The organism is Gilvimarinus algae (assembly GCF_030518215.1).
Lineage (GTDB): Bacteria > Pseudomonadota > Gammaproteobacteria > Pseudomonadales > Cellvibrionaceae > Gilvimarinus > Gilvimarinus algae.
Map to the genome: position 1 here is coordinate 1 of NZ_JAULRT010000062.1, position 112,355 is coordinate 112,355.

114 protein-coding genes, 2 tRNA genes and 1 pseudogene (1 of these 117 running past the window's edge) are annotated in these 112,355 nt (G+C 57.6%); 79 read left to right on the plus strand and 38 right to left on the minus strand.

The window, feature by feature from the left end:
* Positions 1-137 precede the first annotated feature (137 nt).
* The 5 genes from QWI16_RS14715 to QWI16_RS14735 all read left to right on the plus strand — a co-directional run bounded on the left by QWI16_RS14715 (position 138) and on the right by QWI16_RS14735 (position 6,188).
* Positions 138-222 (plus strand) — tRNA-Leu (locus QWI16_RS14715).
* Positions 223-384: 162 nt separating this feature from the next.
* Positions 385-1,632: a tyrosine-type recombinase/integrase gene (locus tag QWI16_RS14720; RefSeq protein WP_302714211.1), complete on the plus strand. Its 1,248-nt coding sequence runs from the start codon at positions 385-387 to the stop codon at positions 1,630-1,632.
* Positions 1,633-1,922: 290 nt separating this feature from the next.
* Positions 1,923-2,648 (plus strand): hypothetical protein, encoded by a 726-nt coding sequence (locus QWI16_RS14725; RefSeq protein WP_302714213.1) that lies wholly within the window; start codon positions 1,923-1,925, stop codon positions 2,646-2,648.
* Positions 2,649-2,968: 320 nt separating this feature from the next.
* Positions 2,969-3,253 (plus strand): hypothetical protein, encoded by a 285-nt coding sequence (locus QWI16_RS14730; protein WP_302714214.1) that lies wholly within the window; start codon positions 2,969-2,971, stop codon positions 3,251-3,253.
* A 532-nt stretch (positions 3,254-3,785) separates the two neighbouring features.
* Complete coding sequence (locus QWI16_RS14735; RefSeq protein ID WP_302714215.1) at positions 3,786-6,188, plus strand: DUF927 domain-containing protein; 2,403 nt, start codon at positions 3,786-3,788, stop codon at positions 6,186-6,188.
* A 17-nt stretch (positions 6,189-6,205) separates the two neighbouring features.
* Here the strand turns inward: QWI16_RS14735 and QWI16_RS14740 are convergent, their stop codons facing one another.
* Both QWI16_RS14740 and QWI16_RS14745 read right to left on the minus strand, forming a co-directional pair.
* Complete coding sequence (locus QWI16_RS14740; protein WP_302714216.1) at positions 6,206-6,439, minus strand: hypothetical protein; 234 nt, start codon at positions 6,437-6,439, stop codon at positions 6,206-6,208.
* An 18-nt stretch (positions 6,440-6,457) separates the two neighbouring features.
* Positions 6,458-7,030 carry a hypothetical protein gene (locus QWI16_RS14745; protein WP_302714217.1) on the minus strand — a complete coding sequence of 191 codons (573 nt, stop codon included), beginning with the start codon at positions 7,028-7,030 and terminating at the stop codon, positions 6,458-6,460.
* A 132-nt stretch (positions 7,031-7,162) separates the two neighbouring features.
* Between QWI16_RS14745 and QWI16_RS18755 the strand changes: the two genes are divergently transcribed.
* From QWI16_RS18755 to QWI16_RS14760, 4 genes and pseudogenes are all read left to right on the plus strand, one after another.
* Positions 7,163-7,357: a helix-turn-helix domain-containing protein gene (locus QWI16_RS18755; RefSeq protein WP_368045306.1), complete on the plus strand. Its 195-nt coding sequence runs from the start codon at positions 7,163-7,165 to the stop codon at positions 7,355-7,357.
* 978 nt (positions 7,358-8,335) lie between these two features.
* Positions 8,336-9,843, plus strand: a pseudogene (locus tag QWI16_RS14750) (arylsulfatase).
* Positions 9,844-10,212: 369 nt separating this feature from the next.
* Positions 10,213-10,791 (plus strand): DJ-1/PfpI family protein, encoded by a 579-nt coding sequence (locus tag QWI16_RS14755; protein WP_302714218.1) that lies wholly within the window; start codon positions 10,213-10,215, stop codon positions 10,789-10,791.
* Positions 10,792-10,949: 158 nt separating this feature from the next.
* The gene (locus tag QWI16_RS14760) at positions 10,950-11,615 is read left to right on the plus strand and encodes an outer membrane protein (protein WP_302714219.1); all 666 of its coding nucleotides are present in this window, start codon (positions 10,950-10,952) and stop codon (positions 11,613-11,615) included.
* A 46-nt stretch (positions 11,616-11,661) separates the two neighbouring features.
* On the opposite strand, the gene QWI16_RS14765 is transcribed toward QWI16_RS14760, so the two are convergent.
* The 3 genes from QWI16_RS14765 to QWI16_RS14775 are packed head-to-tail and all read right to left on the minus strand — an operon-like array spanning position 11,662 to position 13,734.
* On the minus strand, positions 11,662-12,561 hold the full coding sequence (locus tag QWI16_RS14765; RefSeq protein ID WP_302714221.1) for a transporter substrate-binding domain-containing protein: 900 nt from the start codon (positions 12,559-12,561) through the stop codon (positions 11,662-11,664).
* Positions 12,562-12,593: 32 nt separating this feature from the next.
* Positions 12,594-13,292, minus strand: a complete 699-nt coding sequence (locus QWI16_RS14770) for a 4'-phosphopantetheinyl transferase family protein (RefSeq protein ID WP_302714222.1) — start codon at positions 13,290-13,292, stop codon at positions 12,594-12,596.
* Position 13,293: 1 nt separating this feature from the next.
* A complete protein-coding gene (locus QWI16_RS14775; protein ID WP_302714223.1) occupies positions 13,294-13,734 on the minus strand; it encodes a hotdog family protein in 441 nt (146 codons plus the stop codon).
* A gap of 38 nt (positions 13,735-13,772) precedes the next feature.
* Here QWI16_RS14775 and QWI16_RS14780 point away from each other — a divergent pair, with 38 nt between their 5' ends.
* Positions 13,773-14,075, plus strand: a complete 303-nt coding sequence (locus tag QWI16_RS14780; protein ID WP_302714224.1) for an ApeI family dehydratase — start codon at positions 13,773-13,775, stop codon at positions 14,073-14,075.
* Here QWI16_RS14780 and QWI16_RS14785 read toward each other — a convergent pair.
* The gene (locus QWI16_RS14785) at positions 14,053-14,493 is read right to left on the minus strand and encodes a DUF2141 domain-containing protein (protein ID WP_302714225.1); all 441 of its coding nucleotides are present in this window, start codon (positions 14,491-14,493) and stop codon (positions 14,053-14,055) included. The two genes, QWI16_RS14780 and QWI16_RS14785, sit on opposite strands and share 23 nt — an antisense overlap.
* Before the next feature lie 129 nt (positions 14,494-14,622).
* Between QWI16_RS14785 and QWI16_RS14790 the strand changes: the two genes are divergently transcribed.
* Genes QWI16_RS14790 through darH form a run of 4 tightly spaced genes read left to right on the plus strand, consistent with a single transcriptional unit; the run spans position 14,623 to position 18,142 of the window.
* Complete coding sequence (locus QWI16_RS14790) at positions 14,623-15,561, plus strand: dialkylrecorsinol condensing enzyme (protein WP_302714226.1); 939 nt, start codon at positions 14,623-14,625, stop codon at positions 15,559-15,561.
* A 32-nt stretch (positions 15,562-15,593) separates the two neighbouring features.
* On the plus strand, positions 15,594-16,745 hold the full coding sequence (locus tag QWI16_RS14795; protein WP_302714227.1) for a beta-ketoacyl-ACP synthase III: 1,152 nt from the start codon (positions 15,594-15,596) through the stop codon (positions 16,743-16,745).
* Between the two features lie 3 nt (positions 16,746-16,748).
* Positions 16,749-17,156, plus strand: a complete 408-nt coding sequence (locus QWI16_RS14800; protein ID WP_302714228.1) for a DarG family dialkylresorcinol biosynthesis protein — start codon at positions 16,749-16,751, stop codon at positions 17,154-17,156.
* Complete coding sequence (darH, locus tag QWI16_RS14805; RefSeq protein WP_302714229.1) at positions 17,153-18,142, plus strand: BtrH-related acyltransferase DarH; 990 nt, start codon at positions 17,153-17,155, stop codon at positions 18,140-18,142. Before QWI16_RS14800 ends, darH begins: the two co-directional genes overlap by 4 nt.
* Here the strand turns inward: darH and QWI16_RS14810 are convergent.
* Genes QWI16_RS14810 through QWI16_RS14835 form a run of 6 tightly spaced genes read right to left on the minus strand, consistent with a single transcriptional unit; the run spans position 18,117 to position 24,123 of the window.
* Positions 18,117-19,775, minus strand: a complete 1,659-nt coding sequence (locus QWI16_RS14810; RefSeq protein WP_302714230.1) for a histidine kinase N-terminal 7TM domain-containing diguanylate cyclase — start codon at positions 19,773-19,775, stop codon at positions 18,117-18,119. The genes darH and QWI16_RS14810 overlap by 26 nt on opposite strands.
* Positions 19,776-19,787: 12 nt before the next feature.
* Positions 19,788-20,654, minus strand: coding sequence for a beta-ketoacyl synthase N-terminal-like domain-containing protein (locus tag QWI16_RS14815; protein ID WP_302714231.1), 867 nt, complete (start codon positions 20,652-20,654; stop codon positions 19,788-19,790).
* Positions 20,651-21,802, minus strand: a complete 1,152-nt coding sequence (locus QWI16_RS14820; protein WP_302714232.1) for a beta-ketoacyl synthase N-terminal-like domain-containing protein — start codon at positions 21,800-21,802, stop codon at positions 20,651-20,653. The genes QWI16_RS14815 and QWI16_RS14820 overlap by 4 nt, the downstream gene beginning before the upstream one ends.
* Entirely contained in the window at positions 21,799-22,071 is a 273-nt protein-coding gene (locus QWI16_RS14825; protein WP_302714233.1) for a phosphopantetheine-binding protein, read from the minus strand. Before QWI16_RS14825 ends, QWI16_RS14820 begins: the two co-directional genes overlap by 4 nt.
* Positions 22,064-23,224, minus strand: coding sequence for an ABC transporter permease (locus tag QWI16_RS14830; protein WP_302714234.1), 1,161 nt, complete (start codon positions 23,222-23,224; stop codon positions 22,064-22,066). Before QWI16_RS14830 ends, QWI16_RS14825 begins: the two co-directional genes overlap by 8 nt.
* Positions 23,221-24,123, minus strand: a complete 903-nt coding sequence (locus QWI16_RS14835) for an ABC transporter ATP-binding protein (protein WP_302714235.1) — start codon at positions 24,121-24,123, stop codon at positions 23,221-23,223. The genes QWI16_RS14830 and QWI16_RS14835 overlap by 4 nt, the downstream gene beginning before the upstream one ends.
* Before the next feature lie 195 nt (positions 24,124-24,318).
* Here QWI16_RS14835 and QWI16_RS14840 point away from each other — a divergent pair, with 195 nt between their 5' ends.
* The 25 genes from QWI16_RS14840 to QWI16_RS14960 all read left to right on the plus strand — a co-directional run bounded on the left by QWI16_RS14840 (position 24,319) and on the right by QWI16_RS14960 (position 46,418).
* Positions 24,319-25,050 carry a beta-ketoacyl synthase chain length factor gene (locus QWI16_RS14840; RefSeq protein WP_302714236.1) on the plus strand — a complete coding sequence of 244 codons (732 nt, stop codon included), beginning with the start codon at positions 24,319-24,321 and terminating at the stop codon, positions 25,048-25,050.
* Positions 25,037-25,822, plus strand: coding sequence for a lysophospholipid acyltransferase family protein (locus tag QWI16_RS14845; RefSeq protein WP_302714237.1), 786 nt, complete (start codon positions 25,037-25,039; stop codon positions 25,820-25,822). The genes QWI16_RS14840 and QWI16_RS14845 overlap by 14 nt, the downstream gene beginning before the upstream one ends.
* Positions 25,815-26,075, plus strand: a complete 261-nt coding sequence (locus QWI16_RS14850; RefSeq protein WP_302714238.1) for a phosphopantetheine-binding protein — start codon at positions 25,815-25,817, stop codon at positions 26,073-26,075. The genes QWI16_RS14845 and QWI16_RS14850 overlap by 8 nt, the downstream gene beginning before the upstream one ends.
* A 21-nt stretch (positions 26,076-26,096) precedes the next feature.
* A complete protein-coding gene (locus QWI16_RS14855) occupies positions 26,097-26,345 on the plus strand; it encodes an acyl carrier protein (protein ID WP_302714239.1) in 249 nt (82 codons plus the stop codon).
* Positions 26,345-26,902 carry a COG4648 family protein gene (locus QWI16_RS14860; protein WP_302714240.1) on the plus strand — a complete coding sequence of 186 codons (558 nt, stop codon included), beginning with the start codon at positions 26,345-26,347 and terminating at the stop codon, positions 26,900-26,902. The genes QWI16_RS14855 and QWI16_RS14860 overlap by 1 nt, the downstream gene beginning before the upstream one ends.
* Complete coding sequence (locus tag QWI16_RS14865; protein WP_302714241.1) at positions 26,892-28,271, plus strand: AMP-binding protein; 1,380 nt, start codon at positions 26,892-26,894, stop codon at positions 28,269-28,271. Before QWI16_RS14860 ends, QWI16_RS14865 begins: the two co-directional genes overlap by 11 nt.
* Positions 28,268-28,624 carry an ApeI family dehydratase gene (locus tag QWI16_RS14870; RefSeq protein WP_302714242.1) on the plus strand — a complete coding sequence of 119 codons (357 nt, stop codon included), beginning with the start codon at positions 28,268-28,270 and terminating at the stop codon, positions 28,622-28,624. The genes QWI16_RS14865 and QWI16_RS14870 overlap by 4 nt, the downstream gene beginning before the upstream one ends.
* Positions 28,621-29,391 (plus strand): glycosyltransferase family 2 protein, encoded by a 771-nt coding sequence (locus QWI16_RS14875; RefSeq protein WP_302714243.1) that lies wholly within the window; start codon positions 28,621-28,623, stop codon positions 29,389-29,391. The genes QWI16_RS14870 and QWI16_RS14875 overlap by 4 nt, the downstream gene beginning before the upstream one ends.
* Positions 29,378-30,328, plus strand: a complete 951-nt coding sequence (locus tag QWI16_RS14880; protein ID WP_302714244.1) for a lysophospholipid acyltransferase family protein — start codon at positions 29,378-29,380, stop codon at positions 30,326-30,328. Before QWI16_RS14875 ends, QWI16_RS14880 begins: the two co-directional genes overlap by 14 nt.
* A complete protein-coding gene (locus QWI16_RS14885) occupies positions 30,318-31,874 on the plus strand; it encodes an HAL/PAL/TAL family ammonia-lyase (protein ID WP_302714245.1) in 1,557 nt (518 codons plus the stop codon). Before QWI16_RS14880 ends, QWI16_RS14885 begins: the two co-directional genes overlap by 11 nt.
* Positions 31,867-32,307, plus strand: coding sequence for an acyl-CoA thioesterase (locus tag QWI16_RS14890; RefSeq protein WP_302714246.1), 441 nt, complete (start codon positions 31,867-31,869; stop codon positions 32,305-32,307). Before QWI16_RS14885 ends, QWI16_RS14890 begins: the two co-directional genes overlap by 8 nt.
* The gene (locus tag QWI16_RS14895) at positions 32,304-32,915 is read left to right on the plus strand and encodes an outer membrane lipoprotein carrier protein LolA (RefSeq protein WP_302714248.1); all 612 of its coding nucleotides are present in this window, start codon (positions 32,304-32,306) and stop codon (positions 32,913-32,915) included. Before QWI16_RS14890 ends, QWI16_RS14895 begins: the two co-directional genes overlap by 4 nt.
* Before the next feature lies 1 nt (position 32,916).
* Positions 32,917-35,241: an MMPL family transporter gene (locus QWI16_RS14900; protein ID WP_302714249.1), complete on the plus strand. Its 2,325-nt coding sequence runs from the start codon at positions 32,917-32,919 to the stop codon at positions 35,239-35,241.
* A gap of 18 nt (positions 35,242-35,259) precedes the next feature.
* Positions 35,260-36,504 (plus strand): NAD(P)/FAD-dependent oxidoreductase, encoded by a 1,245-nt coding sequence (locus QWI16_RS14905; RefSeq protein WP_302714251.1) that lies wholly within the window; start codon positions 35,260-35,262, stop codon positions 36,502-36,504.
* A complete protein-coding gene (locus QWI16_RS14910; RefSeq protein ID WP_302714252.1) occupies positions 36,504-36,992 on the plus strand; it encodes a hypothetical protein in 489 nt (162 codons plus the stop codon). The genes QWI16_RS14905 and QWI16_RS14910 overlap by 1 nt, the downstream gene beginning before the upstream one ends.
* Positions 36,989-38,164, plus strand: a complete 1,176-nt coding sequence (locus tag QWI16_RS14915; RefSeq protein ID WP_302714253.1) for a beta-ketoacyl-ACP synthase — start codon at positions 36,989-36,991, stop codon at positions 38,162-38,164. The genes QWI16_RS14910 and QWI16_RS14915 overlap by 4 nt, the downstream gene beginning before the upstream one ends.
* On the plus strand, positions 38,161-38,652 hold the full coding sequence (locus QWI16_RS14920) for a hotdog family protein (protein ID WP_302714254.1): 492 nt from the start codon (positions 38,161-38,163) through the stop codon (positions 38,650-38,652). The genes QWI16_RS14915 and QWI16_RS14920 overlap by 4 nt, the downstream gene beginning before the upstream one ends.
* Positions 38,653-38,679: 27 nt before the next feature.
* Complete coding sequence (gene fabG, locus QWI16_RS14925) at positions 38,680-39,405, plus strand: 3-oxoacyl-ACP reductase FabG (protein WP_302714255.1); 726 nt, start codon at positions 38,680-38,682, stop codon at positions 39,403-39,405.
* Positions 39,405-40,631 carry a beta-ketoacyl-ACP synthase gene (locus QWI16_RS14930; protein WP_368045307.1) on the plus strand — a complete coding sequence of 409 codons (1,227 nt, stop codon included), beginning with the start codon at positions 39,405-39,407 and terminating at the stop codon, positions 40,629-40,631. The genes fabG and QWI16_RS14930 overlap by 1 nt, the downstream gene beginning before the upstream one ends.
* Positions 40,628-41,854 carry a beta-ketoacyl-ACP synthase gene (locus QWI16_RS14935; protein WP_302714257.1) on the plus strand — a complete coding sequence of 409 codons (1,227 nt, stop codon included), beginning with the start codon at positions 40,628-40,630 and terminating at the stop codon, positions 41,852-41,854. The genes QWI16_RS14930 and QWI16_RS14935 overlap by 4 nt, the downstream gene beginning before the upstream one ends.
* 159 nt (positions 41,855-42,013) lie before the next feature.
* Positions 42,014-43,330 (plus strand): DcaP family trimeric outer membrane transporter, encoded by a 1,317-nt coding sequence (locus tag QWI16_RS14940; protein WP_302714258.1) that lies wholly within the window; start codon positions 42,014-42,016, stop codon positions 43,328-43,330.
* A gap of 22 nt (positions 43,331-43,352) precedes the next feature.
* Entirely contained in the window at positions 43,353-44,366 is a 1,014-nt protein-coding gene (gene glsA / locus QWI16_RS14945; protein WP_302714260.1) for a glutaminase A, read from the plus strand.
* A 36-nt stretch (positions 44,367-44,402) separates the two neighbouring features.
* Positions 44,403-45,167 (plus strand): sulfite exporter TauE/SafE family protein, encoded by a 765-nt coding sequence (locus QWI16_RS14950; protein WP_302714262.1) that lies wholly within the window; start codon positions 44,403-44,405, stop codon positions 45,165-45,167.
* An 89-nt stretch (positions 45,168-45,256) separates the two neighbouring features.
* Entirely contained in the window at positions 45,257-45,760 is a 504-nt protein-coding gene (locus tag QWI16_RS14955) for a hypothetical protein (protein ID WP_302714264.1), read from the plus strand.
* A 169-nt stretch (positions 45,761-45,929) separates the two neighbouring features.
* On the plus strand, positions 45,930-46,418 hold the full coding sequence (locus QWI16_RS14960) for an NUDIX hydrolase (RefSeq protein ID WP_302714266.1): 489 nt from the start codon (positions 45,930-45,932) through the stop codon (positions 46,416-46,418).
* On the opposite strand, the gene QWI16_RS14965 is transcribed toward QWI16_RS14960, so the two are convergent.
* Together QWI16_RS14965 and QWI16_RS14970 are read right to left on the minus strand one after the other, a co-directional pair.
* The gene (locus QWI16_RS14965) at positions 46,405-46,722 is read right to left on the minus strand and encodes a CcdB family protein (protein ID WP_302714267.1); all 318 of its coding nucleotides are present in this window, start codon (positions 46,720-46,722) and stop codon (positions 46,405-46,407) included. The two genes, QWI16_RS14960 and QWI16_RS14965, sit on opposite strands and share 14 nt — an antisense overlap.
* Positions 46,722-46,967 carry a type II toxin-antitoxin system CcdA family antitoxin gene (locus QWI16_RS14970; RefSeq protein WP_302714268.1) on the minus strand — a complete coding sequence of 82 codons (246 nt, stop codon included), beginning with the start codon at positions 46,965-46,967 and terminating at the stop codon, positions 46,722-46,724. Before QWI16_RS14970 ends, QWI16_RS14965 begins: the two co-directional genes overlap by 1 nt.
* A 198-nt stretch (positions 46,968-47,165) precedes the next feature.
* Here QWI16_RS14970 and QWI16_RS14975 point away from each other — a divergent pair, with 198 nt between their 5' ends.
* Together QWI16_RS14975 and QWI16_RS14980 are read left to right on the plus strand one after the other, a co-directional pair.
* Entirely contained in the window at positions 47,166-49,442 is a 2,277-nt protein-coding gene (locus tag QWI16_RS14975; RefSeq protein WP_302714269.1) for a TonB-dependent receptor, read from the plus strand.
* A 3-nt stretch (positions 49,443-49,445) separates the two neighbouring features.
* Complete coding sequence (locus QWI16_RS14980) at positions 49,446-50,774, plus strand: PepSY-associated TM helix domain-containing protein (RefSeq protein WP_302714272.1); 1,329 nt, start codon at positions 49,446-49,448, stop codon at positions 50,772-50,774.
* On the opposite strand, the gene QWI16_RS14985 is transcribed toward QWI16_RS14980, so the two are convergent.
* Together QWI16_RS14985 and QWI16_RS14990 are read right to left on the minus strand one after the other, a co-directional pair.
* The gene (locus QWI16_RS14985) at positions 50,760-52,118 is read right to left on the minus strand and encodes a DUF1501 domain-containing protein (RefSeq protein WP_302714274.1); all 1,359 of its coding nucleotides are present in this window, start codon (positions 52,116-52,118) and stop codon (positions 50,760-50,762) included. The two genes, QWI16_RS14980 and QWI16_RS14985, sit on opposite strands and share 15 nt — an antisense overlap.
* A 12-nt stretch (positions 52,119-52,130) precedes the next feature.
* On the minus strand, positions 52,131-53,981 hold the full coding sequence (locus QWI16_RS14990; RefSeq protein ID WP_302714276.1) for a DUF1800 domain-containing protein: 1,851 nt from the start codon (positions 53,979-53,981) through the stop codon (positions 52,131-52,133).
* Positions 53,982-54,350: 369 nt separating this feature from the next.
* On the opposite strand from QWI16_RS14990, the gene QWI16_RS14995 reads away from it, so the two are divergent.
* Both QWI16_RS14995 and QWI16_RS15000 read left to right on the plus strand, forming a co-directional pair.
* The gene (locus QWI16_RS14995) at positions 54,351-54,707 is read left to right on the plus strand and encodes a DUF4398 domain-containing protein (protein WP_302714279.1); all 357 of its coding nucleotides are present in this window, start codon (positions 54,351-54,353) and stop codon (positions 54,705-54,707) included.
* Positions 54,708-54,745: 38 nt separating this feature from the next.
* The gene (locus QWI16_RS15000; protein ID WP_302714281.1) at positions 54,746-55,660 is read left to right on the plus strand and encodes an OmpA family protein; all 915 of its coding nucleotides are present in this window, start codon (positions 54,746-54,748) and stop codon (positions 55,658-55,660) included.
* Between the two features lie 77 nt (positions 55,661-55,737).
* On the opposite strand, the gene QWI16_RS15005 is transcribed toward QWI16_RS15000, so the two are convergent.
* From QWI16_RS15005 to QWI16_RS15030, 6 genes are read right to left on the minus strand one after another with little or no spacing between them, the layout of a single operon-like run.
* Positions 55,738-56,451: a UbiA family prenyltransferase gene (locus QWI16_RS15005; protein ID WP_302714283.1), complete on the minus strand. Its 714-nt coding sequence runs from the start codon at positions 56,449-56,451 to the stop codon at positions 55,738-55,740.
* Positions 56,448-57,836, minus strand: a complete 1,389-nt coding sequence (locus QWI16_RS15010; RefSeq protein WP_302714284.1) for an alkaline phosphatase family protein — start codon at positions 57,834-57,836, stop codon at positions 56,448-56,450. The genes QWI16_RS15005 and QWI16_RS15010 overlap by 4 nt, the downstream gene beginning before the upstream one ends.
* Positions 57,837-57,860: 24 nt before the next feature.
* Positions 57,861-58,964 carry a metabolite traffic protein EboE gene (eboE, locus tag QWI16_RS15015; protein WP_302714285.1) on the minus strand — a complete coding sequence of 368 codons (1,104 nt, stop codon included), beginning with the start codon at positions 58,962-58,964 and terminating at the stop codon, positions 57,861-57,863.
* Entirely contained in the window at positions 58,952-60,097 is a 1,146-nt protein-coding gene (locus tag QWI16_RS15020) for a 3-dehydroquinate synthase (protein ID WP_302714287.1), read from the minus strand. Before QWI16_RS15020 ends, eboE begins: the two co-directional genes overlap by 13 nt.
* Positions 60,098-60,106: 9 nt before the next feature.
* Positions 60,107-61,003 carry a TatD family hydrolase gene (locus QWI16_RS15025; RefSeq protein ID WP_302714288.1) on the minus strand — a complete coding sequence of 299 codons (897 nt, stop codon included), beginning with the start codon at positions 61,001-61,003 and terminating at the stop codon, positions 60,107-60,109.
* Positions 61,000-61,911 (minus strand): EboA domain-containing protein, encoded by a 912-nt coding sequence (locus tag QWI16_RS15030; protein WP_302714289.1) that lies wholly within the window; start codon positions 61,909-61,911, stop codon positions 61,000-61,002. The genes QWI16_RS15025 and QWI16_RS15030 overlap by 4 nt, the downstream gene beginning before the upstream one ends.
* Before the next feature lie 178 nt (positions 61,912-62,089).
* Here QWI16_RS15030 and djlA point away from each other — a divergent pair, with 178 nt between their 5' ends.
* A complete protein-coding gene (gene djlA / locus QWI16_RS15035) occupies positions 62,090-62,893 on the plus strand; it encodes a co-chaperone DjlA (protein WP_302714291.1) in 804 nt (267 codons plus the stop codon).
* 16 nt (positions 62,894-62,909) lie between these two features.
* Here djlA and QWI16_RS15040 read toward each other — a convergent pair whose 3' ends face one another.
* Complete coding sequence (locus tag QWI16_RS15040; protein ID WP_302714292.1) at positions 62,910-63,449, minus strand: ferritin-like domain-containing protein; 540 nt, start codon at positions 63,447-63,449, stop codon at positions 62,910-62,912.
* A 64-nt stretch (positions 63,450-63,513) separates the two neighbouring features.
* Positions 63,514-64,176, minus strand: coding sequence for a BON domain-containing protein (locus QWI16_RS15045; RefSeq protein ID WP_302714294.1), 663 nt, complete (start codon positions 64,174-64,176; stop codon positions 63,514-63,516).
* Positions 64,177-64,444: 268 nt separating this feature from the next.
* Here QWI16_RS15045 and QWI16_RS15050 point away from each other — a divergent pair, with 268 nt between their 5' ends.
* The 5 genes from QWI16_RS15050 (at position 64,445) to QWI16_RS15070 (ending at position 66,867) form a co-directional block, all read left to right on the plus strand.
* Positions 64,445-65,539: an AI-2E family transporter gene (locus QWI16_RS15050; protein WP_302714295.1), complete on the plus strand. Its 1,095-nt coding sequence runs from the start codon at positions 64,445-64,447 to the stop codon at positions 65,537-65,539.
* Between the two features lie 143 nt (positions 65,540-65,682).
* Positions 65,683-65,844, plus strand: a complete 162-nt coding sequence (locus QWI16_RS15055; protein ID WP_302714297.1) for a DUF1328 domain-containing protein — start codon at positions 65,683-65,685, stop codon at positions 65,842-65,844.
* Between the two features lie 54 nt (positions 65,845-65,898).
* Positions 65,899-66,198 (plus strand): hypothetical protein, encoded by a 300-nt coding sequence (locus QWI16_RS15060; protein ID WP_302714299.1) that lies wholly within the window; start codon positions 65,899-65,901, stop codon positions 66,196-66,198.
* Between the two features lie 2 nt (positions 66,199-66,200).
* Complete coding sequence (locus QWI16_RS15065) at positions 66,201-66,674, plus strand: hypothetical protein (protein WP_302714302.1); 474 nt, start codon at positions 66,201-66,203, stop codon at positions 66,672-66,674.
* A complete protein-coding gene (locus QWI16_RS15070) occupies positions 66,637-66,867 on the plus strand; it encodes a hypothetical protein (RefSeq protein WP_302714303.1) in 231 nt (76 codons plus the stop codon). Before QWI16_RS15065 ends, QWI16_RS15070 begins: the two co-directional genes overlap by 38 nt.
* 307 nt (positions 66,868-67,174) lie before the next feature.
* Here the strand turns inward: QWI16_RS15070 and QWI16_RS15075 are convergent, their stop codons facing one another.
* Positions 67,175-67,348 carry a hypothetical protein gene (locus QWI16_RS15075; protein WP_302714305.1) on the minus strand — a complete coding sequence of 58 codons (174 nt, stop codon included), beginning with the start codon at positions 67,346-67,348 and terminating at the stop codon, positions 67,175-67,177.
* A gap of 235 nt (positions 67,349-67,583) precedes the next feature.
* On the opposite strand from QWI16_RS15075, the gene QWI16_RS15080 reads away from it, so the two are divergent.
* The 7 genes from QWI16_RS15080 (at position 67,584) to QWI16_RS15110 (ending at position 75,166) form a co-directional block, all read left to right on the plus strand.
* Positions 67,584-68,900, plus strand: a complete 1,317-nt coding sequence (locus QWI16_RS15080) for a sigma-54-dependent transcriptional regulator (RefSeq protein WP_302714307.1) — start codon at positions 67,584-67,586, stop codon at positions 68,898-68,900.
* A gap of 12 nt (positions 68,901-68,912) precedes the next feature.
* On the plus strand, positions 68,913-69,140 hold the full coding sequence (locus tag QWI16_RS15085; RefSeq protein WP_302714309.1) for a histidine kinase: 228 nt from the start codon (positions 68,913-68,915) through the stop codon (positions 69,138-69,140).
* Positions 69,137-70,636, plus strand: coding sequence for a sensor histidine kinase (locus QWI16_RS15090; RefSeq protein ID WP_302714310.1), 1,500 nt, complete (start codon positions 69,137-69,139; stop codon positions 70,634-70,636). Before QWI16_RS15085 ends, QWI16_RS15090 begins: the two co-directional genes overlap by 4 nt.
* 3 nt (positions 70,637-70,639) lie before the next feature.
* On the plus strand, positions 70,640-71,083 hold the full coding sequence (locus QWI16_RS15095; RefSeq protein ID WP_302714312.1) for a response regulator: 444 nt from the start codon (positions 70,640-70,642) through the stop codon (positions 71,081-71,083).
* Positions 71,084-71,096: 13 nt separating this feature from the next.
* On the plus strand, positions 71,097-73,022 hold the full coding sequence (locus tag QWI16_RS15100; protein WP_302714315.1) for a response regulator: 1,926 nt from the start codon (positions 71,097-71,099) through the stop codon (positions 73,020-73,022).
* A gap of 288 nt (positions 73,023-73,310) precedes the next feature.
* Positions 73,311-73,517 carry a hypothetical protein gene (locus QWI16_RS15105; RefSeq protein ID WP_302714318.1) on the plus strand — a complete coding sequence of 69 codons (207 nt, stop codon included), beginning with the start codon at positions 73,311-73,313 and terminating at the stop codon, positions 73,515-73,517.
* A 179-nt stretch (positions 73,518-73,696) separates the two neighbouring features.
* Entirely contained in the window at positions 73,697-75,166 is a 1,470-nt protein-coding gene (locus QWI16_RS15110; protein WP_302714320.1) for a mechanosensitive ion channel family protein, read from the plus strand.
* 9 nt (positions 75,167-75,175) lie between these two features.
* Here QWI16_RS15110 and QWI16_RS15115 read toward each other — a convergent pair whose 3' ends face one another.
* Positions 75,176-76,741 (minus strand): enolase C-terminal domain-like protein, encoded by a 1,566-nt coding sequence (locus QWI16_RS15115; protein WP_302714323.1) that lies wholly within the window; start codon positions 76,739-76,741, stop codon positions 75,176-75,178.
* A gap of 167 nt (positions 76,742-76,908) precedes the next feature.
* Between QWI16_RS15115 and QWI16_RS15120 the strand changes: the two genes are divergently transcribed.
* The 4 genes from QWI16_RS15120 to QWI16_RS15135 all read left to right on the plus strand — a co-directional run bounded on the left by QWI16_RS15120 (position 76,909) and on the right by QWI16_RS15135 (position 83,689).
* Entirely contained in the window at positions 76,909-78,741 is a 1,833-nt protein-coding gene (locus QWI16_RS15120) for a monovalent cation:proton antiporter-2 (CPA2) family protein (RefSeq protein WP_302714324.1), read from the plus strand.
* A 66-nt stretch (positions 78,742-78,807) separates the two neighbouring features.
* Positions 78,808-79,929: an efflux RND transporter periplasmic adaptor subunit gene (locus QWI16_RS15125; RefSeq protein ID WP_302714325.1), complete on the plus strand. Its 1,122-nt coding sequence runs from the start codon at positions 78,808-78,810 to the stop codon at positions 79,927-79,929.
* Positions 79,929-83,021, plus strand: coding sequence for an efflux RND transporter permease subunit (locus QWI16_RS15130; protein ID WP_302714326.1), 3,093 nt, complete (start codon positions 79,929-79,931; stop codon positions 83,019-83,021). The genes QWI16_RS15125 and QWI16_RS15130 overlap by 1 nt, the downstream gene beginning before the upstream one ends.
* Positions 83,018-83,689 (plus strand): CerR family C-terminal domain-containing protein, encoded by a 672-nt coding sequence (locus QWI16_RS15135; RefSeq protein ID WP_302714327.1) that lies wholly within the window; start codon positions 83,018-83,020, stop codon positions 83,687-83,689. The genes QWI16_RS15130 and QWI16_RS15135 overlap by 4 nt, the downstream gene beginning before the upstream one ends.
* Here the strand turns inward: QWI16_RS15135 and QWI16_RS15140 are convergent.
* The 6 genes from QWI16_RS15140 to rpsU form a co-directional block, all read right to left on the minus strand.
* Positions 83,655-84,386, minus strand: a complete 732-nt coding sequence (locus QWI16_RS15140; RefSeq protein ID WP_302714328.1) for a hypothetical protein — start codon at positions 84,384-84,386, stop codon at positions 83,655-83,657. The genes QWI16_RS15135 and QWI16_RS15140 overlap by 35 nt on opposite strands.
* A 378-nt stretch (positions 84,387-84,764) precedes the next feature.
* Positions 84,765-84,841 (minus strand) — tRNA-Ile (locus tag QWI16_RS15145).
* A gap of 466 nt (positions 84,842-85,307) precedes the next feature.
* A complete protein-coding gene (rpoD, locus tag QWI16_RS15150) occupies positions 85,308-87,119 on the minus strand; it encodes an RNA polymerase sigma factor RpoD (protein WP_302714329.1) in 1,812 nt (603 codons plus the stop codon).
* Between the two features lie 125 nt (positions 87,120-87,244).
* Positions 87,245-89,215 (minus strand): DNA primase, encoded by a 1,971-nt coding sequence (dnaG, locus tag QWI16_RS15155; RefSeq protein WP_302714330.1) that lies wholly within the window; start codon positions 89,213-89,215, stop codon positions 87,245-87,247.
* 39 nt (positions 89,216-89,254) lie between these two features.
* Positions 89,255-89,704 (minus strand): GatB/YqeY domain-containing protein, encoded by a 450-nt coding sequence (locus tag QWI16_RS15160; protein WP_302714331.1) that lies wholly within the window; start codon positions 89,702-89,704, stop codon positions 89,255-89,257.
* Positions 89,705-89,758: 54 nt separating this feature from the next.
* Complete coding sequence (gene rpsU, locus QWI16_RS15165; protein ID WP_302714333.1) at positions 89,759-89,974, minus strand: 30S ribosomal protein S21; 216 nt, start codon at positions 89,972-89,974, stop codon at positions 89,759-89,761.
* Between the two features lie 175 nt (positions 89,975-90,149).
* Between rpsU and tsaD the strand changes: the two genes are divergently transcribed.
* From tsaD to folK, 3 genes are read left to right on the plus strand one after another with little or no spacing between them, the layout of a single operon-like run.
* Complete coding sequence (gene tsaD / locus QWI16_RS15170; protein WP_302714335.1) at positions 90,150-91,178, plus strand: tRNA (adenosine(37)-N6)-threonylcarbamoyltransferase complex transferase subunit TsaD; 1,029 nt, start codon at positions 90,150-90,152, stop codon at positions 91,176-91,178.
* 25 nt (positions 91,179-91,203) lie between these two features.
* Positions 91,204-91,563 (plus strand): dihydroneopterin aldolase, encoded by a 360-nt coding sequence (gene folB, locus QWI16_RS15175; RefSeq protein WP_302714337.1) that lies wholly within the window; start codon positions 91,204-91,206, stop codon positions 91,561-91,563.
* Positions 91,560-92,084, plus strand: coding sequence for a 2-amino-4-hydroxy-6-hydroxymethyldihydropteridine diphosphokinase (gene folK, locus QWI16_RS15180; RefSeq protein ID WP_302714339.1), 525 nt, complete (start codon positions 91,560-91,562; stop codon positions 92,082-92,084). The genes folB and folK overlap by 4 nt, the downstream gene beginning before the upstream one ends.
* Positions 92,085-92,102: 18 nt before the next feature.
* On the opposite strand, the gene QWI16_RS15185 is transcribed toward folK, so the two are convergent.
* Genes QWI16_RS15185 through QWI16_RS15195 form a run of 3 tightly spaced genes read right to left on the minus strand, consistent with a single transcriptional unit; the run spans position 92,103 to position 95,063 of the window.
* Positions 92,103-93,068, minus strand: coding sequence for a magnesium transporter CorA family protein (locus QWI16_RS15185; protein ID WP_302714342.1), 966 nt, complete (start codon positions 93,066-93,068; stop codon positions 92,103-92,105).
* An 8-nt stretch (positions 93,069-93,076) separates the two neighbouring features.
* Positions 93,077-93,820 carry a pteridine reductase gene (locus tag QWI16_RS15190; RefSeq protein WP_302714345.1) on the minus strand — a complete coding sequence of 248 codons (744 nt, stop codon included), beginning with the start codon at positions 93,818-93,820 and terminating at the stop codon, positions 93,077-93,079.
* Complete coding sequence (locus tag QWI16_RS15195) at positions 93,813-95,063, minus strand: multifunctional CCA addition/repair protein (protein WP_302714347.1); 1,251 nt, start codon at positions 95,061-95,063, stop codon at positions 93,813-93,815. The genes QWI16_RS15190 and QWI16_RS15195 overlap by 8 nt, the downstream gene beginning before the upstream one ends.
* Positions 95,064-95,399: 336 nt before the next feature.
* Between QWI16_RS15195 and QWI16_RS15200 the strand changes: the two genes are divergently transcribed.
* The 3 genes from QWI16_RS15200 (at position 95,400) to galE (ending at position 98,414) form a co-directional block, all read left to right on the plus strand.
* Entirely contained in the window at positions 95,400-96,275 is an 876-nt protein-coding gene (locus QWI16_RS15200; RefSeq protein ID WP_302714349.1) for a DMT family transporter, read from the plus strand.
* Positions 96,276-96,512: 237 nt separating this feature from the next.
* Positions 96,513-97,211 carry a TorF family putative porin gene (locus tag QWI16_RS15205; protein ID WP_302714350.1) on the plus strand — a complete coding sequence of 233 codons (699 nt, stop codon included), beginning with the start codon at positions 96,513-96,515 and terminating at the stop codon, positions 97,209-97,211.
* Positions 97,212-97,382: 171 nt separating this feature from the next.
* A complete protein-coding gene (gene galE, locus QWI16_RS15210; RefSeq protein ID WP_302714352.1) occupies positions 97,383-98,414 on the plus strand; it encodes a UDP-glucose 4-epimerase GalE in 1,032 nt (343 codons plus the stop codon).
* Here the strand turns inward: galE and QWI16_RS15215 are convergent.
* Genes QWI16_RS15215 through QWI16_RS15225 form a run of 3 tightly spaced genes read right to left on the minus strand, consistent with a single transcriptional unit; the run spans position 98,405 to position 100,752 of the window.
* On the minus strand, positions 98,405-99,781 hold the full coding sequence (locus QWI16_RS15215; protein ID WP_302714354.1) for an ATP-binding protein: 1,377 nt from the start codon (positions 99,779-99,781) through the stop codon (positions 98,405-98,407). The genes galE and QWI16_RS15215 overlap by 10 nt on opposite strands.
* A complete protein-coding gene (locus QWI16_RS15220; protein ID WP_302714356.1) occupies positions 99,778-100,461 on the minus strand; it encodes a response regulator transcription factor in 684 nt (227 codons plus the stop codon). Before QWI16_RS15220 ends, QWI16_RS15215 begins: the two co-directional genes overlap by 4 nt.
* A 9-nt stretch (positions 100,462-100,470) precedes the next feature.
* Positions 100,471-100,752 (minus strand): PepSY domain-containing protein, encoded by a 282-nt coding sequence (locus QWI16_RS15225; RefSeq protein ID WP_302714358.1) that lies wholly within the window; start codon positions 100,750-100,752, stop codon positions 100,471-100,473.
* A gap of 321 nt (positions 100,753-101,073) precedes the next feature.
* Here QWI16_RS15225 and QWI16_RS15230 point away from each other — a divergent pair, with 321 nt between their 5' ends.
* The 13 genes from QWI16_RS15230 to QWI16_RS15290 all read left to right on the plus strand — a co-directional run.
* A complete protein-coding gene (locus tag QWI16_RS15230) occupies positions 101,074-102,339 on the plus strand; it encodes a glutamate-5-semialdehyde dehydrogenase (protein WP_302714361.1) in 1,266 nt (421 codons plus the stop codon).
* A complete protein-coding gene (gene nadD, locus QWI16_RS15235) occupies positions 102,339-103,004 on the plus strand; it encodes a nicotinate-nucleotide adenylyltransferase (protein WP_302714363.1) in 666 nt (221 codons plus the stop codon). The genes QWI16_RS15230 and nadD overlap by 1 nt, the downstream gene beginning before the upstream one ends.
* 7 nt (positions 103,005-103,011) lie before the next feature.
* Positions 103,012-103,353 carry a ribosome silencing factor gene (gene rsfS / locus QWI16_RS15240; RefSeq protein ID WP_302714365.1) on the plus strand — a complete coding sequence of 114 codons (342 nt, stop codon included), beginning with the start codon at positions 103,012-103,014 and terminating at the stop codon, positions 103,351-103,353.
* A 10-nt stretch (positions 103,354-103,363) separates the two neighbouring features.
* Positions 103,364-103,834, plus strand: coding sequence for a 23S rRNA (pseudouridine(1915)-N(3))-methyltransferase RlmH (gene rlmH, locus QWI16_RS15245; RefSeq protein ID WP_302714367.1), 471 nt, complete (start codon positions 103,364-103,366; stop codon positions 103,832-103,834).
* Between the two features lie 50 nt (positions 103,835-103,884).
* Complete coding sequence (gene mrdA, locus QWI16_RS15250) at positions 103,885-105,729, plus strand: penicillin-binding protein 2 (RefSeq protein WP_302714369.1); 1,845 nt, start codon at positions 103,885-103,887, stop codon at positions 105,727-105,729.
* Positions 105,726-106,874 (plus strand): rod shape-determining protein RodA, encoded by a 1,149-nt coding sequence (gene rodA, locus QWI16_RS15255; RefSeq protein ID WP_302714371.1) that lies wholly within the window; start codon positions 105,726-105,728, stop codon positions 106,872-106,874. Before mrdA ends, rodA begins: the two co-directional genes overlap by 4 nt.
* A gap of 45 nt (positions 106,875-106,919) precedes the next feature.
* The gene (mltB, locus tag QWI16_RS15260; protein WP_302714373.1) at positions 106,920-107,930 is read left to right on the plus strand and encodes a lytic murein transglycosylase B; all 1,011 of its coding nucleotides are present in this window, start codon (positions 106,920-106,922) and stop codon (positions 107,928-107,930) included.
* A complete protein-coding gene (locus QWI16_RS15265) occupies positions 107,927-108,751 on the plus strand; it encodes a septal ring lytic transglycosylase RlpA family protein (RefSeq protein WP_302714375.1) in 825 nt (274 codons plus the stop codon). The genes mltB and QWI16_RS15265 overlap by 4 nt, the downstream gene beginning before the upstream one ends.
* 79 nt (positions 108,752-108,830) lie before the next feature.
* On the plus strand, positions 108,831-109,979 hold the full coding sequence (locus QWI16_RS15270; RefSeq protein WP_302714377.1) for a D-alanyl-D-alanine carboxypeptidase family protein: 1,149 nt from the start codon (positions 108,831-108,833) through the stop codon (positions 109,977-109,979).
* Positions 109,980-110,031: 52 nt separating this feature from the next.
* On the plus strand, positions 110,032-110,304 hold the full coding sequence (locus QWI16_RS15275) for a YbeD family protein (RefSeq protein ID WP_302714379.1): 273 nt from the start codon (positions 110,032-110,034) through the stop codon (positions 110,302-110,304).
* Entirely contained in the window at positions 110,304-110,969 is a 666-nt protein-coding gene (lipB, locus tag QWI16_RS15280) for a lipoyl(octanoyl) transferase LipB (RefSeq protein WP_302714380.1), read from the plus strand. Before QWI16_RS15275 ends, lipB begins: the two co-directional genes overlap by 1 nt.
* 39 nt (positions 110,970-111,008) lie before the next feature.
* Positions 111,009-112,022, plus strand: coding sequence for a lipoyl synthase (gene lipA, locus QWI16_RS15285; protein WP_302714381.1), 1,014 nt, complete (start codon positions 111,009-111,011; stop codon positions 112,020-112,022).
* Positions 111,985-112,355, plus strand: partial view of a GNAT family N-acetyltransferase gene (locus QWI16_RS15290; protein WP_302714382.1) — the 5' portion only. The gene runs 187 nt beyond the window's last position; the window shows 371 of its 558 coding nt (coding positions 1-371); its start codon is at positions 111,985-111,987; its stop codon lies beyond the right edge, outside the window. The genes lipA and QWI16_RS15290 overlap by 38 nt, the downstream gene beginning before the upstream one ends.

Genomic DNA, 112,355 nt, shown 5'->3' on the forward strand with positions numbered 1-112,355 from the left:
TGGTGAATTGGGTAGACGATGTGCAGGAGGCACAAGTGTCGCGAGAGGCAGGACGCCGACAGCGACCACGCGTAGTGTGTCGGGATGATTGGCAGATTATGCATTAGCAAATTCGATGTTTAGGCATCAACCCCTTTGCCCAAGTGGTGGAATTGGTAGACACGCTATCTTGAGGGGGTAGTGGCGCAAGCCGTGCCGGTTCAAGTCCGGCCTTGGGCACCAATCAGTAAACCGATATACTCCTATATCGTCTCAAAAGCCCCGCCAGTCGGGGCTTTTTTGTGTCTGGCCTATCCGTAACCGTCCTATGTGCCCCCATTGTATCCGACTATAAGCGGGGGCATAATTGGGAATACATTCTCAGTGGTGGGGGCATTTTTCAAAATGGCCGGTATCAACAAACTCAGTGAAGCGGCGGTAAGGCAGGCAAAGCCAAAAGAGAAAACCTACAGGTTGGCCGATGGTGCCGGTATGTACCTGGAGGTCACCCCCACCGGCTCAAGGTATTGGCGGCTGAAATACCGCTATGGTGGAAAAGAGAAGCGCCTAGCCCTTGGTGTTTACCCTAAAGTCACCTTAGCCAAAGCCCGCGAGAAAACCCGCGAGGCCAAAGATATGCTAGAGGATGGTAAAGACCCCGGCGAAGCTAAGAAACAAGCCAAGCTCCAGCAACAGGCCGCCGTTGCAAATACCTTTGCCGCCATTGGTGCTGAGTATGTAGAGAAGCGCAAAGCGGAAGGGGCCGCGCCGGTCACTGTAGAAAAGCTGGAATGGATACTTGATAAGAAATTATGCCCCCACATTGGGGGCACTCCTGTGCTTGAGTTAAAACCCGCCTCGCTACTGTCTGCATTGCGCCGCATTGAGGCGGACGGACTACATGAAACCGCACACAGAGCAAAGCGAGTAGCAGGGCAGGTATTGCGCTATGCCGTTGCTACTGGTCGGGCTGATCGTGATGTATCGCAAGATTTAAAAGGTGCTTTGGTAGCAATGAAAGCTACACATCGGGCGGCAATTACTGACCCGAAAGAACTTGCCCCCTTGCTTGTCGCCATTGATGCTTACCCCGGCACAATGGAAGTAGCCACGGCTCTAAAACTCACCCCCATGTTATTTCAAAGACCTGGCGAACTTCGCCACATGGAATGGTCGGAAATAGACTGGGAGCAAGAGCGTTGGGAAATACCTAAAGACAAAATGAAGATGCGCCAGCCGCACATAGTCCCGTTACCTACTCAGGCGCTGGAGCTACTGAAGGCAATACAGCCGCTTACCGGCTCAGGCCGCTATGTGTTCCCCAGTGCGCGCCGTGGTGGTCGCCCGTTGTCAGAGGCGGGAGTGTTAACGGCGTTGCGTACTCTTGGGTATGACAAAGACAAAGTAACCCCACACGGCTTTAGGGCAACCGCTCGCACCTTGCTTGATGAAGTGCTGGGCTTTCGCGTTGACTATATCGAGCAACAATTAGCCCACGCTGTGAAGGATGCAAACGGCAGGGCGTACAACCGCACCAAATACTTATCAGAGCGTAAGGCCATGATGCAAAGCTGGGCTGATTATCTGGACACACTGAGGGCGGAAATATTGACCCCTTCAGTGGTTACGGCTGACTTTCGCAAGGCCAACTAAGTAATAGGCCATTACTCTACCCCTACTTTTTCCGTGTGACACTGAAGACAGTGAAGACACCGGACACATAAGGGCACCGCTGGATCGTATGGGCTTGTCCTCAGAGTGTCACAGGTGGCACTATTTGAGTGAAGACACTGAAGACAAAAGTGGGCTTTTTCGGTTCAATGAGACGTATTTGCAATAAAAATTCCCGTTTGCGATTTGCCAAGGCTAGGGTAGCTCCTGAAAATGCGCACACCCGGCGCACCGCCTTGGTAACCTTTTACCGGGTATCGTAGGGGTACGGTATGGTAGATACTTTTTACAGGCGGAAAATTCTCCCGAGGCCCGGCAAAAGAGAAAAAGAATATGAAGGACTCCATGCCGTTCGTGTTTTCTCAATTGATAAGCTCGAAGACTTTGATAAGTTTGGCGACTATGAATCACCTGAAAACTACCTTGTTCGTTCTGCTGTTGCGGCTGAAAAATGCCTTGATGAAGCAGGCTATAAGCCCTCCGCTTACCGCTATTTCTATGATGATGGGACTAGCTCATTTGTCACTTCAAACACGCACACCGTACACAAGAGAGTGTTAGCTCGTTTTCCGGTGTATAACCAAATAAAGACAGCGCTGGCAAAAACCGGTCTGTCTCCAGAATATTTGTCTGATTCGTTGCTCTGTAGCTGTTGGCGAGCCTTTAGCTTGCTTCAGGCTGGCAAATTTTATGAAGCGTTAGAGCACTGTATGCGTGTTGTCGATGCTCACCATCGTTTGGCTTTTACATCGTTTGAAAGGGACTTAAATAAAGCAAGAGGGCAAGAAGGGGCGGCTAGTAACGGAGGTAAAGAGCGTGCGGCGCAGTACCCTAGTTATGAAGAAATACAGGAATGGATAGATAACAAATGCGAAGAAAGCCCCCAGCTTCTCTATAGCAGGGTTTGCCAGCTTGCAGAAGCTCACTTTTCCGCCGGGGGTAAGCGTTGTCAAAACTGGAAAACCATAAGGAAAAATACCGTTAACCCTAAAAAATAGTGGCATGTGCTAGCCACTTCCCACTTGTAGCCCCTCCAAAATCATCATGCGACTTATAAACACAGCATGAGGATTTACAAAATGGCTACCACAACCCAACCAACAGAACGCGCTTTCAATACTCCCACCCCCATAGGCGAAACACTCCACCGCGTTGATGATGCAAGCGCCCGGTTTGGCGTGTCGCGTTCAACCTGGTGGCGTTGGGTTCAAGAGGGTTATGCGCCCAAACCGTTCCGACCATCGCCCGGCGTTACCGTTTGGCGCTCTTCTGACCTTGATGCCTTTATGGCAAAAATAATTGCAGCGGGGGCCGAAAAATGACCGCCCGACTTGCCCCCATATTGTCAGACTTAGATGTAAGCAGATCGGCGCAGCCGGTTACTATTGAAGAGTTGGCGCACCGCCAATTAAATAAAACCGAACCTAGACTTTTTGCAGAGCTTAACAACGCTGTTAACACCTACCCCTATACCGTCATATTGGAGTGGCCGGGTTCCGTTGTTTGTATCGCCAGTCGCCATAATTTTGATATTTCAGGCCTACCACCGGGCGTCATTGTTGGCGCGCATCACTGCGGAAAAATAGTGTACGTGTGGGAGTAATTCGCGTGATTTCGCGCCCTGATTGCCATAGCAAGGGGCCGGGAGTTTTGAGGTATTAAATATTATGGGAAAACTTAATTTTGAGGCGGTAGCGGCGGCGGCTCTTAATAGCGCTGAGGCGGTGTGTAGTCGCTGGGCACCGGACGGTAAAAGGCAAGGCCATGAATGGGTAGCTATTAATAGGGCGCGGGCCGATAGTAGCGCCCGTAGCTTCAGTATTAACCTAAATACAGGGGTATGGGCTGACTTTGCCACCGATGATAAAGGCGGCGATTTAATCGCCTTGGTGGCTTACCTAGATGGTGTTGCAATGGGCGAAGCGTGCAAGCGGTTGGCCGCGTACCTGGGTATGGAAGCTGGTGACACCAGTACACCCCCGCCAGTGAAAAGCAAACCGAAAATGCCGGCTTTTGAGCCTGTGTATCCACCACCGGCAAGCGCTGCCAAAAGTTGCCCGGTAAACCACTACAAATTGGGCAAGGCCTCACGCTATTGGGATTATTTCAGCGAGTCCGGGGGCTTGTTAATGCGTGTGGCACGGTTTGACCGTATCGGCACCAATGGCGAGCGCAAAAAGGAATACAGACCCGCCAATTTTGGCAAAAAAAACGGCTATACCAAGTGGCATTGGCTCCAGTTGCCAGACAACCGCCCGCTTTATGGGCTGGAATTATTGGGCCGGTTTGATGCGTCCGCTCCTGTAGTGTTGGTAGAAGGTGAAAAGGCCGCCGATGCCGCCCGCGTGTTGCTCCCTGATCGGCTTTGTATGACGTGGAGCGGTGGCAGTAAGGCCATAGGGAAAACGGATTTTAAGCCGCTTGCAGGGCGTACGGTGTGGTACTGGCCTGATAATGATGAAGCGGGGGCCGCAAGTGTTGGCACCTTGCAGGCGGCGTTAATGGCGGCGGGTGTGACTGGCTTTGCTGTGGTTAACCTGGCGAACTTTGGCCCGGAATGGCCAGAGAAGGCAGACGCGGCGGACGCGCTAGAGCTGGGCTATACGGCAGAGCAACTGAGCACCCTGATTGCTGATAATCGTTTGTTGGTTGCGGATGGGGGTGATAGCACCCCCAGTGCCCCAAACACGCCAGAGCTGCAAACGGGGGCCGCTCCTGAGCCTTCAGGTAGTGCCGCGCCTTTTGGCTATACGGTAGACGATGGCGGCGTGTATTTTTTCGATGCCAAGGCCGAAAAAAAGCGGCGTATCTGTGCTCGTCTTGATGTATTGGCCTTGTCGCGTGATGGTCACGGCACCGGACGCAACTGGGGTAAGTTAGTGTGCTTTTGCGACTATGACGGCGTAGAAAAACATTGGAATATTCCCATGCGCTTATTTGCCACAGAGGGCGGGGCGGAAGTGGTGCGCGGTTTATTTGATCGCGGCCTAGATATTGATAGCCACCGCGAAGCTAAGCGCAAATTATTAGAGTATTTACAGGGCGGTGATATTCAAAACCGCGTTGCCCTCGCCTATAAAATGGGTTGGCATAAGGGCGTTTTTGTGTTGCCAGAGCGCACCATAGGTGAGAGCAAAGACCCGGTAATGTATTACTCAGAAGGTGAGCCGCTTTGCAAGCTGTCACCGTCTGGCACCTTGGAGCAATGGCGGGATAATGTGGCGAAGTATTGCGCCGGTAACCCGCTTGCAGTGTTTGCTGTATCGGCGGCGTTCTCTTCGCCCCTAGTGGAGCTGTTGGGTTATGAGACTATGGGTTTTCACTTTTACGGTGATTCGTCTTGGGGTAAGTCCACGCTGTTGAACGTGGCTTGCTCGGTCTACGGTAAACCCGACGATTACAAGTGTACCTGGCGTAGCACTGACAATGCGCTAGAGGCGCAAGCGGCGGCACACTCCGATTTGTTGCTGGCCTTAGATGAAATTAACCAAGTTGACCCGCGCATTATTGGTGATGTGGTGTATATGTTGGGCAACGGGCAAGGCAAACACCGGGCGAATGATCGCGGGCAGGCTGGCAATAATCAGCACCGCTGGCGTTTAACGTTTCTAAGTAACGGTGAGAAGACGTTAGAGCAATATTTAATGGAAAGCGGCAAGGCGCAAACGGGCGGTATGGAGATGCGTTTTATAGGCTTACGCTCTACCTTTAAGGAATCCGAAAGCGACCGCAAAAAATACGGTGTTTTTGATACTGTCCACGGCTTTGAGGGTGGTGCTGCGTTGTCGGAATACTTACGTGAGGCTATGGCAAAGTATCACGGCACGGCCTTCCCGGCCTTCCTGGAGGCGTTATTGTCTGCTGTTGCGGGTGATAAGCGGGCGGCATTTTGTGAGCGATTAATTGCAAAAATATCGCGGTTCAAGCAATCGCACCTTAGCGTCAATGCAGGTGGCCAAGTAGCAAGGGCGGCTGCTAAGTTTGCGCTAGTGGGTGCGGCTGGCGAGTTGGCAACGGCGGGCGGTCTTACAGGTTGGGAAAAAGGCGAAGCTATGCGCGCTGCTGATGCGTGTTATCTGTCTTGGCTTGCTGCCCGTGGGGGTGAAGGAAACCTTGAAGATAAGCAAATGCTTGAGCAGGTACGTTCACATCTTACCAAGTACAGTGAAAGCCGGTTTAAACGCTGGGATAGCGACAACGAACAAGACGCGGTGATTGATGGGCATGTGCCGCAAACTGGTGAGATATGGGGGTACAGGCGTGAAGAGGTGGACAAAGACCACTTGGACGGTGACGCCTCAGACGTTGTTTATTACATTTACCCAACAGCGTTTGATAAAGAGCTTTGCAAGGGTTGGGACGCTAACCGGGTGGCGCGCTTGCTGCGTGATCGTGAGGCGCTTGTATTAACTGATGGTGATAATAAGGCCGGGCGGTTAAAAACTCAGGTGCGGCTACCGAGGGCGGGCAGGTCGCGTGTGTGGGTGTATAGAGTCAGAAATTCAGCGTTATTTGCAGATGATACAGGGGCGGCGTAATTGCCGCCCTAGTGATTTTAATGAACCCAAATTATTGCCATATTCTCACCGTACTTTTTCTGTAAAAGTTTCAGTAATCTATGTGCATGGCTGCGTCTATTGAGGCGGGGCGAACGCCTCTCTTTTAAACGGTAGCTTCCCGGATGCCAATGCACGGTAAACAGATGCCCCTCGGGTGCAACAGGTGCCTGCATTGCATGGCGGTGCATATCATAATCTTTAGACTTTTCTTTTTTCACTGTTCGATTCATGGCTTAGTGCTCCTATGGTTAGGCGTAACAAGTGCTTGCGGTTTTGATGAAGGGTTTTGTGAATGCCTGCGCCAGTAATGCGCGGGCAGTTTGGGCGGTGCGGTAGTCGCTAAAGTATGCCTCAACGGCCAATTGGTCGCGTAACTTAGTGTTGCGGCTTAGGCGTTCATCTACGCACACGGTGTACACCACACGCGGGCGGCTGGTGTTGTCGAAGCTGATTAACCTGGCTGCCTTCACTCTGGCCCATGCTTGGCGCATAGCATGAGCAATAAACGCTTTGGCGGGGTAGCCGTAGCGCTTGGCGGCACGGCGGGCTGTGTGCCATGCGTCAACCATAACGGCGCGGGCGGTGGCGTTGGTGCGGGCAGGCTTGGTAACGGTTGGCTCTTCACCACCTGACCATACAAAGGCGCAATAGGCCTTATACAGTGCGGCTAGTTTGGGGGCTTTGTCCGCTATGGCTTTCAGCCGTTGGGCATTGTCCCGGCCTTTGTAATAGCTAGGGCCACTGCTGTATTCGTATGTCCAGTCATGTGCCTTCAGTTGCTCTAAATAGTTGGCCAGCTCTGCGTAAGTCACTGTGTTCATTTTCGCCCCGCCTTGTTTTTGTAACCGTTAACCGTAATAATATTACGCTTAAGCGTCATTATCAATACATTATTACGCTAAACGGTAAAAAAATTACGGTATGGTGAAGTTATGACAAGTGCACAATGTAGGATGGCCCGCGCCGGTCTTGGGTGGTCGGGTAAAGAATTGTCGGAGCTGGCAGGTGTTAGGACGGCGACAATAAGCGCGTTTGAAAAGGGTGGGGCTGCGTTAACCACCACAGTGGATAAGCTAAAACAGGCGCTAATTAGCACAGGCCGTGTGACATTTGATGGTGAGCACACTGTGACGGTAAAGCCTGAATAGGCTGCTGTGTCTCTTTTTGTCTTCAGTGTCTTCAGTCGTCACAGGCTTACTGATGACCAATGATGACAGCTCCATGCAATCCAATAGAGTGCAATACGGTTTGCTGTCTTCACTGTCTTCAGTGTCACACGGCAAAACTGAAGACCCTAGCCCCCGACCCCCTACGGTGCCACTACGGCGCGGCAATCACAGGGCAAATAAGGGTAATGCTTACAGGTTATTGGGGGTGATGCTTTTGTTAGGTAGGGGGTACATTGAAACCTTGGGGGGTTGTGCCCGGACACCGCGCCCTCAGGCACTTTTTTACGCGGCAGGAATTAAATAGAAAAACACCCACTTGCTGATAGGGGGGGTAGTTTGTGTTTTGTGATCCGTTAGAAACCTAGACCGCGCCCAATCTCATTCGTAGAAAATTTCCCCTTTAACGGATTTGGTTAAGTATGTCGTTTAGCGTCCTGTATGCTTGGTTAATAACCCTTGTAATAGGGGGTATCGCGTTGGTTTTGGGGGCATTATTGGGGGCATAAAATATTTAAAATCTTTTTGATTACCGTATTTACTGGCCTTGCGGTGGCTTATCAAGTGAGGCCTTGGCACCATTTAGTAAACCGATATGCTCCCATATCGTATTGAAAGCCCCGCCAGCCGGGGCTTTTTTGTGTCTGTCTGTTCGGCTTGGCCAGTGTTCGGTCTAGTTGCTTGAGGCGGTATTCAGGAGCCATGCGCTTGTACGTGCCACTTATCCGTTTAGGACCGTATTCAGTATCCTTCTGAGGCTGGCCAATGGGGAGTAATGCAGTCTTTTTGACTCTTTTTAGGCCACATCGGCTCAAGCTCAGGCACGTTCTATCAGCCAACGCTTATTTGCACTGCGTGGAGCAGCATCGTTGCTCCTCTATAGCGTTGCAATTTTACTCACAGAAATCCTCTTTTTAATAAAAATCGGCTAAAGCTCACTTCACCGAAAAGGAACTTGGCATGAAAAAGCGCATTCTTTCTGGGTTGTTAGGCACCCTGGGCGCATTATTCCTCTCATTGTCGTCACTGGCAGCCGATAAGCCTAATATTTTGGTCATTATGGGTGACGATATTGGGTGGTTTAATACCAGCGCCTATAACCATGGGATGATGGGTTATACCACGCCCAATATTGATCGTATCGCCAGCGAGGGCGTTCTATTTACCGACGGCTACGGACAGCAAAGTTGTACAGCGGGTCGCGCAGCATTTATTACCGGACAATCTCCTAAGAGGACGGGTTTGCTGAAGATCGGTATGCCCGGTGATCCTATCGGCCTTTCAGAGAAAGATCCGACACTGGCGGAGTTACTGAAGCCGCTCGGATACACCACGGGCCAGTTTGGAAAAAATCATTTGGGAGACCTGGATAAATTTCTTCCCACCAATCATGGTTTTGATGAGTTTTTCGGTAACTTGTATCACTTGAACGCCGAAGAAGAGCCAGAAAGCCCTGACTACCCCAAAGACCCGGAGTTTCGTAAGAAGTTTGGTCCTCGCGGAGTCATTAAGTCGACAGCTGACGGTAAAATCGAAGATACCGGTCCGTTGACCTCTACGCGGATGGAAACGATTGACGAGGAGTTTCTTGCCTCCACGCTCGATTTCATTGAAAGAGCGCATAAAGCGAACAAGCCCTTCTTTGTGTGGCACAACACCACGCGAATGCATATTTTTACCCATCTAAAACCCGATTCAGCCGGCAAGACTGGCCGCGGTATTTATGCCGACGGAATGGTTGAACACGATGGTCACGTCGGCATATTGTTGGACAAACTGGACGAACTCGGTATTGCCAACAACACCATCGTCATTTACACAACCGATAACGGCGCTGAGAAGCTGAGCTGGCCTGGCCTGATGGCGGCACCAGCCCATTCCGCGGCGAAAAAGCGACGACCTGGGAGGGGGGTATCCGTGTGCCTATGATGGTGCGCTGGCCCGCGCAGATTCCCGGTGGTCAGGTGAACAATGAGATTATTTCTCTGGAAGACTGGGTGCCGACTTTGGTCGCTGCCGCTGGAGATGCAAATATTAAAGAGAAGCTACTAAAAGGTTACCAGGCAGCCGGTAAGAAATTTAAGGTGCATTTAGACGGTTATAACCTGCTACCCAGCCTAACCGGAAAGTCTGAACAATGGCCGCGCAATGAGTTTTTTGCCTTTGTTGATGATGGCTCTTTGGGGGCAGTTCGATATGGCCCCTGGAAAGCTCACTTTTCTATCCAGATGCACGAGGGGCTGGGATCATGGCAGCATGCGCAAACTCCCTTGAAGGCTCCTTTGCTTATCGATCTGCGCGCCGATCCTTTTGAAACGGCACCAGAGGATTCCTCTTACTATGACGACTGGTTGATTCGCCACATGTACGCATTTGTACCTTTGCAGAATCTTGTGAGTAATTACATGGCCACCTTTAAGGAGTTTCCACCCCGTCAGGAGGGCGGTAGCTTTACACCCAAACAATAGACTGATTGTTTACCCCAGCCATGACGTCGTCATGGCTGGTTTTCTGTCCACGTCAAATTCGAATCGCCCAGGTTTTCTGGCTCCTTAAAAACACACTGGGTGACTGTCCTTACTATCGACATTCTCATTCGCTAGAATTCCATAGCCTGTACACGCGGATGCAGCCGAATGCCAACAATAGGATGTGGGCGTATGACCTAAAATGCGTTTATTATCCGCCAGCGGCTTTACACTTTTCTCTAAGTAGATTGCTTAAGGTTGCCACTATTCTGTTTAGGGGGCGGTAATAGCTGTTCATTAGTCCAAGGTAGGTAGGGTAGTGTCTACCTATCGGCGGCGTTGAATTACGACTTTGTGGAGCAACAGAGAATGTCAAAACGCATTGGGATTTACATTTACGAGGGGGCTGAGGTCCTGGACTTTGCCGGGCCCTTTGAGGTGTTCTCTACTGCGGCGCGACTGCATTCGCTGGGCTGGGAGGTTTTATTGATCGCCCAATCCAGAGAGGCGGTAGAGGCGCGAGGCGGAATGCGTGTAGTGCCGCACTCCACGCTCGTTAACTGTCCGAGGCTGGATGTCTTGTTGGTGGTTGGCGGTGTGCATAGGGACGAGATGCAAAAGCCCGCCGTGTTAGAGGGCATTAGGCGGCTCGCCAGCGGAAGCACTCAGTTGGCCAGTGTCTGCACAGGTATCTTTATCCTTGCCAGCGCCGCTCTTGTGGAGCGCGGCCCAGTAACCACGCACTGGGAAGATATTGACGATCTTCGCACGCAGTTCCCGGCGCTACAGGTGGTGGATACGCAGCGCTGGGTTGTCTCTGAAGAGGTTGTGTCGTCGGCCGGCATTTCGGCCGGTATAGACATGGCGCTCGAGCTGGTCAGTCGCTGGCTTGGACTGCCCGCGGCCGAGCACACTGCCCGGCAGATGGACTATCACTGGCGGCACTAGTCTGCTCTATTCATGACTGTGCGCTCGTCTTCATTTTTTGTGTGGCCGCACTCACCCCCTATTTAAATCAATAGACTCACGGCTTTTAGGCTATGCTTTTCTCTGATGTGAGCATGTCGCTCGCCTCTTACTGTTATGACAAAGGCAGGGAGTGGGTTATGAAAGCGAGGATATTCAAAGGTGTGCGGTGGTTGGGAGCTCTTGCGTTGTTAATTTCGGTGCCATCTTGGGCCGACAGGGCCGGTAAGTACGAATTTACTTTTCAGGTGCCTTATCTTTATGGTGAGACCTTCGAGTTCGAAGGCGATGCGAGCGCGAGTATTAACTCCGATCCGGGCTTTGGCTTCAGCGCCGGGTATAACTACTCCGACCACCTGACGTTTCGGGGAAACTTCACCTGGAACGATACGGGATATAACGCAGAGCGTGTGCTGGATGACGGTGCGAACACGCGACAGCCAGTCTCGGGTGTGATGGATACATTCAGTGCCAGTGCGTCACTGGATTACAATTTGCTGCGCGGCGCTTTTACCCCTTTTGTTAATGCCGGAGTGGGGTGGGCGGCGGTTGATTCCAACATTGCCAGCGGCCCGCCAGAGGGCGTGTGCTGGTGGGATCCCTGGTGGGGATACATTTGCAATAACTACCAACCGACCTATACCGCCGATACCTTCGCCTATAGCCTCGGTGCTGGTCTGCGTCTGGATTTGAACCAGCGTATGTTCTTGCGCCTGGGGTATTATGAGCGCTGGTTGGATCTCGACCGAGCGCAGGGAACAACGTCGCTGGGGTCAACGGTATTTGAGTTTGGTTTTATGCATTAAGTGCGTTAGCGAAAGCCGCCGGCTTGCGTCAAAGGGCTGGCGTTGCTTAATCAGACTTTTCTATCAGTTGTGTGGCTTCACGGTTGAGAAAAAAATCCTTGTAAGCCGGGTTAATGTGTTTCAGGTAGGGATTTTTTAACACATAAATGCGCCGGTCAGTGAGCGTGACCTTTGCCAGGGAGGCTTCGTAGTATTTCTTCCACAGCTCGAGAGCTGTGCCATCGCGGTAAATAATTTCCAGTCCTTTACTCAATCTCTGAAAAGCCAGCGGGTTGCTTTTGTGTACCCAAAAAAAGCGCGGCAGTGGGTAGTAAAAAGCAAAGCTGTCATCAATGCTAAAACCCCCGAGTGCGCCGAAGTGCTCCCACTCGATCGCCACCTCATTCTGCGCGCGACACACCAGGTCGAGGCGGCCAGCCGCGAGCATAGGAAAGAGGCTTTCATAGCTGGGCGATTCGGTGACGGTTAGGCCGTTGTATCTGAGAATTTCCACGTCCAGCCATCCTACCCCCTGGCCGATGGTGAAAGCGCGCATTTGTTCCAGCGAATCAGCCTTTGCAACGCTCTGGCGTTTTGCGTTATTCACAAAGCAAATCCGGTAGCTGAAGATGCCGCGGTCGATGGGGTAGGGGGGGTAATCGAACTCTTCGGCCAGTGTGTCGGAGTAGCTGGTTTTGATGACCAGGTTTTCCAGGGCGTTGGCACGGGCGATGGCCATGGCCCGAGGCAGGTTCATGGAAAACCCCGGTTGTAATTGAAAGGGGCCATACTCGGGTACGGTCCTTTCCAGGGCAAGACGCAGGAGCTCGACTTCGTAGGAAAAGCGATGGTCAGCGCTAGAGCTTGGTGTCCGATAGGTAAACACCTGTGGTTCGCTCGGCTGGGTTACGCCACAGAGCGTGAGCAACGTCAGCAGCGTGGTAAGGGCAATCGCGCGTTTCGCCATAGGGTGCCTGGATTGGCTGATTCAGGATCAGTTTAGCCAAGAATTGGGGGTAAGTCCCGTACTAGCGCAGCACGCTGTAAGCCCTTGGGGAGGGAGCAAGACAAAAACAGCGGGCCGCCGGGCTCATCGGTTAGGCTCCAGTGGCAAAATCGCCAGCGCTCAAGATCAAATCCGGGTTGGGCATTGGGGCGCAAGCCGCTGGAAAAATCTATACGGCCGAGGCCCTCGGCGATTCCAGTGCCGCGGCCTTTGAAAAAAGCTTCCTTTAAGGTCCAGAGTCGATAAAACTCGCGCTCGGCCTCCGGCGTCTCCAATGTTTGAAGAAGACTGACCTCGGCGGGATGAAAGTACTGCCGCGCGATGGCGCGCCAAGACCTCCGGCGCCTGGGGTGCTCAATGTCCACGCCAACAGGTCCCTCCTCGCTGATGGCAATCGCCACCCAGTCGCCGCTGTGGCTGAGGTTAAAGTGCAGGTCGGGATGCTCGGGCAAATAGGGTTTGCCGCTGTCGCTCCGGCTGATGGTAATGGCCGCCGGGGGGCGGTTGAGGTGTTGGCCCAGTAGGGCGCGGACCAGGATTTTGTTGGCCAGCTTGCGGTGGCGAACCTGGTCGTTGCGTCCGCGCAGGGCAGCCTGGATTTCCTCCTCGCTCAGCCATTGACGGACAGCCGGGCCTGTCAGCACAGACGGGGGCACGGCATGGCTCGCCAAAAGGTGAATTCGGGTGGGCATGTCAGGCGTCTGGCTCGCGGGTCACAGCTGTTAGCTGACCGGACAGCAGCAGCTGCTGCTCATTTGCACTGACGGTGAAGGCGCACAGGCTACTGTCGGCATTGCGGGCAAGGATATCCGCGCGAATGATCAGTACGCCGGGCAAATCATCCAGCCTCAGCGTTTCGGCGCAGAGCTTTGACGCGACGGCGATCACGCCTTTGCGCGGTCCACTGCTCTGGTTCCCGGTGAGTCTGGCGTGAGCGGCCATGGCCTGGGCGGCGTATTCCACCGCTGCATAAACCGACAGCTCGCCTTCGACTCGCAGCGGGTTGTCGGGGCTGAGATGGCTTTGCGCCTGGCAGAGAATGTGTTCGTCGCTGCACTCGGTGATAGAATCCAGTAGCACCATGGGTGGTGCGTGGGGTAACAGCGTTTCTGGAGGTGGAAAGCTCGTGTGCATGTATGACAATCCTGCGATGATTGGGGGCATGATACCTTATGTCTGAACGTTTTTGCGTCAGCGCCGAAGACGCCTGTGTCCAGGGTCACTTCCCCGGAGCGCCCATTGTCCCTGGTGCTTACCTGCTGGCCCAGCTGGAGCGCTCTTTTCGCCAACGCCATCCGTCGAACCGGTTGGGCGAGTTAAAAAAAGTGAAATTTATCGCACCGGTATTGCCCGGTGATGAGGTTCACGTCGAGTGGGACGAGAGTCGCTGGCCCGCCCTCAAAGCCGCCTTGACGGTGCGGGGGCGCTTGCGGCTGCAGGCCCAGGCACTGGTCAGCGAGGATAGCGCAAGCTGATGCTTGCCGCCGGGCTCTGCGCGGAAAGAGTCACAATAGACTTGCCAAAATCGATTGCCGGGCGTGTACGTCCATCCCCCAAGCTGCTGGCGAAGGGTTCTTGCGGCCTGCCCCGGGTATTGGTCTTGAGCTGGCCGTCCTGGTCCAGATCGATAAAGGCCCTGACAGCGTAGCGGCCCGGCTCGACGGGCAGCGCCAGTGAGAAGTCCTCTTCGTCAGGCAGAGAGTGCCTGAGGGTTTGGCTGGGCGTGGCATCCCAGTTGTCCAGCTCTGCGCGGTAAATGGCCACGTAGAGCGAGGCGCCAGGGGACTGGTTGCCGTAAACCTCCAGAGTTAGATTCTCGGCCGCGCAGGCACCACTCCACAGCGCCGCCCCGGCGAGGCAAACAAACGCTAGGCTGCGGTGAATACGGCTCATGGTGATCCCTGTGCGTTGGCGCAATATGGTAAACTGCCGCCCAGTTTAACAGGGCCAGCGGGTGCCGGGTAAGCCGGTCTTAGCGGCCCGATAGCCTGACACCGCAGCGTCAGCTTGGGGGAGAGTGATTTGGCAGAGACAGAAGCGCAGCAGCGGGTGCTGGTTGTGCATTACTCGCAGACCGGACAGCTCGAGCGTGTTGCCCGCTCGGTGGTGGCGCCGCTTGAGGCCTCGAATAGATTTCAGGTGGATTACCTCAATCTGCAGCCAGTGCACGACTATCCCTTTCCCTGGCCGATGCTGAGGTTTATCAACGCGTTTCCCGAATCGGCGCACCAAGTGCCCTGCGAGCTGGCGCTCAAGACTGAACACTTGGGCGATGATTACGACTTGGTGATACTTGCCTATCAGGTTTGGTATCTGGCGCCCTCGATACCGGTGTCTTCGTTTTTGCAAAGCGAGCTGGCCGAACGATTGATGTCAGGCAAGCCTGTTGTCACCGTCATCGCGTGCCGCAATATGTGGCTCCAGGCCCAGGAAAAAGTCAAAACGCACTTGGAGCGGCTCGGCGCCCGACTGGTGGGGAATGTAGTACTGGTGGACGCCGCCGGCTCCGTGGCGAGCTTTTTTGCCACACCCTTGTGGGTGCTCACCGGACGCAAAGGGCCGCACTGGTTTGGTTTGGTGCCCCCGGCCGGCGTCAGTGAGCGCGAGGTCGCCGAGGCGCAGCGGTTTGGCGAGGCACTGGCGCTGAAGATGACGCCTTCGCAGCCGCTGGATGAAACCGTGTTTCATGGCCTGGGTGCGGTAAAAGTAAATGACAAACTAATCGCCAGCGAAAAGCTCGTCACCCGCAGTTTTTATTTGTGGGGTAAGCTGTTTCTCGCCTGTGGTGGCCCCGAGTCATTGCCCCGGCGTTTGCTGGCCGTTTTTTACATTGGCTTTCTGGTGCTGATGCTGCTCACCGTCGTGCCTGTGACCGCTTTGTTGAAGTTTCTGTTCGGGCCTGTGCTCAAGCGGCGCATTGCCGAGCAGAAACGTTACTACGCCTGGCCTTCGGGCGAGTAAAAAATTTATTCATTACACAGTAGAATTCAGTGATGTCTGCTCAGTCAGTTTATATTACCCGTACCGGCAGCTTTCTGCCCAATGCGCCAGTGCCCAACGATGAAATGGAAGCCGTGTTGGGTCAGGTGGGCGCCAGACCCTCGCGCTCGCGTAAAATAATTTTGCGCAGCAACCAGATAAAAACCCGTTATTACGCTATAGATCCGGCGACGGGCAAGCACAACTACACCAATGCTCAACTGTGCGCCGAGGCCGTGCGTGCGGCAATCGCTGGCGACTTGGACCCGGCCGACATCACCTGCCTGGCCGCAGGCACTAGCATCGCCGATCAGCTGATGCCGGGGCACGCGGCCATGGTCCACGGTGAGCTCGGCAATCCGCCCTGTGAGATTGTCAGCACCGCCGGCGTCTGCGTCAGTGGTGTGACGGCGCTCAAGTACGCCTGGCTCAGTGTGGCGGCGGGTGTTCACCGGACCGCGGTGGCCGCCGCTTCGGATGCCGCTTCTTACACCATGAAGGCGGAGAATTTTGAACCCGAGCTTGAGCATCGGGTACAAGCGCTGGAAGCCAATCCGGAAATTGCCTTTGAAAAAGATTTTCTGCGCTGGATGCTCTCTGACGGCGCCGGCGCGTTTGTTTTGCAAGACCAAAAGCCCGAGGGCAGCCGAGCCCTCAAGGTCCACTGGATTGATGTGCTCTCCTACGCAGACGAAATGAGCGCTTGCATGTATGCGGGCGCTCGCAAAGAAAGCGATGGCCGCCTCACCGGCTGGCAGGCGGTGAATCGTACCGAGGCCGCCGCCGACAGCTTTATGGCGGTTAAGCAGGATGTAAAACAGCTCAACGAGCACATCATGCCCTACACCGCCGAGAAAACCCTGCCGAAGTTGCGTGAGAAATACGGCATTCGACCCGAGGACGTGGACTATTTTCTGCCACACTATTCGTCCCACTACTTCCGCGAGCGGCTGGATGTCTGCATGAAAAATGCTGACTTCGCCATCGACCAGTCCTGCTGGTTTACGAATTTGCCGGACAAAGGCAACACCGGTGCGGCGTCTATTTATATTATGGTGGACGAGTTGTTTCGCAGCGGTCGGCTCAATGTGGGGGAAAAACTGCTGTGCTATATCCCTGAAAGCGGACGTTTCTCGGTTGCCTACATGTTGCTAGAGGTGGTGTAGGCCATGAAAGCAGACGAGGTACCTCAGGACAATAGCAGTACCTACGCCGGCCATAAAAAGCTGTTGTACGCGCAGGGCCGGGACGGCCAGTACCAGGGTGTGCAAAGCAGCGGCTGGGAAGTCGAATCCTCGGCTACGCGCGATGCCGTTGCTCAGTTCGAACAGTGGGCCAGCGAGGCGCGTGTTCAGGTGGAGGCGGGCACTAAATCACCGCTGTATTTTCACATGTACGATTGCCGGATGGACCTGCCCCTGTTGTGTCAGCTGACAGGCTTTTGGCGGTGGCGGGTCAAACGCCACTTTGAGCCGGCGCGCTTCGCGCGTTTGAGTAACAAGGTGCTTGCGCGCTACGCCGATGCCATGGACCGCACCATCGAAGAAATAAAAACACTGCCGGAAAAACCGCAATGAGTTTTACCCACCAGCAATCTGCTCACTGCGAAAGCGGTGTGATTTCGTCTTTACTGACTCATCAAGGTCTTCCCCTGAGTGAGCCCATGGCTTTTGGGCTCGCCAATGCGCTGGCCTTTGCCTATATACCCATCGTCAAGTTGGGCGGCCAGCCATTGATTGCCTATCGCTTGCCACCGCGCGCGATTATCAAGGGCTTGTGCAAGCGATTGGGGGTCGGCGTGAAATTTCACGCTTTTAAAGACCCAATGACGGCGGCCAACGCGTTGGACGATTTGGTGGAGCGCAAGACGCTGGTGGGATTGCAAACCTCTGTGTATTACCTGCCGTACTTTCCCGAGGAAATGCGGTTTCATTTCAACGCGCACAATTTGCTGGTGTACGGCAAGCGCGATGGGCTCTATCAAATCAGCGACCCTGTGTTTGAGGAGGCCATGGAAATCGCCCCGCGGGATCTGAACAAAGCCCGGTTTGTGCGCGGCCCCTTGGCCCCCAAGGGCTTGATGTACACCATTGAGTCGGCGCCGCAGCACATTGACTATCCATCGGTCATTCGCGCCGCGATCGGTAAAAATATCAAGGTCATGACCGGCGCCCCTCTGCCGGTGATCGGTTTGCGAGGTATTCACTACCTCGCCAAGAAAATCGATCGGCTCTCCGGCAGTGAAAAAGACAAGCGGCTGTATCTTGGCCACATTGTCCGAATGCAGGAAGAAATCGGCACCGGCGGCGCCGGGTTTCGGTTTGTCTACGCCTCGTTTTTACAAGAGGCGGCGGGTATTTTGGGTGATGGCGCGCTTGCCGATGCTTCCCAGACTATGACCGATGCCGGTGACGTCTGGCGTGAGTTTTCTGTGGCCGTCGCCAAACAGTGCAAGCGTTCAGAGCCCATTGATTTGGCGGCTTTATCGGCTAAGTTGCGAGATTGTGCGCAGAGCGAAAGACCCGTATGGGATCAACTCAAGGCTTGGCATAAGCGCCGTTAGAAGCTCGCACGATCCGGTTGCGACCCTCGGCTTTGGCCTGATAAAGCGCCGCGTCGGCCTTATCCATCAGTGCTTGAAAATGATGTCCCTCGCTGGGAAAAGCCGCGACCCCGCCCGAAAAGCTGGCGCTAACGAAGCCCTCTCGGGTGGTGATGGGCTTTTGGGCAAAGCGCTGGCAGATATAGCTCATTCGCTGTTGCGCCTGCTCGGTAGTGAGCCCCGGCAGTATCACCAAAAATTCCTCGCCGCCAATGCGAAAGATGCCATCGGATTCGCGCAGCTGGGTCCTTAAGAACTCGCCAATGTAGACCAGCACTTCATCGCCCACCGGGTGGCCATAGCGATCGTTGAGCGCCTTAAAGTGATCAATATCAATTACGGCCAGGGCGAGCGGTGCCTGGTCGCGCTCCGCTCGGCGCAGCTCGCGGGTAAAAAGCTCATCGAGAAAGCGCCGGTTGTAAAGTCTGGTCAAAGGGTCGCGAATGGCCTGAGCCTGTAGTTCTTCGTGCAGTTGCGAAATCGTGCGCAGGCGCTCTTTGCTCAACGCCAAAGCGCGCGACAGTTGCAATTGGGCTTTGTGTTGATCGGTAATCTCGCGCAGGTAAATCATTTTGCCCAGTGTCTGCGCTTGGCGCCTTTGCCTGTGTTTTATCGCCATGACCCTGGCCTCGTAAAACCGGTCGGGCTCCAACTTGAGTATGGACACCGGTGAGTCGTTCTCGCTATTGATCAGCTCACCCAGTGCCGAGCCAAAGCCCGGCCAGTCACGCACGGCTCGCGCCTGCCATGGCTTTGGCAAATCGGCGAGCTGCAGTGCCGCGGGGTTGGCGTCGACCACTCTATTTTGCCGGTCAATCACCAGCACCGGATCGGGCAGAGCCTCAAGCAATAAGTGCCGGGCGAGGGGTATGACATCAAAGAGCTGGGCGCGGCGAATCAGCCAGATAAACGCCGCCAGCGACAGGGCGAAGGTAAAGGGTGTGGGGTCAAAGCCAAACAGCGAACGCTGGAAAAACACATAGCTGATGTTCGCGGCCCAGGGAATCAGCGTGACCAGAACAAACGCCAGATAGTGTCGCCGGTAGAGACCATTTGAGCCGAGCGCCGCGTGCAGCAAAATCCCTGTGCTGGCGAGCATAAACCCATAGACATAGATGGCCGCCATGTAGAACAAGGGGCCGTGTTGGTAGGCGATAGGCGCGCCGGGCTCGCTGGACACCGGTGCGCTGGCCGCAGTGTAAAACAGATGGTGCCAGGGGTTGGTCAGCGCCAGTGCCCAGAAAATGAATGGCGCGATAGATACCCTGGCGAGCGTGCTTGCCTTGGGTAGGCGGTAATCGCTGTTGACGTACTGCCAGAGAAACAGCGCCCACAGACTGGGCATTAGCACAATGCCAGGCCAGGCCATGGCGGCGAGAAACATTTTGCAGCCGGGCAGCTGGGCGGCGAGCTCTGCGGCGGCGGCCAGTATCCACCAGAGGCTCGCCGCGTGGGTGAGCATAAAACTGTATTTGCCGGGAAAGTTTGATTGCCTTGCTATCCAGACAATAAGCCCGCCGATGCCCACCCATACTGCCAGCGCCAGGCTGACTTCAGGGGACCACTGCCAGCTCGACCAACTGCAATCTGACATTGCCCGACCTGCTCAGGCGTGTGTGACGCTAAGGGCGCAGTAGCTCTCGCCCGCTTTTGCCAGGTGCACGCCCACGCCCTGATCCAGCAACGCCGTAAGGGCGGCGCCAGACCAGACGCCGTGTGCGAGGGCGCCATTCTCGGGCAGGTAAACCTGATAAGCCAGCCCGGCCAGAGCTTGCTGCTCCTGCGCACTCGGCGCAAAGGCCAGCTGCAGTCCGGGCGACTGTTCGACCGCCCGCTCGCTCTCGCACCACTGCTCAAGGTCCGTGAAATAGCGCGGCGGCAGCAGGGTTTTTTGTGAGCCTGCCTTGCAGCGGTGGCGCTGCAGAAGCAGCCAGTGACTGCCCTCCAGCATGGCGGCGCTGCTGTGTGCTGCGCCGAGGCGCTCGCGTTGACTCGCCAGCGGCAAGGTGACTTCATCAAAGCCGCCGACCAGGGCCGCCCCGACCTGTCCGAGCGCCAGGTCAATGCACGCGTGCGCCAGCGCGGCCTCAAACGACAGCTCCTCGGCCGATACCACCACTGTATTGCCTGTTAGTCCCAGCAATTGCGTCAGGTAAAAGCCCGCTGAGTTGCCCAGTGTGTTGACAAAGTGCAGGGGTTTGGGCTGCTCGCCGGCCACTTCCATGGCGTGCATGACCCGGGCTGAGGTGTCTACTGCACCGCAGCGGCTGGCGAGGTAGACACCGGTATTGCCGGGTAACTCACGCTCACCCACACAGCTGAGACCGCCCGCCAGGCACAGCTGAATATAGCGGTCAATACGCCGGATACGGCTGCCGTGGCACGCGCGAATAATCTCCTGCAAATCCGGTAGCGATGTGGCTTCCGGGTCGATGCGATGGAGCAGAGAGTAATGGTTGTCCAGGTAGATCATTCGCCGGCCCCTAGGTCGCGCAAGACCAGTGCATTATTGTTGCCGCCGAACGCAAAGCAGTTAAACAAGTAGTAACCGGGACCGGCTGCCGGCGCGCTGGTGTGCAGCTTTACGCCCAGCTGGCCGTCACTGCGCGCGCGCGGGTTGGCCGGCAAGACACCGCGCGCGAGAGCGCCCAGAGTCAGCGCCGCCTCCAGAGCCCCGCAGGCGCCGAGGGTGTGGCCAATGAACGGCTTGAGGGCGAAAGCCTTGGGGATCTCGCTAAACACGGCTTGCAGCGCACTGGCTTCGGCCTCGTCGTTTTTCAGCGAGGCGGTACCGTGGACCTTGACCGCCTGAATATCGCCGGGAGCCACACCCGCGTCCGCGAGAGCGGCGCGAATCACGCTGGCGATTTCCTCGCCGCTGACGTGGGCGGCGGTGAGACTGTGATTGTCTGTGCCTATGGCCCCGCCAGCCAACTGCCAGCGCCGCTCGTGCGGAGGGGTCAGGCTGTCAGGGCTCAAGAGCAGAGCGCCCAGTCCTTCGCCGAGGATCAGGCCGTCGCGGTTGGCGTCAAAGGGATGCATTTCGCCGCTCGGCGATACCAGACCCAGCCCGTGAAAGCCGAGTGCGCTGGTGGTGTTGCGGTGCTCCGTGCCGAGCACCAGTGCGTGCTCCACCACGCCGCAGCGGATCAGCCGGCCAGCGTAGAGCAGGGCGTTGGCGCTCGAGGTGCAGGCGGTGGAATAGGTGTAGCGCACGGGACCGAGCGATAAGCTGCCGGCCAATCGCTCGGCCAGCTTGCCATAGCCAATGATGGGCATGGGCACCGCCGTCTCGGCGCCGCGCTTGGCAATATCCGCCCGGTAGCGTGCCTCGGAAATATGCACATCAAACGACGAGGAGCCAATCAGCAGGGCGGTGTTCTGGCGGGCCTTGCGGTCTAGGCCGGCGCTTTGCAGCAGGTGATCGAGGGTGATTTCCAGCTCCCGGTAAAAGTCGTCCTCGCGTGGCGCGCAAAAGTAGGGCAGGCTGATTGCCTCACCAAGCTGGGCAAAGCTCAGGCTCGAGGGCGCCGGTACACTCTCAAGTAAATTGTCGACACAGGCATCGAGCTGATCGCCCAGGCTGCAGCGGGCGGAAAACTGGCGTATACAGACGTTCATCCGGCCTTGCTGTCAACGATGGTTTGGGCCAGGGCGTTAATGCTTTTCAGTGCGCGGCGCGCGGCGGTATTGCCTTCGATGCGCACCCCGTACTGGTTTTTCACCGCCATGCAGATTTGCAGCACATCCAGCGAGTCCAGATCGAGGTCGCCGCCAAGCAGCGCATCGTCATCACCTATGTCGGCGGGGGTGAACTCGTCTTTGTCGCACTCTTCAATGATCAGCTGCTTGAGCGCTGTTTTCAGATCATCGGTTACCGAATCATGCATGGGCTTTGCCTCGTTGAATCAGTGCCATGGCGATCACTCCGAGTACCAGAGTTAAGGCCAGCAATTGTAAACAGGGATGGGCGATCTGCGCCCAGCCGCCGCCGCGCACCAAGACGCTGAGAAACCCCTCCAGTGCCCAGGCCATGGGCGAGAGTTGGGCGATTTTCTGCATCAGCGGCGGCATGATAAACAGGGGAATCATGACGCCGCCAATGGCCGCCAGGAGAATGTTGACAGACCCGCTGATCGCTGTCGCCTGCGCCACCGTCTTGGCGGCTGCAGCGATCACACTGGCGAGCGCCAGTGCGCACAGGCTGGTGCAAAGGCCCACCGCCGCCAGCGCGGGTAAATGCACTGCCAGGGAAAGGCCCTCGGCGCCGGCCAGGGGCAAGAGCCAGGCGCCCAGGGCCAGCATCAGCAACAGCTGCAGCAAGTTGATCACAATGTAAGGCAAGAGCTTGGCGCTGTAGATCAGCCATACCGGTGCGCCGAAGGTGCGTATCCGGGCCAGGGTGCGCTGGCGGCGCTCATCGATCACCGTTGTCGACAGGGGCACGGCGATAAAAAACATGGCGAAAATAAGCCAAGCCGGCACATTCTGCTGCACTGCATTGGGTTGAGCGGGCCCTGCCTCGGCCTCGGTTTCGGCGATAAACCAGCGGCGCAGCAACTCCTGTTCGGCGTAGTTTTTGTCGTAGCCAAGTTCGAGCGCCAGGGCTTGGGTGCTGAAAACGGCAAAGGCCTCTTGCACGGCCGCGCGTATCAGCAGCCGTTCACGCGTGCCCAGCTCGGGGGCGAAGCGCAGCTCGAGGCCCGGCTCATCGGATTCGCCCGCCAGAGCCCTGTCAAAGGCCGGGGTAAAGCTCAGGGAAAACAGATGGTCGTTGGCACTCAGGGGCAGATCGCTGCGCTCAAGTTTGAGCTGCGCTGACCGGTGCAGTTCATCGAGCAGGCGCCCGGCATCGGCCGAGAGACTCTGATAGTGCAATTGACCGGCAAGCTGCAAACCGGCTTCGCGCCCGAAGCGCTCTTGCAGCGCCAGCGACATAATCACGATAAACAAGCAGGGCATGAGAAACAGCAGGGCGAGGGCGTGCCAGTCGCGGATGACCAGCAGGCTCTCTTTTCTGAGGGAGGCGGTCCATGCGCTCACGGGTTCGCCTCCGCACCTGCCAGGCATTTCAAATAGACTTCTTCCAGTCGGCGGCTGCCGTAGTGTAGCTGCTGAATGCCGACCCCGGCGCGCTCCACAGCCTCAATCGCCTCGGCCAGATTGAGGCCGCAGGCGTCCAGATTGCACTGATACCACGGGTTGGCCGTCGGGGTCAGAGCGATTTGCTGGCACAGGGCGTCGTCGGGCGTGCTGTCCAGCTTCATTTCTACGCGGTTGTGCTGCTCGCTCAACAGGCAATGCAGTGGGCCCTGCAAAATAATCTGGCCGCGGTCCATCACTGCGACTTTGTCGGCGATGGCCTCCACCTCACCGAGCAGGTGAGAGGTGTAAATAATGGCTGTACCGCTCGCTCTCAGCTGGCGGACGGCATTCAGCAAAAACGCCCGCGAGTGCGGATCGACATTGGCGGTGGGTTCATCCAACAGCAGCAGCTTGGGCTTTTGCAGCAGGGCAATGGCAATATTGAGGCGGCGCTTCAGGCCGCCCGAGAGCGCGCCCGAGCGTACCGAGGCGCAGCCGCCCAGGTCAGTATCGGCCAGGGCGCCGGTCACTCGCGTTTGCAGTTCGCTCTTTTCGAGCCCCAGCAGCCCGCCAAAATACCGGAGGTTTTCCAACACGCTCAGCTTGGGGTAGAAGGCGTATTCCTGAGGCACCAGGGCAATATCCCTGTGGCCGAGTCGGATCGGCTCGCCCTGCAGCGTGACCCGGCCGCTGCGCGGTGGCAACTGACCGGTGATCAGCGAAACCAGCGTGGTCTTACCGGCGCCGTTTGGCCCCAGCAGACCCAGAACCTCACCGGCGCCCAGCGCCAGAGAGATACCGTCTATTTGTTGTTGCCTTTTGCCGTAGCCAAAGGTCAGTCCGTCAACACTCAGCAAGATCTCGGTCTCAGAGAATCAAAAGGCGCCACTATAACGGTTTTGCCTCGGCTTTCCGAGACGAGGCGAGTGTATTTCCCATTGGGTAGCCGGCGGCAGGTCGTGTAAAATGCCGACCGGGGGAGAAACGGCCATTGTGGGCCGGTTCTAGGGCCTGTCATAGGCCCCAATAAATACGATAAAGCGGATAATGCAATGCAAGTGTGGGTAAGCCAATGGGCCGCCTGGGCTCCGGGAATAGCGTCTGCCCAGCAGTGGTCGGCCTTCGATCCCGAACAGTTGCCGACCGGCGATGACATGCCACCGGCGGCCGGGGTGCCAGCCATGACGCGCCGGCGCCTGACCCGCTGGGGGCGCCAGGCGCTGGAAGTGGCCGATACCATGGCCGGCGCACTCGGTGGCGACACTCCCGTTATTTTCTCCTCCCGTCACGGGGATACCGCACGCACTTACAAGCTGCTCGAGTCGCTGGCCCGTGCAGAGGCGCTCTCGCCCAATGCCTTTAGTTTGTCGGTGCACAACTCGGCGCTGGGGCTTTTCAGTATTCTGCATCAGGTCAAGGCGCCCACCCTGGCATTGGCTGCGGGGCGCGACACCTTGGCCGCGGCCTGGATGGAAGCGGCCAGTTGGCTTAGCGATGGCTCATCGCAGGTGTTGCTGGTGCACACCGAAGAGCCTCTGGCGGAATTCTATCAGCGCTACGCCGATGAGCGGGATATGCCCGCAGCACTGGCGCTGTTGTTAACGGCCGGGCCCGCCAGCGGCGCCGTGCCAGTGGAGCTGAGCATGTCGCCGGCCCGCGGCCCCGCTTCTGCCAATGCCCTGAGCGTGGACTTTCTGCACTGGTGGGGCGGTTCTGAGCCCGCGCTGGAAGTGACCACCGACCAGCACAGCTGGCGCTGGAGCCGCGCTCTTGCAGTGGCTTAGACGCGCAGCGGACAGGCTTTGGCGAACCCTGGCCACAGGCTTTTGCTTTGCCAGCTTCTCCCTGGCGGCTTTGGCGCAGACGCTACTGGTGTTTCCCGTGGTGCACTGGCTACCAGGTAGTCGAGCGAGCAAGACCGAACGTATACGCAGGCTCCAGCAGCGCAGTTTTGCCCGGTTTGCGGCGATGATGGAAACGCTGGGTTTGATTCGCGTGACGTTGCATAATAGCGCCCTTTTGCGCCACTCACCCGGCTGCCTTGTGATTGCCAATCACCCGACGCTGATTGATGTGGTGATTTTGTTTGCCCATTTGCCCCGCGCTAACTGCGTGGTCAAGGGAGAGCTTTGGCGCAATCGCTACATCCGCGGCGTGATGCGCGCGGGGGGCTTTATCAGTAACGACAGCGGTGAGCAACTGCTCAGCGGGTCGCGGGCGGCCCTGGACGATGGTCAGGCTGTGCTGATCTTTCCCGAGGGCTCGCGCTCAGTGCCGGGCGAGCCCTTGAAGTTCAAGCGCGGGGTTGCCAATGTGGCGGTGCGCACGGGTGCGCCGATTCTGACGGCGTTTATTACCTGTCGCCCGCTGACGCTGATCAAGGGTGAGAGCTGGTACCAGATTCCCCCGAGGCGGGCGGACATCGATGTCTATTTCCACGAGATCATCGAGCCGGCAGCTGTGGTGGACGATTTTAACGACAAGCCCAGAGCGGCGCGTTTGCTGACGCGCTACCTGGAAGAGTATTTTGAGGAAGGTTTGAAACGCTATGGCTGACATTGATACAGACATCAAGCAAATGATCATCGAGGAACTCGAACTCGAAGACATTGCGCTTGAGGATATAGACACAGAGGCGCCGCTGTTTGGCGATGGCTTGGGGCTCGATTCGATCGATGCGCTGGAGCTGGGGCTCGCCTTGCAGAAACGCTTTAATGTTAAAATTGACGCTAATTCGGAGCAGAATAAAGAACACTTTCGCAGTGTTGCCAGTCTGCGCAACTTTGTTTTGGCACAACAGGCCCAGTAGCGACGACCCGCAGAGAGTTTCATGACCAAAGAAGAAATTTACACTGAGCTGAAAAGCGTTCTCGTTAAATCGTTCATGGTGAATGAAGAGGATATCTCGCTGGATGCGAATTTGTATGAGGACCTGGACTTCGACAGCATCGACGCCATCGATCTGGCAGCCAAAATTCACAACGTCACCGGCAAGCAGCTCAAGCCAGAGCAGTTCAAGGGCGTGCGCACCATTGGCGATGCTGTGAACGTGATTGATGAGTTGCTGAGAAGCGCCTGATGCGCGCCTTGGGGCTCGTGGTCGCGCTGGTCCTGCTGGCCTATCCGCTCCTGGTGTATTTTGGCGGGCGCTGGCTGGAGCCCAAATGGCTGGGGCTGGCAATCGTGTCGCTATACCTTTTGCGCCTGCTGCTGGTAGCCCGCGCTTTGTGGCAGCGTGTGGCTGTGCTGGGCGTTCTGCTGGCACTGGTGGCAGCGCTGTGGTGGCGCAACGATGAAGTGCTATTAAAGCTCCTGCCGGCGCTGATTAACGCGGCCATGGCCGTGTATTTTGCCTACACCCTCTACCACCCGCCGACACTGCCGGCGCGGCTCGCTATCCTTGAGCACGGCAGCCCTTTGCCGGCACCCGTTCAGAGTTACACCACCTGGGTGACCCGTCTATGGGTGGGCTTTTTTCTGCTGAACGGCAGCATTGCCGCCTGGACTGCTCTATGGGGCAGCCGCGAGGTGTGGGCACTCTACAACGGACTTATCGCCTACGGCATCATGGGGGTGTTGTTTGCCGCCGAGTTTGGTTATCGACAATGTATTTTCAGAAAAAAACATGGATTGTGATCGCGAGATAAACCTGCGTCGTGTCGCTTTAGCCGGCGGGCGCCATGCCCTTGCGCTGACCGCAGCGGGCACTCGCAGTGCCGATGAACTGGCCGGGCGGGTGCGAGGCCTTTACGCCTGGCTCCGGCTTCGGCCCGAGCAGAGTGTCGGCTTGTGGCTGGCATCGGGCTACGATTTTCTCTGCGCTTTTATCGCCCTGGCGCTGGCGGGTAAGCGCATTGTGATGCCCCACCAGATGCAAGAGGGCGCGGTGCGCCTGATGGGCGATCACTTCGCGGCGCTGATCACCGACCAGCCGGTGGCGGGTTTTGCCGGTCCCCAGTGGTTGCCGGCGCAGTGGCCCGCCGCCTGCGACAGTGAGCCCGATGCGTCAGCGTTTAGCCGCGAGGTAGAGCTGGTGCTCTTCACTTCGGGTAGCACCGGTGACCCGGCGCCTATTCGCAAAACCCTGGCAGAGCTTGAAAGTGAAATTGCCACGCTGGAGAGCGCCTTTGGTCGCGAGGTCCAGGACCTGACGGTGATCGCCACCGTCTCTCATCAACACATCTATGGCTTGCTGCATGTGCTGCTCTGGCCACTGGCGCGAGCAGCGGCCTTTCTCGATACCCCCTGCCATTACCCCGAGGTGTTGGCCAGTGAAGTGCTGCGCCTTGAACCCGCTATCCTGGTGTCTAGCCCGACTCATCTGTCGCGCCTACCCGAGTCCGGGGTGTTTACCGAAGCCGCCGAGCGTCTGCGGGTGTGCTTCTCCTCGGGGGGGCTTTTGCACGAGCGTCATGCCCGGGCCTTTGCCGCGCTCAATGGGCGGGCACCGCTGGAAATTCTCGGCAGCACCGAAACCGGCGGGGTGGCCTGGCGCCGCCAGAGCGAATCTTCTCTGTGGCAGGCGCTGCCGGGCGTTGCGCTTGCCACGACCCAAGAGCAGTGCCTGCAGGTACGCAGTGCGCACCTTGGCGACCCGGCGGGTTTTACCATGGGCGACAAAGTGCGCTTTGCCGAGGATGGGCGCTTTGAGCTCTTGGGCCGCGCCGATACTATCGTCAAGGTGGAGGGCAAGCGGCTGTCGCTGACCGAGCTGCAAAAGCGCCTGGAGGCCCACCCATGGATCGAAGAGGCGCGCGCGGCGGTGGTACGCGGCCGGCGCGATGAAATAGGCGTTGTCCTTTGCCTTTTGCCGGCGGCGACTGGGCGCCTGGAGCGTGGCGGGCGCCGCGCGCTCAATCAGGCGCTGCGGGAGTATCTGGCCGATTATTTTGAGGCGCCTTTGCTGCCGCGCCGCTGGCGCTATGTCCAGGCGCTGCCGCGCAACGCACAGGGCAAGGTGCTGGCGGCCGATGTCTTGAGCTTGTTAGAGGAGCGCCAGTCGTGATCCCTTTGCCCGAGACCATTGTCTGCCGCGCGCAAAGCGAACACCGGCTGGAGCTCGAGTTTGCCCTGACGCCGGAGCACCCCTGTTTTGCCGGTCACTTTGACGGATTGCCGGTGCTGGCGGCGGTAGTGCAAATTGGCTGGGCGCAGGCGCTGGCCGAGCGCTATTTTGACCGCCGTTTTGTCTTTCGCGCGTTGCAGTCCAACAAATTCCAGCAACTGATCCGCCCGCCGGTGACCTTGACCGTAGAGCTTGAGTACCGGCCGGAAAAAGAGCTGCTGACCTTTAGTTATCGCAATGCCCGCGGCCTGTGCTCCAAGGGCGCCATCAGCGTCCAGGCGGCTGTTCCATGAGCGACTCTGTACGCGTGTGCGCGGTTATCCCCGTCTACAATCACGCCCATCTGGTGGGCGATACGCTTAGGGCGCTGCGGGCGCAAGGTATTGACTGTGTGCTGGTCAACGACGGCGGCGATGAGCAGGCCACCCAGACTCTGCGTGCCCTGGCCAGTGAAACGGACAGCGACCTTGTGGAGCAGTTTCCCAACGGCGGCAAAGGGCGAGCGGTACTGTTGGGGATGCATCACGGTCTGGGTCGGGGTTACACCCATGCGCTGCAAATTGACGCCGATGGCCAGCATGAGGTCAGCGATGCCCGCGGGCTCATCCAGCTCGCCGAACAGCACTCAGAGGCGGTGATTACCGGCATTCCCCGCTACGATGAATCCGTGCCTCGGCACCGGTATTACAGCCGCTACCTAACCCATGTGTGGGTCTGGATAGAAACGCTCTCGTTTGAGATTAAAGACTCCATGTGCGGCTTTCGTGTTTATCCACTGGCGCCGGTGATGCAACTGGCCCGCGATGTCTCACTGGGTGGACGCATGGATTTTGATACCGAAGTACTGGTGCGTTTGCACTGGCGCGGTGTGCGTGTGGTATCGGTGCCGACGCGCGTGGTGTATCCCGCAAACGGCGTGTCCAACTTCCGGCTTTGGGGCGACAATGTCGTCATCAGTTGGATGCACACCAAGCTGGTACTGGGCATGTTGATCAGGTTGCCGGTGATCATCGGGCGGCGTTTGACCCGCCTTAGGGAGAGCCGCCGTGGCCGGGAATAACGAGCAGTGGGAAAACGTTCGCGAGCGCGGCAGCCTGCGCGCCATGCAGTTGCTGTTTTGGTGCTATCGCCACGGCGGGCGGCATCTTATTTACCCGGTGGTCTGCGTGGTGGTTTTTTATTTTTTTCTTACCCGCCGCGCCACCCGGCGCAGTTCCGCCCGCTATTTGCGTCGGGCTCTGGGAAAGCCTGCATCTACCTGGCTGGTGTGGCGCCATCATCTGGCCTTTGGCCGCGCTCTGGTGGATCGCCTGGGGGCCTGGATGGGTCGAATTCAGCGCACCGATGTGACTTTTCCGGGGCACGCCCACATGAGTGAACTGCAAGCGCAGAAAACAGGCGCCGTGCTGCTCGGTGCGCACTTTGGCAATCTGGAAATGTGCCGGGCGCTAGTGGAGAATGACGGCTCACTGAAACTCAACGTAATTTTGCACACCGCCAACACGGAAAATTTTAACCAGTTGGTGCGCCGCGCCAGTGAGCGGGCCGAAGTCCGGTTGATACAGGTGCGCGACGTCAGCCCGGCGACGGCGATGATGCTGAAAGAAAAGCTCGATCAGGGCGAGTTTCTGATTTTGTTGGCAGACCGCCTGCCCCCCGGCGAGGGACAGCGCTGGTTGGAGGCACCGTTTCTCGGCGATACAGCGCGCTTTCCCGCCGGCCCTTTTTGGCTGGCACTGATGCTCGGTGCGCCCGTGTATTTTATGGCAGGCTATACCGCCAAAGAGGGGTACAGGGCCGAGTTGCAACCGCTCTACGCTGGCGGCAAAGTGGGGCGTAAAGAGCGCGATGCCTATTGCCAGCGCATATTGAGCGACTATATCGCCAACCTCGAGCGGCTGTGCCGGGATTACCCCTTGCAGTGGTTTAATTTTTACGATTACTGGAACGACGAACAGCATTTACCAGCGGGAGAGACCCCAGACAATGACCGTTAAACCAGACCCGGCAAAGGTGGCCTTTGGCCACGATCCGGTCACCATTGAAGATATTGTTGCCATTGCCCGGGGCGCGAGCGCCTGCGTGACGCAGAACGAAGCAGCACGCGCCCGGATTGAGGCGAGTGCGCGTTTTGTCGGCGATCTGTGGCGTGAAGAAGGTGTCATCTACGGTGTCACCACCGGTTACGGTGACTCCTGCACAGTATCGATTCCGCCGCATCTGGTCGAAGAGCTGCCCCTGCACCTGACCCGTTTTCACGGCTGCGGCCTCGGCCAGCAATTTGATCTTGAACACGGCCGCGCCATTTTGGCGGCGCGGCTGGCATCTCTGTCGCGCGGTTACTCAGGCGTGCGTATGGTGCTGCTGGAGCGGCTCGCCGAGTACATCGAGCGGGACATCGTACCGGTGATTCCCCAGGAGGGATCTGTGGGCGCGAGCGGCGACTTGACGCCCCTGTCCTACGTGGCAGGCGCCTTGATCGGCGAGCGGGATGTCTACTATCGCGGCGAGCGTCGCCCGGTGGCTGAGGTCCTCAAGGCCGAGGGACTGGAGCCTTTGCATCTCAAGCCCAAAGAGGGGCTGGCCATCATGAACGGCACGGCGGTCATGACGGCTGTTGCGTGCCTAGCGTTTGATCGCGCCGAGTACCTGGCGCGGCTCGCCACCCGCTTGACGGCCATGGTGAGCGTCGCCCTCAAAGGCAATCCCAATCACTTTGATGGCAAGTTGTTTTCAGTAAAGCCCCATCCGGGGCAGGGGCAAATCGCCCGCTGGATTCACGACGATCTGGACGCGGCGGAAGTGGCGCGCAACTCAGACCGTTTGCAGGATCGCTACTCGGTGCGCTGCGCGCCGCACATCATCGGTGTGCTGCAAGACTCCTTGCCCTGGCTGCGCCAATTTATTGAAACGGAGCTCAACAGCGCCAACGACAATCCAATCATCGATGGTGAAGGCGAGCACGTGCTGCACGGCGGTCACTTTTACGGTGGTCACATTGCCTTTGCCATGGATTCGTTAAAAGTGGCCGTAGCGAATATCGCTGACTTGATTGATCGGCAGATGGCGCTGTTGATGGATGTGAAATTCAACAACGGCCTGCCCGCCAATCTCTCCGGTGCCACGCCTGACCGGGTGATGATCAATCACGGTTTTAAAGCAGTGCAGATTGGTGTGTCTGCCTGGACAGCCGAGGCGCTTAAGCAGACCATGCCCGCCAGTGTGTTTTCCCGCTCCACCGAGTGTCACAACCAGGACAAGGTGAGCATGGGCACCATTGCTGCGCGCGATTGTGAGCGCGTGCTGGAGCTCACCGAGCAAGTGGCGGCCGCTGGCGTTCTCGCCGCTACCCAGGCCCTCTATTTGCGCAAACAACAAACGGATTTTAATCATAGCGCTGTCACACCGGTGCTGGAATCCATGTACTCTCAGGTGCGCGACTTCTTTGATATCGTCGACGAAGACCGCCCCCTCGAAGGCGTTCTGCGCCAGACCGTCGATTACATTCGCGCCCAGCGCTGGGAGCTCTACCCTCATGACTGAAGCCGCGCCTATCACTCTGGCTACCGATATCAAAGTGCCCTTTTACGATGTAGACAGTATGGGCATTGTCTGGCACGGGCACTACGTCAAGTATTTTGAAGACGCTCGTTGCCAGCTGCTCGATGCGCTGGGGTATAACTATCAGCACATGCGCGATTCCGGTTACGGTTTTCCGGTGGTGGATATTCGGTTGAAATACGTGAAGCCGGCGAAGTTCAACCGGGTGGTGCGCGTTGAGGCAAAGCTGCAGGAGTGGGAAGTGCGCCTGAAAATCGACTATCGCATTATCGACATTGACAGCGGCGAAACCCTCACCAAAGGTTACAGCGTGCAAGTGGCGGTGGATTTGCAATCCGGTGAAATGTGTTACGCCGCGCCGGCCATATTGCAAGAGAAAATCGCCGCCTACCGGTTGCGCGAGGCCGGGCAATGATTCGCTGTCTCTCGGCGCTTTGGCTTCTGGCGTTGGCCTGCACGAGTCTTGCTCAGGGCGTGCTTGAGCACCCGGTGCAAAGTGACGCCCAGCGCGAGCGACTGAAGGTCATTGCCGCCAAGCTGAAAGAGTCGCTGCCCGTGCAGGCGCAGATGGAGCAGCGCAAGCACTTGTCGGTGTTGCACGAACCCATGGTGTCGACTGGTGAGTTTTCGCTGTCTGCGGCGGGCAATATGCGTTGGCACATCGCCGAGCCCTTTGCCGTGACCTATCGGGTTGAGGGTGAGCGCATCGAGCGCGAGATAGAGGGCGAGCGCGAGCTGATAACCGCCAGCAGTGAGCCGTCCGTCTACGGATTTTTTCAGGTGTTTTCCCGGCTCTTTGAGCTGGACCTTGCCAGCCTTGAGCGTCACTTTACCGTGTACCTTGCCCCCGAGGCCGAATCGGGTCGTTGGGATATCGCTTTGCAGCCGACCGGCGCCCCGCTCAATCGATTGGTGGCCTTGGTGCTGGTAGCGGGACAGGCCGGCCACATCGACAAAGTCACCGTCACCGAACCGGGCGACGATTACACCGAGCTGCTCTTTAGCTACCCCGAGCGAGATTGACATGCTGTTGCGCCAGGTGGTTTTTGTCTGCCGATTGCTGGTGCTGATCACTGTGTTGGCGGGGCTGTTTACTTTGCCGCGCCTGAGTGTCGATAACGATATTCTCGCTCTGTTTCCCGATAAAGACGCGCGCAGCGCCGAAGCTTTGGCCGACGAATTGAGATCGGCGGGTTATGAGCGCCAGCTGCTGCTTTTGCTCGGTGCGCCAGATATGTCGCAACTGGGTGAGCAATTGCCCGGCGTGGTGAAGAGACTGCGCCAGTGCGATTGCCTCGCCACCGTGACCGAAGGCGCAGGCGCCGCGGTCCAACTGCCTGTCGAGGCGCTCTATCAAGACTATGCCCCGGCGCTTTTGAGCGATGCGTGGCGCGAACGGCTGCAAAGTGAAGCGTCCGAGACGCTTCGCAACCAAGTGTTGCGCGAACTGCTGACGCGCCCGGGCGCCATGAGTACCGCGAGATTGACCCGGGATCCTCTCGGCAGCCTCGCCGGTTACACCCAGGCGCTGCGCCCGCCGGCGCCGGGCCTGTTACTGGATGCCGAGGGCCGTGTGCGGCTGCAGGTGGACGGGCAGGCCTATTATCTGTTAAGCCTTGAGCTGGCCGGCTCACCCTTTGGCGTTGGCGTACAGGCTTCGGTCGGCCGCGCCCTGGACGAGGCTTTGCAGCCGGTTCGCTCGCTGCCGGGCTTTCGCCAGCTGCACACGGGCGTGTTCTTTTTTACCCAGGCGGGCACTGAGCAGGCGCGCGGAGAAATTTCCACCGTGGGGCTGGGTTCGTTAATCGGCGTCATGGTGCTTTTACTGCTTGTGTTTCGCAGCCTGCCGCTGTTGTTTTTGGCTTTTACACCCATTGCTGTGGGTGTGCTCGCCGGTTTGACCGTGACCCAGTGGTTGTTTGGCGAGGTGCATGTCATGGCACTGGTGTTCGGGGCGGCGCTCACCGGTGTGGCCATCGACTACAGCCTGCATTTTTTTACCAAGCGCATGGAGGCGGGCCCCGCCTGGCAGGCACACACCGGTAGCCAGCGGTTGCTTGCGCCTCTGGGCCTTGGCTTGCTCACCAGCATGGCCGGTTATCTGAGTTTTACCGCCTCGGGGTTTCCCGGTTTTGTGCAGATTGCGGTGCTCTCCAGTGGCGGTTTGCTGGCGGCCTTTGCTACTGTGCTCGGTTTTTTCCCCGTACTGCTGCGCAAGCCGCCGGCCTCGGGTATGCCGCGGGCGTTGAAAATGATGTTGGTTGCCCTGGGGCGGTGGCAGTGGCGTTTGGTCGCGGTGTTGCGCCAGCCGCTGGCCTTTCTGGGGCTGCCGCTTCTGGTGCTCGGTGTGGTCTATCAGTGGCAGAGCAACGATGATATTCGCCAGATGCAGACGGTGAACCCCGAGCTTGCGGCCATGGACAAGTCGGTGCGCGAGCCACTGGGCGGTGGACAGGCTCTGCAGTATCTGCTGGTCAATGGCGCGGATACCGAGGCGCTGTTGCAGCGGCTGGAGACACTGGAGCGCCCATTGGATCAGGCCGTCGGCGCCGGCAATTTGGGTGGTTATCGCAGCCTGGCTGACTGGTTGCCTTCACAACAGCGGCAACGGCAAAACCTCATCCTGTGGCGCGAGCGCGTGTTGGACTCGGGCCTGTTGGAATCGCTTTACCGCCAATTGGGGATGGAAGAATCCAGGGCGGCAGAATTTGCGCAGCGCTTGGGCCAGGTCGAACCTCTGTCACCTGAGGTGGCACTGGCAGACATTGCCGGGTCGGCGCTCGCACCTGTGTTTTTTTCCCACGAGGGGCGTCACTACGCTCTGGTGTCTCTTGTGGCGCCGGTGAATGAGCGGGCCATCGCGGCCATTGCCCGCAAGGCGGACGATGTTCAGTGGGTGGACCCGGTGGCGCGCACCAATCACTTATTGGAGCACTACCGGGTACGCGCCGCATGGCTCTTGGCACTTTCCTACCTGATGATTGCGCTGCTGGTCAGTGTCCGCTACGGGGCGCGCGGCGCCTGCCAGATCATAGCGCCACCTGCGCTTGCCAGCACGCTGGCACTGGCCGGGGTGCTGGTGCTCGGTCAGGGGGTGAGCGTATTTCATATGATGGCACTGCTGCTGGTGCTGGGAATTGGCGTAGACTACACGCTGTTTTTGCGCGAAGGCGGCCGCAGCAGCCGGGCGACTTTGTTGGCGATTGTTTTATCGACAATTACGACCGTGCTATCGTTTGGCCTTTTGGCGCTAAGCGCGACAACGGCAATACATAATTTTGGCCTGACGGTGTTTTTGGGCATCGTGCTGGCTTTTCTGCTGGCGCCTTTGGCGACAGCGCGACAATAACGGCTTTGGAGTCTGAGTATGACGGCTGTGCCTGATTCAGTGGATGTGGTGGTTATCGGTGCTGGCCCTTCGGGGGCTATAGCCTCGGCGCTATTGCAGCAGCGGGGGTTCAATGTCGTTGTGCTCGAGCGCGAACACTTTCCCCGGTTTTCCATTGGTGAAAGTTTGCTGCCCCAGTGCATGGTGTATATCGAAGAGGCGGGCTTTTTACCAGCGGTACGCGATGCCGGTTTTCAGTTTAAAAATGGTGCAGCCTTCGGCTGGGGGGAGCGCTCCACCTACTTTAACTTTGAAGAGAAATTCTCGCCCGGCCCGGGTACCACCTTTCAGGTGGAGCGCGCGCGCTTTGACAAGCTCTTGGCCGATCAGGCCGAAGCGCAGGGTGTGAGGATTTTTTATGGCCACACCATCACCGGCTGCGAGCTGGGCGAGGGTGAAAGTCTGTTGAGCTACACCCGGGCCGACGGCTCAGCCGGGCAGATCAGCTGCCGCTTTATGCTCGATGCCAGCGGCTTTGGCCGGGTGCTGCCCAAGCTTCTGGACCTGGAAACGCCCTCCAGCTTTCCGGTTCGCCAGGCGGCCTTTACCCATATTGATGATGGCATTCCCACCGGCGCTTTTGACCGCAATAAAATCCTGGTGACCGTGCACCCCGAAGAGCGCGACATCTGGTATTGGCTGATTCCGTTCAGTGGCGGCAAGAGCTCACTCGGTGTGGTGGCCAGTCGGGAAAAATTGGCAAAGCGCCAGGGCGAAACGCCTTTGGATCTGGTGCAGACCATGCTCGGCGAGGCGCCGGTGCTGGCCAAATTGTTAAGTGGCGCCCGCTGGCAATACCCCGCCAACCAGATCACCGGTTACTCTTGCAACGTCAAGCAACTCGGCTGTCAGAACTATGCGCTTTTGGGTAATGCCGGCGAGTTTCTCGACCCGGTGTTCTCCTCGGGCGTGACCATTGCCATGCGCTCGGCGAGCATGGCTGTAAAAGTTCTGGAGCGGCAACTCAACGGCGAGAGTGTCGACTGGACGAGCGAATATGAGCAGCCCCTGCGCCTGGGCGTGGAGACTTTCCGCGTGTTTGTCGATGCCTGGTACCAGGGCCTGTTTCAGGACATTATTTTCTACCCCGAACAGTCCAAAAGCGTGCGCGAGATGATCTCGTCCATTCTCGCCGGCTACGCCTGGGACAGAAACAACCCCTTTGTCGCCGAGCCCAAGCGCCGCATGCGCGCGCTGGCTGAGTTTTGCACCTCGGAGGCGTGATGCGCGGCGCCCTGGTTTTGCTCGCCTGCGTGCTGCTCGCCGGCTGCGCCCGGCAACCGCTGTTGCCTGATGCTGCGCACTGTGTAGCGCCCGAGCCGGCCACACTGCTGGTGCGCTCGGGTGACACGCGCCTGGTGGTGCGCTCTGAGCGCCAGGGCGATGAGCCGGTGTTTGTGGCGCTGGATATGCTGGGCTCGCCGTTGTTCAGTGCTCGCCAAGAGGGCGCAGCACTCAAGGTGCAGAGCTCGGGTTTGTACAGGGGGCCAGATGCGGTTTCGCTGCTTCAGGGGCTCAGCTGGTGGCAAATTCGCGAGCGGATCACTGCCCAATGCGCCGGTGCCAGCGGCCTTGAACTGATCACCGAAGAGCGCGGCCTGACTTTGAATCGGGGACCTGTTGTGGTGTGGCAGTGGCGGGCGGATCAGCCGCAGCGTTTTGACTTACCCGAGGCGGGTATCTCGGTGAAAGTGGACGAGGCATCGTCATGAAGTGTTATTTAACCGACCTGGGTTTGGTCAATGCCCTCGGCGCAGACCGTGCATCGGTAGCCGCTGCTCTCTTTGCCGGGCAGCGTCCGCTAAAACCCTGTGCCTGGGTGCCGGGTAAGCCCACTTACACCGCCCCGGTGACGGCGCCGCTCGCCGATTTGCCTGAGTCACTCAGCCAGTTTTCCAGCCGCAACGCCCGCCTTGCCATCACGGCGCTCGCGCAACTGACAGCCAGCGTGCAAGCCGTGCTCGCCCGCTATGGGGCGGATCGGGTGGCGGTGGTGGCTGGCACCAGTACCTCCGGCATTGCCGAGGGTGAGGCCGCCGTTGCCGGCGCAGTAACGGGCGCCGTGCCCGACAACTACCATTATCGTGCGCAGGAAATTGGCAACCTCTCCCAGATAGTTGCCCAGTATTTTGGTCTCACGGGCCCGGCTTACACCCTCTCGACCGCTTGCTCTTCCAGTGCACACGCTCTGGGCTCGGCGCGGCGGCTGTTGCAGACCGGTATGGCCGACGCGGTGATTGCCGGCGGCGCCGACAGTCTGTGCCGGCTGACCGTCAATGGTTTTGCCGCGCTTGATTCGGTCAGTGGGCAGCCCTGCGCGCCGTTTAGCCGCGTGCGTCAGGGCATCAATATCGGGGAGGCCGCCGCCTTTTTCTTGGTGACGCGCGAGCCGCTGTTTGCCGATATTCAGTTGTTGGGTGTGGGCGCCTCGTCCGATGCCCACCATATCTCAGCCCCCGAGCCTTCCGGACAGGGCGCACGCGCGGCCATCACCATGGCGTTGCAGCAGGCCGGACTCGGCCCCGAGGCGGTCAATTACGTTAACCTCCACGGTACGGCAACGATCCTGAACGACGCCATGGAGGCGGGTGTGATCAGTTCGCTCTTTCCCCACGGACCTAAGGTGAGCAGCAGTAAGGGCCAAGTGGGGCACACCCTGGGCGCGGCCGGTGCAACCGAGGCGGCGCTGATGTGGCTGGCTCTGGCCAGCGAGGGTGGTAAACTGCCGCCCCATTGTTACGATGGCGACTATGATCCGCAGTTGCCGCCACTGAATCTGGTAGCGCCCAACGAGGCTCTGGATGTGGGCAGTGCCCGTGTTTTCTTGAGTAATTCGTTTGCGTTTGGTGGCAACAACGCGGCCGTATTACTGGGGACCGAATGAACTCTTTTGTCACGCGCACAGCGGGGATCGAGCGCTACATTCCCCACCGCCCACCCATGCAGCTGGTAGAGCGGCTGGTCAGCGGGGAAGAACGCCGGGTGGTGGTGGCCTCAAGCATCGCGCACGACAATGCGTTTTTTGACCCCGCGCTAAACGGGGTACCGGCGTGGGCCGGCATTGAATTTATGGCTCAGACGGCGGCCGTATGGGTCGGCCTTGAGGACGAGCGCCTGGGGCGTGAGGTCAGGCCGGCATTTTTGATCAGCTCGCGTCAATACAACGCTTTTGTGCCGGTGTTTGACGTGGGCGCCGAGCTGGAAATAACGGTTGATGTATCCATGGTCGAGGACCCGGTTGTGGCGTTTAAAGGCCGTATCGCTCAGACCAATGGCACCGAGGGCGAGCGCTTGTTGGCCGAGGCGATTTTCTCGGCTTTTCGCCCGGAAGATTATAAAAACTATTTGTCCGCCAGTGAGCCCACTGGCTGAGCAAGCGGAGTACGACAGGAGAAAACTATGCAGCGCAGGGTGTTGGTAACGGGGTCGAGCCGGGGTATCGGCCGGGCGATTGCGCTGGAGTTGGCCCGGCAGGGGTTTGATATTACCGTGCATTGCCGCGGCAGTGTCGAGGCCGCTCAGGCGGTATGCCAGGAGATTGAGCAACACGGCCGCGCTGCGGAGCTGCTGCGTTTTGACGTGGCCGATCGCGAGGCGGCGCGCACCGCCCTGGACGCGGCGGTGGAGCGCAGCGGCGCTTTTTACGGCGTGGTCTGCAATGCCGGCATTACCCGCGACAACGCCTTTCCTGCCATGAGCGGCGAGGACTGGGACAGCGTGATTCACACGAATCTGGACGGGTTTTACAATGTCTTGCAGCCGCTGGTCATGCCCATGGTGCAGGCGCGCCAGGGCGGGCGCATCGTGACCCTGTCTTCCGTTGCCGGCCTTGCGGGCAATCGCGGCCAGGTCAACTACAGCGCCACCAAGGCCGGTTTGATGGGCGCCACCAAGGCGCTGGCGCTGGAGTTGGGCAAGCGCAAGATTACCGTCAACTGCGTGGCCCCTGGCATTATCGATACCGACATGACTGACGAGGTCTTCGCCGAGGAGGCGAAAAAAATGATTCCCCTGCGCCGCTTCGGTCAGGCCGAGGAGGTCGCGAGCCTGGTCGCCTACCTGATGAGCGATCAGGCCTCTTACATTACCCGTCAGGTCATTTCCGTCAACGGTGGCATGCTGTGATGCGCAGAGTCGTGATTACCGGTGTGGGCGCGGTGAGCGCGCTGGGCAACGATTGGCCAGCGGTAGAAGCCGCCCTGCGGGCAAAACAGAACAAGGTGCGCGCCTTTCCCGAGTGGGATGCCATTGAAGGGCTCAACACCCGTTTGGGCGCGCCGGTGGATTTCACCGCGCCGACCCACTATCCGCGCAAAAAACTGCGCAGCATGGGCCGGGTATCGGTGATGTCGGTATACGCTACCGAGCAGGCGCTGGAGCAGGCCGGATTGGTGGGCGACCCCTGCCTGGCCAGTGGCCGCGCGGGTGTTTCCTATGGCTCCTGCATCGGCACGCCGGGTGATGTACCGGCGCTAACGCGGGTAGTGACCGATGCCACCACCGCGGATCTGACGGCCTCGACCTATTTGCGCACCATGACTCACACGGCCACGGTCAATATCGGTATGTTTTTCGGCATGACCGGGCGCATTGTGCCCACCGCGTCGGCATGCACCTCGGGCAGCCAGGGCATTGGCTACGCCTACGAGGCCATCAAGTACGGCATGCAGGATGTGATGGTCGCCGGCGGCGCCGAAGAGTTTCACGTTACGCCCATCGCAGTGTTCGATACCCTGTTTGCCACCAGCACCCGCAATACTGAGCCATCCGTGACTCCGCGACCCTTTGATCGCGACCGCGACGGTCTGGTGATTGGCGAGGGCGCCTGTTCGCTGATTCTCGAAGACTACGAGCACGCCAAAGCGCGCGGCGCGAGAATATTGGGTGAAATCGTCGGCTACGGCACCAACTCCGACGGTGCCCATGTCACTGAGCCGCGCGCTGAAACCATGGCCCGCGCCATGGAAATCGCCCTCGCCGATGCCGGGGTTGCCGCTTCGCAGATTGGCTATGTCAATGCCCACGGTACAGCCACCGCCAAGGGGGATATTGCCGAGTCGCGCGCTACCTGCCAGGTGTTGGGCGAGGGCAAGCCGGTCAGCTCGCTCAAAAGTTACATCGGCCATACCCTGGGCGCCTGCGGTGCGCTGGAGGCCTGGATCACCCTGGAGATGATGCGCAGCGGCTGGTTCGCGCCCACCATCAACCTGGAGAATCTGGACCCCGAATGCGCACCACTCGATTACCTGATGGGCGATGGCCGGGCGCTCGAGTGCGAGTACGCCATGAGCAATAACTTTGCTTTCGGTGGTGTCAATACGTCTCTGGTGATCAAGCGGCCCGACGCATGAGACGCGTGGTGGTAACCGGGCTCGCGGCCATTACCGCATTGGGCGATCAGTGGAGTGATTTTCTGGCGGCAGTAAAAGCCGGGCGCAGCGGTATACGCCATATGCCGGAGTGGGCCGATTACCAGGGGCTGAACACTCAGGTGGCAGGCCCCATTGATGGCTTTGCCATGGCGCCCGATTACCCACGCAAGCGGGTGCGCAGTATGGGGCGGGTGTCGCAGCTGGCGGCCATAGCCAGCGAAAAAGCCCTGCGCCAGGCGGGTTTACTGGATGACCCGGTGCTCCAGAGCGGGCGTTGCGGCATTGCCTATGGCTCCTCCACCGGCAGTACCGATGCCGCCCGCGAATTCGCCCAGATGCTCACCGAGCGCAATCTCTCGCGGGTGACGGCCACCACTTACATCAAGATGATGAGCCACACCACGGCGGTGAATCTCGGCGTGTTTTTCTCGGTCAAGGGTCGGGTCTACCCCACCTCGTCCGCCTGTACCTCTGGCAGTCAGGGTATCGGCTATGCCTTTGAAACCATTGCCAGCGGCAAGCAGGATGTGATGATCGCCGGCGGCGCCGAAGAGTTGTGCCCCTCTGAGGCGGCGGTCTTTGATACCTTTAACGCTGCCAGCACGCGCAACTCGACGCCTGCGCAGACACCGAGCCCTTTTGACCGCGACCGCGACGGCCTGGTGATTGGCGAGGGCGCCGGCACCTTGATCCTTGAGGACTACCAACACGCCCTGGCGCGCAGCGCCCACATTTATGCCGAGATCATCGGCTTTGGTACCAATTCCGATGGCGGTCATGTCACCCAGCCCGACAGCGCCAGTATGTGCCAGGCGATGCAGCTGGCCCTTGCTGATGCGCAGATCAGCGCCGGGCAGGTGGACTACGTCAACGCCCACGGCACCGCCACCCGCTGGGGGGATTTGGCCGAAAGCGAGGCTACCTACCGGGTGTTTGGCGACTCGGTGCCGGTGAGCACCCTCAAGGGCCATTTGGGACATACCTTGGGCGCCAGTGGTGCTATTGAGGCCTGGGCCAGCATCCACATGATGAACGACCAGTTGTTGCTGCCAACGCTGAACCTCGCCAACGTGGATGAGCAGTGCGCGTCACTTAACTACCTGCGCGGCCAGGTTCAGGCGCGGGCAAGCAATATTGTCATGAGCAATAACTTTGCCTTTGGCGGCATTAACACCTCCCTGATTTTTCGCGCCATGGATTAACCCGGCAATACCTGCGGGCCTCCCCCTTTTCTTGCGCTTGCCTTGCGAACGAGTAGCCCCGGGTCTATAGTCGATCAGATTCGTCTGTCCCACACTGACACTCTGTTGTCACAGACGGCGGCTTTACTGGCACGACGATTCAAAGGACAGGGGGGGTCTATGAGTGTTAGTAGTGGGTGTGCGGTTGGGCAAAGCCGAAAGCTATGGGCACTGGCGGGCTTTTTGTGTATCGCCGGCGCTCACACTGCGCGTTCGGATGAGTTGGCGGATTTGCGTCGCGAACTCGAGCAAACCCGGGCCAAGCTGACGTCGCTTGAGGCGCGCATTGAACGCGCCGAACGGGCGGCTTTAGAAGCTGAGGGCGATAAAGCCCAAGCCGGTGGTGAAAAGAATTTTACGGTCTACGGTTTTACCCAGCTCGATTACATTCAGGATTTTGAGCGCAGCCATCCCGATTGGGAATCCACGCTGCGCCCATCACGCATTCCCACCACAGAAGGTCTTTACGGCAGCGACGGTCAGGCGAGCCTGAGTGTGCGTCAGAGCCGGTTGGGCGTTGTGGCCAACTTGCCGGTGGCCGATGACAGCATCAAAACCGTGTTTGAATTTGATTTATTCGGCGCGGGCGCTGACGAGGGTCAGACCACCATCCGCGTACGCCACGCCTACGGTCAGTGGAAATCCGTGCTGGCCGGGCAAACCAACTCCCTGTTTATGGACGGCGATGTCTTCCCCAATGTGATTGATTACTGGGGCCCGGCGGGCATGGTGTTCTTGCGCAATCCGCAAATCCGCTGGACACCCATCAGCGGCTCGCAGAGCTTTGCCGTCGCCCTGGAAAAACCGGGCACGGATGTGGACAGCGGCCTGCTCGGCGCCGTTGGCTTTAACTTGCAGGGCAAACAACCGTTGCCCGATCTGACCGCGCAATACCGGTTGACCGGCGAGCGGGGGCACTTTCAGGTGGCCGGTATTCTGCGCGACCTCGCCTATGAAAATATCGGCAGCGCCGACAGTGAGCCCAGCGGCGAAGATCTGGGCTGGGGGGTGAACCTCTCCTCCAGCTACAAGCTGGGCGCACAAACCTTGCGCACCAGTGTGGTGTACGGCGAAGGCATTGCCACCTACATGAACGACGGCGGTATGGATATGGCGCCCGACAGTTATGAGGCCAGCGATCTTGAAGCTGTACCGCTTTTGGGGGTGGTAGCTTATCTGGAGCACCGCTGGAGCGAGCGCCTAAGCAACGCCGCAGGCTACAGTTTTACCCAGGTGGATAACTACGCCCTGCAACTGAACGGCGCCTTTGAAAAAGGTGAATACGCGTCCATGAATTTGCTCTACGCTCCCTCCGACAAACTGCTGATGGGCGCTGAGTATTTGTGGGGGCAGCGCACGGATTTTGGCGGCGCCTCGGGCACGGACAATCGCCTGCAGTTTTCAGTGAAATATTCTTTTTCCAGTTCCGATTTTTAGCCCCTGCGGCAAGGAGACAAACGTGAGCACACTCAAACTCTGGTGTCGGTGGTCGGTGGCTGTACTCTTGCTAGGCAGCAGTGCTTGGTGCTGCAGCGAAACGCTATCGGCCGAGCGCATTGAGAAGGCGCTGAATAGCGCCTACGAGAAATACCGCAACCTGAATGAAGGCGCCAACGCGGATTATATTCCGGCGCTCGCGGAGGTGGATTCGAACCTCTACGGCATCGCGCTGGTGACCGCCGACGGGCGGGTGTTCACCGCCGGCGATGTGAAATCCGAGGTGTCCATTCAATCCATCTCCAAGGTCTACACCATGGCCCTGGTAATGGATCAGCAGGGGCCGGGGGCGCTTCTTGAGAACATGGGGGTGGACGCCACAGGCCAGGTGTTTAACTCCATTGTCGCCATTGAACAGTACAAAGGCGCCGAGATGAACCCGCTGGTCAATGCCGGTGCCATCGCCACCACGGGCATGGTGCAGGGCAAAAACGCCGATGCCATCTGGCAGCGCATACTGGAAAAGTACGAAGCTTTTGCCGGGCGCAAGCTCTCCGTTCTTGAGGATGTGTATGAGTCCGAGGCCGCCACCAATCAGCGCAATCAGGCAATAGCCGCGCTGATGCACGCCTACGGCCATATCGATGAACACTACCTGCGGGCGACGGACATCTACACGCGCCAGTGCTCGGTCGGTGTGAACGCGCGCGATCTTGGCATTATGGCGGCCACTCTCGCCAGCGCCGGCAAGAACCCTGTCACCGGCAAGCAAGTGGTCGAGGCGGACAATGTGCCGGAAATTCTGGCGGTGATGGCGACCGCCGGCCTGTACGACGATGCGGGCAAGTGGCTCTACAAAACCGGCCTGCCGGCCAAAAGCGGCGTGGGCGGCGGTATTGTTGCCGTATCGCCGGGCAAGTTCGGCATCGCTGTGATTTCGCCGCCTTTGGACGCCGCGGGCAACAGCGTGCGAGCGCAAAAAGCGATTGCCGATATCTCCAACGCCCTGGGCGGTAACCCCTACGAGATTCACTAACGGTGTAAACTGCGCCCTCAAAAAAGAGAGCGCAGTATGATTGATCAGTGGTTGTTCTATGCCCTGGCAGTGCCTGTGGTACTGCTGGTGGGTTTATCAAAAGGCGGCTTTGGCGGCGGGCTGGGCTCGCTGGCGGTGCCGGTACTCTCCCTCGCGGTGGACCCGCGCCTGGCCGCCGCCGTGCTTTTGCCCATTCTCTGCAGCATGGATTTGGTCAGCCTGTGGAGCTTTCGGGGCCGGTGGGACAAACGCAACCTGTGGATTATGTTTCCCGGTGCCATGCTCGGCCTGGCGCTGGGGGCAGCCATGTTCACCTATATGGACGCGGATATGATTCGCTTTATGGTGGGCCTGATGGCGCTGTATTTTGTCGGCCACTATGTCTGGGGTAAACACATCCTGCAGCGAGTCGCCACCCAAAGCGCAAGCGTGGTCCGCGGCAGCTTCTGGAGTAGCATCGCCGGGTTTGTCAGCTACATCGCCCACGCCGGCGGCCCGCCCATCGCCATTTACCTCTTGCCGCAACACCTGCCCAAAACCCTGTTTGTCGGCACCACCGTCTTGTTTTTCAGCGTGGTCAACTACATCAAACTGGTGCCCTATGTCTGGACTGGCCAGCTGGATCTCAGCGCCTTTTACACATCACTCATCCTCTTGCCCCTCGCGCCCATTGGCGTGCGCCTAGGAGTGTGGCTGCATCATCGGATCTCTGATAAATGGTTTTACGGCGTATGTTACGTGTTGCTGGCGTTTGCCGGGGTGAAGTTGGTGGCGGAGTCTTTAGTGGTTTGGGTTTTTTAGGCTTCTGAATGATCGTAAGTTCAGGTTAGGTTGTTAATACATGCTTCAACCTCCAAACTAATCAACTGTTACATGCCAGGGAGCAATAAGTGGACTTTAAAGAGGAGCTGGTTATGGCGCCGAGAATGATTGAGGATGCCTATAAATTCTATAAGGCATCTCAGCTTCTCGCTTGGGAAAGAAACATGATGAAGATATCTCAGATAAATGCTGCATTGTCTATAGAGATATTGCTTAAAAGCTTCTTTTCGGAAGTCACTGAGCATCCAGGTGAGGTCTATGCAAGGTATCGCTTTGATATGTGTTCTGCAAACGAAGTTAATCGCAGTAAAGACGCTCACGATTTGTTATTGCTCGCCAAGTTCCTACCAGAGCGAATTCAATCTAAAATTCTAACTGATGCTGTGGAGAGGATGCTGGAAAAGTATAGAGCGACTTTTACCAAGGATCGCTATGGCTACGAATCTCAAGCAGACCGCGGTGCAAGTACAATTCTCTCGGAACTTGCAGGAATTTTGATTGATCAAGTTGTCTCCATATATAAAGAAGCAGGTTGTCAAGATCCTTGGATCAGACACTATCCAAATGTCTAGGTAGTTCAGATGCCTCAAGAAGAGATTTAGAAAGGCCGCCGGAAAACCTATTGGATTCACAGTGTGCCATTATTGAAGTGTGCATTTCATGCGGAGATGGGGTGTATAAAATATCTCCATTTGATGCTTTATATCGAGTAACTGAGATCGAGCTTTTTCAGGTGCAAGCATGCTAAGTTTTGATTCGAACAGCGCCCGATTGAACGTTCGAAGTGTAGCCGTTATTGTTCACGATGGTAATGTCTTACTTCACCGGGCTGTCGGGGACGATTTTTGGACTCTTCCGGGTGGCAGGGTTGAGTTCTTTGAGAATTCAGATGCGACTCTGCATCGTGAATTGCTTGAAGAGTTGGGCGCGGGGGCGGTTGTTAAGCGTCACCTATGGTATGTGGAAAACTTTTTTGAGTGTTCGGGTAAGCAGTGTCATGAGATAGGGAATTACTTTCTCGTTCAGCTCCTTGAACCGGATCAGTTTCCTAAGCACGAGGTCTTTCACGGTGTTGAGGCCGATGTGAATTTGGAGTTTAAGTGGTTTGCTTTGAGCGAACTGTCGGGTTTGGCTTTGAAGCCAGAGTTTTTGCGCTCAGGGTTGTTGGAATTGCCCGCAGCGACAAAATACATCAAAGTAAACGAAATAGCAGAGTTCAGAGGCCGGTAATAGCAAAATCCAGAGCAGCAAAGATGTCTGCGCGGAAATGTTCAAGAGTACCTACTGGATGTTTTAACTTGTTCGCTGGTATGGACGCAATCTGTGGGGTCAGTAATATCAGTTCTTCACCCTCATAGTTGATTATCGGCGTCAGCTTGCCGAGATTTTCGTTTTTAAAGTAGGTGAGGCGGCCGAGGGGCAGCACGATCCGTGTGCCTATTTCAGAAATATGCTTGTGCTGTATATCCAGAATATAGGGAAAGACTTTCTGTGTGGTCTTGCTGGGGTTTTTGTAGACGTCGAACTGCGGCATCAAAAATTCCTGAATTCATCGCCAAAGCAACCATGCTTTTCCACAAACTCGTTGTAGGCCTTGATAGCGGCTTTGTGCTCATCTTGCCACTTTTGAGCCTCGCGTTTTGCAAGCTCTTGCTTCAATGCCTGTTCTAAAGTGGCCGATAAGTTAATGTGCAGTGAGCGAGATTTGGCCAGCAAGTCACCATTGATGCTGAGATTTGTTGCCTTTTTTGGGGCGCTCGTATCGAAAAGAGAGGTCATTATGTGTCTCCAGTGGATGCGCATTGAAATGCGCATGAGTATTTTGGTCCGGTTTTGTAAGGAAATCAACTAACCGATGGCTTGCTGAGGCCGGGGCAAGATCGACCCACAGCCCTCGGGTCAGCGGGGTGCGACAATTTGTCACTGGGCGTGTCGCATCACTTCCATTAAATTCTCTACCCGTTCTGGGGGAGAATTATGAAAATAAATAACATTTTGGCGGGCGCGGTGGCGTTTGCCTCTACACTCGCCTATGCGAGCGAGCAGCCGTCGATCAAGGTTGAAGAGGTCAAGGTCTGGGGCCAGAAGGGCGAAGAGTCCCTGGCTGAGCGGCTTGGGCCAACCAGCGTCCTGCAGCCGGCGGATTTTACCAGCATCAATATGGCCACCACCGAGGATGTGGTGAAGTACGAGCCGAGCCTGGTGATTCGCCGGCGCTTTATCGGCGATTCCAACGGCACCCTGGGTATCCGCAGCGCCAATATGTTCCAGACGTCGCGCTCCATGGTCTTTGCCGACGGTGTACCTCTGCACTATCTGTTGCAGTCGCGCTGGAGCGGCGCGCCGCGCTGGACCATGGTGTCCTCCAGTGAAATCGCCCGGGTGGACGTGGTCTACGGCCCCTTTTCCGCCGAGTACAGCGGCAACGCCATGGGCGGGGTAGTGCTGATTGAAACGGCCATCCCCCAGCAGCGTGAATTTCACGCCGATGGCAGCTTTTTTGTGCAGGATTTTGATGACTACGGCTTTGACGATGCCGTCAGCGGCTATAAAGGTTTCGTCTCTTATGGCGACAAGATCGGCGATTTTAGCCTCTATTTGTCCTATAACCACCTGCAGAACGACTCCCAGCCACAGTCCTTTTACTACGCTGGCGGCGCTGGGGGCGCCACCGCAGGCACGGCGGTCAGCGGTGGTATTCGCGGGCTCGACTCGCAGAGCAACGAGCGCCTCTATTTCGGTGATACCGGGGTGGTGGACACCACCACGGATAACCTCAAATTCAAACTTGGCTATGAGCTGGAGCGGTTTTCGGCCCTGTTAAACGTGGCGTTTGAGGACCGCCACTCAAACACTGACCAGCCCAACAGCTACCTGACCGACGCCAGTGGCAGTAAGGTGTGGGGCGGCGTTATCGAGCAGGACGGTGAGCTCTACTCGGTGCCGGCCCAGCGGCTCAACGTCGGCAATGCCGACCGTGAAAGCCTGTCGGTGGGCCTGCGCCTGCGCGGGGATTTGACTGACAAGATCGCCATTGAGGCCAACCTCAGTCAGTTTGATATCCTCGAGGACATCAGCCGCAGCTCGGCCGTCAACCCCGCACACCCGGACTACTCAGCGGCCGGGCAGGTCAGCGATTACGACAACACCGGCTGGCGGACCTTTGACCTCAAGCTCAGCGTGAACGACCTGGCCATCGAGGGGCTGGATTTGGTCACAGGCGCCCGCTATGAGGCCTACGAGCTCAATTACAGCGTGTACAACTCCGACGATTACGCCGCCGGGCGCAAAGACCGCTACGCCAGTGCCAGCGGCGGTAAAACGTCGATTGCCGCGGTCTTCGCCCAGTTTAACTGGCAGCTCAACGACGCCTGGGATATGGGCCTCGGGGTGCGCTACGAAGACTGGCAGAGCGAAGATGGTTACTACTCGGACGACGATGCCGACACGCCGGCGTTTGATCTGGTGTCCGTGCCCGGCAACGGCATGAGCGAGCTCTCGCCCAAGTTTTCTCTGGGGTACCGGCCGGCGCCAGCCTGGCAGTTGCGCTATTCCTTGGGCCGGGCTTACCGCTTTGCCATTGTCGAAGAGTTGTTCAGTCAGTACGAGGCCTACAACGCCATCAGCGAGGCCAACCCGCAGCTGCAGCCCGAGGACGGCCTGCACCAAAACCTGATGATTCAGCGCGATCTGGACACGGGCTATTTGCGCCTGAATATCTATCAGGATGACATTGAAGACGTGATTGAATCCCAGTCCACCATTTTGCCCGGTGGGTCCTCCATCCGCACGTTTATCCCCGTGGACGAGGTGCGCACCCGCGGCGTTGAGTTTATTGCCAATGCCAGCAGCCTGTTTGTCGATCAGCTCGATGTGAGGTTCAACCTGGCCTACACGGACTCGGAAATTCTCGCCAACGCCGCCGACCCGTCCATAGTCGGCAATCAGTTTCCGCGCATGCCGCGCTGGCGCGCGAACCTGCTGGCGACCTATCACTTGACCGATCGCTGGGATATGGGCGGCAGCGTGCAGTACGCCAGTAACAGCTATGGCCGGTTGGATAACACAGACGACGCCAGCAACGTATACGGTGCCCAGGACGACTATACGAGACTCGGCCTGAAAACCAGTTATCGCGTGAGCGATGAGTTTAAAGTGGGGTTGGGGATCGACAACCTCACCAATGACATTGCCTATGTGGCGCATCCATGGCCGGGGCGTACGGTGTACCTCAACTTCTCTTACGACCTATAAACCATGACCAGTGCAACCCAAACCCCAACTCGCCGGCCCGCTCTGAGTCAGAGGCTGTACCGCACCCTCTGGCGCTGGCACTTCTACGCCGGGATCTTTTGCATCCCGTTTATCATCACCCTGGCTTTGTCGGGCGCTATCTATTTATTCAAGCCGCAGTTTGAGGCCTGGGCCGATGCGCCGGTGAATAATCTCGCCGTCAGCGGGCAGCGCGCCAGTGCCAACGAGCTTATTGCCACCGCCCAGGCGTCGATGCCGGGTGCGGACTTTCTCGCCTACCGCCTGCCGGCAGAGCCGGACGACGCGGTGGTGGTGAGTGTGCGCCAGGGCGGCGAACGCATGGATGTGTACTTGGACCCCTACCGCAACCAAATCCTTAAGACTCTGCCCTACGAGTCGCGGTTTATGCGTCAAGTGCAGTCGTTTCACGGCGAGCTCTTGGCCGGCCGGGCCGGCTCCATACTGGTGGAGTTGGCGGCTTGCTGGGCGGTGATCTTGCTGCTCAGCGGTCTCTACTTGTGGTGGCCGCGTAGCACCAAGGGCTTAGCTGGTGTACTTTATCCCAGGCTGCGCCAGGGTGGGCGCGTATTCTGGCGCGATCTGCACGCGGTGACCGGTATGTGGCTGTCGGCCTTGACGCTGTTTCTGCTGATTACCGGCTTGCCATGGGCAACGGTGTGGGGGGCGGCCTTTAAAGAGATGCGCCAGTGGCAGGCCGCCCGTGTACAGCAAGACTGGAACCCTTCGCGCGCGCAAGAGAAAAAGGCCTGGGGCCCCCAGGCGGTGTCGCAGGTGAATTTGCCCGAGTCGGTGATCGCCAGTGCAGCGGGGCTTGGGTTTGCGCCGCCGGTGGAGCTGTCCATTGCCGAGGCCGATACCGGGCTGGTGAAAGTCTCTTCGCAAACCCAGAATCGCCCGCTGCGGGCCGATGCCTGGATTCGCCCCGATGGCGAGGTCACCCGCGTCAAACCTTACGCCGAGCGCCCATTGGTGGACAGAGTCGTTGGCATTGGTATTGCGGCGCACGAGGGCCAGTTGTTCGGCTGGTTTAACCAGCTGCTGGGATTGATCGTGACCTTGGGCTTGGTGCTGCTCAGTGTCAGCGGCGCCGTGCTCTGGTGGCGCCGGCGCCCCGCCGGCACTCTGGGCGCGCCGGCGGCCATGCCCTCGGCGGCGGCGGGCAAGGTGGTGGCGGCGCTGGTGTTGCTGCTGGGTGTTTTACTGCCGGTGGTGGGTTTATCGCTGATTGCGCTCTGGCTGCTGGAGTTCTTTGTACTGAGGCGCTGGCGCGCGAGCCGCAACTGGCTCGGCCTGGCCTCAAACAAAGCCTAAATCCACCTCGCTAAAATTGGCCAGATTGGGGAAGGTGTTGGCAAAGTCTGCCGAGGGCAGGCCAAACCAGCTGGCCAGAGTGGCGCCATACTGGTCGATGCCCGTGGTGGGAATAATGCGGCCCTCGCCGATATCGTCCTCGCTGTGCAGTGCCAGCGAGGGCAGTTGCCCGTAGATCTCTCCACCTTTTACCGCCCCGCCCATGATCAACTGATGCCCGCCCCAGGCATGGTCGGTGCCGTCGCCATTGCTGGTGAGGGTACGGCCAAAATCCGAGAGGGTAAAGGTGGTAACTTGCTCGGCCAGACCCAGCTCTTCGGTGGCCTGCTGGAACGCCGAGAGCGCCTGTGACAATTGCCTGAACAGCGCTGGCTGCCGGTTGGCCTGGTCGCCGTGGGTATCAAAATCCCCCATACCGACAAAGAAGATCTGCCGCTTCACATCCAGCGCGTCGCGCGCCGAGATGAGCCTGGCCACCATGGATAAATCCGTGCCCAGCTTGTCGCCGGGGAAAGTGGTTTGCAGTGGTGTCTGCGCATCCAGTGCGGCTTTGACATCGCCCGCCAGGGCCCAGGCGCGCTGCTGAATGGCTGCGTACTCGCGCTGAAAAATGTGTTGGTCGGTCCCTTCAATCAGCGCCCGAAATACCTGGGCACGCGTTGCGTCCGCCGGCTCGCCGCCGGTGTCTTTAAAGTGACTGAGCAGATCCACCCCGTAACCGTTGACGGCGTAGGGATAGACATCGCGCCCGCTCTGAAAAAGGTTGTTGCCGCCCAGAGATATGTTCATGGACAGCTGCTGGTTGATGTTCAGCGACTGCATGATATCTGCTGCCCGACCCGCCCAGCCAGTGGTCGCCGTGTCCCGGCTCAGGGACTGGACAAAATTTTGTTGGTCGTTGTGCGAGAACAATTGCGGCGGTAAGCGCACGCGATTGGCTTGGTAGTCGGGCTTGCTCACAGGTTCAATCAGTGCGCCTGTATTGGCGAGCACGGCCAGTTTTTGGTTGTTGTACAAGTTGGCAAGCTCGCTCATGGCCGGGTGAAAGCCGTAGGGCTGCGAGCCCGCACTCATGGGCAGGAGTTTGGTCCGGTCAACCGCAAGGTTTTGCCGTACCTCGGCGTAGGTGCTGTAGAGCCCACTGCCGGTGGGGACAATCATATTGTAGGAGTCGTTGCCGCCGTACAGGAACACACACACCAGCGCCTTGTAATCGTCCGCTGCGGTGGTTTGTGCCATGGCCAACTGCATGCGCGCGCTCAGGGCGGCAAAGCTGGCGCTGCCGAGGCAGGCGGCGAGGGAGCGATGCAAAAAGCGGCGGCGGGACAGGTTCTGTTTTGGCATAAACCCTCTCTCTTATCGCTGCACGGCGAAGTAGGGTGAGGCGGCGATCAGGCTCGCCGCTTCAAAGACCCGCACGCGCTGACTGTGCGGATTGTTATCGCCGTGTTCCAGCGTCTCGATGTGCGCGATCAGCAGCTGGCGGGCCTCATCGCTCAGTTGGCCGGCGGTCAGGAGCAAGTCCAGGCGGTCTATCAGCGCCCCGGCATCGCCCGACAGGGCCTTTTCCCGCGTCATGTCGATGGCGGGCGGGTAGATGTCCCAGTCGTGATTGGCCCGTTGGCTTTGGACATAGTCGGCATCGGCGTCGCGCCAGAAAATAGCTTCGGTGAGAGCATTGGTTTTGGCGATCATCACGCTCTCGGTGTGCAGCTGAAACTCGGGCGAGTCCATGTCTTGATCGCTGATTGTGCCCGGATGGGCGTAGTCGGGCCGGTAGAAGTTAAACACTGAAAAAGAGCCATAGGGGCGCTGGCCCAGGGTACGGTCGGAGCCCCGGTAGCGAATGCGGGTGCCCGCTACGGCCGTGCCTTCGCGGTTCAGCACCTGCACGCCCTCGGCCTTAAAGACGCGCCACAGGTGCGATATCTGCAGCACCGGTTCGCGCAACTTGCCCGCAGTGTCCGGCTGTTCAAGGTGGCCATTGCGAGCCTCGGGGTCGGTTAGGAGCGTGCGAATCACGGCCTTGAGGTCACCGCGCACGCCAAAACCGTTGTCATTAAAGACCCGGGCCACACGCTCCACATAGCCGGGGCTGGGGTTGCTGGTGACCAGGCGCTTGATCAACTGCTGAGCGATAAAAGGTCCGACGTTCGAGTGGTTGAACAGGTTGTCCAGCGCCATCTCAAGGTCGGCTTCAGCGCTCTGGCCCGCCGGTAGCCGCTCGCCACCGAGCAGCATTTTTTCGCCGGTGTCGTGAATGTCCTGGTAGGCCTTCATGGGCAGGGCTTCGCCCACGGCGTCGCTGGTCCACTCCCACCAGTGGTTGGTGGTGGCGAAGTTCCAGCCGGTAAAGACCCGGGCAAACGCTTTGATGGTGTCCTGATTGTAAGTCGCAATGGGCTCGCCCTGGGCGTCGGTTTTGACGGTTCCGTCGATACTGAGCTCGACCAGACCGATGGTGAAAAGCTGCATCACCTCACGTGCGTAGTTCTCATCCGGGCGGATGTTGCGCACGGGGTCGGCCTTTTCATTGCGTACCATGCTCAGGTACTCGCCCATCATAGGGTGCAGGGTCACGGCCTCCAGCAGCTCGCGAAAATTGCCAAAGGCGTGTCTTGCCAGGGTGTCCTGATAGTCGGCTATACCCCGGGTGTCGTTGTAGAGCACATCGGAGACATTGGAGATCACAAAAATCTGACTGAGGGCAAAGGCGACCCGCTGGCGCAGTTGGTCGTCTCCGCGCAGCGCGATTTCCCACCAGACGTCGCTGCGCTGCAGATCCCGGTAGTAGCCATCGACGCCCTCTATTTCGGGGTTGGGTGTTGCGTCCCAGCCGAGCTCGGCAAAGCGTGCATCGAGCTGCTCCAGGTGCGATGTGGCCGGTGTGTTGAGCTGCGCCTGTAGCCAGGCGGTTTCGCCCTGGTTCATTAGCTGGATGATCGACTCTTCGGTAGGGCCAAAGGTGGTTTGTTGTAAAAAGCGCGCGGCGGCCTTGGCCTGCTCCCAGTGGGGATCGTCTTTTACAGGCAATTCGGTCACGCTGGGTTCGGGTTCGGGTTCGGGTTCGGGGTTTTGCTGGCCCGGGTTTGTGGGAGCGCTGGTGCCACTGCCACCTGAGCCGCCGCCTCCACAGCCAAGCGGTACTGAGAGCAGCAATGCCAGCACGAGCGCAAACGACAGACGATTGAAAAGCATAAAGGTCATGGCGACTATAATTATGGTTTTCCCCCACTGTGACAGCTGGGCGGGAAAAAGGCCAGCAGAAAGTCATAGTATTTGCTGATTGACGGTTAGCCATTAACAATTTCTGGTTATTTTCCCTCGTACCTCCTAGCGTATAGCGTAGCGCGCCCCCGCGTGGGCCTAATTCCTTTAAGTACTCTGCGACTTGCCCCAATCGCCTTCTTTAAGTGCCAGACACACTCTGATCCTGAGTAAGCCACTTACTTCGGTGTTCGAGCGATTGGCACCGCCATTGCAATATCCCTGATTAGAGCACTCAGCAGTGGTTAATTGAGGCACTTTTTTCAATTTACTCGAGTTTTATGTATGGCTTACAAAATGGAGAAAATTATGAAACGACTGGTATCAGTAATGTCGCTGCTTTTACTGAGCATGGTCATGGTCGGTTGCGCCACTCAGGCGCCGGTGCCGGACACCTTGCTGACGCAAACCGAATCGCGCATCGAGCAGGCGAAATCGCTGAATGCGGAACGTCACGCCCCGGTGGTGTTTCGCGATGCGCAAAAGCATTTGAACAGCGCGAAGACGAGTATTGAAAAAGAGCAGTACGTCGAGGCTCGTCAATACCTGGAAAAATCTCTCGCCGATGTCGAGCTCGCGATTGCTACCAGCAACGCGGCCAAGTCGAAAAGAGCGTCGGAGCAAGTTGAGGAAAACTTGAGAGTGCTTGAGCGAGAGCTTCGCTAAGCATCGCGTCGACGAAATGAATCTTAGGAGGAATACCCATGTTAAAGAAAGATTATGTCATCGCGGCGCTGTTGTCTGTACTGCTGATTGCCGGTTGCGCCACTACCCAGGAAACCGATAGCCGTCTTGAACAGTTGCAAGATCAGTACACTCTGGTGTCCAGCTCTGAGAACGCCAGTGAGTACGCGCCCGTGCAGTTAAAAGAGGCCGAAGAGGCGCTGAACAAGTTGGAGCGTATGCTTGAGCAGGACGCCAAGGAGTCGCAAGTGGCGCATCAGGTATACATTGTTGAGCGCAAGCTCGATGTGGCTGTTCAAACAGCGCGTATGAACAAAGCCGATGAGGTGGTGGAGCAGGCTGGTGAGCGTCGCAACGAGCTACTCTTGGCCGCGCGTACGCAGCGCGCCGAGCAGGCCGAGGCTCGCGCTGCCGAGAAAGAGCAGCAGGCGGTGCTCGCCGAGCAGCGCGCCGAGCGTGCACGCCGCGAGGCCCTGGCCGCACAAGCACTGGCCGATCAAATGAGTGAGCGCGCTAAAGCGCTGGAGAATGAGCTGGAAAACATCTCCACCGAAAAGACCGAGCGCGGTTTGGTGCTGACACTGGGTAACATTTTGTTTGAAGTGGACGAAGCTACCATCAAAGCCGGCGCTGAACGCACTCTGGTACGCGTGGCCGCCTTTTTGAAGGAATACCCGGAGCGCGATGTGGTGATTGAAGGCTTTACCGACAGCACAGGTGATGACGCTTACAACCTGAATTTGTCCGATCGTAGGGCAGCCTCTGTGAAGGAAAATCTAGTGGCCAATGGTGTAGCCTCAGAGCGCGTCACCACCAAAGGCTATGGCGAAGCACACCCGGTCGCAAGCAATAACACAGCCGCGGGCCGTCTGCAAAACCGTCGCGTGGAAATCATTATTGCCAACGAAGGCGAAACTGTAGAGTCACGCCAGTGAGTCCCACAAAGCGTGGATGCTTCTGAAAGTGCATTAGCAAAAGAGAGGCCCGAGGGGCCTCTTTTTTTTGGACGACATTAATCCCCGCGAACGTATTTTTGGCCCCAGCGCGTTAGCAGCAGTGTCGCAATACCTGCAAGCAGCCAGGCGGGCGAAAGGAGTATCGCCAGTGCGATGCCGTCCACCAGCCCCATAGCGGCAATCATCCAGGGAATCACCGGAAAACCAAAGCCGTTTGGCCGGCTATTTTCCAGTCGCGCCACAACCGTTACCAGCAAAGTGTAGCCACACTGAATAGATCCCATAACCAATACGGCGGTGGGCGCCGAGCCGAACAGCGCGTAGGCCGCCACAAGGTAAACGCCCAGGCGTGTCAGTGCCATAAGAATAACGGTGGCCCAGTGCTTTTTGTGCAGCAGGTCATAGGCGAGAATCAGCGCCAGCAGAGCTGCCGCGATAATGATGCCACGGTTGCTTGGCGTCAGCAGCAGCGCGGCAAAGCCGAGAGAAAACAGCATCAGGGTCAGTGTTAACACCTTCCGGGCACTGATTTTTCCGGCGGGTATAGGGCGATAGGGCTGATGCTCGGCGTCCCAGTGCCGGTCGCAGTAGTCGTTAAAGCACATCCCCGCCGCGTAAAACAAACTCATGGCAAGCATGGTGGCAAGCATGCCCATGACCGGAATGGGGAAGCCGTAAAACCCTGCGGTGAGCGCCGAGGCGGCCAGCACATTCATCCATACGGTGGGCAGGTTGCTGACCCGCCCGAGCGCGAGTGCGGTCTTGATCATGTCGTGTCTCCGTCCTGGGGTTCGCTGAACACATGCCGGAGAATCAGGTCGCAGACGTCTGTAGCGTGAATTTGTTGTTCGGGCACCAGCGCCGGATTGCTGCTGATAAACACTGGCGTCGTGTAGTCCGAGCCGTCCCAAACACCGTGCGAGCCTTTTATTTGTGTGGCGTCGGTGGAAATTACGTCCAGCACATAGCGAAAGCCCAGTTTCTTTTGCAATAACCGCTGGGCGACTTTTAGCTTGGGCAATTTGAGTTCGGGGTTTAAAAACATCTCGCAAGGATCAAAGCCGGGCTTTTTGTGAATTTCCACCTGGTGGGCGTAATCGGGCGCGCGGTCTTTATCCTGCCAGTAGTAGTAGGTAAACCAGCTGTCTGGTTCGGCCAGAAGAATCAGTTCGCCGGCCCGTTCGTGATCCAGGCCGTACTCGGCGCGCTCGGCACCTTCAAGGACTTTCGCCACACCGGGCGTCGCTTGAAACAGCGCTTTAATCTCAGCGATGTCGGTGTGTTCCTGAACGTAGATATGGGCAATCTGGTGATCGCTCATGGCAAAGGCGCGACAGGTGTGAAAGTCCAGATACTCCCGGCCCAGATCCACTTTAAGCGACAGCTTGCCGGCCTCGCGCAGTATGCGGTTGGGATGCACCGGCCGATTTACCGGGCCGATACCGTATTCTGACAAAATAATAATCTGGCAGTCGCGTGCGCTGAAATAATCGATCAGTTCGCCGACCAGATCGTCGATCTCTTTTAGGTCTTTGTCGATGTCGCCATCCGGACCGAATTTTTGCAGGCAATAATCCAGATGCGGCAGGTAGACCAGTTGCAGGCTCGGTTGGTGCTCGCGCTCCATGTACATGGCGGCGTCGGCAATCCAGCGGCTGGATTTGATGCTGGTCATGGGTCCCCAGAAGTTGAACAAGGGGAAGGTGCCAAACTCTTCGGTCAGTTTCTCGCGCAGCTCCAGTGGGTAGGTGTAGCAGTCGGGCAGCTTGCGCCCGTCAGCCAGATACAGCGGGCGCGGTGTTAGCGTGTAGTCGGCTTCGGTGGCCATGGCGTACCACCAAAAGGTATTGGAACAGGTGAAGTCTTTGTTACGTGCGCGGGCAATGTCCCAAATCTTGGGCGCCTGTATGAGCTTGTTGCTCTGGCGCCAGAGCCAGACTTCATTTTGATCGCGAAAGTACCAGCCGTTGGCAACGATGCCGTGTTCGCTGGGTTGTTTGCCGGTCAGATAAGTGGCCTGGGCACTGCAGGTGACCGCCGGGGTCACCGGCTTGATGGTGGTGCTGTGTGCGGCCAGTTTTTGGATGTTGGGTGTACGCTCGCCGATCAGCGCGCGAGTCAGTCCAACGACGTTGAGAACAACCGTTCTTTGCATGGTAAGCCCCGTGTGCAAGGAATTTTAGTGCTCGAGCAGCGCTGTTACCCACATTAGCTCGCGCGCGATATTCTCGCCCACGCTGCCGTGGCGCAGGTTTTCTGGTATGGCGGCGAAACTGTAGGTTTCCACCTCCAGCGGTATGTCGCTATCGAGCAGCGGTAACAGATCACGCAAGAAGTCCTGCGTTGTGCCCACCTGGCCCAGGTGCTCGCAAAACACCGGGATGTGAAAGTGCACGCGGCACTCATCAAAGTGCGCGCCGCCGCTAAGTGCCTGAGTAAAGTCCGCCAGATCGGTAAAGCGCTGCAGCTGGCCGCTGCGCGAGTCGCGCGCTACCGCTTGATGCAGGTAGACGGGCTCGTCAAAGTTTGCCAAGTGTTGTATTTCCGCGCCTTGCGCTTTTAACGCACTGGAGACTTGCACTTTGCCGATGGTAATGTGTTCGCGGGTAATGCGCGCCAGGCAGTCGGCGGCCGACTCGAACTCAACCGCCTGATGGCAACAGTCAAAGCAAAGGCCCACGTAAGGGCGCAAGGTGTCGGGCAGCTGCAGGCGCCGGAAAAAGTCGATGGCCTCATCGGTGGTTTCGAGCACGCACATGGGTTCTGGCTCAATGGAGAGGACAAGCCTTATGCCGCTTTGCTCGTGAATATGTCGGTAGTGCTCGGCCACCTCCCGTACATGCTCTAGCGCTATGGCCCAGTCACTGTCGCGGAAAGCCGGTTTGAAGGCGATGGGTACGGTAGAGATGGAGATGCGCTTGGCGTCCGGCGCCAGGGCTACGGCTAAATCGCCCAGGCGTTTGCTGTAGGCAACGCGCTCGCGTTCGCGCCAGTCGGGCAGATAGACGTTTTCTTTGACCCGTGTTTCATGGAACGTGCCGTAGGGGAAACCGTTAATGGTCAGCAGGTAGGCGTTGTGCTCGCGGCACCAGCGCTGAAATTCGGCAATGGCCTTGTTGTCCGCTTCCATGACGGCCTGATGGGCAATGCGCAATCCCAGCGGGAAGGGCGTATTACCCGGCAGGCGGCTTTTGACATCCAGCGCGTGGCTGTTGAGGTTGTGCATCACATCCGCCCAGGACTCGCCAGGATGAATATTGCTGCAGTAGGTCAGTTCGGCCATGCACCCTCCAGCAGGTGCTGGCGGCATTGCTCCATGGTCTGGTGGTCAATTTCGTTGACTTCCTGTGCCGCGCCTTCGCGGGTGAGCAGGGTAATGCAAAGTCTGCCGCCCAGGTGCTCGCGAAAATCTTCCAGCGCCTTGTGAATATCCAGCGACTCGAGTGCCCGGTGGGTGAGCCTAAAGCCAACGCCTTCCAGGGTGTCGCGAATGCGCCCCAGGGTTTTGGCGTCGATCATGCCCTTTAAGTGCGAATAGAGAGAGTCCAGCGCTATGCCAATGGCGACGGCCTCGCCGTGGCGCAGCTCGCTGGCGGAGAGTTCTTCCAGCCGGTGGGCGCACCAGTGGCCAAAATCCAGTGGCCGGGCACTGCCTTGCTCAAACGGATCGCCGCTGGTTCGGATGTGCGCCAGATGCAGCTCAGCGCAGCGGGTGATCATGTGCTCGGTTTCTTCCTGACTGAACTGGGCCAGTGCCTGGCGGTTGTCGTACAGCCAGTTGAAAAACTCACCGTCGCGAATCAAAGAGACCTTGACGGCTTCGGCAATACCGCTGACGCGATCGCGTTTGGGCAGCGTCGATAAAAAGTCAAAATCGTTGATGACCGCAAACGGCGCCGCAAAGGTACCGAGGTAATTTTTGCGGCCGCGATAGTTCACGGCATTTTTCACGCCGATGCCTGCATCGTTTTGCGCGAGCACAGTAGTAGGCATACGGATCAGGCGAATACCGCGGTGTGCGGTCGCTGCCGCATAGCCGATGGCGTCTATCACGGCGCCGCCGCCAATCACCAGCGCAAAGCTGTGACGATCAATATTCTGTGTCTGGGTGCGCTGATAAAACTCATCGACCTCGACCGGGTCGGATTTGCTGATCTCACCGCCGCGTACAATCAGCGGTGGCTCAATCAGTTCCAGCACTTCGTTGTGAATCTCGGCGTAGAACTGTAGTCGCTCCACCAGATCGGGGTGCGATTCCAGCACATTTTGATCAATGACCGGCAGCACCCGGTGGGGGCCTTCACCGGCGCGCTGGAGTATGTCCGTCAGTAGGCTGTTTTCGGGCGCCAGTGTGTCCCGGTCAAAGCACACCGGGAAGGCGTGAGTCATGGTAAAGGTTTGGTCTATCTGGTACACAGTGCCGTCCTAATTCTTTACCGGCTCGTCAATGCGCGGTTGCTGGCCGCGCAGCACGGAGTTGTCACTGAAGCGTTGCGATTGATCAATCACCGGCTCTTTCAGCAGTTCTTCCACGTCAATCTGGCCCGACTGGGCGTAGGCGTCCAGCGCATTCTGCCAACAGGTCAGTTCTATGGCTGACGGGTCAATGCCGCGCTCTTGCATCAGGTGTGCGGTTTTCGGTACCGACAGTGGGTCGCTCACTCCCCAGTCGGCGGAGCTGTCGACAATAATGCGCTCGGGGCCGTACTGGCGGACCACTTCGACCATACGCTCGGAGCCCATTTTGGTGTTGGGGTAAATGGTAAAAGCCGCCCAGGCGCCGGCATCCAGCACGCTTTGCACCGTCTCTTCATTATTGTGGTCGATGACCAGTTTTTCCATGGGGACGCCCACTTCTCGGGCAACGTCAATTGAGCGCAGCACGCCGTTCTTCTTGTCTCTGTGGGGCGTATGAACCATGACCACCATGTCGTGATCTACCGCAAACTGCAGTTGGTGCTGATAAACCCACTCCTCGGCGGGTGTCATTTCGTCATAGCCAATTTCACCAATGGCAACCACGCCTTCTTTCAGGGCGAACAGTGGCAGCAACTCCAATGCCTCGCGTGCCAGGCCCTCGTTGTTGGCTTCTTTGGAATTCACGCCAATGGTGCAGTAGTGGCTGATGCCAAACTGCGAGGCGCGAAAGCGCTCCCAGCCTACGAGAGTGGCGAAGTAATCGACAAAACTGCCGACATTGGTGCGCGGCTGGCCCATCCAGAAGGCGGGCTCAATCACCGCGCGAATACCGGCGGCGGCCATATTTTGATAGTCGTCGGTGGTGCGACTGACCATGTGTATGTGTGGGTCAAAAAATCTCATGGCTGACTCTCGTTTTCCTCTACCACTAGATGGGCGAAGGTGTGTTGGTCAAAGTTACCGCCCAGGGCCGCGTCTATGGCACGGGCGACATCGATATCCGACTCCGTTTCGGCCAGGTGCTGCACCTGGGTATGTTCACCGGCCCGGGCGAGGCCCATGATCATGGCGCAGCGCTGGTGGGGCTCGGCGTCTTCCCAGTGGCGCGCTACCAACGGTTGCAGTCGTTCCTTGTTCGCTGGACTCATGCACAGCCAGAGTCCGGGGTTGAGCACCCGACCCGCGCTCTCACGCTCTTCGGCAAAATCCAGCGCCATGCGGGTAAGCTCGGCGGAGAGTCGCGAGTCCAGCTCGGCAATGCGCCATAGTGGTAGCTCCAGAAACAGCGCCTTCATCACCAGCTGGTTCCAGGCGGTATCGCCAAAATGGGCTGCCGGGTAGGGCGAGTCCAGGGCGATGGCGCTGAATACATTCAGCATATTGGTGCGGCATCCTTCGCCGGCGCGCCAGACAAAGCGCTCCGGGCCGGGCAGGAACGGCAGTGCGCGATACAGGGCGCAGGTTTCCCCCTCATCGGCATAGACGAACTGGGCCTCAAAATCCGCCGCAAACGCGTCGGATTCGAGGTCCGATCGCGCGGTTACCAGTGCGACACGCAAAAGCTCCAGCTGGTTCCAGGCGCGCATGTCGAGGCCCGGCAGCGCCTCTTGCAGTTGCGCCTGCTCTGTTTCGCTGAGCGCGACAGGGTGTCGCTTGGCATGGCGGCTGGCCAGGGCAATAAGAGCGGAAAAGCGGCTGCGGCTCACCCCCGAGCCCAGCTCTGCTCTGGCGTTTTGCCAAAAATCACTGGCGGTATTGGTCAAGCGCTGCTGTAAAAAGGTGTCGAGCAGTTCTCTGGGCATTGGCGTCATAGGCGTACTTCTTATCAATTGTGCCGGAATTATACGGAAAGGCCCGGTGCTTATCGAGTTGTGCCGGGGGCTGCAGGGAGCCGATTCGGTAAAGTTTTGTTGACTTTTGCCTGGGTGCTGGCTCTGCCGCTGCCTGTGTTAAGCTTAGCCGCTTTGTAGCGGTGGAGTGGGTAAACGCATGATGGGCAAATTGATTGGCGCACTGGTGGGCTTTTTGCTGCTGAATATTGTCGGCGCGGTCATTGGTGTTTTTGTCGGCCATATGTTTGATAAAGGCTATGCCGTCAACACCCGCAGGGTCTCTCCCGAGGCGCGTGAGGCCATGGGGCGTAGCTTTTTCGAAACGACCTTTACCCTCCTTGGGTATCTGGCCAAGGCCGACGGGCGGGTCAGCGAAGCGGAAGTGGCGCAGACCGAGCAGTTGATGAGTCAAATGGGGTTGTCGGCGGAACAGCGGCGCGATGCGATCGCACTCTTTAAGGCTGGTTCAGCGAAGGGTTATGAGCCCCAGGCCACCATGGACGCCTTCCGAGCTCAGTGCGGGCGCAATCATAACTTGATTCAAATGTTGTTGACCTACCTGGTCAATCTCGCTTTGGTGGACGGTGACTTTGATCCTGCCGAGGAGCGAGTCCTACGCGAGGTGGCTGCGGGGCTTGGCGTGAATGGTTTTGCCTTTGAGCAGTTGCTGCGCATGATCAAGGCGCAAAACGCTTTTGCCAGCGGTGGCTACCGCACGGGCGCTGGAGGCGCTTCGGGGCAACAATCTCGCGGCGATCTTGCGCAAGCCTATGATGCTCTGGGGGTCTCTTCCAGTGCCAGCGATGCTGAAGTAAAAAAAGCTTATCGCAAATTGATGAGCCAGTACCACCCCGACAAATTGGCGGGGCAGGGCTTGCCCGAGGATGCTGTGAAGGCGGCCACCGAGCGCTCCAAGGAGATTCAGGTGGCCTATGACATGATTAAAAAGTCGCGGGCTTAAAACCTATTGCGAGCGCCTAGGCGCCGATGTGCTCGATCAGGTCCACCAGGTCGTCCGCGTGCTCCTCTTCCTGTGCTAACAGGTCTTCAAGAATGCGCCGGGTGGTAGGGTCAAGATTGCCCACAAAGGCGATCATTTCCCGGTAGCTGCTGATGGCGATGCGCTCGGCGATCAGATCCTCTTTCAGCATCTCCAGTGTATCCCCGCCTGAGTGATAGTCGCTGTGGGCTCGACTACTGATGACCTCCGGATTCATTTCCGGTACCCCGCCGAGCTGAGCGATGCGCTCTGCCAATCGGTCGGCGTGTTCCTGCTCTTCCTGGGCGTGCTCCCAAAATTCCTCAGCGGCTACTTTTGCGCCCCGGCCATTGGCAGTGTAGTGATGCACTTTGTAGCGTAATACGCAGATCAATTCGGTGGCCAGCGCTTCGTTGAGCAGTTTGATAATAGTGTCTTTTTCCGGGGTAAAGTCTTCGGTGACAGCCCCGTTCATCATGTGCTTACGCGCGGCTTCTCGGCGCGAGTTTAAGTCCTCTACAAATGCTGACTGTGCCATGTGCTTATCTCCGGTTGTCAGGCCGGCGCTCCGCGAGCGCCCGCCATCGGTCTTTGCCGATAAATTAAGAGTTAACTTCCAGTTTGTTGACAACTTTGTCCACGTCGCCGCGTTTGGTAACTATGGCTTCCGCCAGTTTACGCTGAGCGTCTGTTTCCACTGTGCCGCTCAAGGTGACTTCATCGTTGTAAGTATCAACGTCAATGGCGATGCCGTTGACATTGGATGAGGCCAATAACTCGGTTTTGATGGCAGCGGTAGTCGAAATGTCGCGCATGTATTGCGAAAACCCGCGGCCCTCATCCTCTTGCGCCATTTCATCCGTATCAGCTTTGACGGTCAGCTGGTTGTCGACCTCGTCAATGCCTTCAATGCCCAGGGCAACGTTCTGTGCCAGCTCTTTATCGATATCGCTGCCGACTTCACCTTTTAAGGTGGCAACGTCATCGTCAACGCTGATGTCAATTTCAAACGGATTGAGGTGCTCGTTGAGTACCAATGCCGTTTCGAGCTTGCCTTCTACCCAGCCATCGCGGAAAGCGTCTTTACTGTCTTCCCATGTCTGCTCACTGTCCTGTTTGAATTCGGCCCAATACTCCTCGGCGTTTTGCTTGTCGGAGTAGGCGCTCTGCGAATTGGCACCCACAGCGGTGGAAATGGAAAAGGCCGTTACAAGAGCGATGGATGTCACAGGAAAAATGACCTGCTGGATGCTTTTGCGTTTCATGTTCAACTCCTTTGCTTCAATAAATAAAAGTTGGTAATGATTCAAACCTGTCAGGTCAAATGCGCAAAGCGTGCCAATCTGGCAAGCCCAGTTGCCAAGCGGGATGAGCGAATTTTTACAGCGTGAATTGTGAAAAATGTGCAGATTTTTTTGTAAGTAAGTCCGCTTCTTAGGCGCTGTTGAGGGAAAAGAGCACCGAGCGCACACTGAGCGGCTGGTACGATTATCGCTAGAGGAAGCCATCTGAATGCCACCACTGGGAAAAACAATGAACACACAGATTGCGGTTGATCAATTTCATCGGACCCTGAGTAAACCCGCGGCCTTTTCGTTAAAGGTGTTAGCGGTGCTCGCGGTGCTCTACACCTTGTACTTTTCTCAGACTTTAATGATGCCTGTGTGCGTGGCGGGTTTCATTGCGCTGTTTTCCAGCCCTATCGTCAGGGGGTTGCAAGTACTAAAGGTCCCCAAGCCCGTGGGCGCCATTATTGTCATCGTCGCGCTAATGGCCGCCATTACTTACGTCTTTGGGCTCTTGGTTGAGCCAGCAACGCGCTGGCTGCAGGTGGTGCCGACGGTAATGGAGAGGATGAGCTCACAAATGGGGGAGGTCGCTGAGCCCTTAGACGCCCTCAAGCGAGGGCTGGGCTCAAGTGCCAGTGGTGGTGGGTCCGAACTAGAGGCAGCGGTGAACTCCACCTTTCAAAGTGTGGTGTCAGTGCTTGCCGAAACCACGGCCATGTTCACTATTCAGGTAGGCGCCATTGTCGTCATTACTTATTTTTTCTTGGTGTTTGGTGACGAACTGATGCGCAACGTGGTCCGTGCCCAGCAGTCCTTTGCCGATAAGAAAACCACCGTAGTGATGTTTCAGGCCGTACAAAACGATATATCGCGCTACGTTGTGGTGATTTCGCTGATCAATGTCGGGCTTGGCGTCTGTACCGCAGGTGTCATGGCGCTTCTTGGGGTTGACGATGCGCTGTTGTGGGGGGCACTGGCCACCATTTTGAATTTTGCGCCTTATGTTGGCCCGATGATTCTCGCTGTGATTCTCACCGGGGTGGGCTTTATTGAGTTCTACCATATTGGTGAAATCCTGCTGGTGCCCGGCGCCTTCTTGGTACTCAATTTTATTGAGTGTCAGTTTGTCACACCGACGTTGCTCGGTCAGCGGTTTAACATGAATCCGTTATTAGTGGTGCTGTGGATGTTCGCCTGGGGCTGGCTGTGGGGCGCTGTGGGGATGCTGATCGCCATTCCCCTGCTGGTGTGCTTCCGTATTCTCGCAACGCATCTGGATCTCGTAGGCGGCTGGGTGAAAGTCTTGAACGGCGGCTCGACTCAGGCCGGCTCTGTGTAAAAACGGTTGCAGAATTGAACAACTTGCAAGGTAAGGTCGGTTTTTCGGCCAAATAATGGCTTAAAAAGGGCAGAAAACGGGGATTTTTAGTTGGCACGGCTTTTGAGTGTACTTAGTTGGGTAATCACAGAAGGAGTATTGAAATGTTAGGTTATGCGATTTTGTTTTTTATCATTGCGCTTATTGCTGCTGTTTTCGGTTTTGGTGGAATTGCCGGTGCGGCAACAGGTATAGCTCAGATTCTGTTTGTTGTGTTTCTGGTGCTGTTTATCCTGTCGCTTATTTTCGGCAAGCGCAGACCCTAGATCTTACGAAAGCTTGTAACGATTTTTAATGCAAAGCAATCAATGAGGTGAAACATGGCTAGTCAAACAGCAAGTAAAACCAATTCAGGAAAAGCGCAGGAAGCGTCAGTAAGCGATGCTTTGGATCAAATCAAAGACGCCTCTGCAAGCGTTTATGAGGCGGTAGGCTCCATCGGCTCGGCTGGTGCCGCCAACGCCCGCCTGAAAGTGGAACAGGGTCGCGAGCAAGCCCGCGAGTACAGTGCCAAGGCTGAGAATGTGTTGCGCGAGCGCCCGCTGGTAACCGTCGGTGTGGCTTTCGCCGCGGGTTGGTTGGTGTCGCGTCTGATCAGTGGGTCGCGCAAGGCCGATTAATCATGGACCCTTCAGCAGATCCAGCAGCCGGTCGTCACGAAGCCCCCCCCGGGGCCCGTGATGACGCTAACGCGGCGGGAGTCAGCGATGACTTCAGCCGCGCTGTTGCGCTCGGAGAAAAAAGCATCGCGCTGTTAAAGTCCTCTGCCGAACTGTTTCGGCTTGAGGCGTTGCTGGCCATTCAGAGCACTCCGCGTTTGGTGGCTGCCTGGTTGTTGACCCTGCCGGCGATGTTACTGTGCTGGTTGAGCTTTTCCGCCATGGTGGCTTGGGCGTGCTACGAGTGGGCAGGTGTTCCTCTGGTGGGCTTTGTGGCGTTATTTGCCTTGCAGCTCGTGTTTTTGCTGGCCCTGAAGTGGATGCTGCGTCGACACAGCCATAACATGTCATTTCCGGCAACCCGAGCAAGTATTGATGCAGCCGTGCAGGAGTTTAAGCGTGAGCCTGAAAAAGAAAATCAGCGTCCAGCAGCGTAAGCTGGCCATTCAGGGGGCGGAGTTTAAAGCCTTGCTGGACGATGGCGAGACCTCGGTTAACCGTCATGCGGTTGCTATGGGAATCCTTACCAGTGCCTTTGCAACGGGCTTTCTCTTCCAGCGATTGAGCCCCGGCGGCAGACTTCCCGTGTCTGTTCGGCGTATCGCCCTGACCAGCCTTTTGCCCCTGTAAATACGGACGAGGGGTAGTGCGTCAGGCGGTTTATTTTTAACAATTTTTACCTTGCCGATTCCGATAGCAACTAATCAACCGCGCTTAGCCCCCGAGTCATTGTCGACACGGGTAGACAGGTTGAGCCTTTTCAACAAGGCGGGTCGTTGGTCCAGCCTATTGATATGGGGTTACCTATACAAACGGCTCGATACGGAGAGTAATCTGTTGTCGACGGGTTGCAGGCGATAGTCAAGCCCAGGCGCTGCGTGTAGGCAATAGGAATGAGAGCGTACCTGCCGCAAGGGTGAACCCCTTGCGGAGGTGGTTACTTCAGGCCGACCAGGCTTTTAATTCGGTTGGCTAAATGGCCCCAAAAAGACTGGCTGGAGGCGGGCGTTGCCAAGCTGCGACGCGATAGATTTTCAGCCTCGGATGAGTCGACAACGCTCAGTCCGGCGAGGTAGGTGAGGGTATTGCTACTGGGTGAGTTGCGGTCCATTGTACTGCTCCGATGGTTGGTTTAGACTCGACACCCAGCAAGGGGTGTGCCAGATCAAAAACCGCCCAGTACCGCGGGGTTTCAAGCTCAGGAGTCCGGTTAAGCGCAGAATTTACACGCAAGGGTGTAATAACGGAGCGCAAACACCGGTAAACTGCAGGTCGGCTTGCCGAGTTAGCAGCTCCTGGAGTCAAGCTTCCCTAAAACCCGTTTTAATTGAGAAAGAGGATAGCAGGTGGCAAAGATTCTTCTGGTGGACGATGACCAGTCTTTTCTGGAGGCGACCAGCGAACTGCTGGGGATGTTGGGGCACAGCGTGAGTACTGCCGAGTCAGTTGCCCAGGCGCGAGAAGTTGCCAGTGGGCGCGTATTTGATCATGTTATCCTCGATTTGATTCTTCCCGATGGCAGTGGCCTTCATGTGCTGGATGAGCTCGAAGCTCGCGCTGCGACCAATGTGACGCTGGTAACGGGTCACCCATCGGTTAAGTCGATTGTCAAAGACCTTTACGGCCCTAACATTTCCTATCTGATTAAGCCCATCGACCTGCAGCAGCTGCAATCGCTGTTGGATCGGCCGGTAGCGGTGGAGCCCGTCGAGAACCTTCCGGGGCTGCACTTCGGCCATCTCGTGGGTGAGTCGGCGCCCATGCAAAAGCTCTATGAGATGATTGATCGTGTGGCCGGTACCCAGGCTAACGTGATGCTCATGGGTGAAAGCGGGGTGGGTAAAGAAGTGGTGGCCGCCGCGATTCACCAGGCCAGCAAGCCCGCCGGGGCCTTTGTGCCGGCCAACTGCGGCGCCTTTGCCCGCGACCTGATCGCTAGCGAGCTGTTTGGCCATGAAAAAGGCGCGTTTACCGGAGCGGCCCAGCGCAAAGCCGGCGTGTTCGAACTGGCTAACAATGGCACCCTGTTTCTCGACGAAATCACCGAGATGCCCATTGACCAGCAACCCAACCTGCTGCGGGTATTGGAAACACAGAAAGTAACTCGCCTGGGGGCGACATCGGCCATTGACGTCAACTGCCGGGTTGTTTCGGCCACCAACCGCACTGAGACGCAGTTGGCTGAGCAAGGTTGTCTGCGGGAGGATCTGTACTTTCGTTTAGCCGTCTTCCCGATCCATATCCCGCCGCTGCGTCAGCGCAGCGAAGATATACCGCTGTTGGTCGATTACTTTCTGGCTGATTTCAACCGCCAGTACAAATCAGAAGTGGGCGTGGACGCCGCCACTTTGGATAGACTGACTTCCTACGACTGGCCAGGCAATGTGCGCGAGCTGCGTCACGCCGTTCACCGCGCTTTTATCATGGCGGATCGCAATACACGACTGCTGGTCTTGCCAGACGACTTGTCTTCCCCTTTCTCTAAAACCGGTGAAACTCGTTCTGCCGGAATTTCTGTGGGCAAGACGGTAGAAGACGTGGAGCGCGAACTGATTGAAACCACACTTGAGCACTTGGACGGCGACAAAAAGCGCGCGGCAGAGATGCTCGGTATCAGCTTGAAAACCCTTTACAACCGACTCAATAGCTATGCAGAGCAATAGCAGGTGAACTCTATGGATGAAGACCGGTTGAGAAAATTGCTGCACGATGCCAGAAATCCACTCAACAATATTTCGGTCAACGCTGAACTTGGCAAGCTAACGCTGCAGACTCAGGGCGATGTGGATAAAGCCGTCGCTGTCTTCGATAAAATTCTTGGAGAATGTCGCCGCTGCAGTGAGACCTTGGAGTCCCTCTCTGAGGCCATTGCCGAGGAGCAGCAAAAAGGGAGTGCGCCGTGAGCGCCTTGCGCAAGTTGAGTAAAACAGGTGTGCCAAGCCGGCCGTGGATACTGGTCTTGTTGGCTGTGGTTGTCTTTTTTTCTATCAGCATGGCGGCAGCCTATCGCTCCATTGGCTTGATGCATGAGAATAACCAGAGCACCAATACCACTTTGGAGGTCATGAGTCTTATTAAGGACTTGCGCACCGCCTTGCTCAAAGCTGAAAGTGGCCAACGCGGTTATTTACTCACCTCAGATGGCCAGTATTTGGAGCCCTATCACCAATCTCTGTCGAGCATTGATCAACTGTTAACCGCGCTGACGAGCAGTTCTACCGAACTGGACATTCAGCGCGAGCGCTTTGCCACTTTAGAAAGCCTGATTCGGCAAAAAGTCGACGAAATGCAGGACACTGTCAGGATGATGCACGAGGATCGTCGTGCTGAGGCCGTCAATGTCGTGCGCACGGACGTAGGCGTTGCACTGATGCGCGACATCAGTGAGCTGATAGCGCAAATGGAAAATGACGAAAAAATGCTCCTCTACAAGAGCCGCTTGCGTGCTCAGGAGGATCGTCAGTTTATCCTCAATGCGCTGCTTGCCACCAATACTCTAGGCCTTATACTGTCTCTCGCCGTGTACATTGCGGTGTTTCGTCATACGCGCCGCGAGTCGCGCCTGTACGAAACCATCGAACGAGCCAACAACGAGCTGGAAGAGAAGGTGCAGGAGCGGACTCTGGCACTGCAACAGTACTCCGAGGAGTTGCAGCGCAGTAACCGCGAGCTGGAAGAGTTTGCCTTTGTTGCCTCCCACGATTTGCAGGAGCCTCTAAGGAAAATTCGCGCTTTCGGTGACCGGTTGCAGCAAAAATACAGCAGTGAACTGGGCGAGCGCGGCGCCGACTATGTTGATCGTATGCATGCCGCCTCCGAGCGGATGTCGCATCTGATCGACGACCTGTTGAGTTTTTCCCGCGTCACCACCCAGCAAAAACCGTTTGAAAAAGTGGATTTGAACGCCGTGGTTGCCAAGGTGCGAGAGGACCTTGAGTACGCGATTGAAGATGCCGGTGCCGAGGTTACGGTGGAGCCTCTGCCTGAGATTGATGCGGATGCCTCACAACTGGGGCAGGTGTTTATGAATTTGATTGGCAACAGCATCAAGTTTCGCCGTGAAGGCGTTCCCCCGCGCATCAGTGTGCGCGCGGAGGTGGGTGAGCACTGCGCCGTGGATGGGGATTACACCCCTGAAGACTGCGAATGGTGCTGTTTGTATTTTAAAGACAATGGTATTGGTTTTGAGGCTCAGTATGTTGAAAAAGTCTTTAATCTTTTTCAGCGGCTGCACGGCAGGGATGAGTACGCCGGCACGGGGATTGGTCTCGCCCTTTGCCGAAAAATCGTTGAGCGTCACGGGGGGAAGATTGAGGCTCACAGTGTTCCGGGGGAAGGGTCTGAGTTTGTGATCAGATTACCGCTACAACAATCGAGTATGGACTCCTTTGAGGAATAAATAATGAATGCGGAAAAGAAAACACTGATTATATTAATGGCTGACGACGATGCCGATGATCGTATGTTGGCCGAAGAGGCGTTGATAGAAAGCCGGGTGCTGAACGAGCTGCATTTTGCTGAAGACGGCGTGCAGTTGATGGAGTATCTGCGCGGTGACGGTGTGTATGCCGACCGTGAAAAGTATCCGTTGCCGGGTTTGATCTTGCTGGATCTCAACATGCCGAAAATGGACGGCCGCGAGGCTCTGGCGGAGCTTAAAAAAGATCCGGTGCTAAAACGTATACCGGTGGTGATTTTAACCACCTCCAAGGCCGAGGAGGATATGCTTCGAGGCTATGATCTGGGTGCGGCATCTTACATTACTAAGCCTGTAACGTTTGATGTGCTTGTGGAATTGATGCGCACTCTGGGGAAGTATTGGGTTGAGTTTGTCGAACTACCATAGACGATCACAGACGATGCAAGACGTAAAGCTGCTGATTGTCGACGACGACGAGGACGATTTTCTCCTCGCGCGCGACTTGCTGGATGAAATCACGCGCGGCCCCTATGTGTTGGACTGGGCGTCTTCATACGAGCAAGGCCGGCAGCAGCTTGCGACCAATGCCCATGACTTGTGTCTTATGGACTATAAGCTCGGCGCGCGCGACGGCATTGAGCTTTTGCGCGAGGCGCCGGAGCTCGGTTATACCGGCCCGATCATTTTGCTCACGGGTATGCACCAGGGCGAAGTGGATATGCAGGCCCTGCAGGCCGGTGCAGTGGACTATTTGGTCAAGGCCAGCCTTACCGCCGAGCAGCTTGCCAGGTCTATTCGCTATGCACTGGCGCGCCGTGAAATGGAGCGAGAAAGGGTAGAGCGACTCAGGGCTGAGGCCGAGAACCGCTCTAAAAGCGAATTTCTCGCCCATTTAAGTCATGAGCTGCGCACACCGCTGTCAGCCATTCTCGGCTTTACCGAATTGATGATTAACACCAATAAAGACGTGGAATCCCTTGCGCATTTGCGGGTGGTACATCGCAACGGTAAGCACCTGCTCGGCCTGCTCAACGACATTCTCGACTTGTCAAAAATTGAGGCGGGTAAGCTGGAGCTGGAAATTCAGCCGGTGTTTTTATCGTCTTTCTTGACGGACGTTTATTTTCTGATGCACGGCGCCGCCATTGATAAAAGCCTGAGGCTGCGTCTGGATGCCCCCGAACCCTTGCCGCGCAAGATCTTTACCGACCCCACCCGCCTGCGTCAGGTGTTGTTGAACCTGTTGGGCAATGCCATCAAGTTTACTGAACGCGGAGAAGTGAGCCTCAAGGTGGAAGAGGTGTCGGTCGGTGGACGTCCTCAGCTGCAGTTTACGGTGAGCGATTCCGGTATCGGCATTCGCCAGGAGTCTCTGGAGACAATTTTCCAGCCCTTTGTGCAATCAAGTGATTCCTACTCGGAGCCACGCGCCGGCACGGGGCTCGGACTCGCCATCAGCCGCCAGTTGGTCAACCGCCTGGGCGGGGATATTGCCGTACACAGCGAACCAGGCAAGGGCAGCCAGTTCTGTTTTTCGATTGACGTGGGGGATTTGGCCGAGGTCGAGCGCCGGGTGTTCTCCATGGAATTTGACGTGAACAGAACTGCGAAAGCCACCGTGCCCCAGCTGAACGGGCGGGTACTGGTGGTGGACGACCTGCGCGATATTCGTATGCTGATCGGGCATTTCGTCCAACAGGCGGGCCTCGAGGTTTCCTACGCCCGCAACGGCGAGGAGGCGCTGCGCCTACTCACCATGGATAACCCTGAGCAAAAACCGTTTGATATCGTGCTCATGGATATTCATATGCCCGTGATGGACGGACACGAGGCGGCCCAGGCTCTGCGGGCCCAAGGCTTTGCCCAGCCGCTTATCGCCCTCACGGCTGCGCACATGAAAGGCGATATGAACAAGTGCCTCGAATCGGGTTTTACCGCTTATCTGAGCAAGCCTGTGGACCAGAATCGGTTGCATGTCGCTCTGGCCCGCTATTTGACTGACAGCGCCGGTGACAGTGAGGAGGCCGGGGCAGCCAAGAGCATTCTGGTAGTGGATGATGATCCCGATGCGCTTAATGCGACCGCCAGCTTGTTGGAAATGCTGAATTGGCAAGTCACCACCGCTGCCGATGGTCAGTCTGCCTTGCACACTATTGAGCAGGCTCAGCCGTCGCTGGTGCTGACGGACCTTAACTTGCCGGACATCAATGGTTATGCGCTAGCCGAGCAATGCCACACACTGAGCCCGGCCACGCGGGTTGTGGTGCTCAGTGGCGAGCCTTTGGATGGCGAGCGTGCCTTTGCGGCGGGTATTGAATCCGGGTTGCTCAAGCCCGTGTCTCTCAGCGATTTACAGGCACTTTGAGGGCCGCTGCCGCGCTGTGTAAGTTTTGCATCTGTTTCTACGCGCATTGTAACTTTCACTGCCAGGCGCGGGGCTGGCGCTCTCGATGTTCTTGCCGGTGCAAAGTGCGTGAAAATAAAATTATCCAGCTAAATCAATGGCTTAAATTTATGTTTCTGGGCTTTCTGTCGCTCCTTCATAAAACTGGCACACTTTACGCTATAGTCTTTATGCAAACAAAAGTCGCCGACGCTGAGCGGGCGGAGACACAATAGAGCAAGTAACAACATTTAAGGTAAGGAGCTTGTTATGGACATTTTGAAGCGTATTGCACTGGTAATGATGTTTGCACTGCCGTTGATGGCGTGTGAAAACAACGATGGAGCCGCCGAGGAGTTCGGTGAGAAAGTCGACAATGCGGTGGATAATACCCGCGATGCCATGGACGATGCGGCCGACGAAGTATCGGACGGCGTTGAAGATGCCTGTGAGGAAGTGTCTGACGAGAACTGCTAAGTTCGGTCCCCCTCGCAAAAGCGGCCCTAAGGGGCCGCTTTTTTTTGTGGTTTGCAGCCTTTCTGGTGGCGCCAGTCACCGCAGAGCCCATAACAAGTTTGGGTTCACTTTAATCATTATGTATTTTTGCCTAAGCCCTGATTAGACTGTATGGGTTAACTCAGCAGAGGATTGGGATAATGCTCAAAGGAATCACCTGGATCGGGTTACTACTGCTGCTTGTGTCGCTGGGCGCGACGTCTTCATTGCAAGCCGCTCCCGTGGAAGTCAACTTCGGCGACAGTTCGTCTTCTTCGAGCGCTGCCTCTGAGTGCGAGGGAGAGTCGTGCGAAGCGGCCTCATCGAGCGAGGCGTCGAGCTTGCCAGTGGGCCTGGATGTCAGCCAGGTCCTTGATGTGGCTGAGGTAACTCAAAGCTGGGAGGCGCATGTGAACGCCATGCTCTCGCGTTTTGGTTTTGATGCCAGCTGGTCTGCCAAAGCCTTTGTCAGCGCCATTGCCGTGGTGATTTCTCTGACATTGATCGTTCTAATCAAGCTGGCGACGCGCCGCCTTAAACGGCGACTGGCTAACGCCAAAACCCGCTTGCGCATCAGCCAGAAGCGTCTCGGTGTTTATCATCGACTGGCCAATTTTATCCTGATCACTTTTGTTCTGATTTTTACCTTGATTTCACTCTTTGTTGTCTGGTGGGGCGTGGAGAGCGACGCGGGCTTTGTTTCCACGGCTTCAGGATGGCTGGTGAGCTTTTTGAGCTTTACCATCGCACTGATGCTCACAGTGGCCATCTTTGAGTTGATTACCGCAGCGCTCGAGCGCTATTTCTACCGCCTCTCGCAAAGAGGCAGTCCCCGAATCAATACACTTTTGCCCATTGCCCGCAACATCCTCTATGGCACCTTGCTGGTGATTCTGGGTATCACGGTGATTTCAGAACTGGGCGTGGATGTAACCCCTTTGCTGGCCGGCGCCGGTGTGATCGGTGTGGCCGTTGGCTTTGGCGCCCAGGCATTGATCAAAGATGTACTCAACGGCTTTATTGTGATCGTCGAGGATCTGATTCAGGTGGGCGATGTGGCTGCCGTGGGCGGCAAAACCGGTTTGGTGGAAAAAATTACCCTGCGCAAAGTGCAGTTGCGGGATCTGGATGGTCGCGTTTACACCGTTCCCTTCAGTGAAATTTCGGTGGTCGAGAACTACACCAAAGAGTTCAGCTACTACATGTTTGATGTCGGTGTGGCTTATCGCGAAGACCCCGATGAAGTCATCGCTGTACTGCAGGAGATCGGCGAGCAAATGCAGGCGGATGATGAATATGCCGATCTGATCCTCGAGCCCATAGAAGTGCTGGGCGTCGATAAGTTTGCCGACAGTGCCGTAGTGATTAAAGCGCGGATCAAAACCCGTCCGATCAAACAGTGGCTGGTCGGGCGTGAATTCAACCGTCGGATGAAGTATGTCTTCGATGAGCGCAATATTGAGATTCCGTTTCCTCATCAAACGCTGTACTTCGGCGAAGACAAGGACGGCAGTGCACCACCGGCACGGTTGGTGGTGGATAAGCCTGTGGATGAGGCGGCGAATGACACAGATAAAGCGAAGGACGATCAAGCGCCGGCCGAACAACAAGAGGGTGATAAGCCGGATTGACGACGCTGTTCAAACCAGCTCTTGCGCTAAGCGCTGCAAAGCGCCGCTCTCCTGCCAGGCACTGCCGTCGGGTAACCGGTAGCGGTCGAGACCGGCCTGAGAGTAGTCAACGCCTACGCCTGGGGTGTTGTCCAGCCGATAGCGGCCCTTGGTGATGATGGCTGGGTTGTTGAAAATGCCTTCGTGAACACTGCGCTCGGGTTCGGCGACATACTCCAGAATATCGGGCGCTGCCCCGGCTGAGGCGGTACCGAAAAGCGCTAGATTGATGGCCTGAATATGGCGCACACCTTCGCACAAACCGATACCCCCTGCATGGGGGCAAAGGCGCACTTCGTGGCCTTGCTGCCTTGCTTTATGCACAAGCAGCAGTATCGCCAGATTGTCGGCGATGCCTGCGACTCTGCAATAATCCATTTGCAGTACATCAATGGCGCTGTGCTTTTCGTTTTCAAAGCGCCCCAGGCTGGCGAACAGCAAATCTTTAAATATGGCTGGGTTGCTGCCCTGTTCGCCCGTGGAAATGGGCACTTGCAGCGGCGGTTCACAGTCGACAAACGCCATCTGTAAACCGTGTTTGATTTGCAGGTGCCCCAGGGCGCTGTGCGGATTGGTGGGCTCTTCGAACCACTGTATTTGATAACGCGGGTTGGTTTTGTAGAGGTTTCTCGCCAGCTTGCGAATAAACACCAGAGCGCTTTGCACATCGAACACTTGGTTGCTGTCTACGGCCAGGGTCATTTTCTGCATGCGCCGATCATGCTCGTCTATGGTGGCAAACACCGCGAGCAGGCGCTCGGTATCGCTGGCGGCGGCGCGCTTGGCCATGTCGTCGAGTTGGCCGCGCGTGAGCCGGTCTCCCCGGCGGCTTGCGGCGAGGCGCTCGCGTGCAAACTCGGCGCCGACTTTGATTTTGATGTGCGGCCAGAGCTCGTCGATCAGATGCCGTACCTGCCCGCACAATGCCGGCAGCTCGATCCCGCTCCACCCCGCGGTGTTGTAGGCGAGTAAGCCCTGAGCTAATAGTGCCTGCTCGCGTTCCGGCAAACCAGCGCGGGCACGCTTGAGCATGGCGCAGGCTTCGGCGGGGCTGAGAACATCGGCAATGGGTTCAAAGTCGATGAGCGAAACCAGTTGTTCGGGGGTCAATGTCAGCAGTGCTCGCCAGGCAGGCAGCTTGAGGCGCTGGCTCATCAAATCCCACAGGGCATTGATGATGGCCCCGGCCGCCATCCGCGACATGCCAGCGCTGCCAAGCCAGGCGTAGTCAGAGTCCTGCATTAAGTTTTGCACAAACTGACCAAAACCGTAGCCCTTGTGCAGCGCGGCGATATCCAGAGAGCTTTTGAGCAGCGTTCTTTGCGCCATGCGCAGGGTGAGGTCGCACTGTTCTTTCAGTCCACGACCGTTGGTAAAAATGATGCTGTGGCCGACAAGGGAGGGATCACTGGTATGTACTCGCAGGTAGACATTGGCATAAACCGGGCCGCCCTGGGCAAGGTTACGCGCATCGGCCCCAAACCCGGTCGGTGGGGCGGCTACCGGCAACACCTCAACTGCAGTAATGCAAATCATAACCAGCCTCTGAGTTTATGAGCCCGCGGTCTGTGTGCGTGATACGCACAGCGAATGCCTATGGATCTGCCGCGCAAAATCTATAAACCTGTGGTGCAGGTGGTATTCTTAGCATAGCAGCTGCGCCGTACCATCGTCGGCCCGGTAAATGTAAACAGGAGATCTTGATGTTGCTCAACGCCCTTATTTATCTTTGCGCGGCAATCATTGCTGTTCCCTTGGCCAAACGTCTGGGACTGGGGTCGGTGCTGGGGTATCTGCTCGCCGGTGTCTTGATCGGTCCCTATGCGTTTGCTCTGGTGGGGGATCAAACCGATGTGATGCACGTCGCTGAGTTCGGTGTCGTAATGATGCTGTTTCTGATTGGCCTTGAGCTTCAGCCCTCGCGCCTGTGGGATTTGCGCAAACCGATTCTCGGGCTCGGTGGCCTGCAGGTGACACTGACCGCCGCCCTGATCGGTCTTTTGGTGCTGGCGTTTTTGGATATTCCCTGGCAAAGCGCGCTGGCGGCGGGTTTGGCGTTGGCGCTGTCTTCCACGGCGATTGTTTTACAGTCTCTGGAGGAGCGCGGCTTGCTGCGCACACCGGCCGGCTCAAACAGCTTTTCGGTGCTGCTGTTTCAGGATGTGGCGATCATTCCCATTCTGGCTTTTTTGCCGCTGCTGTCCGTTGGCGGTGGCGCCGACCCGTCCGTGGGTGATCACAGCATCATTGCCCAGCAGCCGGTGCTGATTCAGGTGGCCATTAGTGTGGGCACCATTGTCGCGGTCATCCTTGCGGGGCGCTTTCTCGCCGCCCCTATTTTTCGACAGATTGCCGAGGCTGGGTTGCGGGAGATTTTCACCGCCTTTGCACTGTTTATCGTAGTGGCCATTACGGTCTTGATGCAGGCCATTGGTTTGTCGCCAGCACTGGGCGCTTTTATTGCCGGTGTGGTCCTGGCCGATTGTGAGTACCGCCATGAAATCGAGGTGGACATCGAGCCCTTTAAAGGGCTGCTGCTGGGGCTGTTTTTTATTACGGTGGGAGCAAGCATTAATTTTGACTTAATGATGGATAAGCCCCTGCTCATTGCCCTGGGTGTGGCGCTGCTCATTCTGGTCAAGCTTGCGGTGCTGCTGCTTTTGGCTGTGGTGTTCAAAATGGGGCGCTGGCGCGGTTTGCTGTTCAGCCTGGCGCTGGCACAGGGTGGCGAATTCGCCTTTGTCATTGTCAGTGCCGCCGAGGCGGGTCAGGTCTTTGATGATAGTGTTGGTGGCATGTTGACGCTGGTGGTGGCCCTGTCCATGCTGGTTACGCCACTGCTGCTGGCGCTCTACGAGTGGGGCTTTTCGCGCACGGGCAGGGCGCAACCGGCGCCCGAGGCCGATGGTGATATCGCCCCCACGCAGCACGTGATCATTGCCGGTTACGGGCGCTTTGGTCAGATTGTCGGCCGTCTGCTCTCGGCCCAGGGTTATCAGTTGACGATCCTCGATCACAGCCCGGGTCAGGTGGAGCTGGTACGGCGCTTTGGCAATAAGGTGTATTACGGCGATGCTTCACGCAGCGACCTGTTACGCGCTGCAGGTGGCGATCAGGCGCGGCTTTTGGTGGTTGCGGTGGATGAGCCCGACCGTGCCATGAGAATCATACAGACGGCGAAAAAGCATTTTCCCAATCTCAAGGTGTTGGTCCGTGCCATTGACCGGCGCCACGCCTATCAGTTGATTGACGCCGGTGTCGACGGTTTGCGCCGCGAAACCTTTCATTCGGCTCTGGCGCTTGGGGTAGACGCTCTCAAACTGCTCGGCCAGCCGGAGGAGGCTGCTCGCAGAGCCGGAGAGTTGTTTGAGCAGCACGACGAAAGCTCCTTGCGCAAGTTGGCAAAAGTCTGGGGGGACGACAAAAGCTACGGCAAGGCCATTCGTAAAAACCTGGATGATTTACGCCGGGTGCTTCAGGAGGATGCGGGTACCACCCAGGCCGGAGAGGAGCCTCGCGCAGCCACGCGTGAATGACCTTGCTGATTTAATCAATTGATTATATCATTAATCAATTGATTAAATTCTGGTTTGGAGGTAGGTGTGGCAGCAAACAGGCAGTGGCAGCGAAGACTCTGTGCGTGGGCACTGGTGCCGGCACTCTTGAGTGCCTGCAGTGAGACAGGCTCTCCTCAGGAACAGGACAAGCCAGCGCGTCTGGTGGACGTCGCCAGGGTGGTCCCCGCCAATGGCGCCAGCCAGACCAGCTTGACCGGTAAGGTGCGTGCGGTTGAGCGCACTGTATTGAGTTTTGAAGTGGGCGGTGAAATTGAACAGCTAAACGTGGATGTCGGCGATGCCATTGCCCGCGGCCAGGTGTTGGCCACACTGGATGCTGAACGCTACCGGCTCCAGCTCGAGCAGGCGCGAGCCTCAGCCTCAGAGGCGCAGGCGGCGCTCACGGAAAAGCGGCTCGACTATGAGCGCCAGCAGCAGTTGCAGGAACAGGGGTTTGTCAGCAACGCCAGCCTCGATGGGGCCAAGGCCGCCTTTGATACCGCCCAATCGCGTTATCGCTCTGCGCAGGCGGCGGTCAATATCGCGGCCAGAGATGTTGAGCTTACGCAGCTGAAAGCGCCTTTTGCCGGTGCCATCAGCGAGCGGTTGGCCCAGCCGGCACAGCGGGTAGCACCCAATGAGCCGGTGCTTGAGGCGCTCTCCGAGCGCGGTGGCTTTGAGGTCTACACGCATGTGCCCGAGGCGCTGGTGGGCAAGTTGGAGCTCGGCAGCGAGCAGCAGGTGCGAATCCCCGCGCTGCCCGATGCCGCCTACGCCGCCCGGATTGAACATGTGGGTAGCCAGCCCGCCTCCTCCAATAATTACCCTGTTGTGCTGGCACTGCAGACGCCGGGTGCCGACCTTCGCGCCGGCATGACCGCGCAAGTGCTACTCAGCTCCAGTTCGGGGATGCCCGAGGGGGTTGGCTTTTTGGTGCCCATGACTGCTTTGATCTATGCCGAAGACGCGAGTGTGTTTGTGTTGCGCCTCGGCGCTGACAACCGTTTAGAAAAAGTCGCTATTACCGTGTTGGAGCTGCGCCGGGATCGGGCGTTGGTCAGTGGCGAGCTCGGCGATGGTGAGCAAGTGGTTTCGCGCGGCGCCGAGTTTGTCGCCGCTGGCGACAAAGTTGCGGTGCTGGGCCAGGGTGCGGAGCGGTTTAATTGATGAATATTTCGCAATTGGCTTTCCGGTTTCGCCCGGTGGTCTATCTCGCTTTGTTTGTCGCCGTGGTCTTTGGTTTTAGCAACTACTTTAATTTGCCAGCCCGTGAAGATCCAAAAATCACCATTCGTGAAGCTCTGGTAAGCACCGCCTACCCCGGTCTCTCTGCCGAAGAGGTCGAGGAGAAAATCACCAAACCGCTGGAGGTGAGTATTCGCGAAGTGGGCGAGGTGGAGAAGGTGCGCTCCACGTCCATGCGCGGTCGCTCGCTGATTCATGTTGAAATTCGCGATGAATTTTTCGATCTCGATCAAATCTGGGATGAAGTGCGCGAGCAGATAGACGTCGCCAGACCGCAGCTTCCTGAGGGCACAGAGCCGACCGTCCTGAACGACGACTTTGGTGATGTGGCGGTCGTCACCGCCGCGCTGCGCTCGGAGGTGTTCTCTCATGCCGAGCAACAGGAAATAGCCGAGCACATTCGCGCTGAGCTCTATGGCGTGGAGGGCACTCGCCGGGTAGAGCTCCTAGGGATTCAGCCAGAGCGAATTTACATTGATTTGCCCGAGGCGCGCCTGGCGGAACTGGGTTTGTCACCGGGGCAGCTTGCCTCGCAGTTGCAGCAGCGCAATATCATGCCACCGGCGGCGGTGATGGAGGCGGGCCGGCAGCGGTTTGCCCTGCAAGTCAGCGGCGCCTACGACTCGCTAGAGGCTCTGGAAAATGCCGAGGTCTCTTTGCCGGGCGACGGCGGCTCTATGCGCCTTGGCGATCTCGGGCGCATAGAGCGAGGCTATCTTGAACCGGTGAGCCAGACGGCCTACTTTAACGGCGAGCGGGCTATTGTCTTCGCGATATCCATGCTCGATGGGCGCAGCGTGCTGGACTATGGCGCGCGGGTTAAAGCGCGTATCGAGCAGGTCAGGGATACCCTGCCGGCAGGGTATCGTCTGGACATTATGACGTTTCAGGCCGATCAGGTGGCCAACGCCGTTTACGGCGTGACCTACAGTGTGTTGCAAACGCTGGCCATTGTTCTCGGCGTGGTGATCCTCTTTCTCGGCGTGCGCACCGGTCTTATTGTCGGCTCGATTATTCCTGCCGTGATGCTGGTGACCTTGGGGGTCATGGGCTTTATCGACATGTCGCTGCAACGTATGAGCCTGGCCACACTGGTGATCTCTCTGGGCTTGCTGGTGGATAACGCCATTGTGGTCGCCGAGGACTTTAAAACCCGTTTGGAATCGGGTGATACCCGGGATGAAGCCCTGGCCAACACCGGCTCGGAGTTGGCGCTACCGCTGCTGTCCTCAACGCTCACCACCATTATGGTGTTTTTGCCGTTGATGCTCGCCAATCATGTTGCCGGCGAGTATACCCGCTCCATTTCCATTGTCATTGCGATCACCTTGATGGGCTCGTGGCTGTTGTCATTGACGGTGACGCCGGCTCTGTGTCATCGCTTCTTAACCGCGCCTGGACCATCGAACGCCCGGGGTGGTGATAAGCCAACGCTCTCGGATAAGCTGTTTGGCGCCATGAGTCGGCGCTATGAATTCCTGTTGCGGGGCATTCTCGCTCATCGCGTTTTGTTTTTGGCCGCAATGGCGGCGCTTTTGGTCGTCGGCATAGGACTGATGCAGCTGGTGCCGAAAAAATTCTTTCCCGACTCGGACCGCAATCAGGTGCTGGTGTACCTGGATTTTCCGGTGGATATCTCCCCCACACTCGCCGATGAATCCGTTCGCGAAATCAGCGAAAAGCTACTCGCTGAACCCACCTTGCAAGATGAGGTGGACAGCGTCGCTGGCTACGCAGGTTTTGGCGGCCCCCGGTTTGTGCTGTCCCTGACGCCGATTGATCCGGCGCCCAACAAAGGTTTTATTGTCGCCAATGTCAATGGCCGGGATCGCGTGGATCATGTGATAGAGGTGATGCGAGGCTTTTGGGGCCGCGAGTTTCCTGAGCTGCAAGCGCAAGTGGTGAAAATGTTTCTCGGCCCATCAGACAGCAACCTTTTGGAAGTGCAGATAAAAGGGCCGGACCGCGAGGTGTTGTTTGCAACGGCGAAAGACGTTGAAACGATTTTAGCAGGGTTGTCCGGTGCGCGGGACATTAAGCACAGCTGGGAGGCTCGCGTACCCGCTCTAAGCATTGATGTCAATCAGGCGCAGGCGCGCGCCGCCGGTGTGACCTCGCAGGACATTGCCCGCTCACTGGCTGGCGCCATCGATGGCTACCAGTTGTCGCGGTTTCGCCAGGGGGACAACCTGATTCCCATTATTCTGCGCTACGAGGACGAAGAGAGAGCCAGTCTTGAGCGACTGAAATCTCTGACCGTCTACCCGCTGGAAAGCGGCGGCGCCGGTGTGCCCTTGAATCAAGTGGCCAAGGTCCGGCTGGACAGTGGTTACGCCCGCATCGATCGCGAGGATTTGGTTCGCACCATTACCGTCGAGGGGCGCAGCAAGGTGCTTACTGCCGAGCAAATGCAACCCATGGTTGATGAGCAGTTGCGGGCGCTGGAGAAAACGCTGCCGCCGGGGCACTGGATTGAGTATGACGGCGTGGTGCAGGAGTCGGCCGAAGGTCAGGCTGCACTTCAGGCAAACCTGCCTCTGTGCCTTGGTTTGATTATCATTTTGCTGGTAGCGCAGTTTAACTCTTTCAAGCGTCCGCTGCTTATTGTCGTCACGATTCCGCTGGTGACCCTGGGCGTTGCGCTCGGGCTGTTGATCATGCGTGCGAACTTTGGCTTTATGGTGCTGCTCGGCTTGTACAGCCTGGCGGGTATTATTATCAATAACGCCATCGTCCTGATCGACCGCATTGATATCGACAGGGCCAACCCGGATTATTCCGATCACGAGGCGGTCATTAAGGCCTCGGTGCGTCGCTTGCGTCCGATTATTATGTCCACCGTGACCACGGTACTCGGCTTTATGCCGTTGATCATTGGTCGCGATCCGCTGTTTTATGGAATGGCTTGTGCGATGGCGTTTGGTTTGGCGGTGGGTACCCTAATGTCTCTGGCCGTGGTGCCGGTGCTCTATAGCTACGCGTTTAGAATTCATCCACAGGGGAAGGCCGCATGACGCAAAAAAAAGCGAATGCGCGCCCGGCTCTTGCTCAAGGTGACAGCACCGAAGCCAAGTTGCTGGATGCCGGAATGGCGTTGTTTGGCGAGCTGGGCTTTAAGGCGACCACCACACGTATGATTGCCGATCGCGCCGGCGCCAATATCGGCTCCATTGCCTACTACTTTGGCAATAAGCGCGGTTTGTACCTCGCTATTGCCGAGCACATCGGCCAGCACCTCAAGGAAAAGCTCGGCATTGCCCAACTGTTTGCCGAGGCGCCTCCCGCGGACGAGCTCTCACCAGTATTGGCACTGGAGCTGCTCAATCAGTTGGCGAATAAAATGATTGACCTTTTCGCCTGTGACCGCGAGGCGGAAAAGTGGCTAATGGTCATCATGAGAGAGCAGGTTAATCCAACAGAGGCGTTTGAACACCTATACAAAAACGCCTTTTTGCAGGTTCATTCCACCTTGAGTTTTCTGATCTCACGGTTGATGAAGCGCAGTGCCGAAGAAGATGAAGTCCTCATGGAAACGCACTTTCTGGTAGGGCGAATTGTGTTTCTGTTGGTGGGGAAAACCCCTCTGTTGCGGCGCCTGGGGCAAACGGGCGGCTACAGTGAAGAGACCGTTGTTCTGGCCAAAGGGGTTATGGCGCGGCACCTGCGCCAGCTGGTGAATTAATGGCACGGTCTTCGAGCTGGCGTTCCAGGCCCGCCAGGATATCGTCGCCCTCGCTGGAGCTGCCCTGACAGTTACTCAGGTACCAGTTCTGGGTGATGCCGCCCCGGTCCTTCGCGGCAGAGCGCAGGCAGGTGCCTTTTCCGAGGTCCACATAGGTGCGCCCGCTGACGTCTGTGTAACTGGTGGCGCGGTCGGTAGTCGCCGCACGCGGGTCGGAGCCCTGCGCCTCGCGCAGCTGCCTGCGCAAAGTGGGGTTAAAAACCACACCGGGACGGCTGGCGTGTGGCGTCGGTGGTGTCTCCACCGGCGGTGAGAGTGTTGCAGAAGCCGCCGTGCTCTGCGTTTGCAGTTTTGTTTCCTGTGGTTCCCGTTTTGGCTGTGGCCTTGGCTGAGGCTCGGGTAGCGCGTCGGTGTGGCTACTGGTGGTTTGGTGCTGATCAGGTGCTGGTTGTGGTCTGCTGTCCTTAGGTTTTGGTGCGACGGCTGTCATCGTCAAGCGCAGCTGCAGCGAGGGTGAGCCCGGTGTGTCCGGCACCGCGTTTAGTGGCAGCTGCCAATAGAGGGCCAGGGCAAGATGCGCGGCAAGGGACACCGTAAAAGCCACTAGGGTCGCCTTGCTAAAGCGCTTGGGTGGTTGCGCGCGCGCTGTAATCGCTTCGGGTTGAAAGTCGTTTTGTTTGCCGGTCAGCAGATCCATGGCCTGGGCACAGTGCTAGTTGTTTTGGGTTCTATGCCAGACAAGGCCTGGGCCGAATGGTTCAAAGCGCAAGGCAGGTTGGTATGGACTGTCGTGAGTAGAAAGGCGAAGATAAAAAGACAAATGGGTCCGAGGCATCAGCGAGGTCAAGGCCATAAAAAAGCCGCTACCTAAGAGGTAGCGGCTTTCTGGATGGTGGGCCTTCCCAGAGTGGACTCGGCACGTCCTGTGCCTCGGGCGTTGCCCGCCGTCGCTGCGCTCCCGCGCCCAAATTTGATCCCGTCAAATTTGTGAACTGGCCAGAGCGAACAGCATTGAGCAGACAATATCTAATAAAAAACCCCACTCAGCTTAAGCGGAGTGGGGTTTTTTATTAGATGGTGGGCCTTCCCAGACTTGAACTGGGGACCTGCCGATTATGAGTCGGATGCTCTAACCAACTGAGCTAAAGGCCCTGAACTTGATCTTTTGTCCTCTGAACTGCGTTGCTTGCTCGTCATCCTCAGTCACATATTAATATATGCTCCTTGCGGGTGTCTCCCAAGCGCCTTGTCAGTGAACAAAACCTACTGCGTTCAGTAGTGATGTTCTTTTCCGCTGTAGCGTCGTCGCATTCTTGACCGCCATGGATGGCGGAAATGCCGTTTTTGCATGGAGCTCTAAACGGCCGCCTCACTCAGTCACATACTCGATGTATGCTCCCTCGTTCGTCTGCGCGGCTCCTAGCTACAACGAAAAATCCCTGCGTTTAAACTTGCTTTTTTGTTCTCTGAGCGGTGTTGCCTAGTCAGTGAACAAAACCTACTGCGTTCAGTAGTAATATTCGTTTTTGTGGTGAATAATGAACCGTTCACCGTTCACCGTTCACCGTTCACCGTTTCGGAGCGGCATTATAGCCGGCTCCGAATGCACGTAAATCCCTTATTCGTCCAAAAAGCTGCGCAGGTGATCGGAGCGCGAGGGATGGCGCAGTTTGCGCAGTGCCTTGGCCTCGATTTGACGAATACGCTCACGGGTGACGTCGAACTGTTTGCCCACTTCCTCGAGGGTGTGGTCGGTGTTCATGTCGATGCCGAAGCGCATGCGCAGTACTTTGGCTTCGCGGGCGGTGAGGCCGGCGAGTACTTCCCGGGTGGACTCGGTCAGGCCGATGCTGGTGGCTGAGTCCACAGGGGAGACGATGGTGGTATCCTCGATAAAGTCACCCAGGTGCGAATCTTCATCGTCACCAATGGGCGTCTCCATGGAAATGGGCTCTTTGGCAATCTTGAGGACTTTGCGTACTTTGTCCTCTGGCATTTCCATACGCTCGCCCAGTTCTTCCGGGGTGGGTTCGCGTCCCATTTCCTGCAGCATTTGACGCGAAACCCGGTTGAGTTTGTTGATGGTTTCGATCATGTGCACAGGAATACGGATGGTGCGCGCCTGATCCGCAATGGAGCGGGTAATCGCCTGGCGAATCCACCAGGTAGCGTAAGTCGAGAACTTGTAGCCGCGGCGATACTCGAACTTGTCCACGGCTTTCATCAGGCCGATGTTGCCCTCCTGAATCAAATCCAGGAACTGCAGGCCGCGGTTGGTGTATTTTTTAGCGATAGAAATCACCAGGCGCAGGTTGGCCTCGACCATTTCCTTTTTCGCGCGGCGTGCCCGGGCCTCGCCAATGGACATGCGACGATTGATGTCTTTGATGGCAACCAAGTTCAGGCCGCTCTCTTCTTCGACTTGCAGCAGCTTGCGCTGAGCGCGCACGATATCAGCTTCCAGAGGCTTGAGTGCCTCGGAGTAATCGCGCTTTTTCTTGATGATCTCGGCAATCCACTGTTCGTTGGATTCGTTGCCGGGGAATTCTTTAACAAAGGTTTTGCGCGGCATTTTCGCTTTGCGCACGCACAACTCCATGATGGTGCGCTCTTCTTGGCGGGCGCGATCGAGAATGCTGCGTACGCTGGCGTAAATCGGATCGAACTGACGCGGTGGCAGTTTGAAAAACTTGAACACTTCGCCCAGGGCGTCCAGCTCTTTGTCCGCCTGTTTGCTGTCGCGGCCGTGCTTCTCGACGGTTTTCTCCGCTTTTGCCAGCTGCTTTTTCAGCGCAGTAAAACGCTCTTTTGCTTCTTCCGGGTCAACGCCGGAGGTGCTTTCTTCGTCGTCTTCGCCGTTGTCGTCGTCGTTTTTCGCAGGCGTGGCGCCGGCGGTGGGGATCTCATCGGACGGGTCCAGCCAGCCGATAATGACATCGGCCAGGCGGCGCTCTTCTTTGGCGACCAGATCGTACTCGTCGATGACTTGCTGCACAGTGCCGGGCCAGTGGGACAGGGCGTGCATCAGCTCGCGCACACCTTCTTCGATGCGCTTGGCAATGGCAATTTCGCCTTCGCGGGTCAACAGCTCAACCGTGCCCATTTCGCGCATGTACATGCGCACAGGGTCTGTGGTGCGACCTGCCTCGGTTTCCACCGCAGCCAGGGCAGCGGCGGCTTCAGCGGCGGCAATCTCGTCGGCCGAGGAGTCGCCATCGGCCATCAACAGGGTATCGGCGTCCGGCGCCTGCTCAAAGACGCGAATGCCCATATCGTTGATCATCTGAATGATGTCTTCAACCTGATCCGGATCGGAGATGTCCTCGGGCAGGTGGTCATTCACTTCGGAGTAGGTCAGGTAACCCTGTTCTTTACCTCGAGCGATGAGCTCTTTAATACGAGACTGTTGCTGTTTAGCGTCGTCAGCCATTCGGAACCCTGTGAAAAGTAGCAGTTAAAAAGCAAGCGCGGGATTATAGCCTAAAGGGTTGGGTGAGTTCTAGGAAATTCAAGGTAGCTGGCTGAAAAATAGGGGGAAAATGCCGCTGTCGGGCGCTACTCGGGCCGCTTGCCGATCGCCTCTGCGTAGAGCGCGCTTTTCTCCTCGCGCGACAGATGCTGCGCTTCGGGGCTCTTCAGTCGCGCCATGGCCCGGCCTCGGCGCTGGCGGTCGAGTTGCTCGCGGACTTTTCTCAGGCTCGATTGCAGTGCGGCGGCCGGCTTGTAGGCGTGCTCATCGCCCTGTTCGGCCTTGCTCAGGCTGGCGGCAGCGCGCAGCAAGTCATTGCCGGCGATGGCGGCCAGCAGGTCGCACTCGGCTTCGCCGTAGTTGGCACGCCAGTGGCCCAGAATATGGGGCAGCTGATAGTGCGGCCGCTCGTTGAGCAGTTTTAGCAGGCGGCCTAAGCGTCGCAGCTCAAGGCTGTCCTGATTGAGCCAGAAATCGTGCTCGGGCTCCTGGCGGGCGAGTTCGGGCTCTGCCAGCAGCAGGGCAATAGCTTTGTGTTCGGGCGGCATCAGGTAGCGGCCCGGCACTGTCGGCGCCGGGCGCTCTGCAGGCTCGGCGTCTGGCTCGGGTTCGTCGTAGGCCGACAGCGGAATCTCTTCGAGGGGCGGCCCTGAGGCCTCTTCTGGTGTGTAGCTTAGCTCCGGCTGTAGCTCAGAGACTTTCACGGTGGCCGCGGCTTCCGGCGCCTCAGGGGCTCTGTGCGAGGGCAGCGGCTCGGGGGTGTCCACCAGCTCTTCCAGTGTCGCCCGGTTGAGCCCGGTGCGGTTCGCCAGGGCATCAAACATCAGCTCTTTAAACACGCCCTTGGGCAGCTGGGCGAGCAGGGGCGCGGCGCGCTTGCTCAGGTGGGCGCGACCTTCCATGGTGCGAATGTTGATGCCCTCGGCGGCGGCGTCAAAGAGGTAGTCTTCGAGTGGTACTGCCATATTGATCAGGTTTTCAAACTTGTCGGGCCCGATTTGGCGCACCAGCGTATCCGGATCCTCACCCTCGGGCAAAAACAGGAATTTGACCTGCCGCCCGTCGGTCATGGCCGGCAGGGCGGACTCCAATGCACGGGTGGCGGCGCGCCGTCCCGCGCTATCGCCGTCGAAGCAAAACACCACCTCGCTGGTGTAGCGAAAGGCGCGTTGCAAGTGTTCTTCGCCGCAGGCTGTACCCAGAGTGGCGACACCGTAGCGGATACCAAACTGTGCCAGGCTGACCACGTCCATATAACCTTCTACCACCAGAAGGCGTGGCAGGTTGCGGTACGCCAGGCGAGCCTCGTGTAAGCCGTAGAGTTCTTGCCCTTTGTGGAAGACCGGTGTCTCGGGCGAGTTCAGGTACTTGGGTTTGTCGTCTCCCAGAACCCGCCCGCCAAAGCCGATGACCCGGCCCCGGGTGTCGCGAATCGGGAACATGATGCGGTAGCGAAAGCGGTCGTAGAGACGGTCTGAGCCCTCGGGCTGAATCAGCATGCCGGCGGTGAGCAGGCCGTCGCGCTCCTCGGCGCTAGTGCCCAGGGCCTTGAGTAAGTTGTCCCATCCCGGTGGCGCGTAACCAATGCCGTAATCGCGGGCGATGCGTCCGTCCAGGCCGCGACCTTTGAGGTAATCCACCGCTTTTGCCCGGCCGGGATGATGGCGCAGCTGGTCGGCGTAGTAGTCGCAGGCCTTTTCCAACAGCTCGTACAGCCGCTTGCGCAGCCGCTCCTGGCGCGAACTGGCGGGTGTGGCCTCTTCTTTGGGTACATCCAGGCCGCACAGGTGAGCGAGCTGCTCCACCGCTTCGGGGAAGGCGATGCGCTCGTAATCCATGATAAAACCGACGGCATTGCCACTGGCGCCACAGCCAAAGCAGTAATAGAACTGTTTGTCGGGGCTGACAGTGAAGGACGGGGTCTTTTCGTCGTGAAAGGGGCAGCAGGCTGCGTAGTTTTTGCCCGTCTTTTTCAGTTTGACGCGATGATCCACCACCTCGACAATGTCGACGCGGTCAAGCAGTTCATCAATAAAGGACTGGGGGATGCGACTCATGGAGAGAGTTTAGCGGGAATGAGTCGAGCAGGTAAGCCGTTAGCCCAGGCTGGCTTTAATCCGTTTGCTGACATCGGCCATATCGGCCCGGCCCTGTACCTGAGGCTTGATTAAGCCCATGACTTTGCCCATATCGCGCATTTCGTTCGCGCCTGTCTGGGCGATGGCCTTATCGACAATCTCGTCCAGCTCGGCATCGGTCAGCGGCTGCGGTAGAAATTCGCTGATCACGGCGCTCTCGGCGCGCTCTTGCTCGGCAAGCTCTGTGCGTCCGGCGTTCTCGTATTGCTCTATTGAGTCGCGGCGCTGTTTGAGCATTTTGTCGAGCACGGCCAGTACTCTGGCGTCATCCAGCTCAATACGCTCGTCCACTTCAATACGCTTAAATTCGGCATTAATGAGACGCAAAACCGCCACGCGCGCTTTGTCTCTTGCGCGCATGGCGGTTTTCAGCTCGTCATTAATCCGGGTTTGGAGTGCAGAAGCCATACATTTCCCGTCTTGCAGAGCTGGTACGCCGCCTAAAGGGCGGCCTACCGATGATCAGTACAGGCGCTGAAACTTGCGAGATTCGCGCTGCACTTTCTTGGCGTGACGCTTAACCGCCGCTGCCATGTTGCGCTTGCGCACAGAAGTGGGCTTCTCGTAGAACTCGCGGCTGCGAACTTCGGCCAAAACACCCGCTTTCTCGCAGGCACGCTTGAAACGACGCAGGGCGACGTCAAACGGCTCGTTTTCTTTAATCTTTACTGAAGGCATGTGGTTACCTTTGGTTAAACAAAAAAAATGTCTCACGCTCTAAGGGGGCGGGATTTTATACACATACAGTGGTCGCTGCAAGGGCAATTTACGGCTTTTTTGACCCCTTTGGCTGGCCCCCCGTGGAGCCGATCTATATGATAGCGTGCTTTTATGACAGAGAGATCGGAGATTCATGCGGGTACTGGGTATTGAAACCTCGTGCGACGAGACCGGAATAGCGCTTTACGATACCGAGCGCGGTTTGCTGGCCCATGAGCTGTACTCTCAGATTGCCCTGCATGCCGAGTACGGCGGTGTGGTCCCGGAGCTGGCCTCGCGGGATCACGTGCGTAAGATCCTGCCGCTGATTCGCGGTGTGATGGCTCGTGCGCAGGTGGCGCCCGAGCAAATCGAGGGGGTGGCTTACACCGCCGGCCCGGGGTTAGTGGGGGCGCTGATGGTGGGTGCCAGCGTCGGGCGCTCGCTGGCCTATGCCTGGGGTGTGCCGGCTATCGGCGTGCACCACATGGAGGGGCATCTGCTCGCCCCGATGCTGGAGAACAATCCGCCCGAGTTTCCCTTTGTTGCCCTGCTGGTGTCCGGCGGGCACACCCAATTGGTCAAGGTCGACGGCATTGGGCGTTATCAGTTGCTCGGTGAGTCGCTTGACGATGCCGCGGGCGAGGCCTTTGACAAAGCGGCGAAAATGCTGGACCTGGATTACCCCGGTGGGCCACACATTGCACGCCTGGCGCAGTCGGGCCGCCCCGGGCGCTTTACCTTTCCCCGGCCGATGATCGACAGGCCGGGACTGGATTTCAGTTTTTCAGGCCTGAAGACCTACACACTGAATACCGTCGCTGAGCACAAGCAAACCGATGGCCTGCCCGATGAGCAAACCTCGGCCGATATTGCTCACGCCTTCGAGGAGGCGGTGGTGTCTACTTTGGTGATCAAGTGCCGCCGGGCGCTGGAGGCGACTGGCTTCGAGCGTTTGGTGATTGCCGGGGGGGTATCGGCCAATCAGCGTCTGCGCAGCGAGTTGGAAAAAGCCCTGGCCAAAATCGGCGCCGGCGTCTTTTACGCCCGCCACGAATTCTGTACCGATAACGGCGCCATGATCGCCTACGCGGGTGCCCAGCGCCTGGCCGCCGGTCAGAGTGAAGGTTTACCCATCAACGTTCGCCCGCGCTGGCCGCTGGACAGCCTGCCGCCCCTGTAGCCTGCCGCATCGACAAGAGATCATCATGGATATCGTCTATATCAGAGATTTGCAGATTCAAACCATTATCGGCATCTACGACTGGGAGCGCGAGGTGCGCCAAACGGTCAGCCTGGACTTGGAAATGGCCAGCGATATTCGCCGCGCTGCCGAGACCGACGACATCCAGTATGCGCTGAACTACAAAGCCGTCTCCAAGCACATTATTGCCTACGTCGAAGGGCGCAACGCCCTGCTGGTGGAGTCGCTGGCTGAGGAAATTGCCGCGCTGGTGCGCGAGGAGTTTAAGGTGCCTTGGCTGCGTCTGCGTCTGAGCAAGCCGGGTGCCTTGCGTGGCGCGCGCGACGTGGGCCTGATTATCGAGCGAGGGGCAAAGCCGGCATGAGCCGTGTTTTTTTGAGTCTGGGCAGTAACATTGATCGCTACCGCCATATTGCGGCGGCGCTGGATGCGTTAAGTGCGCAGTTTGCGTGCCTGGATATTTCCACCGTCTACGAAAGCGAAGCGGTGGGCTTTGCCGGGCGCAATTTTCTCAACCTGGTGGTCGGTGTCGATACCGAGCTCAGCATCGCCGAATTGTCGGCGCGGCTCAAACAGATTGAAGATGACAATGGCCGCAACCGCTCGGGCCCCAAATTCAGCCCGCGTACTCTGGATATTGATATTCTGACGGTGGACGATCTGGTGGGCGATAGAGAGGGCGTGCACCTGCCGCGCGATGAAATCACCAAAAACGCCTTTGTGCTTTTACCCATGGCCGAACTCGCCCCTGACACCCCACATCCAGCTTTGGGCGTCACTTACGCCGAACTTTGGCGCGCTTACGATAAAAGCCAGCAAAAACTCTGGCCTGTGGCCTTCGAGTGGCGTGGCCGCGACCTTAGTGCGACCTCAGCTCGACCCTAGCGCCACCGCTTGGCTGGTTCACAGCCAGCGCAAACGGCGAAACAGGGCCAGCAGTCCAACGCCGATCATGGCCATCAGTCCCATGACGATAAAGTAGCCGTTGTGAAACTGCAGCTCGGGTATGTACTCGAAGTTCATGCCGTAGATACCGGCAATAAACGTCAGGGGGACAAAGATCGCAGTGATCACCGTGAGCACGCGCATGGTGTTATTGAGCATGTGGGAAGTCAGCGATAGGTAGCCTTCGATCAGGTCGCCGCAAATTTCGTAGTACATGGTTGCCAGGCTGTGCACCCGCTCGCAGCGGTCGTACAAATCCTGCAGGGCGTGGACAATGTCCGGTTCTGTGGTCAGTAATAATTCCGGTGTTTCTTTCAACAGGGTCTGAGCAATCCGCTCGTGGTAGTTGAAAATGCGTTTGAGCTTGCGCAGGCGTGATTTGTACATGATCAGCGAGCGCATAATCTGGTCGCTGGGTTTTTCCTGCATGGCGTCTTCCAGCTCGTTGATACGCTCCTCAAAGGTCAGTACGGCTTCCAGGTAGCGGCCCACCGAGTAGTGCAAGATACGTGTGGCGAGCACTGCAGGCTGGCGCAAGAGCTCGCTTTTGCTGTCGTTCCAGTGCTGCTGAATGCTCATGGATTTACCCTGGTGCACACTGATCAGGCAGCGCTCTTCGGCAAACAGGGCAATGGGCACCAACTCTACGTTCAGCTCTTCATCAAAACTGGTGATGCCGCGGTAGAGAATAAGCACTTGGTTATCGAAGGTTTCGGTTTTCGGGGGGTGGCGCTTGCGCTGAGCGTCCTCCACGGCGAGGGGGTGGCAGTCCAGCGATAGCAGCAGTTCGCGCTCGGCGCTGGTGTTCTCACTCAGTATGTCGACCCACAGGTAACCCTCCTTGTCTTTCTGCCAGAGTGCAATTTGTTCTACGCCGCCAATACGGCGCTCGCCGTCCCCGGTTAACCAGAGCGTTTTAATCATGGAGTACCTCAACCTTGCAACGTTCGGCCGCCGTCCACGCTGATGATTTGCCCGGTAATGTAGGGGGCTTGCTCAAGCAGAAACCGGACGGTGCGTGCGATGTCCATAGGGTCGCCCGTGCGATGGAGCGCCACTTTGGCCAGTATAGCCGTTTGTTCCTGCTCAGACAGGGCCGCGGCATCTTCGGGCCAGGCGATGGCGCCCGGGGCTACGGCGTTGACCCGAATCTCAGGTGCCAGTTCCCGGGCCAGGGTTTTTGTCAGCATGACGTTACCGGCTTTGGCCATGCAATAGAGGCTGTGTGCTTTGAGGGGTCGGTCGGCGTGAATATCGGCGATGTTGATGATCGAACCGCCTTGCCGTTTGAGTGCGCCGGCCAGCGCCTGGCTCAAAAAGAAGGGCGCTTTAAGGTTACTGCCAAACAGGTCGTCCCACTGCGCCTCAGTGGCCTCGCCGATCGGTGTCGGGTAGAAGCTCGACGCATTGTTGATCAACGCATCCAGTCGCTGCCAGTGGTTGAGGACGGCTTCGGCCAGTGCGTCCCGTTCAGTGTTACGGCAAAGGTCGGCGGCAAAAACAGCGGCGCTTGCCGGGCGGGTGAGGTTTAACTCGCCTGCCAGGGCCTCGGCCTCTGTGGCTGAGCGGCGATAGTGAATGGCGAGGTTCCAGCCGTTTTCGTGCAGGTGGCGGGCGATGGCGGCGCCGATACGACGCGCGCCGCCGGTTATTAAGGCCACAGGTCTTTCAATCATTGTCGGCGTTCCGGAGTTGTTGAGCTTGTGATTTGTAGTGGGCAATGGCGTTGACTTTTTCGCGCTCGATTTGCTCGCCGAGCTGGGCGCCCTGATGCCCCTGCGCCAGCAGGGCTTTGATGTCGACACGGTTGGCCGCTGCTAGTGCGCCGGTTAAGTAATCGGCTTGTGGGTAGGGGCGGTGTTCAAACCCAGTGCGTCCGCGGGCATCGGCTTCACAGGCGAGCAAGAGTTGGGCGAAGCGCTCGGGCCGGCGGTAGGCATCGGTTTGCACAAACAGTTGCTGGATTCGGGCGGGTCTGAGCTCCTCGGCCCGGTGCACCAGTAGGTGAAACTCGGCGCACAGCAGGGCGAGATCGCGACAGTCGTTGGGCACAGTCAGGCGAGCGCAGAGTGCTTTTACCGGCGCAATTCCCAGTGCTTCATGACCAATATGGCGCGGCCACTGCTCAGGTGGCGTCAGTGCCTTGCCCAGATCGTGCATGAGCGCGGCAAAGCGCACCGCGACCTGTTCAGTGAGGCGGCTCGCCTGCGTCAGACACATAAGGCTGTGTACCCCCGTGTCGATTTCCGGATGATGTTTGGGGGTTTGCGGTACCCCAAAGAGGGCATCGAGTTCGGGCATGAGACGAGCGAGAGCACCGCAGTCGCGTAGCGTTTGGATAAACACTTCGGGGTGTTTTTCACCCAATGCCCGTGACATCTCTTTCCAGACCCGTTCTGCGACCAGATGATCGGCCTCGCCCTCTTTGACCATCTGCTGCATCAACTGCCGGGTCTCGGGGGCCACCTGAAAATCGAGATGATGATAGCGCGCGGCAAAGCGTGCCACTCGCAGAATGCGTACCGGGTCTTCGGCGAATGCCGCGGAAACGTGGCGCAGCTGTTTGCGCGCAATATCCCCGGCGCCGCCATAGGGATCGATCAAGTCGCCGGTCTCGGTCATCGCGATGGCATTAATGGTCAAGTCGCGGCGCTGCAAATCCTCTTCAAGGCTGACATCGGGGGCGCAGTGAAAAGCAAAACCTGTATAGCCGGGGGCCGTTTTGCGCTCGGTGCGCGCCAGAGCATGTTCCTCTTTTGTTTCGGGGTGCAAAAATACCGGAAAGTCCTTGCCTACCGATGTGAACCCCAGGGCCGCCATTTGTTCCGGCGTCGCGCCGACCACCACCCAGTCTTTTTCGCTGAAGGGGTAGCCGAGCAGTGAGTCGCGGACTGCGCCGCCGACAAGATAGGTTTGCATGCGCTGTTCGTTGTCTCTTCGTTGGCGATTGACTGACTATCTTAACCAATACTTGCTGCAGCTGCTTGTGCCGTTCGACGACTGGGCGTAAAGTAGGCGCTTAATGTTTTTTTTGGATCACTGAGTGATGCTTCTTCGCAAGATCGCAAAGATTACCGCCGTTGCACTGCGCCGAGTCTGGCTGGCAGTGCCTGCGTGCGTTTGCGGCTGGTGGAGAAGCGATAACAGATGACTGAATAACGCTATTACACACAAAAAAGGCCGCAGCGACTCTCCTGCGGCCTTTTTTGTTTCTGGCACAGGAGCGCGGCACCACGGCAGAGGGAGGAAGGGAAAGTGCCGGTGCTTATTGCTTATCTATTGGTTGTTCTGATTTGGGGGACAACCCCGCTCGCCATTCACTGGAGCAACGGTGCCGGCAGTGTGATGGCGGCGGTGTGCCTGCGCATGCTGATTGCGCTCGCGCTGGCGTTGATGATCAATGCGGTGATCGGCAAGTCTCTGTTTGACCGGCCAGGCGTCTGGAAAGCCTACCTGGCCGCCGCGATCGGTATCTTTCCCAATATGCCCCTGGTGTACTGGTCTGCCCAGTTTATTCCCTCAGGGTTGATGGCTGTTGTTTTTGCTTTTTCGCCTTTTGTGACGGGCCTGCTCTGTTGGTTGATGCTGGGCGACAACCCGTTTAATCGGCGCCGGCTGTTGGCTCTTGTTGTGGCGCTGGCAGGCTTGGGGCTGGTTTTTGCCGGGCAGTTGCGCGCCGTGCCCGGCTCTGCGCCCGGTGTTTTGGGCATGCTGCTCTCCTGTGGGTTGTTCAGTTTTAGCAGTGTCTGGTTGAAACGTCTGGATATGCAGGTCGATGCCTTTAACCAGACCGCCGGTGCCCTAATGTTTGCGCTGCCGGGGTTACTGCTGTTGTGGTGGTTTACCGGCGGGCACTGGCAACTCGATAGCGCCTCATTGGCGGCTATTGTCTACCTGGCCATTGGCGGCTCTCTATTGGGATTTACGCTGTTTTTCTATGTGCTGGCGCGCCTTCCGCCCACGGTAGTGTCATTGATTACCCTGGTGACGCCTGTCGTCGCGATAGTGCTCGGCGCACTTCTGGCTCAAGAGCGCCCGGCAGTTCAGGTGCTGGTCGGGGCGGGGCTGGTCTTGCTCGCGCTGGTGGCCTATCTGGAGGTGTTCTCGAAGCCTTTGGGTGATCAGTCATAAAGGTTTGCACTATGGTGGTGCGCCGGCTTTGCCTGAGCTTTTCAATTTGCCCGCTAATGGTGCCCCGTCGGCCTTGCCGACTTTATGCGGCGTGGCCAAAGTTTTCTAACTGACTGATAAATAAGAAAAAGACCAAGTTGGCTCGGTCTTCGCTATTACTCGGGCAAGCTTGATCGGTGTGCTAATCGACAGCTAACACAAGAATATTACTGCCATTAGAAACTAGAGGAAGATTTCATGAAGATGATGAACAAAAAAGTGCTGGCCAGTGCCGTCGCTGCTTCTGCCATTGCCCTGAGCGCCATGGCGCCGGTGGCCAACGCTGCTGAAGTGTCTGCATCTGTGGGCGCTGCCAACATGTACTACTGGCGTGGTCTGGACCTTGGCAATGGCGACGCTGCCATCTCCGGTGATATCACTGTGAGCGCCGGTGGCTTCTACGCTGGTATCTGGGGCTCCTCTGGTGACGCCGCTCTTGGCCAAGAATACGATTTGTACATCGGTTACGGTGGCGAAGTGGGTAGCTTCACTTACGACGTTAGCCTTTGGAACTATAACTACCCGAGTGCCTCCGAGACCACCTCTTGGATTGACTGGGAAAATCAGCAGTGGGTTGAAGAGACCATGGACACCTCTCCCGATATCGGTGATCTGACCGAAGCGGTTGTGTCTCTGGGCTTTGGTCCGGTTGCTGTGACCTACTACCACGGCTTGGAAGATCTGGATGAGTACTGGTACGCCACCGTTGGCGCGACCTTTGACAAATTCAGCGTTACCTACGGTCTGCACGAAGACGACCTGGCGCACGTTGACCTGGGCTATGCCTTCAACGACAACCTGAGCTTCACCATCGGCCAGGTCGTTGACGACGTTGACGGCGGCTATGACGATGACACCAAATTTATTGTATCTTTGAGCCTGCCGATCGAATTCTAAGGAAGGCACAAGAAGAATCTGTTCCGCTGACAGAAAAACAGCGAGCATGAAGCTCTCGGGGCAAACTTCGGTTTGCCCCTTTTTTATGCCCGTCCGGTCACGCCTACCCGCTCAGCGCGTTGTGGTTTGTGTGGCATAATTCCCGCTCATTGATACTGAGGGGGGTAATGGATGCGCGGGGCAGGTAAAACCATATTGGTAACGGGGGGCGCCGGCTACATCGGCAGCCATGTTTGCGTAGAACTGATCAATGCCGGTTTTGACCCGGTCATTGTCGATAATTTCTGCAACAGTAGCCCTAAGGTGCTTGAGCGCATCGAGCAAATCACCCGCGTAAAGCCCGCGCTTTATGAGTTGGACATTAACGATGTTCAGGGCTTGCAACGAGTCTTTGCCGAGCATACGGTAGCGGCGGTGATGCACTTTGCCGGCCTGAAGGCGGTGGGTGAATCCACCCAAATTCCTCTGACCTATTACCGCGACAACGTCGGCGGCGCCATGAGCTTGTGCGAGGCCATGGCTGCAGCGGGTGTTTACCGGCTGATTTTCAGCTCGTCGGCTACAGTCTATGGCGATCCCGCCTCGGTGCCCATTGACGAGACATTTCCCCGCAGCGCCACCAACCCCTATGGCCGCAGTAAGCTGATTATTGAGCAGATGCTGGAAGACATCGCGCGGGCGCCCGAGAGCCGGTGGGCCATATCGCTGCTGCGGTATTTCAACCCGATTGGTGCTCACAGCAGTGGCTTGATCGGTGAAGATCCGGCGGGCATACCCAACAACCTCGTGCCCTATGTGGCTCAGGTGGCGGTCGGCAAGCTGCCCTTTTTGCAGGTGTTTGGCGACGACTACCCGACCCCCGATGGCACCGGTGTGCGCGACTACATTCATGTGGTGGACCTGGCGCGGGGACACGTGGCCGCGCTCGAGGCGCAGCTCGCGGGTGGGAAGGGCTGCCAGGCTTACAACCTGGGCACCGGGCGGGGCTACTCTGTGCTAGAGGTGTTAAAGGCCTTTGAGGTGGCGTGCGGCAAGCCGTTGGAATACCGGATCAAACCCCGTCGACCCGGCGATATCGCCTGCTGCTACGCCGACCCCGCAGAGGCCAAAAGGCGCCTGGGCTGGCAGGCCGAGTACGATCTGGCGCAAATGATGAGCGATACCTGGCGCTGGCAGAGCGCCAATCCGGACGGTTACGCTTGATCGCCCCGGCGCTGAGTGCCGGGCAGCTTGACGCTAAAGCGCGCGCCGCCGAGTGCCGAGCGGGAGATTTTTAGTTGCCCCTGATAGCCGGCGGCAATGTCGGCGCAGATGGCCAGGCCGATACCCTGGCCGGGCTTTGAAGTATCCAGCCGCTGGCCGCGTTCAAGGGAGCTGCTGCGCAGTGACTCGGCAATGCCGCCGCCGTCGTCATCCACGTTGATGTGCAGTTGCTCGCCCTGCAGTTGGGCGCTCACGGTCACTTGGTGATTACCGTACTTGAAACCGTTGTCCAGCAGGTTGCCAAAAATTTCCAGAAAATCCTGCTCATCGCCGACAAACATCAGTGTCTCGTCCACATCGATGGCGAGGCTGATGCCTTTGTCGCGGTAGATTTTTTTCAGTGACTGCCCCAGGCGCTCGAGCGTTTGGGCGACTGGAACTTGAGATTTGCTGCCGCTGTTTTGCTCGCTCACGGCCCTTTGCAATTGGTATTTCACAACTTGGTCCATCCTTTCCACTTGTTCGTTCACCTGTTGGCTGTACGCCTCGGCGCTTTGCGGCGCTCTGGCTGACTTGAGTACCGCCAAAGGGGTTTTCAGGCTGTGAGCCAGATCGCCCAGGCTGTTGCGATAGCGTCGGCGCAAACGCGACTCACTTTCCAGCACCCGGTTGAGGCTGTTGACCACTTGCTGAATTTCACCCGGGTAGTGACCTGTCAGGTGCGAGGTTTCACCGCTGCGCATTCTCTCCAGTGCTCGCGCCAACTGCCGCAGAGGTTTCAGTGCCCAGCCGATGATCAGGCCCTGCAGCAGGAGTAGAGCGCCGGCTGCAATCAGCAGGCCTCGCCCCAGCTGAGTACGAAAAGCCGACAGAGCACTGTAATAGCTTTCTCCGGCATGCACCAGCGCGAAACGGTATGGAATTGTTACACCGGCCTCGGTTTCCCATAGGACGTCGAAGTGGGCGAGAAAAGGGGGGGTGTCCCCGGCGCTTGCGCGCTGAACGATGAGCTCACCGGGCTGCCAGAGCTCACTGAAGCTTTGGTAGCCGGGAGTATCATTCATTAGGGCGCTTGAGGCCGAGCGCCAGAGCTGCTGGCCGTCGCCTCGAAAGACAAAGCCTGCTACGCCCGAGGTAGTCTGCTCCAAATCCGGCTCAATCATGGCTTCTGGTAGCTGGAGTTGTCCGTTTTCAAGCTCGGCGAGACTGAACAGCAGGTAGAAGTAGCGCTCGAGTCGCACGGTTTCGGCCGCCAGCAGGCTGCTCTGAAAGGCTCTATCCAGGGCGGCGCCGGTGATCAGAAGTACCAGAATCATAATCAGCATAGAGCTGCTGAGCAGGCGGGTTTTGAGCGTGCCCAGCTTCACCCACCGCTCCGGCTGAGGTTAAAGCGGTAGCCAAGCCCGCGCTGGGTGGAGATCAGGTTCAGGGCGCCGTCCGGGTCGAGTTTCTTGCGCAACCGGCCGATAAAAACCTCGATCACATTGCTGTCTCGATCAAAATCCTGAGCGTACAGGTGTTCTGTCAACTCGGTTTTGGAGATGGCTTTGCCAGCGTTTAACGCGAGATAGGCGAGGGTGTTGTACTCGTAACCTGTCAATTCGACCATCTGGCCATTAACCGCGACGGTCTTGGCATCTGTGTCCAGCTCCAGCGGTCCGAAACGCACCTTGCTCTGCGCCAGCCCGTGGGAGCGGCGCAGCAGGGCATGAACTCGCGCCATCAGTTCCTGCGGGTGGAAGGGTTTGGTGAGATAGTCATCGGCGCCGGCCTCCAGCCCTTCGACTTTGTCCTGCCAGGCATCGCGGGCGGTGAGAATCAGGACCGGATAGTTTCTCTGTCTCTGGCGCAGGGCACGGATCAGGCTGATACCGTCGAGGCCGGGCAGGCCCAGATCGATAATCGCGAGGTCGTAGTCTACTTCCTCGCCCTGGTAGAGGCCATCGGTACCATCCAGAGCGCAGTCGCAGGCAAAGCCGGCAGATTTGAGCTGGCTGGCAATGCTTTCGCTCAAGGCGGGATCGTCTTCGGCTATCAGCAGGCGCATGCTTGCCCCCTATTGCAACGGTTTGCCGCTAGCGGCGTCAATCAGCACAGAGTGGATGCGCCCTGAAGGCTGTAGCAATTTAACCCGGTAGACGCTGCGACCATTGACTTGCATGGCTTTGACGTCGAGTACCTTGCCGCCAAAGGTTTTGCTGGCAATCTTGCCCGCCTGCGCCGCCGACACGGCGCACTGGTTTATCGCCTGGGGCGCGGCAAAGGGCGGAATCGGCTGGCGCGCCTGGGTGGCGCTCGCCAGCAGTATGAGGAAAATGCACAGCAACGGTCGGATCATAGTGGATTAGGGCCTGTTAATACTCAATGAATTCACCCCCTGGAAGCCAGCTTAGGGCTTGGGCTTTGGAATCCAGAAGCCATTGTAGCACCTCAAACCGTCTGCTCGGGCCAGACGCTCGCGCCACAGTTTAACGGGCTAAGCGGTAGCAGGTCCGCCTGGCAGTCACAAACGCTTATCAGACAGCAACGGGTCGGTGTATTCGATGTCTAGAGAATGCCGGCGGCAGGCTGAACACAAACTGAAGCTAAAAACCCGCAAACCCGCTACTAAACGGGTATAATTGCGGCGATTTTTCGTTGAAAGACACAGGTTTTACGCATGTTGGATAAGGTTTCTGTGAAAGAATACATGGCGCAGGTGGGCCGCGCGGCGCGCGAAGCCTCGCGAGTGTTGGCCGCCTCCAGTACCGGGGTAAAAAACGAGGCGCTGTTGGCCATGGCCCGCGAGCTGGATGCCAGCCGCGAGCACCTCGCCCGGGAAAATGAAAAAGACCTGGCTGCCGGCCGCGATAATGGGCTGGACGCCGCTCTGCTGGACCGCCTGGCTCTCAAACCCCAGACCATTGATGGCATGATTGAAGGCCTGCGCCAGGTGGCGGCGCTGCCGGATCCCTGCGGTGAAATCACCGATATGAGCTATCGGCCAAGTGGCATCCAGGTGGGAAAAATGCGTGTGCCGCTCGGCGTGGTGGGCATCATCTATGAGTCGCGCCCCAACGTCACCATTGACGCCGCCAGCTTGTGCTTGAAGTCCGGTAACGCCGCGATTTTGCGCGGCGGCAGTGAAGCCATTCACTCCAACCGGGCAATCGCCGAGTGTATTGAGCGCGGTCTCACGGCCGCAGGACTGCCGGTCAGCGCTGTTCAGGTGATTCAAACCACGGATCGGGCCGCGGTTGGCGAGTTGATTACTATGCCCGAGTGGGTGGATGTTATTGTTCCACGCGGAGGCAAAGGCCTGATCGAGCGTATCTCCCGTGAAGCCTCGGTGCCCGTTATCAAGCACCTCGACGGTATTTGCCATGTCTACATCGATGCCAAGGCCGACCTGGACAAAGCCTTTGCCATTGCTCTGAACGCCAAAACCCACCGTTATGGCGTGTGCAATGCCATGGAAACCCTGCTGGTGGATGAGGCGGTGGCGGCGCAGATTCTCCCGCGCCTGGCCGATGCCTACCGCGCCGAGGGGGTCGAGCTGCGCGGCTGTGACAAAACCCGCTGCTTGATCGAGGCCTCCGAGGCAACCGAGGAGGACTGGCAGACGGAGTACTTGGCGCCGGTGTTGTCCATTCGGATAGTGGCGTCGCTCGATGAGGCGATTGAGCACATTGCCCGTTACAGCTCGCAGCACACCGAGTCGATTGTCACAGAAGACTTTACTCGTGGTCGACGCTTTCTCACGGAAGTGGATTCCGCCTCGGTGATGATCAATGCCTCGACACGTTTTGCCGATGGCTTTGAGTATGGTCTGGGCGCTGAAATCGGTATCTCGACCGACAAGATTCACGCTCGTGGGCCTGTGGGGCTGGAGGGGCTGACCTCGCAGAAGTGGATTGTGTTGGGTGATGGTCATATTCGTCACTGATGCGCCCTAAAGTCGCTGTTTTCGGAGGGACTTTTAACCCGATTCACCACGGTCATTTGCGCCTGGCGCTGGATCTGGTGCAACAACTTGGCTTTGATCAAATGTTGCTTGTGCCCTGCCATATCCCCATGCACCGTGAGGATCCGAGCGTTGCCAGTCAGCGCCGGGCGCGCATGGTCGAGTTGGCGGTTGCCTCCAGCCCGACGCTCAAACTCGACACCCGCGAGCTCAAGCGCGGTAGCGTGTCCTACTCGCTCGATACCCTGGCCGAGCTCCGTCAGGAGCAGGGGCGAGAGGCGTCAATATCGTTGATCATGGGGATGGATGCCTACCTCGGCCTGCCGCGCTGGCACCGATGGTTAGAATTGCTCAAGTATGGACACATCGTGGTGATAAGCCGCCCGGGATATGTCATGCCCGAAGACGGTGAGTTGGCGGCCTTCGATCGCGAGCACCGCGCCGATGCCAAGGTGCTGGAACAGGCGGTCGCGGGGCGTGTGGTGCATCTGGATATTCGTGCGCTGGCCATCAGTGCCACCGAAATACGCACTCTTACGGCGGCGGGCTTGTCAACACGCTACCTGCTGCCGGAGACGGTGCGTCGCTATATTGCCGAGCACGGACTCTACGCAGCCCGTGCTCCAGAAACTACTGATAAATCATAGGTATACAATGTCTGACAAACTCAACCCCTTGCTGCTCGAAGCCCTTGATGACCTCAAAGCCAAAGAGGTGGTTCAAGTCGATGTGCGCGGTAAAAGCGACGTGATGGACACCATGATCATCGCCTGCGGCACCTCCAAGCGCCACGTAAAATCCCTGGCGGGAAACGCGGTGGAGGACGCCAAAAAGCAGGGCTTTCAGCCATTCGGGGTGGAAGGCATGGAGAGCGGCGACTGGGTCCTGGTCGACTTTGGCGACACCGTGCTCCACGTTATGTTGCCCGAGACCCGCGAGTTCTACGACCTGGAAAAACTCTGGTCGGTTGAACCAGCGGGGCGTTCAGCGGACTAAAGGCCCTGGTGTGCGCGTAAAATTGATTGCCGTCGGCTCGCGTATGCCCGCCTGGGTGCAGGAGGGCTTTGGCGAATACGCGAAGCGTTTGCCCCGTGGTGATATGCAAGTCGAACTGGTCGAATTGCCTCTGGCGGTGCGCGGCAAGAATGCCGACCTCGGTCGGGCCATGGAGCGCGAAGGCGAGTCCATTTTGGCGGCCATTGGCAAAGGCGATAAAGTCATTGCGCTGGATGTAAAGGGCAAAAGCTGGAGTACAGAGCAGCTGGCCGCCGAGTTGGCCGGCTGGCGTATGGAGGGGCGCGGCGTTAGCCTGGTGGTAGGCGGGCCTGATGGCTTGGCTCCGGCAGTGCTGCGCGTGGCCGATCAGCGTTGGTCGCTATCGGCATTGACGTTGCCCCATCCGCTGGTGCGGGTATTGCTAATGGAGCAGTTGTACCGAGCTTGGACGGTATTAAACAACCATCCCTACCACAAATAACAACCATACAATACACAGATTCGCCATCACGGGCCCCGCAAGAATTCGCTATGTCTGAAGCGCGCCAGTTTAAAGATCACCACCGCGAAGCGAGGCTATTCTTCTCGCGAGCCCTGTTCGCCGGTGTGGTGATTGTGCTTCTTACCGCTTTGCTGGTGGTGCGCTTTTACTCGTTGCAAGTGACACATCATGAGGACTATGTCACCCAGTCCGATCGCAACCGCGTCCACGTCTTGCCCATCGCCCCCACCCGCGGGTTGATTTACGATCGCGACGGCGAACTGTTGGCCGAGAATCGCGCCAGTTACACCCTGTCAGTGGTTCACGAGCGGGTTGAAGATCTCGGCCATACGCTGGAGCTATTGTCCGATTTGGTGACTATCACCCCCAATGATATTGAAAAATTTAACGACCAGTTGCGCCAGCGCCGCCGTCCTTTCGACGCGGTTCCCCTGCGCTATAACCTGACGGAGGACGAAATCGCCCGCCTGGCGGTCAACGAATTTCGCCTTGACGGGGTGGAGGTGCACGCCCAGTTGGTGCGCTACTACCCGCACGGCGAAATGTTTGCCCACACCATTGGCTACGTCGGGCGGATCAATGAGCGTGAGTTGGCGGGCTTTACTGAGGAGGAGTACCAACAGTACTCCGGCACCCACTCCATTGGCAAAATCGGTCTGGAAAAAGCTTACGAAACGCAGCTGTTGGGCGAGGTGGGCTATCAAAACGTGGAAACCAATGCCCGGGGCCGAGTGCTGCGCGTCTTGGAAAGCGGTGACCCCAAGCCCGGCAAAGATCTGGTGTTGCATTTGGATACTGAGCTGCAGCGCGAGGCGTTCGCCGCCCTTGAAGACAATCGCGGTGCAGTGGTGGCGGTGGATGTCAAAACCGGCGGTATACTCGCGGCGGCCAGTGCGCCGAGCTTTGATGCCAATCTGTTTGTCACAGGTATCAGTTTTAAAGACTATCGGGCGCTCAATCAGTCGGCGGATTTGCCACTGTTTAATCGTTTTTTGCAGGGGCAGTACCCGCCGGGGTCCACTATCAAGCCGGTGGTTGGTATGGCGGGCTTGCACTTCGGGGTGGTTACTCCCGAGGACACGATTTACGACCCAGGCTACTACCGGTTAAAGAACGATTCACGGTTTTACCGCGACTGGAAGCGCCAGGGGCACGGTACCAAGGTTGACTTGAAGCAGGCGATTGCGGAGTCCTGCGATACCTATTTCTACGATTTGGGCCACCGGATGGGCATCGACGACATGCACAGCTTTGGTTATCAGTTCGGGCTAGGAGAAAAAACCGGCATTGATGTGCCCAACGAGCGTCGGGGGCTTTGGCCCTCGCGAGACTGGAAGCGCGGTGCTCGTGGTCTGCCCTGGTTTCCCGGCGACAGCCTGAACGTGGCCATCGGCCAGGGCGACGTTTTGGCTACGCCCATGCAGCTTGGCGTAATGGTGGCCACACTCGCCAGCCGCGGCAAACACTATCGGCCGCAGATGGTTGCTAGCGTTGGCGGTGAACCGCGGCCACCGGAGTTACTGGGGGAGGTGTCTGTCAGCGAAGAACACATGAATGTCATTATTGAGGCCATGGAAGAGGTCGTGCACGGCGTGCATGGCACGGCGCAGCGCATCCGCCGGGGAGCGCCCTATCGAATGGCGGGAAAAACAGGTACCGCTCAGGTGGTGGCTATTGCCCAGGGCGAGAAATACGACTCTGAGGCGCTGTCCGAGCGCAACCGGGATCATGCGTTGTTTGTGGGTTTTGCGCCGCTGGAAGATCCGCAGATTGCGGTGGCGGTATTGGTTGAAAATGCAGAGTCCGGTTCCGGTGCGGCTGCTCCGGTGGCGCGGCGGGTGTTTGATGCCTGGCTCTTGCGGGAGACCGAATGATGCCCAATCAGGATTTTTTGCGCCGCTTGCCCGAGTCCGATCGCGCTTTGCGAAAACGCGATCGCTTGCAGCAGAGGCTGCATCTGGATTTCTGGTTATTGCTGCTGCTGCTGACCATCAGCGCCGGCGGCTTGGTGGTGCTATTCAGTGCCAGCGACCAGTCCCTCGGGACCATCAAGCGGCAGGGGGTCTATTTTGTGATTGCCTTTGTCGCCATGATGGTGGTGGCCCAGGTGCCTGTGCATTTTATGCGGCGCATGGCACCCTGGGCCTATGTGGTTGGCGTGGGGCTCTTACTACTGGTGGTCTTTTACGGGGTGGGGGCGAAAGGTGCCCAGCGCTGGCTCAGCATTGGCGGTTTTCGTTTTCAGCCCTCCGAGTTTATGAAACTTGCCATGCCGGTTGCCATAGCGGCTTACCTCGGCCAAAGACACTTGCCGCCTGTCTTTAAGCATATTTTCTGGACCCTGGTGTTGGTGTCGATTCCCGTGGTGTTGATCATCGAGCAGCCGGATTTGGGGACCTCTATCCTGGTAGCAGCTTCGGGCTTGATGGTGCTGTTTTTCGCTGGGCTCTCCTGGCGGTATATTTTTGCTGCGATTGGCGCTTTATTGCTCAGCTTATGGCCTTTGTGGCAGTTTGTTTTGCACGATTATCAAAAGCGCCGAGTTCTGACGCTACTGAACCCGGAGGATGATCGTCTGGGAGCAGGCTGGAATATTATTCAGTCGAAAACCGCGATTGGCTCGGGCGGTGTCCCGGGTAAGGGGTGGCTGCAGGGGACTCAGTCTCACCTGGATTTTCTGCCAGAGGGGCACACGGACTTTATTATTGCGGTTCTCGCCGAGGAGTTCGGGTTGATTGGCGTGCTTATCCTGCTCGGGCTCTACCTGCTGGTGGTCCTGCGTGGACTGACGATTGCTCTACGTGCGCAGGACAGCTTTGGCCGGCTGCTCGGCGCGAGCATTACTCTGACGTTTTTTGTATACGTGTTTGTTAATATCGGCATGGTGTCTGGCTTGCTGCCAGTGGTAGGAGTGCCCCTGCCTCTGGTGAGTCAGGGGGGTACCTCCATTGTGACACTGATGACCGGCTTTGGGATATTGATGGCGATTGCCACAGAGCCCAAGCGCGTAACTCGTTGATGAAACTGTCGGTTTTATGAGGGTAACCCCAGGGCCATTATTTCTATGAAGAAAGTACAGCGCTTTTTAATCGCCGCTCTCGGCATTGCTTCGGGGCTTCTCGCAACGCTCGCCCATGCCGACTATCGCCAGAGCCCCGAGGCCCAGGAGTTTGTCGATGCCATGGTCGCCGAGCACGGCTTTGAGCGAGCTGAGTTAATGGCGCTGTTTGCCAAGGTGGAAAAGAGTACGTCGATTCTCGAGGCCATTGCGCGCCCGGCCGAAAAGACCAAGAGCTGGGCAGAGTATCGCAAACTGTTTCTCACCGAAGAGCGTATCGACCAAGGGGTAGCCTTCTGGCGCGAGCATCACAGCGCTTTTCGCAAGGCCGAACGTGAGCTGGGGGTGCCCGCGGAGTATATTGTGGCGATTATCGGGGTCGAGACTTATTACGGGCGTATCACCGGCAGCTATCGCGTCATGGATGCCCTTTCCACGCTCGCCTTTGATTACCCGCCGCGCAGTGATTTTTTTACCCGCGAGCTCGAGCATTACTTGCTGTTGATGCGCGAACACGGCAAGGATCCCATGCAGAACAAAGGCTCTTACGCCGGCGCAATGGGGTTGGGTCAGTTTATGCCGTCGAGCTACCGAAGCTACGCCATCGACTTTGACGGTGATGACTGGCCGGATATCTGGAATAATCCGACCGATGCCATAGGCTCAGTGGCCAATTACTTTGTCCGCCACGGCTGGCAGCCGGGCGCTTATGTGGCTGTGCGTGCAAGGCCCGAGCAGAAGGACATTGGTCCTCTGCCCAGCGCCATTGCCAAGCCCGAGCAGCCGGTTTCTTTTTGGACAGAATCTGGTCTGACCCCCGTGTTCGAGGTGCTTGAGACAGATCTGGCCAATGCCATTGCGCTCGACGGCCCGCTGGGTGAAGAGTACTGGCTGACGTTCACCAATTTTTATGTGATCACTCGCTACAACCGCAGTGCCATGTACGCCCTGGCGGTCCATCAATTGGCGCAGGCTATTTTGCGAAAGGGCAGTGACTTAGTGCAGGAGGATCCGTGAGCGAGACTCAGTTTGGCAAGGTTTGTGTAGCATTGGCACTCATCGGACTCTTGAGTGCCTGTTCGTCACCGCACTCACCACAAGAGTCGCGCTACGAGTTGGATCAGGACAAAGGGCCGGAGCGTGCAGTGGACTTGTCTCACGTGCCCGATGCCGTACCCAGAGTCGAGCCGCGCACCCGAGCGGGAAACAAAAACCCCTATACGGTGCTCGGTAAGACCTACTATTTGATAGAAGACGAAACCAATTACAAAGAGCGAGGCACGGCGTCGTGGTACGGGAAAAAATTTCACGGCCATAACACATCCAACGGCGAGGTCTACGATATGTATGCCATGACCGCGGCGCACAAGACACTCCCAATACCTTCCTATGTGCGGGTGACCCATCTGGACAACGGTCGCAGCGTGGTGGTCCGGGTCAATGATCGCGGACCCTTTCACGCTGGAAGAATTATTGATCTCAGTTATGCGGCCGCTCAACGCCTCGGGATTACCCAGACGGGCACTGGCCCAGTGGAGGTGGAAATTGTGATCCCCGGCGATACTCCGCCGCCACCACTGCGCCCTCTAGACCGGCCGGCCACCGAATCCGACGGCATTTATCTGCAAGTGGGAGCCTTCAGTTCGGCTGCCAGTGCCAAAGCCCTGCGGGACAAAGTGGCCAAGGCGACGGGAGCACGTGTCTTTGTCAGTGAATTTTTGGCGGCAAAGGCACTCTATAGAGTTCGTATAGGACCCCTGGCGGACGAACAGGCTGTGAACCGGGTAAAAGCACTGCTTCCCAAAGCTGGGATATATTCCAGCCATACAGTGCAATGAATTCGCCGCTCGCGGCCGCTTGGGGTAAACTGCCAGCTCTTACCAACCGTTTGAACTCACTAACCAGACCTGACAACACATGTTTTCCAAATTTATCGCTTTTATTGGTGTTTTTGCTCTTTCCCTGGCCACTCATGCACAACAAGTGCTGATTCCGGCTCCACCCCAGCTGGCGGCATCCGCCTATTTGTTGCTCGATGCCACCACCGGTAAAGTTCTGGTGGAGCACAACGCCGATGAGCAGTTGCCCCCCGCCAGCCTCACCAAAATGATGACCAGCTATATCGTCACCAACGAGCTTGAGCACGGCCGATTGGGTGAGCAGGACATGGTGAACATCAGTGTTAAGGCCTGGCAAATGGGCGGTTCGAAGATGTTCGTCCGCGAGGGGACCCAAGTATCGGTCATGGATCTCCTGCGGGGTGTGATCGTGCAGTCCGGGAACGATTCCAGTGTCGCTTTGGCTGAGCACATTGCCGGCGGTGAAGACGCTTTTGCCGATGTGATGAACCAGACGGCCGAGTTGCTGGGTATGACGAATACTCACTATGTCAATTCGACCGGCTGGCCGGCTGAGGGCCATCTCACCACGGCGCGCGATCTGGCCATACTGGCTGAAGCGATTATTAACGATCACCCTTCTTATTATCCGCTGTACGCCGAAAAATATTTTGAATACAACGACATCAACCAGCCCAACCGCAACCGTCTGCTATTTCGCGACAGTTCGGTGGACGGGCTTAAAACCGGACACACGGAAGAGGCTGGTTATTGTTTAGTGGCCTCTGCTGAGCGCAGTGACATGCGTCTGATTTCGGTGGTGATGGGCACCAGTAGCGAGGATTCGCGTGCTGCCGAAACCCAGAAGCTCTTGGCTTATGGCTTTCGGTACTACGAAAACGCTACCGCTTACAAAGCGGGGGAGACGCTTGAGAGTGCGAGAATCTGGTATGGCGAGTCGGATACCTTATCGCTTTCGGTGGCGGAAGACATCGTTCTGACCATTCCCCGTGGCAGTCGGGATCAGCTGAAGGCCGACCTCAGTCTGCCCGATACCATCAAGGCCCCGGTGACTCAGGGCCAGCAGGTGGGTACGTTGACGCTCAGCCTTGATGGTGAGACTCTCGCCGAGGTGCCCGCTGTCGCGGCGGCTGCCGTTGAGGAGGCGGGCTTTATCGCTCGCCTGATCGATGCCATCAAGCTGTTTATAACCGGCCTGCTGAGTTAGCCTCCAGGTCAATCTGATATAATGCGGCCCAGTTTTCAGACGACGAGGCCGCATGTCAGAGCAAAATCCCCCCAAAATTGAGTTTCCCTGCCCGGACTACCCGATTAAGGTACTGGGCGATGCCGGTGAGACGCTTTACTCGCTGGTGCTTGAGGTGATGGAAAACCATGCTCCGGGCTTCGATGCCGGCAAAATTACCGTGCGCGACAGCGGTAAAGGGCGCTACCAGTCGGTGACCGTTTACATTACCGCCACGGGTATCGCACAGCTGGAGACCATTCACAAGGACTTGCGCGCTCACCCCGCTGTTAAAATCGTACTCTGATGCCCGACCACACTCTTATTGTTCACGAGCTCGGGCGCCGCGATTACGAGTCTGTCTGGCGCGCCATGTCTGATTACACCAGCCAGCGTGGCGAGGATGACGAGGATCAGCTCTGGCTGGTGGAGCATCCTCCGGTGTTTACTCAGGGGCAAGCCGGCAAAGGTGAGCACTTACTAATGCTGGGCGACATACCGCTGGTGCAATCTGACAGGGGCGGGCAAGTCACTTATCACGGTCCCGGTCAGTTGGTCGCCTACCTGATGCTGGATTTGCGGCGTTGCAAAATCGGCGTCAGGGATCTGGTCAACCTTCTCGAAACATCCTTGGTGCAGCTGCTGGCCGACTACGGCATTCCGTCCCGTGCCCGGCCGGACGCCCCGGGCGTTTACGTAGGTGAGTCCAAGATAGCCTCGCTGGGGCTCAGAGTGAGGCGCGGTTGCAGCTTTCACGGTCTTGCCCTCAATGTGGATATGGATCTGGCGCCCTTCGCCCGAATTAACCCCTGCGGCTATCCGGGCCTGGCCATGACGGATATGGCGAGATTGCTGGGGCAGGCACCGGATATTGGCTCAGTCGGTCGGCAGTGGGTCAGCTGTTTTGTACAGAAACTGGGCGACAAAACCGGTATAATGCCCGCCACGTGCTATCGCCCCGCGGCCATTTAGGGCCTGTCGACACCGCAGTAACCATTGAAAGAGTTGTTTATGACCACAGAGATTCCCGATATCCAACCGGTTAAACGTACCCGTCGCCACAAGCAAGGTGAAAAGCTGCGCGATGCGGACAAGGTCGAGCGGATTCCGGTCAAGGTCATTGCCTCGGATGCGGTCGAGACTCCGCGCAAGCCGGACTGGATCCGGGTGCGGGTGCCCGCGTCGCCGGAAGTGGATCGCATAAAAAAATTACTGCGCAAAAATGGCTTGTCCTCGGTTTGCGAGGAGGCGAATTGCCCCAATCTCGGAGAGTGTTTCTCCGGTGGCACGGCCACGTTTATGATTATGGGCGACATTTGTACCCGTCGCTGCCCTTTCTGCGATGTAGGACACGGCAAACCTAACCCTCTGGATGAAAAAGAGCCAGCGCACCTGGCCAATGCCATCGCCGAGTTGCGGCTCAAGTACGTGGTGATCACCTCGGTAGATCGCGACGATCTACGCGACGGTGGCGCCGGGCATTTTGCCGACTGTATACGCGAAGCGCGGCAGCGTTCCCCTCAGTTGCAAGTAGAGATCTTGACACCGGACTTTCGCGGTCGCATGGAGCCGGCGCTGGATATTTTGGAAAAAGAGGCGCCCGATGTGTTTAACCACAATCTGGAAACGGTACCGCGCCTTTATCGGCAAGCTCGACCCGGCGCGAACTACCAGTGGAGCCTAAAGCTGCTCGCTGAATATAAAAAGCGCCGCCCGGATGTGTTGACCAAGTCCGGTCTTATGGTGGGGCTGGGTGAAACCAAGGAAGAAATTATTCAGGTGATGCGCGATATGCGCGAGCACCAGATTGATATGATCACCATTGGCCAGTACTTACAACCCTCCAAAGACCATTTGCCGGTGGATCGCTACGTCCATCCGGACGAATTTGCCGAGTACACTCAGCTGGCAGAGCAACTGGGCTTTAAGCACGCCGCTTGTGGGCCGCTGGTGCGCTCGTCTTATCACGCCGACAAGCAGGCGCACGGTGAGCAGGTCCAGTGGTTTGGCGCCCAGCAGGGGTGAGTCGGGCGCTGTTGAGCGTTTTGCGATTGCAGATTTGGCACTGTGTCCCCACAGTGTCGATACCATCGCCCGCTGGCATCACAAAGAGTGTTTGCGCCAGGGTCTAAACAGTCGTTACGAGCGTCGGCGAGAAAGACTTTCTCAGCACTTGTCGGTGGAGCAGAGCGTTCCGCGAACCTGGGTAGTCGTCGACAGGCAAGCGGGTGCGGCAGTCGGTTGCGTCAGCCTGATCAGTTATCACGTGGGCGGTGCGGGCCAAGCGCTGGCGCCGGATACGCCGCTGTGGCTGAGTAATTTATACTTGGAGTCTGAATTTCGCGGACTCGGTCTGGC

Coding starts and splice junctions, on each gene's coding strand:
- QWI16_RS14730 (WP_302714214.1), top strand. CDS start 2,969: ATGACCGCCCGACTTGCCCCCATATTGTCAGACTTAGATGTAAGCAGA.
- QWI16_RS15185 (WP_302714342.1), bottom strand. CDS start 93,068: ATGATTAAAACGCTCTGGTTAACCGGGGACGGCGAGCGCCGTATTGGC.
- QWI16_RS15225 (WP_302714358.1), bottom strand. CDS start 100,752: ATGATCCGACCGTTGCTGTGCATTTTCCTCATACTGCTGGCGAGCGCC.
- QWI16_RS14765 (WP_302714221.1), bottom strand. CDS start 12,561: ATGGCGAAACGCGCGATTGCCCTTACCACGCTGCTGACGTTGCTCACG.
- QWI16_RS14840 (WP_302714236.1), top strand. CDS start 24,319: ATGCAAGTGTGGGTAAGCCAATGGGCCGCCTGGGCTCCGGGAATAGCG.
- QWI16_RS14800 (WP_302714228.1), top strand. CDS start 16,749: ATGAAAGCAGACGAGGTACCTCAGGACAATAGCAGTACCTACGCCGGC.
- QWI16_RS15115 (WP_302714323.1), bottom strand. CDS start 76,741: ATGATTTGCATTACTGCAGTTGAGGTGTTGCCGGTAGCCGCCCCACCG.
- fabG (WP_302714255.1), top strand. CDS start 38,680: ATGCAGCGCAGGGTGTTGGTAACGGGGTCGAGCCGGGGTATCGGCCGG.
- QWI16_RS15100 (WP_302714315.1), top strand. CDS start 71,097: ATGCAAGACGTAAAGCTGCTGATTGTCGACGACGACGAGGACGATTTT.
- QWI16_RS14995 (WP_302714279.1), top strand. CDS start 54,351: ATGAAACGACTGGTATCAGTAATGTCGCTGCTTTTACTGAGCATGGTC.
- QWI16_RS14860 (WP_302714240.1), top strand. CDS start 26,345: ATGCGCGCCTTGGGGCTCGTGGTCGCGCTGGTCCTGCTGGCCTATCCG.
- QWI16_RS15010 (WP_302714284.1), bottom strand. CDS start 57,836: ATGCAAAGAACGGTTGTTCTCAACGTCGTTGGACTGACTCGCGCGCTG.
- QWI16_RS14795 (WP_302714227.1), top strand. CDS start 15,594: ATGTCTGCTCAGTCAGTTTATATTACCCGTACCGGCAGCTTTCTGCCC.
- QWI16_RS14780 (WP_302714224.1), top strand. CDS start 13,773: ATGTCTGAACGTTTTTGCGTCAGCGCCGAAGACGCCTGTGTCCAGGGT.
- lipA (WP_302714381.1), top strand. CDS start 111,009: ATGACCACAGAGATTCCCGATATCCAACCGGTTAAACGTACCCGTCGC.
- QWI16_RS15230 (WP_302714361.1), top strand. CDS start 101,074: ATGTTGGATAAGGTTTCTGTGAAAGAATACATGGCGCAGGTGGGCCGC.
- nadD (WP_302714363.1), top strand. CDS start 102,339: ATGCGCCCTAAAGTCGCTGTTTTCGGAGGGACTTTTAACCCGATTCAC.
- QWI16_RS14855 (WP_302714239.1), top strand. CDS start 26,097: ATGACCAAAGAAGAAATTTACACTGAGCTGAAAAGCGTTCTCGTTAAA.
- QWI16_RS14775 (WP_302714223.1), bottom strand. CDS start 13,734: ATGCACACGAGCTTTCCACCTCCAGAAACGCTGTTACCCCACGCACCA.
- QWI16_RS15190 (WP_302714345.1), bottom strand. CDS start 93,820: ATGATTGAAAGACCTGTGGCCTTAATAACCGGCGGCGCGCGTCGTATC.
- QWI16_RS15050 (WP_302714295.1), top strand. CDS start 64,445: ATGAACACACAGATTGCGGTTGATCAATTTCATCGGACCCTGAGTAAA.
- QWI16_RS15045 (WP_302714294.1), bottom strand. CDS start 64,176: ATGAAACGCAAAAGCATCCAGCAGGTCATTTTTCCTGTGACATCCATC.
- djlA (WP_302714291.1), top strand. CDS start 62,090: ATGATGGGCAAATTGATTGGCGCACTGGTGGGCTTTTTGCTGCTGAAT.
- QWI16_RS14885 (WP_302714245.1), top strand. CDS start 30,318: ATGACCGTTAAACCAGACCCGGCAAAGGTGGCCTTTGGCCACGATCCG.
- QWI16_RS14890 (WP_302714246.1), top strand. CDS start 31,867: ATGACTGAAGCCGCGCCTATCACTCTGGCTACCGATATCAAAGTGCCC.
- QWI16_RS14810 (WP_302714230.1), bottom strand. CDS start 19,775: ATGTCAGATTGCAGTTGGTCGAGCTGGCAGTGGTCCCCTGAAGTCAGC.
- QWI16_RS15220 (WP_302714356.1), bottom strand. CDS start 100,461: ATGCGCCTGCTGATAGCCGAAGACGATCCCGCCTTGAGCGAAAGCATT.
- QWI16_RS14720 (WP_302714211.1), top strand. CDS start 385: ATGGCCGGTATCAACAAACTCAGTGAAGCGGCGGTAAGGCAGGCAAAG.
- galE (WP_302714352.1), top strand. CDS start 97,383: ATGCGCGGGGCAGGTAAAACCATATTGGTAACGGGGGGCGCCGGCTAC.
- QWI16_RS14920 (WP_302714254.1), top strand. CDS start 38,161: ATGAACTCTTTTGTCACGCGCACAGCGGGGATCGAGCGCTACATTCCC.
- rpsU (WP_302714333.1), bottom strand. CDS start 89,974: ATGCCTTCAGTAAAGATTAAAGAAAACGAGCCGTTTGACGTCGCCCTG.
- QWI16_RS14970 (WP_302714268.1), bottom strand. CDS start 46,967: ATGACCTCTCTTTTCGATACGAGCGCCCCAAAAAAGGCAACAAATCTC.
- QWI16_RS14820 (WP_302714232.1), bottom strand. CDS start 21,802: ATGAACGTCTGTATACGCCAGTTTTCCGCCCGCTGCAGCCTGGGCGAT.
- QWI16_RS14910 (WP_302714252.1), top strand. CDS start 36,504: ATGCGCGGCGCCCTGGTTTTGCTCGCCTGCGTGCTGCTCGCCGGCTGC.
- QWI16_RS15030 (WP_302714289.1), bottom strand. CDS start 61,911: ATGACGCCAATGCCCAGAGAACTGCTCGACACCTTTTTACAGCAGCGC.
- QWI16_RS14930 (WP_368045307.1), top strand. CDS start 39,405: ATGCGCAGAGTCGTGATTACCGGTGTGGGCGCGGTGAGCGCGCTGGGC.
- rsfS (WP_302714365.1), top strand. CDS start 103,012: ATGTCTGACAAACTCAACCCCTTGCTGCTCGAAGCCCTTGATGACCTC.
- QWI16_RS15135 (WP_302714327.1), top strand. CDS start 83,018: ATGACGCAAAAAAAAGCGAATGCGCGCCCGGCTCTTGCTCAAGGTGAC.
- mltB (WP_302714373.1), top strand. CDS start 106,920: ATGAAGAAAGTACAGCGCTTTTTAATCGCCGCTCTCGGCATTGCTTCG.
- folB (WP_302714337.1), top strand. CDS start 91,204: ATGGATATCGTCTATATCAGAGATTTGCAGATTCAAACCATTATCGGC.
- QWI16_RS14760 (WP_302714219.1), top strand. CDS start 10,950: ATGAAAGCGAGGATATTCAAAGGTGTGCGGTGGTTGGGAGCTCTTGCG.
- QWI16_RS14960 (WP_302714266.1), top strand. CDS start 45,930: ATGCTAAGTTTTGATTCGAACAGCGCCCGATTGAACGTTCGAAGTGTA.
- QWI16_RS14850 (WP_302714238.1), top strand. CDS start 25,815: ATGGCTGACATTGATACAGACATCAAGCAAATGATCATCGAGGAACTC.
- QWI16_RS15130 (WP_302714326.1), top strand. CDS start 79,929: ATGAATATTTCGCAATTGGCTTTCCGGTTTCGCCCGGTGGTCTATCTC.
- QWI16_RS14940 (WP_302714258.1), top strand. CDS start 42,014: ATGAGTGTTAGTAGTGGGTGTGCGGTTGGGCAAAGCCGAAAGCTATGG.
- QWI16_RS14785 (WP_302714225.1), bottom strand. CDS start 14,493: ATGAGCCGTATTCACCGCAGCCTAGCGTTTGTTTGCCTCGCCGGGGCG.
- dnaG (WP_302714330.1), bottom strand. CDS start 89,215: ATGAGTCGCATCCCCCAGTCCTTTATTGATGAACTGCTTGACCGCGTC.
- QWI16_RS14895 (WP_302714248.1), top strand. CDS start 32,304: ATGATTCGCTGTCTCTCGGCGCTTTGGCTTCTGGCGTTGGCCTGCACG.
- QWI16_RS15205 (WP_302714350.1), top strand. CDS start 96,513: ATGAAGATGATGAACAAAAAAGTGCTGGCCAGTGCCGTCGCTGCTTCT.
- QWI16_RS15105 (WP_302714318.1), top strand. CDS start 73,311: ATGGACATTTTGAAGCGTATTGCACTGGTAATGATGTTTGCACTGCCG.
- rodA (WP_302714371.1), top strand. CDS start 105,726: ATGATGCCCAATCAGGATTTTTTGCGCCGCTTGCCCGAGTCCGATCGC.
- QWI16_RS14770 (WP_302714222.1), bottom strand. CDS start 13,292: ATGCCCACCCGAATTCACCTTTTGGCGAGCCATGCCGTGCCCCCGTCT.
- QWI16_RS18755 (WP_368045306.1), top strand. CDS start 7,163: ATGGCCCGCGCCGGTCTTGGGTGGTCGGGTAAAGAATTGTCGGAGCTG.
- QWI16_RS14985 (WP_302714274.1), bottom strand. CDS start 52,118: ATGCCAAAACAGAACCTGTCCCGCCGCCGCTTTTTGCATCGCTCCCTC.
- QWI16_RS15270 (WP_302714377.1), top strand. CDS start 108,831: ATGTTTTCCAAATTTATCGCTTTTATTGGTGTTTTTGCTCTTTCCCTG.
- QWI16_RS14980 (WP_302714272.1), top strand. CDS start 49,446: ATGACCAGTGCAACCCAAACCCCAACTCGCCGGCCCGCTCTGAGTCAG.
- QWI16_RS14875 (WP_302714243.1), top strand. CDS start 28,621: ATGAGCGACTCTGTACGCGTGTGCGCGGTTATCCCCGTCTACAATCAC.
- mrdA (WP_302714369.1), top strand. CDS start 103,885: ATGTCTGAAGCGCGCCAGTTTAAAGATCACCACCGCGAAGCGAGGCTA.
- rpoD (WP_302714329.1), bottom strand. CDS start 87,119: ATGGCTGACGACGCTAAACAGCAACAGTCTCGTATTAAAGAGCTCATC.
- eboE (WP_302714285.1), bottom strand. CDS start 58,964: ATGGCCGAACTGACCTACTGCAGCAATATTCATCCTGGCGAGTCCTGG.
- QWI16_RS14975 (WP_302714269.1), top strand. CDS start 47,166: ATGAAAATAAATAACATTTTGGCGGGCGCGGTGGCGTTTGCCTCTACA.
- QWI16_RS14725 (WP_302714213.1), top strand. CDS start 1,923: ATGGTAGATACTTTTTACAGGCGGAAAATTCTCCCGAGGCCCGGCAAA.
- QWI16_RS15095 (WP_302714312.1), top strand. CDS start 70,640: ATGAATGCGGAAAAGAAAACACTGATTATATTAATGGCTGACGACGAT.
- QWI16_RS14825 (WP_302714233.1), bottom strand. CDS start 22,071: ATGCATGATTCGGTAACCGATGATCTGAAAACAGCGCTCAAGCAGCTG.
- QWI16_RS14740 (WP_302714216.1), bottom strand. CDS start 6,439: ATGAATCGAACAGTGAAAAAAGAAAAGTCTAAAGATTATGATATGCAC.
- QWI16_RS15055 (WP_302714297.1), top strand. CDS start 65,683: ATGTTAGGTTATGCGATTTTGTTTTTTATCATTGCGCTTATTGCTGCT.
- QWI16_RS15075 (WP_302714305.1), bottom strand. CDS start 67,348: ATGGACCGCAACTCACCCAGTAGCAATACCCTCACCTACCTCGCCGGA.
- QWI16_RS14900 (WP_302714249.1), top strand. CDS start 32,917: ATGCTGTTGCGCCAGGTGGTTTTTGTCTGCCGATTGCTGGTGCTGATC.
- QWI16_RS15040 (WP_302714292.1), bottom strand. CDS start 63,449: ATGGCACAGTCAGCATTTGTAGAGGACTTAAACTCGCGCCGAGAAGCC.
- lipB (WP_302714380.1), top strand. CDS start 110,304: ATGCCCGACCACACTCTTATTGTTCACGAGCTCGGGCGCCGCGATTAC.
- QWI16_RS14915 (WP_302714253.1), top strand. CDS start 36,989: ATGAAGTGTTATTTAACCGACCTGGGTTTGGTCAATGCCCTCGGCGCA.
- QWI16_RS15160 (WP_302714331.1), bottom strand. CDS start 89,704: ATGGCTTCTGCACTCCAAACCCGGATTAATGACGAGCTGAAAACCGCC.
- QWI16_RS14990 (WP_302714276.1), bottom strand. CDS start 53,981: ATGACCTTTATGCTTTTCAATCGTCTGTCGTTTGCGCTCGTGCTGGCA.
- QWI16_RS14950 (WP_302714262.1), top strand. CDS start 44,403: ATGATTGATCAGTGGTTGTTCTATGCCCTGGCAGTGCCTGTGGTACTG.
- QWI16_RS15275 (WP_302714379.1), top strand. CDS start 110,032: ATGTCAGAGCAAAATCCCCCCAAAATTGAGTTTCCCTGCCCGGACTAC.
- QWI16_RS14755 (WP_302714218.1), top strand. CDS start 10,213: ATGTCAAAACGCATTGGGATTTACATTTACGAGGGGGCTGAGGTCCTG.
- QWI16_RS15140 (WP_302714328.1), bottom strand. CDS start 84,386: ATGGATCTGCTGACCGGCAAACAAAACGACTTTCAACCCGAAGCGATT.
- QWI16_RS14865 (WP_302714241.1), top strand. CDS start 26,892: ATGGATTGTGATCGCGAGATAAACCTGCGTCGTGTCGCTTTAGCCGGC.
- QWI16_RS15060 (WP_302714299.1), top strand. CDS start 65,899: ATGGCTAGTCAAACAGCAAGTAAAACCAATTCAGGAAAAGCGCAGGAA.
- QWI16_RS15065 (WP_302714302.1), top strand. CDS start 66,201: ATGGACCCTTCAGCAGATCCAGCAGCCGGTCGTCACGAAGCCCCCCCC.
- QWI16_RS14935 (WP_302714257.1), top strand. CDS start 40,628: ATGAGACGCGTGGTGGTAACCGGGCTCGCGGCCATTACCGCATTGGGC.
- tsaD (WP_302714335.1), top strand. CDS start 90,150: ATGCGGGTACTGGGTATTGAAACCTCGTGCGACGAGACCGGAATAGCG.
- QWI16_RS15120 (WP_302714324.1), top strand. CDS start 76,909: ATGTTGCTCAACGCCCTTATTTATCTTTGCGCGGCAATCATTGCTGTT.
- folK (WP_302714339.1), top strand. CDS start 91,560: ATGAGCCGTGTTTTTTTGAGTCTGGGCAGTAACATTGATCGCTACCGC.
- QWI16_RS14905 (WP_302714251.1), top strand. CDS start 35,260: ATGACGGCTGTGCCTGATTCAGTGGATGTGGTGGTTATCGGTGCTGGC.
- QWI16_RS15025 (WP_302714288.1), bottom strand. CDS start 61,003: ATGAGATTTTTTGACCCACACATACACATGGTCAGTCGCACCACCGAC.
- QWI16_RS14745 (WP_302714217.1), bottom strand. CDS start 7,030: ATGAACACAGTGACTTACGCAGAGCTGGCCAACTATTTAGAGCAACTG.
- QWI16_RS14965 (WP_302714267.1), bottom strand. CDS start 46,722: ATGCCGCAGTTCGACGTCTACAAAAACCCCAGCAAGACCACACAGAAA.
- QWI16_RS15110 (WP_302714320.1), top strand. CDS start 73,697: ATGCTCAAAGGAATCACCTGGATCGGGTTACTACTGCTGCTTGTGTCG.
- QWI16_RS14815 (WP_302714231.1), bottom strand. CDS start 20,654: ATGATCTACCTGGACAACCATTACTCTCTGCTCCATCGCATCGACCCG.
- darH (WP_302714229.1), top strand. CDS start 17,153: ATGAGTTTTACCCACCAGCAATCTGCTCACTGCGAAAGCGGTGTGATT.
- QWI16_RS15005 (WP_302714283.1), bottom strand. CDS start 56,451: ATGATCAAGACCGCACTCGCGCTCGGGCGGGTCAGCAACCTGCCCACC.
- QWI16_RS15000 (WP_302714281.1), top strand. CDS start 54,746: ATGTTAAAGAAAGATTATGTCATCGCGGCGCTGTTGTCTGTACTGCTG.
- QWI16_RS15085 (WP_302714309.1), top strand. CDS start 68,913: ATGGATGAAGACCGGTTGAGAAAATTGCTGCACGATGCCAGAAATCCA.
- QWI16_RS15195 (WP_302714347.1), bottom strand. CDS start 95,063: ATGCAAACCTATCTTGTCGGCGGCGCAGTCCGCGACTCACTGCTCGGC.